A 112,668-nucleotide genomic window follows, 5' to 3' on the forward strand; every position below is an offset into this window, starting at 1 on the left:
AGAATGGCCGGGAACAGCCCTTCCGGATCGGCCCCCGACAGGGTGAAGTAATCCGTGTGACACAGACCCGTCGCCTTCACCTCAACCAACACCTCGCCAGCCTGCGGGCCGTCAAGCTGTACGGTTTCAATGCTGAGGGGTTTGCCGGCTTCCAGAGCCACGGCGGCGCGTACATCCATGATCATTCTCCCAACGTCAGATAGCCAATGTGTCAGATAGCCGATTCGGTCGGCGGGCATGGTTTCAGATGACTTGTCATCTTGCAAGCCAAGGCTCAGTCTGACCGATACAATAGTCGCTATCCATTCACTGAGATATAGGACGGGCATAGAGGGGCTGGCATGACGGCGACGCTCATACGCCTTGGCGCTCAGATTATGGTTCGTGTCGGTTTGTCGCTATTTGTGACAGGATTGTTCCCAGGAACGTCGCCAGCACAAGATCCGCCGGAAAAAGGGCAGCCATTTCCCGAGCTTTATCGGATGTATTACGATGGCGGTCTGTTGGAATATTGCAATCTGATCTCACCGCTCGCGGGCAAGGGCTTCCGGGCCATGCGGGCCGATCTCCTGGCGCGCGACCGGCCTACTGAAGAAGAACATCGCCGGACGCGGATTGCCGCTGCCACTGCGATCGATATCGAATATCTTGATCATGGTCTCGGCGGCCAACGTCTGTGGTGCAAGACCGAAGGCAAGGCAGCTTTCGATCGGTTTGAAGCTTATGGCCGCAAATTGCCGGATTAGCGAGACGCTCTGCGGTGGGGTTGATGAGTATGTCGTTCCTGGAGTTGGTGCTGCTGGCAGTGGCGGCTATTTATCTAGTCATTTTGCTTTCCTTGTTCTTTATGCAGCGCCGCCTGATTTTCCCGGCTTCGCAGGAGCGGGCCGACCTGGCCGAGATTGCCTCGATGACGGACCGTTTCCAGGCGGTTTCAATCGAGGGACTCAATGGAGCGAGGCTGACTTCCTGGTTTGCTCCGGCGACGCGCAATGATGGGCGGACCATCATCTATTTTCATGGCAATGCCGGACATATCGGTGGTCGGGTGGAGCGCGTTTTGCCGTATCTCTCGGTCGGCTACGGCGCGCTGCTGGTCGGCTATCCAGGATATGGCGGCAATCCCGGTAAGCCGAGCGAACAGGCCTTGTATGCGGCAGCGCGCGCCAATCTCGATTTTCTAGAGCGGCAGGATGTCGATGCTTCTCGACTGATCCTGTTTGGTGAATCGCTTGGCACGGCGGTTGCCATACAAATGGCCATTGAACGGCCGGCTGCCGCGATCATTCTCGAGGCGCCGCTCGCATCAATCTATCTGTCAGCCTGGGCGCGTTATCCCTATCTCGCTTACAACCGCCTGATCCGCGACAAGTTCGCCTCGATCGACAAGATCGGCAATGTGCGTATACCCTTGCTGTTGATACATGGCGAGCGCGACATGACGACGGCTGTCAAATTCGGCCGCAGCGTCTTCGAGCGCGCCAACGAACCGAAGTTCGGGTTGTTTCCGACCGATGCCGGCCATAACGATCTGATGCAGCATGGCATGCCGGAGGCCGTCTTGAAATTTCTTGGCGAGTTGCCCGCATGAGGAAGGTGTTGATCAGCGCTTGTCTCATGGGTGAAGCGGTCCGCTATGACGGGCGCGCGGCCGGGGATGGCGGCGCGCTCCTGACCGATTGGCAACGGGAAGGGCGTCTGGTGGTCATTTGCCCCGAACTAAGCGGCGGCTTGCCGGTGCCACGTCCGCCGGCTGAAATTCGCGGCGGTAATGGGAGCGACGTGCTGGCCGGCTCTGCGCGGATCGTGACGCCGGACGGCGATGATGTAACGGAAAATTTTCTACAAGGCGCATCGGCAACGCTCGCGCTTGCTCAAAATCATGGCGTGACGGTCGCCATCCTAAAGCAGCGTAGCCCGTCTTGCGGTAGCCGCGAAATCTACGACGGCAGGTTCGTCGGCAATCGCATTGCCGGCGAGGGCGTCACCGCAGCTCTGCTTCGCCGCCACGGCATCACTGTTTTCGATGAAACCCAATTGGCCGAGGCGGAATCCTGGCTCCGGCATCAGTCGGATTAGGACGCTGTGGCGATCGCTTTCTCGAAAGCTTCGAACGGCAATAACACGCAATCGCGTCGGCTTTTCGCCGAATGAACCGGCGTGAAGATATCGAGACACGACCAATCGGCGGGCGCTGCATCGCCATCGCGCATCATGGCGCGGATGGCTGGCAAGATGGCGCGGGCGCTGCTGAGATCGCGGTTGCGGCAATATTCGGCAATCGTGGCCGCGGCAGCTTCGCAAAGGATGCAGCCGCGGACATGATGGCTGATCCCGCCGATATGGTCACCGGACTTTTCAATGTCGATGGTAACGCGATCGCCGCAAAGCGGATTGTCGAGCGTGATGCTGGTGGTCGGGTTATCCAGCCTGCCCTTGCCATAAGCCGTCTTGGCGCGTTGCACGAGGGCTTGATGATAGAGCGTTGCGCTCATGCAGTGAAATCCTGGTGTAATTTTGCATAGGCTTCGGGTGTGTCGATATCGCGCAAAATCGTCCTGTCATCGACGGCGATCTCCGCGACCAATTCCGCATGTTCGCCGATCAGATGCCGTGCACCGACATCACCGGCCAGTTGCCGCATCTCCGGAAAAAAACGGCGATCCCACAGGACCGGGTTGCCGCGCTTGCCTTCATGTACCGGCAGGACAATGGCCCGGCCTTCAACCGGATTATAGGCTGAGATCATGCGCCGCAGGAGGGGGGCGGCGACCTGCGGCATGTCGCCGAGGAGGATCATCGCCGCATCAGTCTCCTGCTTCAGACTGTCTATGCCAGTCTTGAGGGAGGCACTCATGCCCTCCGCATAATCCGGTGCCAGCACGATACGGACGGGGCGGTTGCCGATTGCGCTGCGTATCTCGCTCGCCTGATGTCCGGCAACGACGACGATATCGGAGAGATCCAAGGCCAGGGCTTGATCGATCACATGGCAAAGCAGGGGCTTGCCATGGAGATCGAGCAGGAGTTTGTTCTGGCCCATGCGTCTGGACTGCCCCGCTGCGAGGATGATCGCTGCGATGTGCCGGCCATTGTCCGGGCGGCTGGATGGAGCATCCCCGAGACGCGGTTGCGGGCGGCTGGGAATCTCACCAAGAAGGCCGCCAACTCCCATGCGGCGGATATCGCGCGCCGTGACCGGCAGGTCGGCGGCCAGACGCTGCAGGACCCAATCGACGCCATTGCGTTTCGGCGACCTGGCGCATCCCGGCAGGCCGATGACAGGTATGTCGCCAAGTCCGGCCAGCAGCAACAGATTGCCGGGATCCACCGGCATGCCGAATTGCTCGATATGGCCGCCCAAGGCGGTCACCGCTGCGGGAATGACGTCGAGGCGGTCGGTGATTGCGCTGGCGCCGAGTATCAACAAGAGATCCGCTTGGTCTTTCAAGCTTTCGTCGATTGCGGATCGCAAAGCGTCCATCTGATGTGCACAGCGTTTTTCGCCGACCAATGTGCTGCCAAGCTCCATGACGCGACGTGCCGTGATATCGCGCGTCTTATCCAAAACGCTCTCTTTCAAGGTTGGCAGCACAGTCTGGATGAGGCCAATGCGACGGGACCTGAAGGGTGCAACCCGAACACTGGCTGTGCCGCGCCGGGCAACAGCGCAGGCCTTCTGCAATAAACTGGCGGGAACGGCAAACGGAATGATCTTCACCGTTGCCACCATCTGCCCGGCCATCACGGGCTGGCGATTGGCGAGTGTCGCCAAGGTCATCGCTTCGTCAATCTCATTGATCGCATCGATCAACTCTTCATCAAGGCAAAGCAATCCGCTCGTCTCGGCAAACAGATTGGCCCGGCCGGTAAAAGGGGGATCGGTGCGAATATGGGCGCCGGCAACGGCACGCGCTAAATCGGCCGCGGCTTGATCTTCCCCAATATCGCCGGGCTCCAGCCGGGCGACAACGATATGGCTGTGGCCATGCGCCGCCAAGGCGGCGAGGTCGGCGGCCGTGAGGTAGCGGCCTTTTCTAAACAGCTGGTCGCCGGCCCTGACCGCATGGGCAAGGATGGCTCCCTGGCATTCTTCCAATGGTAATGTGCCGAAAATCATCTTGTCCTAACGCGTCGGTCGGCGATGCAAGGCGGCCGTCAGTTGTGCCATGACGGAAATGGCGATTTCCGCCGGCGACTTGGCGCCGATATCCAATCCGGCCGGTCCGTGAATGCGCATGCAATCCGCCGCGCTGAACCCTTCCGCCTGGAGCCGCTCCAGGCGAGCCGCATGGGTCTTCTTGCTGCCGAGGGCGCCGATATAGAAAGCCGGTGAGCGCAAGGCGAAGGTGAGGGCCGGGTCGTCCAGCTTGGGATCATGCGTCAGCGTGACGATGGCGCTGCGGCTATCCGGCCGCAAAACCTCCAGCGCTTCATCCGGCCAGTCATGGCGCAGATCGATCCCGGGGAAGCGATCCGCCGAGGCAAAGGACCGGCGAGGATCTATCACAGTGACCTGATAACCCGCCAGCATCGCCATCGGGGCGAGCGACTGCGAGATATGCACTGCTCCCACGATCATCAAGCGGGCAGCCGGATTATGCACATGCACGAAGAGGCGATGGCCGGTCGTCTCGATCTCGCCGCTGCGATCGTCGATCAAGGCTTGCCGGGCGGCGACTAAATCACTTATCGACAAATCCAATCTGGCGCCGGTACGGGTTGCGGTGACGATATCCTGCAGCCCCGTTGCAAGATTGGTCACGAGGGCGACAGGCTCGCCGCGCGCCTTCAATTCAAGGATCTCGTTCAGCAGGTCGCGTCGCATCAAAGCACCTGTTCAGTCCAGCCGTTCGATATAGACCTGCAACTTGCCGCCGCAGGCCAGGCCGACTTCCCAAGCTTGCTCGTTGGTGATGCCGAAATCCAGCAAACGCGGCTTCCCGTCCTGCATGACATCGAGTGCTTCCTTAACGACCGCGCCTTCGATGCAACCGCCGGAAACGGATCCCATCATGCGGCCTTGGCCGTCGACGATCAGCTGGCTGCCGGCCGGGCGCGGCGAAGACCCCCAGGTGCTGGTCACGGTGGCGATGGCGACCTCATGGCCTTGATTTTTCCAGTCGGCGGCGATGGCGAGAATGTCCTGATCGGGTGTCATGCGGCAAGTCCTCCGCGCATTCCGGACGAGCGGCGCAGGTGGTCCCCACTCAGCGCCTCGGCCAGATCTTGCATACTGTTCAGATTATGTATCGGGCGGAAGTCGTCAACGTGCTTGATCAGAATACCTGCACCCCGGCTCAGCGGCTCATAGGCATCATAACGCAATAAAGGATTAAGCCAGATCAAGTGCCGGCACGAGCGGTGCAGCCGCGCGATTTCCCGCTCCAATATCTCGCCGTCATCGCGCTCCAGGCCGTCGCTGATCAGCAAGATGACGGCGCCTTGAGCCAACACCCGGCGGGCCCATCGCAAATTGAATTCGGCCAAGCTGGAGCCGATGCGGGTGCCGCCCGACCAGTCGACAACATGCTCGGCGACAAGATCCAAGGCGATATCGACATCGCGGTGACGCAGATGACGCGTGATGTTGCTGAGCCGCGTGCCGAACAAAAATGTATGAACCCTGTCGCGATCATTGGTAATGGCATGCACGAAATGCAGCGCGAGGCGCGCATAACGGCTCATCGATCCGGAAATATCGCAGAGGATAACCAGCGGTGGGTGCCGCGGGCGAGGCGACTTGAGACGCAACGGTATGGTCCCGTGATGCCGCAAGCTGGCGCGCAAGGTGCCGCGCATATCCACGATTTGACCGTGATCGTCGCGACGGAAGCGGCGTGTCGGCACTTCCATGATCGGCAGACGCAGTTGTGCAATGGCTTTCTTGGCGAGTTGCAGTTCCACCATGCTCATCTTGTCGAAATCCATCCGCTGCAGAATTTCGCGCTGCGAATAGGTCATCGCCGCATCGATCTGCAACTTTTCTTCTGCATTGGACAGGTCATCCAACTGGTCCGCACTGTCCTTCTTTAAAGCTTCCGCCAGCCGCCGGTTTATCTCCTGTTGTTTCGCAGGATCGTGTTGATCGATCGCGAGGCTGGGCAAGAGCAGCGACATCATGCGCTTCAGGAATTCCGGGTTCTTCCAGAAAATATGGAACGCCTGGTCGAATATCTCGCGCTGTTCGCGGCGCTGCACGAAGACTGCGTGCAGAACCCAATAGAAATCGGCACGGCTGCCGATGCCGGCGGCCTGCAGGGCTTCGACCGCATCGATGACCTTGCCGGGGCCGATCGGCAGACCCGCGGCACGCAAGGTGCGCGCGAATTGCATGATATTATCCATCAGCCGGCCGGCCATGATCAGCGCGCCGCCATTTCAGTGCGTATCTCATCCAACAAACGGGCCGCTTCGCTGCCCCGGATACGAGCGATATCGTCCTGGTATTTGAGCAAGGCGCCCAGGCTGTTATCGACAGCCTGGGGATTGAGTGCGACCTGATCGAGTTGAACCAAGGCATCAGTCCAATCGATTGTCTCGGCGACGCCTGGCAGCTTGTAGAGATCCTGGCCCCGCAGCTTCTGAATGAAGGCGACCACCTCGCGCGACAGGCCATCAGCGGCCTGCGGCACCTTGGCGCGCAGAATTTCCAATTCCCGCGCGGCATCCGGATAATCGACCCAGTAATAGAAGCACCGGCGCTTCAGGGCATCGTGAATTTCCCGCGTGCGGTTTGAGGTGATGATGACGATCGGCGGTTCCGGCGCCTTAATGATGCCGATCTCGGGGATCGTCACCTGGAAATCCGACAGCAATTCGAGCAGATAGGCTTCAAACGGCTCGTCGGTGCGGTCGAGTTCATCGATCAGCAAAACCGGCGGACCGGACGGACCGGGTTCCAGCGCCTGAAGCAGGGGACGCCGGATCAGGAAGCGGTCGGAAAAGATGTCGTGCGCGATCTCTTCGCGAGACCCCGTCTGAGCTGCTTCAGCCAAACGAATTTCCAGCATCTGCCGGGCGTAATTCCATTCATAGACAGCCGCGGCGATATCCAGCCCTTCATAGCATTGCAGGCGGATCAGTCGGCGGCCGAGCGTGCCGGCCAGCACCTTGGCGATTTCCGTCTTGCCGACACCGGCTTCACCTTCAAGGAAGAGCGGCCGGCATAGTTTCAGGGCCAGAAACACAGCGGTGGCGAGGCTGCGATCGGCGATATAATTGCCCGCTTGCAGCAAGGTAACGGCATCGTCGATCGATTCCGGGAGAGCGTAGAGAGACTGCGGCTGGACGGCTGCGCTCATCGGGCCTCGCTATTTCTTGATCCACTTGCCACCGCTATCCATGAAATACCAGCCGGGTTGGAGCTTTTCCTGGATGATCTTTTCTGCGGTAATCGCGCCGATCTGCTCGACAGGGACGCCTTTCTGCTTGGCGATCTGTTCGTATTTCGTGCGGCGCTGCTCGTTGACGTCCTGCACCAGCTTTTGTATGTCGGCACCGGCATTGCCGGAGACAATGCCGACATAGCCGTCCGGCCGCTCGCCGATCAGCCCCTTGGCGCGTGCGCCGTCCAATGTTTCCGCCGCTGCCGGAGTAGCGAAGATCAGACTGGAGGCCACCGGCACGGCCAGGATCACGGCCAGGCCCAGGGCCATGCTCGCGGCATAGCGCAGGGTAAGGCGCCGAAAACGGGTAAGAATGCGCATTTTGGCCGCAAACATGACGCTCGACCTCTTTCTTCTAAACTAGAACAGGTTTGGATTGGATTGAACCAAAGTATCGACGTCCCGGTCGACCTTGACCCGGACTTCTTGCTCGATCTTGACGTTCATGTTGATCACGATCGGCTTGTCCGGAGCTTCAACCTTAACGGTGGGGTTGCAAGCCGCCAGGATCACGGCAAGGGAAACAGCGAGGAAAACCGGACCGCAAGCCCGGCGTCCCGTACCGCCAAGTCCTGCGTCACATTTCGCATTCGGCGCCACTTCAAACTCCCTGCCTGAGATTATTTTACCTGAAATACTTTATCTGAAATCATTCAACCGTTGCTCGATCATAGCGGGCACTTGATAACCGGCCAAGCCTTTGCGCAAAACCTCATCCAGCCGGCCGGTTGCGGTGAAATTGAACTCCACCGGATAGCCATCATAGAAGCTGGGGTTGCTGCCGCTGATATGCAAGCCGAGGTTGGCGTCGCCGGTGAGCTCGCGCTGGAGCGTCAGAATCAATTCCTTGTAATGAAAATCTGACAGCGCATCCAAAGCCATATTCACGCTGCTACCGGCACTTTTGACCATCGCGGGGGCCGATGCCTTGTCGTATTTCAGCTTGCCCGGGCCGACCGAGGCCAGTTTGGCATCCTTGATCACGACTCCGGTGGGAAAGAGGCTCACCGGGATATTGCCGGAGATCTGCCCCTCGCCGGACAGGCCGGCAATGCCGATCAACTGGAAGAGTTCGCCGACACCCAGACGATCTACTTGCAGATCGAGCTGCTGGACAGACGCATCAAGGGCGAGTTGGGTCGGGGCGAGCGAGACCTGGCCACCGGCCAGATTGAGGCTTCCGGCATTGACCTTGAGAGACCGTCCATCATCGATATCGAAATTGATGAGTCCATTCGTGAAGGGCAGGCCGATCACTAGCTGCTCCACGGAGAGGGTTTGATTGGCCGCCGTGGAAAGCGGCCAAGGCCGGTCAATCAGCACCACACCATTGAGATTTTGAAAGACTGCGGGGCCAATCTGGCCAGATAGATTCTCGATCGCCAGATTGAGCTTGGAGGTGAGACTACGGTCAGGCGCGAGATCGATCGTTCCCTTGAGGGCGATCTTGCCGTCGATGTCGTGACTGTATTGCCGGACGATCGGGATAAGATCGCCGAATTGCCAGCCGTCTTTGGCAAAGACGAGGGGGGCGAGGTTGACCTGAAAACGGCCCGTGCCGCGGCCGGGATCCATATTGCCGCTTGTGGTAAAAGTCAGTCTTCCGGTCTGATCGGTCAATTTGGCCGTCATGTCGATGCGGCCCGGTTTGCCGGTCAGTTTTGCCGTGGCTTTCAACGGCGCAACCATCTTACCGAGATCAATTGTGGCCAAGGACACAGACACGGTGCCGGTTACGAGATCGGGCTTGCCTTTGGCATCGATCTGCAGGTTGCCGATGGTAGTAGGCCGTCCGAGAAAATCCAGCCGCAGCGTGGGAATGACCAGTTGAGCCTCGCGGCTATCCGCCGTCTCGCCGCCAAACGCAGCCTTGCTGCCGCTAAGGGTGAGGGTGGCGATGTCCTTGCGGCCGGCAGCGGCGACCTGGGTTTTGATATCGCCCAGCGCGAATTTGCCAGCGATAGGCGCCATGGTGGTCGGCGCGACCGCGATCGCAAGCTCCGTGCCCTCGGCCTTGACCGGTACCGTCAACCCGCTGGGAAAGCCGATCGGTCCCTTTGGTAGGTCACGGATCGTGAGCTTTCCCGTCTCGCGCGGTGTCACCGTCACGATCGCGCCGTCGTAGTTCAGGCGCAATTTAAGATCGGCGGCCGGTTCTTTCAGCGTCACATCGCCGAGAACAGCTTGCTGGTCTTTGACGGCGAGGTCGATATCGGATGTCAGTGTCGTTTTGCCTTCGGCGAAGCCCAGTGTACCCTGGCCATTGCCAAGCTTGCCGACGAAATCTACCGAAGGGCCGCCTTTGATATCCGCGGTCAAACCGTTGAAGGAGAAACTGCCGCCCGAGAGCTGCTGTGGCATTTTTTCACCGCCGGCCATCTGCACCACGGCATTGATCGGGCCGTTGATCGGTTCAGGCAGCTCTTTAACGGAGAAATTCTGCAACGCAAGGTTGGCCTGTAGTCTGGGTGCGGCAGGATCACCGCTACCGCCGGTGACCGATATGTTGACACTGATCTGCCCCGCGACCGGTGTTACGCCCGGTAAAAGCTGCCAAAGTTTCGATTGGGCCGTGATTGACCCCTGTATTTGGCCTTCCGGCCGTGCTTGCGTCGAAATAGATCGGATCGTTGCGGTCGTCGTCAGATGCGCTCCATTCTCCGCTTCGATCCAGTTCAGATTAGTGAACAGCGTGTCCTTGTCATAAGTGGCCATTCCGTCAATCTGCTGTTCCCCGATCGGTGTGGCGAGGTGCACTCTGATATGATGCACGACGACCATCGGATGGATGGACGATCCGTCAGTGTCGCTATGCGTGAGTTCTGCCAACGCGGAATCCAGGCTGCCGAGGTGAAAGCCGCCATCGTAACGCGCTTGGATTTCCGCCTCGCCGATCTGTATGGCTTTGATATCCGAAAGACCGAAATTGCTAGGCCTGTAGTCGATACGGACGTCCTTCAGGCGAAGCTCCCCATCATCGCCGAGCGAAAGTTCGGGCAGCCAAACACCGGATAGATCGATATCGCCGATCTTGAAATGAGCGCCGATGCCGAAGTGGCGCTGCACAAACCACTCGGCGGTCTCACCCATTAACGATCCGCGCCAGAAAAACGCGGCCAGGACAACGGCAACAAATACCGCTATCGCGGACAATACCCAGATCCGCTTTCCACCCGCCTGCGCCTGTTCTGACATTCTGGATCCCTTGAAGCGCGGTGAGTGTACCGGGGCCTAACAAATTGTAAAAGCTGCTTGCGGCGCATGGGTGGGGTCCGCAAGATGCCGCTTAGGGTGTAATTAGCCAAGGACGGAAAGCAGGACTAAATGGCAACCGTTTCCCGCGGCGAAATCTGCCGGGACCTGAGATGCCGGGCTGGGGCAAGGCGTAAGCTCGGCCGGTGGATTGCCGGCGCCGGAATGCTTGGAGCTGCCATGCTCCTGTCCGGATCTTCATCTGCTACGGATGCCCCCGTCGCTCAACGCGTTGCCTGTTGGTTCAAACCGCCTGCCACATATGTCGCTACCTGCTACCAAGTGCAGGTGCCGGAACGGCGTTCGGCCGGAACGCAGAACCATTCTTCGGTGCCGCAACGATCAAACGGTCATTCTGGTGCGCTGGACAGCCGTGGCCGTACGGCGACCATCCCGGAATCAACAATACAAATATTGACGCTTCCCGTGGTCGTCATCTCCACGCCTGGTGAGCATCGGCGGGACGATCCGGTAGTTTACATATCCGGTGGTCCTGGCGATGGCGACTGGCTCGACGCGGATCGGATCGGATATTGGTGGAGTTATCTGGCCGAGAATCCGTGGCTCCGGCACCGTGACCTCATTCTGTTCGATCAGCGTGGCGTTGGGTTGACTGAGCCGCGGGTGGATTGTCCCGAACTGGCCGCCCTGAATATACGGAGTCTGCTCTTCGGCAATGATTATCGCCGTCTGGAAGCTGTTGAGCGGGACGCCGCGGCGTCCTGCCTGGCGCGGTTGAAGCAGGAGGGTCATGACGCGGCTGCCTATAACACGCTGGCCAGCGCGGCGGATCTGCACGACATCTTCTCCGCTTTGGCAATCCCGCGCTGGAATGTTTACGGGGTTTCCTATGGGACACGCCTGGCACTGACCTATATGCGTGATTTCCCCGCAGATATCCGGAGTGCCATTTTGGATTCGGTCTATCCGTTCCGGGTCAAATTCCTGGAAGATGATGCCTGGCGCACGGACCGCGCCTTTCGGAAGATCATCGATGGATGTGCTGCGGATGAACGCTGTCGATCCTGGTATCCGGATCTGGGCGGCAGGCTGCTGAAGCTGGTCAGGTCGTTCGATGTGGAGCCGTTGCCGGTGAAGCGGGTCGATCCGACGAGCGGGAAGCCGCTGCACTTTGGCTTCACAGGGGAGATGCTGCTGAACCATCTTTTCTTCAACATGTATAACCGCGCCGATATCGAACGGGTGCCACAGATCATCGATATCTTCGAACGCCGCTTGCCGCGATACCTGGATCATGAGATCGATAATTTCCTGGCCAATTTGAATGACCGTCCCGATTGGGGCGATGCCATGGCCACGACCATAAATTGCGCCGAAGATGTGGTGTTCAACGATCTGCGGCGCGTAAAGTCTAATTACCGCGCCTATCCCTTGCTGCAGGATTTTGCCGAACAAAATCCGGCGCCGCTCTGCCCTTCCTGGGTCCAGAGCATCCCCGATGAGCGTCTCACCCAGCCGGTCGAAAGTGACTTACCGACGCTGATCCTCAGTGGCGATTACGATCCGGTGACGCCGCCATCCTATGCGAAATTGGCGGCAGCGACGCTGAGGAACAGCTTCGTCATCAATTTTTTCGGTATCGGGCATGACGTCCTGGGAAACGATCTTTGCGCAGGCGTGATTGCCGACATGTTTCTCGACAAACCCACGACACGGCCGGTCGATAATTGTCTGAACGAGCAATCACTGCCTGATTACGAGCCACCGGTCAACTGACCGGGTTCTTAGAAATACGAGGTTTCAGAAATACGATAAGGCCAAGATTACCACGATCAGTGCAACGACGATGCTGCCCAGGATGATCAATGGTTTGCTGAGCTCGCTTGAACGGCCTTCGGCTGCAGGCAGATCAGATGGCATCGGCGCGGCTGCCGCTTCCGCTGCCGCTTGGAGATCGTCGGGAGTGAGTCTGTCCAAGGCACGATCCAGCGGGGCATGATCCGAACTGGTCTGTTCAGCGGCGCCGGCGGACCCCGGAATAGTGTCCGTCAGAATCGCGCCTGCGGGAATGGCTGTCGGAGCGGTCATCGTGGCGTGCACCTGCTCGGTGAATGCGGCGAAAAATTCATCCGCCATCTTCTTTGCGCTGCCTTCGACCAGGCGTGACCCAATTTGCGCCAGCTTCCCGCCGATCTGGGCAATGACGGCATATTTCAAAAGCGTGGCGCGCCCTTCTTCCTGCGATTCCAATTGCACCTTGGCGCTGCCTTTGGCGAAGCCTGCGGCGCCCCCCTGGCCCTCGCCGGTAATCGTGTAGCCACGGGGTGGATCGATATCGCTCAGCGTTATCTTGCCACCGAAGCTGGCTTTTACCGGGCCGATCTTCGCTGTGACGCGAGCGGTGAATTCCGTATCGGAAACGCGGGTCAACTCATCGCAACCGGCGATGCTGGCGCGCAGAACCTCCGGATTATTGAGGGCAGCCCAAACAGCTTCTCGTGGCGCGCCGATCCGGTATTCACCTGTCAGATCCATTGGCTTCTTCCCCAATTGCAGATACGCTCGCCCGGTCATCCAAGCAGGTCTTGACTTAATGTCAAGCTGGCCCGAAGGTCGAGAAATGATGAAAGGTCCTGGTCTTAAGCGGTTCCTAGGCTTCCTTAGCCTCATTTTGGTTGTTGGAACCTCTCCCGCAGCTGCCGTCGAATTCACCCGGGACATCCTCGTCATCCAAACACGAAATGCGGCCCACCGGTTCAATGTCGAGATCGCCAGTGATCCGGATGCACGTGCTCAAGGCTTGATGTTTCGCCAGGAAATGGCCGCCAATGCAGGCATGCTGTTTCTCTATCCGCAGGACCAGGCCGTCGCTTTCTGGATGAAGAATACTTATTTGCCGCTGGACATGATTTTCATCGGCGCCGATGGCAGCATTACTCAGATTGTCAAGAATGCGCAGCCCTTCTCCGAAAACCTGATCCCTTCCGACCGTTATGTGCGGGGCGTGCTGGAAGTGAATGCCGGCATCGCCAATCAGCTCGACATCCAGGTCGGCGATCACGTCGTCTACAAGGTCTTCAAGTTTCCGGCGGCGGCCAACAGCAAATGACGGTTTCCCTGCCGCGGGACGGCAGGGCCGCTTCGATTAGAGGCTGGTTTCGGCCGACTGGCTCAGGCGTCTGTATTGTACGCCGGATTCCAGCGCGCTCTGCGCCACCGTCTTGCGGCGGCTGGTGTCATTGACGCAGAAGATATGTGCGTAAGGCGTGCCGTCGATGCCGTTGAAAGTCGACGCCACCTCCCACACCAGTATCGACATATCGGCATTTTGATAACGCGCGCCGACAGTCACTCGCGTTTGTTTCCGGCGGGAAAAGATCCCAAGCATGCGTCGTCCCAATATCTTTGATGGATCCGCCAATGGCAGCGAATCAACTATCTAATTACCACAACAGAATTATTGACGACAAGGTATAGCTGAGTCGCGCCAAATCGACTGATCCGAGCGTCGGTTGAGAGCCGGCCGGCTGGCTGCGCTGAAGGCACTGGATCTCAACGGAAATATTTCGCTACGCGAAATGCCGACTGCAACCATAACGAAAGAATTACGCGTTGCGGAGATACCACGCGTAATCCAGTTCCGTGACACGGCTGAAAAAACGATCCTGTTCCGCGCGTTTCACTGCCGTGAAGACGTGATGAAAGCGTTCGCCGAAATAGTCCCTCATACGCTGGGATTTCTCAAACAGGTCCAGAGCTGCAAACCAGTTCGTCGGCAGGCTTGAGCCCATTTCCTGCGCCTGGGCATAACCGTTGCCGACAATGGCAGGACCCGGATCGATCCGGTGAGCCAGGCCGTAATGGATGCCGGCGAGCAATGCCGCCACGGCCAGATAGGGATTGGCATCGGCACCGCAGATACGGTGCTCGACATGGCGCGTATGGGCCGGCCCAGCCGGCACCCGGAAGCTGACAGTCCGATTGTTGACGCCCCAGGTCGGCGCTACCGGCGCATAGGAGTTGGCACGAAAGCGACGGTATGAATTGGCATTCGGAGCGAAGACGGCCATGGAATCGTCGAGGAGGGCTTTCATGCCGCCGACTGCGAATTTAAGCAGATCGCTTCCCTCGGGCGCGTCACTGGCGAAAACGTTCTGCCCATTCTCGTCCGCCAGGCTGACATGCAGATGCATACCACTGCCGGCAAGATCGTTATGCGGCTTGGCCATGAAGGTTGCTTCGAAACCGTGACGCACCGCGGTGCCCTTCAGCAGCCGCTTATAGATGACGGCATCATCACAAGCCCGCAGCGCGTCGGTGCGGTGCCGCAGCCCCAGTTCCATTTGCCCCCGGGCATATTCCGATATGGAGGATTCCAGCGGCAAGCCGATTGCCTCGCCATAGGCGTAAACGTCGCGGAAGAAAGGATCGAAATCGTCCAGCTCGCGCAAGCCGTAGACCTGGATATCCTTTTGCCGATGACCCGTTACCGCAGAGACCGGCGTTTGCCGGCTGCCATCGGCGGCGATCTCCCGGTCCACCAGGAAGAATTCCAATTCGCAGGCCACGACGGGGGTCAGCTTGAATTCCTTGAAACGCTCGATCACGCCCTTCAGGACCTGTCGCGGATCGAAAAAGCACCGCGCACCGTCCAGCTCGTACATCGACAGCATCAATTGCGCGAAATCGGGTCCAAGCCAGGGGGCCTTGGTCAAGGTGCCTGGCACGGCCCGGCCGAGCCGGTCGGCATCGCCATCGGCCCAGACCAGCCCGGTTTCATCGACATCCTCACCGGTAATATCGAGAGCACCCATGGTGCCGGGCAGAAAGCGGGCATAATCGAAAATGGGCCGCAGGTCATGCCGCAACAAATTTTTACCGCGCGGCACGCCGGTGAGATTGGTCCAGAAGATTTGCACGAAGCGCACGTCCGGGTGCTTTGCCAGGAATTCGTCGCATTCGTGCGTCTCGGCAATTTCCGGGCTGGCTGTTCCTTGACTGGTCTTACCCTGACTCAATTTTCCTCATCCTCGGTTGTAGTTTTGTAACAGCGCCCCGGCAGCAAGGCCGGCGCAATGTCCTTGGCGGTGATCCTCAGTTCTGCAATTCGTCGATGCAGGCGCCGACGCTGGCGATCAGATGATCGACCTGGGCGGCGGTTGTTGCCGGACAGACCAGCGTCATATTGTGGAAGGGCGCGATGATGATACCGCGGTTCAACAAATAAAGATGAATGGCCAGCTCTACCTTGTGATGCATGGCGGCTTGCGCTTCGGTGCCGTTGCGTGGACGTTCCGGCGCGCAGACGAATTCCGCGCGGGCGCCCACATTGGAAACATGCCAGGGCACATTGCGCTTCCGGATTTCCGCTTCGATGCCACGCGCCAGCCGCTCCGACAAAGGCAGCATGTGTTCATAGGCGGCCAGTGTCATGACCTGCTCGAGATTGGCACGCATCGCTTTCAACGCCATTGCATTGGCGCTGAGCGTGGTGCCCATGCCGCTATAGCCGGGGCCGGATGCGGTTTCTGCTTCCTTCATCTTCGCTGCCATCTCGGCGGTGCAGCCATAGACGGAGCAAGGGATCCCACCTGCGATCGGCTTGCCGATGGTCAGGAAATCCGGCTCCAGGCGATGAGTCCGCGTATACCCGCCATAGCCGGTCGAAATCGTATGCGTCTCATCGATCACCAGCAGCGTGCCGTACTTCCGCGTCAGTTGGCGCAGGCCCTCCAGATAGCCGGGCTGCGGCAGAACCATACCGATATTGGTCAAAGCAGGCTCGGTGATGACGCAAGCGACATCACGGTCCTTAAGCGCCGTTTCCAAGGCAGGCAGATCGTTGAATTCCACGACTTTTGTGTGGGTCGTGAGATCATAGACTTGACCGATCAGGCCGGGACGATGAATCGGCTTGCCGTCTTTCAAGCGCACGAAGGTATCGTCGCAGGAGCCGTGATAGCAGCCATGGAAGACAAGAATCTTATTCCGTTTCGTGATGCCGCGGCACCAGCGGATAACGAAGCGATTGGCGTCGGTGGCCGTCGTCGCAACCTGCCAGTACGGCAAGCCGAATTTCGCGGTCAGCAGCTTGCCGACTTCGACGACATCCTCGGTCGGCAGCATATAAGTAAGGCCGTGGCGCGCCTGCTCAGCGATGGCGGCAGCAACCGGCGCCGGTGAATGGCCGAACATCGACCCCGTATCGCCGAGGCAGAAATCGTCATATTTGTGGCCGTCGACATCGGTCAATGTGGAGCCGGATGCATCGGCCACGAAAAGCGGGAAGGGCGTCGACCAGTCCAGCATCCAATGCATCGGCACGCCGTTATGCCAATGAGAGGCTGCTTCTCTTGCGAAGCGCTGGGAGGTGGGGTTGCGCTGCGTGTAATGATCGCTCTCGCGGCGGATCATCGCCGTGACTTTATCCGTGGAGACACCGGCTTCCAAATTGGCCATTTCGACGCTACTCCTAACTTTGCGCTGCTATTGATAGCGGCTGGCCAAGAGGTCAGCAAGTGGCTGCCAGGGCGGTTGAAAAAGCAACATCCAAAGAGGAAGAAAAAACGAAGATGATGTCAGGACAAGTTGCTCTCGTGACCGGCGCGGGCAGCGCCGATGGGATCGGCTTCGCAACCGCAAAATTTTTGGCGGAAGCCGGTGCAAGTGTTGCCATTACCTCGACGACGGACCGCATCGAGGATCGGCTCGCTGAATTGCCGGTAGCGGATGAAAAAAAGCTTAGCCTGGTCGCCGATCTGACACGCGAGCGGCAGGTCGAACGTCTCGTCGAGCGGGTGCTGAAAACCTATGGCCGCATCGACATCCTCGTGAACAATGCCGGTATGATCCAAACGGGGGAGCGAGCTAAGGCATCACGGGTTCACCAAATCTCGACAGCCGAGTGGCAACGCGCTCTCGATATCAATATGAACACCTGTTTCTATGTCACGCGGGCAGTCATGCCGCATATGTTGCGCCGCAAATATGGCCGCATCGTCAATGTCGCCTCGGTGACGGGGCCGGTCGTTACCTTCGATCGCAGCGCTGCTTATAGTGCGGCCAAGGCGGCAATGGTCGGCTTCACGCGGGCAGCGGCTCTTGAAGTGGGTAGAAAAGGCATCACGGTCAATGCTGTTGCGCCCGGCTGGATTCAAACGGCGTCATCCTCCAAGATGGAAATTGAAGCCGGCAAGAATACACCGCTTGGGCGACCGGGCCGGGCTGTGGAAGTGGCCGCCGTCGCGGCTTTTCTCGCATCTGAATCGGCCGGTTATGTCACGGGCCAGATGATTGTAGTCGATGGCGGCAATGTCATCCAGGAACATAAGGGTGGATAATAGGCAGAAGACGAGCCATGGCCAAGCGGACGAGGGGAGAAAAAGCATGCTTGATCGCCGCGTCATCGAGCAACTGATCGACGATATAGGGCAGGATGTCTTCGGGCGGCTGTCGCGGCAATTCCTCGACGAAACGACCGAGCGCATCGCAGCGATCAAGGCATGCCGACAGGGTGCCGAATGGAAGGAGTTGGCCCGCCATGCCCATTCGCTGAAGAGCACGTCGCAGAGCTTCGGACTTCAGCAAACAGGGCAATTGGCCGCCGCTTTGCAACATGCCGGCGATCGGGAGCAGGTCGCCTTGATCGAGCAGCTATCACCCGATTTATTTGCGGCTGCGACGGTGGAATGCCGGGAATTCGCGGAATTATGCGATCAGCTTGCATTCAGCTCGCAATAGAAGACCGGTCCCAGCTCTGACGCTTGCGATAGAGCGTCGAGGGACTTACCCCCAGCGCGGCGGCCGCGCGCGGGATATTGCCGTCGCAGCGGGCGATCGCATGTTCGATCGCGTCGCGCTCGATCTCCGCCAAGGGCTTGATGTCCGGCAAGGCCACATCATCGCCCAGTGGTGACAAGACCACAGGCTGAAACGATGTTGTCGCGACGGTGCCGGCCGGCTGAACCGTGTTGGAGGTGAATAGCTGCGGCGGCAGCATGTCCAGCGTCACGATGGGCCCGGCATTCATCACGACGATGTTGCGGATCAAGTTCTGCAATTGCCTGATATTGCCCGGCCAGGCGTAATTGCCGAAACAGCGTTCGACCTCGGCGGCAAATCCGTTGAAAGTCTTGTTTTCCTCGCGGGCATATTGATCAAGGAAATGATGCGCGAGTTGCAGGATATCTTCGCCTCGTTCCCGTAATGGCGGCAGCATGATGTTCAAAACATGCAGCCGGTAGAACAGGTCTTCACGGAAGCGGCCGGCGGCGACTTCGGTCATCGGGTCGCGGTTGGTCGCACAAAGGATACGCACATCGACGCGTTCCACGCGGTCGCTGCCGACGCGCTGGAAGCTTCCGGTCTGCAGGAAGCGCAGCAGCTTCGGTTGCAGATCGATGGACATCTCACAGATTTCATCCAGGAATAAGGTGCCGCCATCGGCGCTCGCCGCCGCACCTTCCCGGTCACCCTGGGCGCCGGTGAAAGCACCCTTCACATGACCGAAAATCGCACTTTCCAACAGGTCCTTCGGCACGGCGGCGCAGTTGAGCGGCACGAAAGGAGCATTCGCGCGGGGTGAAATGCTGTGGATCGCCTGGGCGGCGACCTCCTTGCCGGTGCCCGATTGACCGGTAATGAAGACGGTCGCCTTGCTGGAGGCCGCAGCGGCGATCATGCGATAAGCGGTCTGCATCACCTGCGACTTGCCGATGAAGCCATAGAATTCGGACTGGCTGAAATTGCCGCTGAGTGTCGCAACGACGTTGGAGAGGCGGCGGCGCTCCAGCACGTTGTTGAGCGTGATCAGCAGCCGGTCCGCATTGAAAGGCTTGACCAGAAAGTCGTAGGCACCTTCGCGCATGGCTTCCACGGCAGTGCTGATGGATCCGTCCGCCGTGATGACGACCGTCGCCGTGGCCAGTTGATTGTTTCTGATGTGACGCAAGACTTCCAAGCCGTCGATATCCGGCAACCGCAGATCGAGCAGAACGACATCGGGGGGCTGGCGGATGATTTCCTTGATAGCCGCACGGCCAGTATCGCAATGGCGAACGGAATATGATCCGCGGCGCAAATATTCCTGGAATATCCGGGCCATGGAAAAGGTGTCTTCCACCAGAAGAACGTCGGATCTGAGCTGACCGTCCATTCGTTTCGCCATGATCATCAGGTCGGCAATATTTAGCAATCAGGCGCAGATGGCGAAAGAAGTGTCAATTGAGACGGCTGTCTTAACGCGACGGCGACAGAATTTTCTACTATAAAGAAAGAATCTTTTCGGATCAGCATCGCGATTCCGGTATCTGCCGCTCTAGCAGGCCGTTCGATCTGTGTCTAAGGGACCAGGTTCAAACCAAATGCGGTTTGGTTTCGATCAGATGGTTGATCACCAGCAGACCCGGAAAGGCGACGGCGATGTGGGACGGCGTAATGCGGACGACCGATCCGATGATCGGCCCGAGGCCGGGAAGATCGACGGAGATCTTGTCGCCCACCAATGCGGCCCGGTTGGTCTTCAAAAGCGCGCCGCTGGCAGAGATATCGATCAGCCGGCAGGCGACGTCGATGCCCTGGATATTCAGATGCGTCGGCAGATTGACGGCATAACGCGGGGAAGCCCGCCGTTCACTGCTCGATTTCCGTTTAAGCATCCGATTTCCTTCTCGTCATCCGCTGCCACTATCGCTGTCGGCGGTTGAAAAAGCCTTAATCGCCACCGCCGACGGCTGTCCTACTGGCAGCGGTTGGGGGCCAAGGCCTCGGCCGTAATTCCTCGCGCACCCAGATCGTTGGGAATATTGCCCTGATTGATCAAGCTAGCAGTGATGCGTCCCAAGGTTGCCGACATCATGATGCCAAATCCGCCTTGTCCGGCCAACCAGAAGAAATTTTCCAGCGAGGAATCGAAGCCGGCAACCGGCATTTCGTCGGCGACAAAGCTACGCAACCCGGCCCAGCTATGATCGATCCGACGAATGGTGAGTTGGGTATGACGTTCAAGCCAGTCGGCCAGGACCGCGATATCCATCTCATCGGGCTGGATGTCCTGTGGCTCGACCGGCGTCTGATCGCCGGGAGAGGCCATGAGCTTGCCGGAACTCGGCTTGATATAGGTTTCGCCGCCAGCGAAATCGACAGCCGGCATCTGGCTGACATTCATGCCCGCCGGCGGGTCGATCAGGATTGCGGTTCGCCGTTTCGGCACCAGGCCGATCGATTTGGCGCCGGCCAGCATGCCGATTTGATTGGCCCAGGCGCCCGCAGCGTTGATGACGAACTTCGCTTGGTAAGTCTCGCCGCTTGCCTTGACCTGCCAGCCTGAGCCAGTCCGCGTCAATTCGGTCACGCGGGCGCCGGTGATGACTTTGCCGCCGCTTTCTTTCAGGCCTTTCAGAAAACCGCGATGGATGGCATCAACATCCATGTCAAGAACGCCCGGCTCGATGACGGCGCGGGCGATTTGATCGCGACGTAGCAAGGGCGCTTGCTTCAAGGCATCCTCGACGGAAAGTTCGAGAATTGGATTTTCTTCCGTGCCAAGAGCGAGCACCTTATCCAGCCGGGCTTCATCGCCATGCAAGGCTACGCTCATGCCACCGCGCGGCGTCAGAAGCGGGTGATCGGCAAAACCGGGCGGCGGGTTGACCAAGAAGTCAAAGCTGGCCGTGCTGATCGCCCGCACCAGGGATGGGCCATAATTGCGGGTGAAGAGCGCTGCCGAGCGCCCGGTCGAGTGATAGCCGGGCGCGTCCTCGGCTTCGAGCATCAAGACCTTGCCGGATTTGACCAATTCATAGCCGGCCGCGGCGCCTGAGACGCCAGCGCCGATGATCAGAAAATCACAGTTGTTCGACATCACTCCCCGCTACCTTATCCTTAGCCCTGGGCCCGAATTCTCTTTTGCGTCAACGCATGAAACCGCCAGATCAGCAGCGTCATCGCAATACCCAGCGATGTCGCCAGCGCCGTCATGAGCGCCATCGGTCCCATACCATGCCGATAGCCCCAGATATAGCCGATAGGTACGCCAACGGCCCAAAAACTCAGACCATAGATGATCGTCGGCAAGGCGGTATCGGAAGCGCCGCGGAGGCTTCCCATCAGCACGCCCTGCAAACCGTCGATGACAATCATCATGGCGGTCACAGTGAAAACCGGTACGAGCAACACAATGACGGCAGCATCGTGGCTATAAGCGTGGGCGAGCGGCTCCACGAGAAGAGAGAGCGTTATGGAAATGAGCGCCATGACGGCAAATTCCATACCGAAGGCAACCCAACCGGCACGCGCAGCATCGCGCCACGATCCACGGCCAATGGCATTGGCGACCCGAATAGCGGCCGCCGTGGCAATGCCGATCGTGAGCATATAGACGAGGCTGGTCAGATTGATCGCTGAATGCATGGCCGCAAGCGAGGATGTGCCAAGCCAGCCGGCCATCACGATCATTGAACCGAAGCAGCTCGATTCCAGCGCGATCGCCAGGGCCAATGGCAGACCCAGCCAGAGCAGCCGTTTCAGCTCACCAGGCTGCCAGCCGCCGAGTAACTTGATGCCGTAAACGGCGCGATCACGCTGGCAGAAAATGACGGTGAGGGCGCACAAGAACATCAGCCATCGTGTGATGGAGGTTGCCAAGGCAGCGCCGCTGGCACCGGAAATCTGCGCGCCGAAAATCGGAGACAGATCAATAGCGCCATTGGTCAATGGCCAAGCCAAAGCGAAATTCACGATATTGGCGACCAGCATGATGACGGTGCCCGGCCAAGGGCGGCTGATCCCTTCCAGCAACAGGTTGCAGGCGGCGAACAGCATCAGCCCGGGCATGCCGATGGCGAACATCTGCAAGGCAAAGCCGCTGCCGGCGGCGATATCCGCAGGCTGGCCAAGCAGCCGCATGAAGGCCTCGCCGCTGGCCAGGATAAGTGCCTGCAACAACCCCAGAATGCCGGCAACGATCAGTGAGAGCCGCCAGATGCCGCCACAGCGGTGCCGTTCGCCAGCACCGTCCGCCTGAGCGCAAAGCACGATCGTCCCGATCAAAAGGCCGATGCCGACGGCCTGTAACAATGTCTGCGGTTGAACGCTGCCGCCGAAAAAGGCCAATTCGACCCCACTGCCGCGGCAGAGGAAGGTATCCACGGCGATCATGATGACAAGGCCCGCCCGCGACAGCATCACCGGTAGCGCCAAACTGACGGTCCGGCGGATATGATGGCTGACCGGCGCCGCGACCGGCACGGGTGACAGGGAGGGAGCACTCGTTACGTTCATGTTAACGATTGGTCATCTATATAATTTCGACTGAGTCCGACCTGACGATGCGGCACATTGCCGGACGCAACGTGCATTACCACCAGCGCGGCTAGATTGTCGACCGTAAGTATTTGATTTGGCGAGCGTGAAGAATGGGGTTGTTTGGCTCAAAAACAGCTGGGTCCCACCAAAAAAAGCCCTTTCGTGAGCGTTTCAAGGCGTGGTGGGAAGGATATGACCTGCCGGAACCGGCGCCCGAGCCGGAGCCGGTGGAGCCGGTTCTCGATCTATCGTTTCCTCAGACCCCGATCCCGCCGCTGGAACATCCAATCGTGAAAGTTCAGATGGCAATCTGGGGTGAGGGCAACAGCCGCCCTGGCAATGCCGAATACGTGCTTTATCTGGTAAAACCCTTCGCGCTGAACGAGACGATGTCGATCCTCGATTTCGGCTGCGGATTGGGCGGCAGCACCCGGGCGATCGCAAAGGAATTCGATGTCTATGCGACCGGCTATGAATCTGACCAGATTCTGGCCGAGGCCGGCAAGGCGCTATCGGTGAAGCATGGAATGGATCGGAGGGCGGCGATCAGCCATTACGATCCAAGAACCACTGTTCTGAAATCAGGGCAATTCGACTGCATTTTCTGCGCTGACCACATGCATGCCGTTGCCGGCAAATCGCAGATGCTGTCGCGACTGGAGGTAGCCCTCAAGACGCGTGGCCAGATCACCATCGTCGATTCCGTGCTGGGGGAAAAGATCAAGCCGGACGACCAGAGGCTGGCCGCGACCTTGGGCGCTGAGGCGATGGAGCAATCGCTGTTCTGGTCCACCGCCGATTACGAAAAGGCATTCCGGGAACTGAAATTCGACCTGCGGATCGGCGAGGATATCACCGAGCGCTACCGCAAGCTGGTCACTGAAGGTTGGGACAGTTTCGTCCAGAAGCCGGAAGGCAAGGAAGCCAGCCGCGCCTTTCCCAAGGAGACGGTTGCGGAAGCCGAATTATGGCAGCGCCGTCTTGCCGCCTATGACGCCGGTTTGCTGCGAGTCTATCGGTTCTATGCAATAAAAATGGGCGGTACCCGCACCTCGTGAAGGTGCATCCAAGGGTATTGTCGTTTTTATCAAGGGCTTATACCGGGTCAAGCATACTTGACAGTTACTGCCGCGGTCACTATGTTCCGCCCGCGTTTGTGAATTCGAGGACCGGACCATGAAAGTCATTAATTCTCTCAAGGCAGCGAAGGGGCGCCACAAGGATTGCCGCATCGTTCGCCGTAAGGGCCGGGTCTATATCATTAACAAAACCAACCCGCGTTATAAGGCCCGCCAGGGCTAAATTTCGGGGCAGGTTGAGTGCCTCGATCGCGGATCGGGTTGCGCTCTCTGAGATAGATCACGTTCCGTTACGAACCGCGCCGGTTTCCGGCGCGGTTTCGTTTTTCCGCTTCCCTTTATGCCCTGGCAGGCAATGTGGCATGGTAGCGGAAGGATGCCGCCCAGTCGTTTACACTGATATATCAGATGGGCTAAGAGTTTGCCATGTTGATGCCTGAACCTGATGCCGCCGTTCTCGCGCGTCGGCCGCAATTGGTCGATGCGCTGAAACGCCTGATCGACCCGGCCGGTGTCATTGCCGATCCCATCGCCTTGCGGGCCTATGAGAATGATGGGCTGACGGCTTACCGACAGCCGCCGATGATTGCCGTGCTGCCGAGAGACACGGCGGAGGTCGCAGCTATCCTGCGCTTCTGCCATCAGGAGAGGATCAAGGTCGTGCCGCGCGGCTCCGGCACGTCACTTTCCGGCGGGGCGCTGCCTCTGGCCGACGGGATCTTGCTTGGCCTCGGCAAGTTCAACCGTATCCTTGAGATCGATTACGACAATCGGTGCGCCGTGGTACAGCCCGGCGTGCCGAATTTAGCGATCAGCCACGCGGTTGCCGAGCGCGGCTTCTATTACGCGCCGGATCCCTCCAGCCAGATCGCCTGCAGCATCGGCGGCAATGTGGCGGAAAATTCCGGCGGTGTTCATTGCCTCAAATATGGCCTCACCACCAACAATCTCCTTGGCCTGGAAATCGTTCTGATGACGGGCGAGGTGCTGCGCATCGGCGGCAAGCATCTGGATGCCAATGGCTATGACCTGATGGGTATCTTGACCGGCTCGGAAGGTTTGCTGGGCGTGGTTACCGAGGTAACGGTGCGGTTGCTGCGCAAACCGGAGACAGCGCGTGCCTTGCTGGCCGGTTTTTCTAGTTCCGAAGCGGCAGGACAATGCGTCGCCGATGTCATCGCCGCCGGCATCATCCCGGCCGGCATGGAGATGATGGATCGGCCGGCCACCCATGCCGTGGAAGATTTCGTGCACGCCGGCTATCCGATGGAGGCCGAGGCTTTGCTGATTGTCGAACTCGATGGCCCCGAGGTCGAGGTGGATCATCTGTTATCGCAAGTCTGCGCAATCGCCGAAACTAACGGCGCGACGTCCCAGCGGGCGAGTGCATCCGAGCAGGAACGCCTGCTGCTTTGGGCCGGCCGCAAGGCAGCCTTTCCGGCAATCGGTCGCATTTCGCCCGATTACTACTGCATGGATGGCACCATTCCCCGCAGCAAGCTGCCGCAGGTATTGGCGCGCATGGATGAATTATCGCGGCGTTACGGCTTGCGGGTTGCCAATGTCTTTCATGCGGGCGACGGCAATCTGCATCCGTTGATCATGTATGACGCCAATAAGCCGGGTGAATTGGAAGCGGCGGAATCCTTTGGCGCCGATATCCTGTGTCTCTGCGTCGAAGTTGGCGGTGTCCTGACCGGCGAACACGGTGTTGGTGTCGAGAAGCGTGATCTCATGCCCCGGATGTTCAGTGATGTCGATCTGGATCAGCAGATGCGTCTGAAATGCGCATTCGACGATAAGCAGCTTCTCAATCCCGGTAAGGTATTCCCGGTCTTGCGCCGCTGCGCGGAACTGGGCGCAATGCATATCCATCGTGGTCAATTGCCACGTCCTGATTTGCCGCATTTCTGATGACGAACGAAATCTCCCCGACCTCCGCAGCCGATTTGGCGGATGCCGTTTGCGGCGCTTTACGTGACAAGGCGCCCCTGCAAATCGTCGGACAAGGCAGCAAGGCCGGCTGGGGCCGACCGGACCAGGCGATGCGGCGTCTGTCGCTCGCGCGCTTCACCGGCATTCGCAGCTATGAAGCGGCGGAACTGGTAATGACGGTCGGTGCCGGCACGCTGATGTCCGACATCGAACCGATCCTAGCGGCCAAGAACCAGCAGCTTGCTTTCGAACCGGCGGATTGGGGTCCGCTTTGGGGCAAGCCGGCGGGGCAGGGAACAATCGGCGGTGTACTTTCGTGCAACCTATCCGGTCCACGGCGTTTCCATTCCGGCGCGGCGCGGGACCATTTCTTGGGCTTCACCGCCGTCAATGGCCGGGGCGAAGTCTATAAAGCTGGCGGACCGGTGGTGAAGAATGTCACAGGCTATGATCTGCCGAAATTGCTGGCCGGCTCATTCGGCACGCTCTCGGTGCTGACAGATATCACCGTGAAGGTCTTGCCGCGTCCCGAGAAGCAGCGCACCGTCTTGCTCTTCGGCCAAGGCCCGGAAACCGCCAATGACGCCATGACCATGGCTCTAGGCAGCACGCATGATGTGAGCGGTGCCTGTTATCTACCGATGGATCTCGCGCGGCGGTCGCGGGTTGATCTGATCCGCAATGCGAATGCGGCGGTCACCGCTTTGCGGATCGAGGGTTCCGGACCTTCGGTCGAACACCGTTGTGCGGCCTTGCGCCAGATCGTCTGTGACGCAGCGACGGAAGAATTGCATTCAATGCGATCATTGGCCTTTTGGCGGGAGATTCGCGACGTTGCGACTTTCATGGCCGATCCGGAGACCGTTCTCTGGCGCCTGTCGGTGCCGCCCGCGAGCGGTGCCCGCCTCGCCGGCAAATTGGCGAATGCGCTAGCCGGTTGTAGCTGGTTTCTCGATTGGGGCGGCGGTTTGCTCTGGATTGCCCTGCCGCCAGTGGAAGATATAGGGGCCGAAAAAATCAGGCAGTCATTAGTCGACGGCGGCGGCCATGCTACCTTGTTGCGCGGGCCGGATGATCTGCGCCGCACGGTTCCGGTCATCGAGCCAGGTGCTTTGAGTGCGCTGCTGCGGCGTGTGAAGCAGGCTTTCGACCCGGCCGGCATTCTCAATCCCGGCCGCTTGAGCGCCGATTGGTAAGGAAGGCTGCTGAGATGCAGACCAATTTCACGCTGGCGCAACTTGCCGATCCCAATACAGCCGAAGCCGAGAAAATTCTTCGGACCTGTGTTCATTGCGGTTTCTGCACCGCCACCTGCCCGACCTATCTGCTACTCGGTGACGAGTTGGACAGCCCGCGTGGACGCATCTACCTGATCAAGGACATGCTGGAAGGCGGCCAACCCGCATCGGACGCGGTCGTCACCCATGTCGATCGCTGCCTTTCCTGCCTCAGTTGCATGACCACCTGTCCTTCGGGCGTGCATTACATGCATCTGGTCGATTACGCTCGGCAATACATTGAGGACAGCTATCGCCGGCCGCTGCTGGATCGCATTCTTCGATCTCTTTTGGCCTATCTGTTGCCCCGGCCCGGTATGTTCCGCTTCGCGCTGATGGCTGGCGGGCTTGCCAAGAAACTTGGGCTGACAAACTTGCTGCGTGGGCGCGTCAAAGCCATGGCCGATCTGCTGCCGAAAAGCCTGCCGCCCGCGGCCCCAACCGATCGGCCCGGTATCTTCCCGGCACAGGGAAAGCAGCGCGGCCGCGTCGCGCTTTTGGCAGGCTGCGCACAACAGGTGCTGCGGCCGCAGATCAATGCCGCCACCATCCGGTTGCTCAATCGCCTGGGTATCGAGGTCGTGGTGCCGTCCGATGCCGGCTGCTGCGGATCGCTCACCCATCACATGGGCCGGCACGAAGCCGCTCATAAATCCGCCATCGACAACATCGCCGCATGGCATCACGAAATGGAGCTGAACGGTTTGGATGCCATCATCGTCACCGCATCCGGTTGCGGCACCACGGTGAAGGATTACGGCTTCATGTTCCGCGACGATCTCACCTGGCGGGACCGAGCCGAACGCGTATCGAAACTTGCCTGCGATATCAGCGAATATCTGGACCGGCTGGGCGATATTTCCGGCGTGGCCAAGCAGTTGCGCGTCGCCTATCACGCTGCCTGTTCATTACAGCATGGGCAGAAGCTGCGGGACTTGCCGGCAAAGCTGCTGCGGCATGCGGGGTTCGAGGTGGTCGATATCCCGGAAGGACATATCTGCTGTGGCTCCGCCGGTACCTATAACATGCTCCAGCCGGAATTGTCGGCCGGCTTGCGGCAGCGCAAGGCAGCGAATATCGAACGTGTGGGGCCTCAGGCGGTCGCGACCGGTAATATCGGTTGTCTTCAGCAATTGACGGGCGCTGTCGACGTGCCGGTCGTTCACACGGTTGAATTGCTGGACTGGGCTATGGGCGGACCAAAACCGGACCTACTTGCCAGCACGCTGCACTCGTAACTGCTGAGCACGCTCCTTTAGGCTGGGTCAATGGCCTTCCAGAAAAACGTAATTTTGCCAGCTCTTCATCCGCAGCAAAATGCGGCGAATCATGGCAAAGTGATGCCAATGTTCAGTATAAAGTGCGACTTCACCTGAACTGCCCGGTGGCAGTTGATAACCTGATATATCGTCCGTTATATCGATCACCGCGCTGACCCGCCCATCCGTCATGCGTGCAGCCGGATCGACCAAAGCACCAGTCGGCTGCAACTCCCCTTGCGATAGTGCATTGACGATCCGATTGACCTTGCCTTTGAAGACACGGCCGGGAACGGCGGTGAAGATGATTTCTGCTTCGTCTCCAACGCGGATGCGTTGAAGTGCATTCTGCGCGAAAGAAGCAGCAAAGGTCGTATTTTTGTCATCGAGGAAAACCATGACGGGCCGCAAGGGCAGGGGAGCCGCCATCATGCCGGGACGCAGAAAAAGCTGTGTCACGAAGCCATCGGTCGGTGCGCGCACCGTCGTCTGGTCGAGATCATATTGTGCGTTTTGCAGATCGGCCTGTAGCCGTGCGACCGTTGTATTCGTGCCTTCGATCTCAGATTCAAACGCCAGCTTCGCCTGGTCGGCCCGTGCCTGGGATGAGGAAACATTGGCATCCGCAGCCAGATAAGTCTGGCGCCGGGTATCGATCTGGGCTTCGGAAAAGGGCTGCGCATTGCCCTTTCGATTGGCGGCTTCATAGCGTTCGAATGACTGCTTGGCGCGGTCCCGTTGCGCGGCGGATTCCTTGACCTCGGCCAGGGCGGCATTATAAGCGGCTTGAAGCTGCCGCACATTTTGCTCCGCCTCCGCAAGGGCCGCCTTCTTGCTTTTGACCGCGAACTCATAGGGGCGAGGATCGATTTTGAAGAGAACATCGCCCTTTCGCACCGGAGAATTGGGTTGGACAGGTACGTCGATCACCTCGCCACGCACATAGGGAATGATAGGCGTCGAATAGAAGTAGAAGCGTGCCTGCTTCGTATAGGGATGATTGTAGTTCATCATCAGCAGGACGAAGCCGATGCCGAGAAAGCCGATCAGCACGGCGGTCGTGAAGGTCCATTTATTGAGCGGCACTTTCAGGAAACGAAAGATGCAGAAGCAGATCGCCGCATAGGTCAGGATCATCAACATTTCCATGATGACTCTCCTAGCTTGCCTGGGTCGGGTGGGAGGTGGTGGCCTCAAGCGCCGCGATGCGCGCCTCCAGCTGCGTAATTCGCTCACCCGTTTTCACTGTAGTCGCATTGGCTTCAGCATTCTGGCCAAAGCCATAGCCGCGCTCCGGACGGTAGATCGTCGCCCAGATCCAGAGGAACGGCCACAGGACATGCAGGGTGAAAAGGCTGACCCAGCCGGCAACGTGAATAGCATCCTGATGCGGATGATTGCGCTTCTTCGCGATCTCATAGGGTATGTCGTGGATATAGATAATGCCGTAGACGAAGACGAGAAAGACAAACACCAGCAAGAACAAGGCGAAATAATTCAGGAACATCGCGTCCTCCCTCCCAAGATGACGTCAGTGCACAAGCCTGAACCCAAGGGTCGGGGACCGCAAGCGATGCTTACGCGTAATTCGTGCGGAAAGCAGAAAATGTTTGGCGGCTATTTGGGGCCGGAGTCCTGGTCGAGCAGGGTTAGCCGTCCTATGACCTGGCCGGGATCGATCAGGGCGCCCGGAGCGATGACGGCATTGGCGCCGATCCGGGCGCGATCTCCGACCAGGGCACCGAACTTGTGGACGCCGGTAGGGATGATCGCCTCACGATAATGCACGCGGATGTCTTTATCGGCGCGCTCATTGCGATGATTGGCGATGATCGCGCCGGCTTCGATATTCACTCCGGCACCGAGGATTGAATCGGCGAGGAAATTGAAATGTGCGAGGGCACTGCCCGAAAACAAGAAGCTCGACTTTACTTCGCTGCCGGGACCGATGACACAATGATCCTGTAACCAGACGCCATCCCGCAAGTAAGCCCCGGCGGCGATGAAACAGTCGGGGCCGATAATGGCAGGGGGCTTTACGGTAATACCGGATTCGATCCGCGCTGAGCGATGAAAAACGATACCGCCATCGCGGCGGTAATCCAGTTTCTCCATCGCAACAATCAGCTCGCCTAAGATGTCGAGAATATTGTGAACGGCTTGCCAAGGCTCTTGATCAAGATAAGGCGCGAGCGGCGAGACGGATGCCCCAGATACGAACGTGTCGATCGGCACCTGGGGCATCTTTATCACCGTTTAGGATTGCGTAAGGCCGCGCATCATGCCTTTCAACGCATATTCGCCGCGTTCCCAGACCATGCGCTTCCAGTCGTCCTTGTCAGGATAGAAGGCGGCCCGGATTTGCTTCTTGATGGCCTTGCCGTGATCGCTATCCGGCTTGCCATGAATATAAAGCCAGTTATCGGCACGGATCGCATCAAGCATAGAGTCCAAGGGCTCGGTGCCATATTCCAGAGTGATGCCGCCGACCTCGGTGTTCGGCAATGCCTGGTCGACACCGATATTCGTGTCGCCAAGGGTAATGGCGGAAGAAGACGAGCCGTCGTCGAAATAGGTCGCTTCGTCGCCCCACCAATCCTTGATCATCTTGTTGCCGGTGGACTCGCCGAAATGGTTGGACATGATTTCGCCGATTCCATAGGGGCCGAGGCCGGTATGCAGATCGATGAAGGCTGCCCGACGCACCGTCGCAGCATAAGGGGAAAGCAGCTGGCGCAGGGTGCGATTGGACCAGGTTGCCTTCTGGCCGCCATAGAAGACCCCTTCAGTGTCCCAATACTGTCCCGAGGTGATGGCGCCCTGCAACTCCATGGCGCCGTGCTGATCGGCATATTTGGTGAAAACGGCCTTGTTGCGTGCCTCGCTGGCTTCGGACCATTCCCTGGGGCAGATTGCATCGCGCAATTCGCGGTAGCCGGCATTTTCCGGATGCGGCTGGCTATGGTCCACGAAATTGCGGTTGAGATCGACATTGTCCTCATTGACCCGTCGAACCCAGGCGAAGCCATGCGGGTTGATCGCATGGATCAGCAGGATCGCGGTATCGGCGGGCAGCGTGTCAAACTGGCCGCTGCGCAGCCAGCCCACCTGAATCCCGGATCCGCAAAAACCTTCGGCCCCATGGGTACCCGACATGCCGATGAAGAGGCGGCTGGCATTGCGCGGCCCAATCCAGATGGTTTCGGTGGCGAGTTCTTCGCCATTCGGTCCGCGACTGGGATTTGGATGGGCTTCTACCGCGAACCCTTTCGCCCGCGCGACGTCATGGAGTTTGGCCCGTGCCGCGCGGTAGTCGCTGGCGAAAAATTCGCTCGGATTCATTTGATGGAATCTCCCTGTCTTTTGATTGCCGCCAGTCTAGCTGCTGGGCATTCGGCGGCAAGCGGCTTGTGACGACAATCCTGTTCCGCCGCCTATGCGCGGATTGCAGGGCCGGCAATCGCAAGGCAGGCCGTACAGCGGCTTATAAAGGTTTAACTTGCACCAGGACGCTGTGAACCGCCGTGCTTTGGGCCATGTCTGCCCGCAGCCCGGGATTGAGGGCATTGATGTTCCGGTGCTCCGGCAAGAGTTTCGGCCAGCGACTTTTATGCGCAAGCACGATTCCGGCTGGGATGCGGTCATCGATCACGGCCCGCATGGTCAGGCTGTCCGTATCGTTTTTCACCTGCACCTCAACACCAGTGGTCAGGCCGAGTGTGCTGGCGTCGGCTGGATGAATGACGAGATCCTCGGGGCCGGCTTTGGCGCGGATCTTGTCATCCTGAAAATAGCTGCTGTTCATCAACCAGGGCGATGCGGGAGAGAGCAGGCGGAACCAGCCCTTGGGCGGCCGGGCCTCGATCGCCGGTTGCGGCACACGCGGCAAGCCGTCCGCTTCTGCGGCGGCACTGGCGATCTCGATGCGGCCGCTCTCCGTTGGGAACTTTCCATCTGCGAATTGCAACACGGTTTCGCGAAACAGCGTGACGGTCGCCTGTTCGGCGAGCTCGGCGAAGCCGCTCAAACCGGCCTGGCGGCAGAGCCGGTCGAGGATCGGCCCATCCGCTTCATGCAATTCCGGCTCGGCATAGTTCATGGCCTTGGCCAGCCGGCGGAAGATTTCCTGATTGGGCAGGGATTGGCCCATCATTGGCAAGGCCGCGCGCTGAGCCGACAGGGTGAGATCGAAGTAAGGCGAGACGATGTCATCGAATTCAAGGAAGGTTGCGGCCGGTAGGACAATATCGGCGAAATCCACCGTGTCGGTGGGGAAGGGATCGATCGCCAGATGGAACAGATCGTCACGGCGCAAAGCTTGATGCAAAGCGCGCTGTTGCGGATTGGAGGCGGCGATATTGATGTTCCAGGTGATAAGCCCATGCGCTTCTGCCGCGTCGCTCAAGGTATCGACCAGATCCATATGGCTGATAACCCGTTTGGTGTTGCGGCGCAGAGCCGTGCCTTCGACGTCATCGCCATCGAGGCCTTTGCGCGCGCCGCCATTCAGATAGCAGAAGCCGGCACCAGCCTTGCCCAGATTGCCGCTGGCGGCCGGCAACAACCCGACAGCGCGAAAGATATTGCCGCCCTGGGCCTGACGCTGCAGGCCTTGCCCGAGCCACAGCAATGACGGACCGCGACCATAAATGCGTGCGGCTTCGACAATATGCGCCGCAGATATGCCCGTGGCGGCTTCCGCCCAGTCCAACGTGATGCGGTCAAGAACAGGTTCCACTTCCTCCCAGCCGGTGGCATGAGCGGCGAGATAAGGCCGGTCGATCAGGTTCTCATCGCGCATGACACGCAACATGGCAAAGGCAAGCGCGGCATCGCTCCCGGGGAAGGGCTGCAAATGCAGATGCGCGCCGGCGGCTGTATCGTGGCGCACCGGATCGACCACGACCACCTTCGCCGGCGTTTCCTTCAGCCAGTATTTATGCATATGCGGTGCAGCCGCCGAGGGATTGGCGCCCCAGACGAGGATGCAGGCAGCGTCCTTCGCGGTGCGCGGATCGAAGCCCAGGGAGGATGTACCATAGAGATAACCCAGCGCCGCATGGCCCGCAGCATTGCAGATGCTGTCGGGGTCGATTTCAGCGGCACCCAGCCGATTGAGGAAGCGTTGCGGAAATCCGCCGGCCAGCAGTGAGCAGGTGCCGGTATAGTGGGCATGCAGGATCGTTTCCGCGCCATATTTGGCGACGATCTCTTGCAATCTCTCGGCGGTTTCCGCCAGGGCCTCGTCCCAGGAAATATCGACGAAGCGGCCTTCACCCTTGGGACCGATCCGGCGGCGCGGGCTTAGGATACGGGCTTCGGGCTGGACGAACGCGCCGTTATAGGCGATGGCACATTTGCCGCAAAGGGCGCCCCTGGAAACCGCATGATCCGGATCGCCCAGGACCCGGGTCAGACCATCCGCGCGTTTCACGACGGCGATGCCGCAGGCATCGTAACAATCGCGAGGGCAGGTCGTCCGGATAACTGTTTTCGTATCTCGATCGATAGCCGCGACCATGGTCTTCTCCCCTATCTACTTTCGGAGAAGCATAATCTTCAATCGTTAAGAGCGACTAGGTCCGGTATCAGCAGAACGGTAGGGCCGGCTCCATCCATTAGCGCGAAAGCCGCCGGAAATCCTCTGATACGCTCTCGGCCAGCTTGATTAAGCGTTGGTCCTGCGTGCAGGACAGGTCGAGCAAGCGCTGGATAAGATAGCTGGCTTTATCTGCCGCTTCCGGCCAAGTCGTTGCTGGCGAGGATAAGAACATTTCCTCCAGGTGGGTCTGACGGTTCCGAAGCAAATCCTGGTCCCGTTGTACATCGACAGCCTGCCGCCGCAGTTCGGTTTCATGCTGGGCGGTCATGCCTCGATGCGCATCCAAATCGACGGTATCGTCTGTCATGCTGGTCACCTCCCAGTTCCATCGGTTAAACGAAAGGCCCGATATCCGAGGATATCGGGCCTATGTCAGGCAATGTACACTGCGATTTATGCTGGCTGGATGTTTGCAGCCGCGTCTTTGCCGCGCTCGCTCACAACATCATAGCTGACCTTCTGACCTTCGCTGAGCGAGGACATTCCGGCCCGCTCGACGGCGGTAATGTGAACAAACACATCCTTGCTGCCGTCATTGGGTTGAATAAAGCCAAAACCTTTTTGCGAATTGAAGAACTTGACGGTTCCGATAGCCATTTGGGCCTCCTTAAGAAACGCATGAGAACGAAAGGTTGCCGTCCGGGACGGCTTATCCGAAGTGAAGCATTGTCTTGAAGGAGCCCAAGCGGGCAAATAGCAAGGCAGGCTAAATATCGAATCCGGTAACATATGGTGGATATGCCCACAAACGACAAGGGTTAATTCTCAATTTTTCATCGAGAAATCGATCTCCACACGGAGGCCAAATGAGTTAACGCCGGGAAGGGCGCCGCCGAAAGAGCCTTAAAAACCAGAAAACCGAGCTTGGGGGCATGGAGCGCCATATATACATGGCCTGGGTTCCCTATTCCGCCGCCATGAGGCGAGGGCAGACCACCGTGGGTTCCACAACGGTTTCTACAACCTCGGTCATGGTTTTTGCATGAACGTCTTCAACGATTTCCTGGGCTACATTTAGACAGGTCCCGCAGCAAACCGGCCCGCCCAAAGCTTGGTAAATCGCTTTCGGACAGGTCAGGTTCTGATCCCGGGCTACCCGCTCGATATCGCTCGACCGGTGGCCGTTGCATAGGCACACATACATGCGTGGCTCCGCATAGACTGATACTGCGAATATGGTGAGAATGCGAATGAGTGTCAATAACAGGAGGCGGCCCCTCCTAGGAGGAATCCGCATAACTGGAACGCAATTGCAACAGCTCTGACACTTGACAGGGTTCCGCCAGCCGCCGAAGGTCGAGCAAAACCGACTTTGGTTCGACGGGAAAATCAATGTACGAAAGCAGCTACTGGCATCTCCTGCGCAAGCCGGGCTTTGCCTGGATGCTGGTGACCCAGTTCCTCGCGGCGCTGAACGACAATCTCTACAAGTTCGTAGTTACCCTGTTCGCCATCGATCTGGTGGCGGCAAACCGGGCAGCGGGTATCCAGGGCTGGGACAGCAACGCCTATCTCTTTCTTGCTTCCGCCCTGTTCGTGTTGCCCTTTCTGCTGTTTTCCGATTATGCCGGCCAGCTGGCTGACCGCCATTCAAAGCGGACCGTGCTGGTCATCACCAAGAGCGCCGAGATCGGCATCATGCTCCTGGCTGCCGTCGCGTTTTACGACGAAAGCATCGGCGGCATGCTCTTCGTGCTCTTTTTACTCGCAACCCAGGCGACGTTCTTCAGCCCGGCGAAATACGGCTGTGTCCCCGAATTGCTGCCGGACCGGGATCTCTCACGCGGCAATGCGCTCATCGAGATGAGTACCTTTCTCGCCATCATCCTGGGCGCCGTTTCCGGCGGGATCATCTACGACCACTGGAAAAGCGAGATGCTGGATATCGCCGCCGTCGCGGTGGCGATATCGATCCTGGGATCGCTTGCCAGTCTCGGCATTGGTCGGACACCAAAGCCCACACAGGCAAAGCCATTTTCTTGGATCCCGTTTCGCGAAGTCTGGATCGCCATCCGGCAACTGAAGGCAAATTACCGGCTTTGGCTGACCGTGCTCGGTATCAGCTATTTCTGGTTCCTGGGCGCCTGGGTACAACTTCTGACCACGCAATACGGCAAGGAGCTGATGCATCTCGGCGATTCCCAGACCAGCCTGCTGCAGGCGGCGATGGCGATCGGGATTGGCGTCGGCAGTATGCTGGCCGGCCGCTTCTCCGGACATAAGGTTGAGTTGGGCCTGGTCCCGCTGGGGTCGATCGGCATGGGCCTCACGGCCATCGCCATGCTTTTTGCGGATTACGCTTTCGGCTGGGCAGCCGCCGGTTTCGGCATTTTGGGCTTCTTCGGCGGCTTCTTCATCGTCCCCTTGAATGCCATGTTGCAGCAGAAAGCTGCTGCCGATATCCGCGGCCGGCTGATCGCCGCCAATAATGTGCTCAACAATGTCGGCATCCTTTGCGGTGCCGGCGCTTTGCTCCTATGTGGTCATGTGCTTGGTTTGCGGCCGGACCAATCGATGCTGGTCAGCGGATTGCTCAGCTTTAGCGTGACGATCTATCTCTGCTTATTGCTGCCTGATTTCCTGATCCGCTTCTGCCTCTGGCTTCTCACGCATAGTATCTATCGCATCCGGATCGAAGGGCCGCAGCACGTGCCGTTGAATGGCCCGGCCTTGCTGGTCTGCAATCATTTGTCTTTCATCGATGGCCTGATCGTGGGCGCCTGCGTTCAACGCTTCATCCGCTTCATGGTCTATGCACCATTCTTCGATCTGCCGCTTTTCGGCTGGCTGTTTCGCCTGATGAAAGCGATCCCCACCAGCGGCGGCCGCAATGCGGTCAGGGCCATCAGTGCTGCGCGGGCGGAATTGCAGGCCGGGCATGTTGTCTGCATTTTTGCCGAAGGCGCCATCAGCCGGACCGGCAATATGTTGCCTTTCAAGCGCGGCGTGGAGAAGATTCTCGATGGGCTGGATGTGCCGGTCATTCCTGTGCATCTCGACCAAGTCTGGGGCAGTGTTTTCAGCTTCAAGGGTGGCCGCTTTTTTTGGAAATGGCCGCTTCATTTCTTTTACCCCGTCACCGTAACTTTCGGTGCACCGGTGCCGGCGAGTAGCCGCGCTTCCAGCTTGCGCCGCCGGCTTCTTGAAATGGGCGGAGACGCCTTTCGCCTACGCCGCACGCGAGACGACCTGGTGCATCTTCGCTTCCTGCGCCGTGCGAAGAAAACCTGGACGCGGTTCTGCATGGCGGATTCAACCGGGCGAGAGCTTAATTATGGCCGGGCTCTCGTCGGTTCTATCTTACTGTCGCGCTGGCTGCGTCACCGTTGCCTGACGGAGCGTATGGTCGGCTTGGTGCTGCCGGCCTCGGTGGGTGGGGCGCTTGCCAATATGGCGGCGCTCTTTGCCGGCAAGGTGCCCGTCAATCTCAACTTCACCGCCGGCCATGAGGCATTGAAGGCTGCGATCGCCAAGGCGGAGATCAAGACCATCCTGACATCGCGCGCCTTTCTGCAGAAGGCCAAGCTGGCCGAGGAGCCAGGCATGGTCTTCATGGAAGACGTCATGAAGCGGCTAGCAGGCCCGGAAGCGAAGCTCATTTATCTGTTGGCCTGGCTCTTGCCGGCCCGTTGGCTCGATTGGCTTTACTGCGACCAGGACAGGGAACCGGCCGACCTCTGCACCGTGATCTTTTCCTCCGGTTCGACCGGCGAGCCGAAAGGGGTGATGCTGTCGCATCACAATATTGTCTCCAACCTTGAATCGATCGCGCAACTTCTGTGGGTGCAGCGCGACGACAAGATGATGGGGATCTTGCCCTTCTTCCATGCCTTCGGCTTCACCGGCACCTTCTGTCTGCCTTTAGTCTGCGGTTTCGGCGTGGTCTATCATCCCAATCCGCTGGACGGGAAAACCATCGGCAAATTGGTGGCGAATTATCGCGCGACCCTACTGATCGCGACGCCGACTTTCTGCCAAACCTATTTGCGGCAATGCAGCCGGGAGGACTTCGCGAGTCTCCGCCATGTCGTGGTGGGCGCCGAAAGGTTGCGGCCGGAACTGGCCAAGGCCTTCGAGGAAAAATTCGGCCACCAATTGCTGGAAGGATACGGTACGACCGAAATGGGACCTGTCGTTTCCGTCAATGTCCCCAACATCGATCTCGGCCCCGATACACAGACCGGCACCAAGCCCGGCACGGTCGGCCATCCAATTCCCGGCGTCGCGGCGCAGGTCGTCGATCCGGAAAGCGGAGCCGATCTTGGTGAAAACCAGGAGGGGCTCTTGCTGCTGAAAAGCCCCGCACGGATGCTGGGCTATCTCGGTGATCCAGAAAAGACCGCCAGTGTTTTGCGGGACGATTGGTATGTCACTGGCGATATTGCCGTGATCGACAATGACGGGTTCATCCGGATCACCGATCGTCTGGCGCGTTTCAGTAAACTCGGCGGCGAGATGGTGCCGCATCTGCGGATCGAGGAAGCACTTATGGAGGTGCCGGGGATTGAAGCCGCCGCCGTCACCGCAGTGCCGGATTCACAGAAAGGGGAAAGGCTAGTCGGCTTTTATGTCAGCCATACCGACCTGGCGCCCGACGAAGTTTGGAAAGCACTGGGTCAGAGTAATCTGCCGAGATTGTGGATCCCAAAAGCGGGGGATCTGTTGCCGCTCGGCAGCCTGCCGGTTCTCGGCATCGGCAAGATCGATCTCAAGCAAATCAAGTCGCTGGCAGCGGCGCATGCCATGGCGCCCGCATCCGTAACCTAACCAGAAGTATGAGCAGTCAGAGCGGTTGCTAGACCTTACTCGCTGAGGCGCTCTACCAGGCGATCCATGAAGGCATCGCATTGTTTGATTTGCGCGATATCGACATATTCATCCGGCTTATGCGCCTGAGCGATATGGCCTGGCCCGCAGATGACAGTAGGAATGCCGATATTTTGAATGAGCCCGGCCTCCGTACCATAGGCGACCTTGATGGTGCCATTTACCTGCGCCAGGGATTTAGCCGTCGTGGTGATCTCCGCATCCAGCGGTGTGTTGAGCCCGGGGAAGGCGGATAGTTCGCGCCAGGAAAAACCGGTTTCCGGTGATATGCGGTTCATTTCCGGCTGCAAGTTTCGCTCGGCGAAGCCCCGAACATCATCGAAAAGTTCTTCAGGATCGACGCCGGGAACATAACGAAATTCGAAATCGAAATGGCAGTCCTTCGGTACGATATTCAAAGCGGTGCCGCCATTGATGACGCCCGTATGTACCGTCGTATAAGGCACATCGTAATCGGGATCGAACGGGCCTTCCTCTGCCATGCGGCGGCTGATCCGTTTCAGATGTGCGATAACTTCCGCCGCATATTCAACCGCATTGACGCCCTGCGGCGCCAATGAGGAATGGCACTCATGGCCGTGCACATGGCAGCGGACGCTCTTCTTTCCCTTATGGGCAGTCGTGACCTGCATGCCGGTCGGTTCTCCGACGATGCAGCCGACGGGCTTCACATCCCAATCCTTCATCAAGGCCAAAGCTTTGCGCACGCCGATGCAGCCGACTTCTTCGTCATGCGAAAACAGGAGGTGTATCGGCGTCTTCAAGCCCGCTGCGGCGAATTTGGGGACGGCTGCCAGGGCAACGGCGAGGAAGCCCTTCATATCGGCAACACCGCGCCCAAAAAGGCGGCCATCTTTCTCGATCATCTCCCAGGGATCGCTATGCCAGTCCTGGCCGTCCACCGGCACGACATCGGTATGGCCCGACAGGCAAATCCCACCTTTATCCTCTGGCCCGATCGTCGCGAACAGATTGGCTTTAGCGCCCGTGTCGTCATGCACCAGCAAGCTCTTGACGCCATAACCGTCCAGATAATCGCGGACAAAGTCGATAAGTTGCAGATTGGAATTACGGCTCGTGGTGTCGAATGCGATCAAGCGCCGCATCATTTCCTGGCTGGTCATTTTCGAGGATGCCATGATCCTATTGTCCGTTAGGCCCGCCGGCTCTTCGCATATTCCACCGTGCCAGAGACGGGGGCCGAGGCAGTGGGAGCCGATTTGGGCAGTGCTTGTTGACGATAACGATAATTGCAACAATAACTCTTTATGGGTTGATAGCAAGCTGAACGGATATGCAATTAAGGAAGCGTGGTTTTTCAACGCAAAAGACCAGGAAGCGAGGCGGCTGAGAATGCCCTTGCCGCCTCAGATCAGCCGCACGCACCATATCGATGGTGTTCTCGCCCGCTACGAACCGGCAATGCCTGATATGCAATTACCGCTGATTTTCGATTCACCCCATAGCGGCCGGGCTTATCCCCAGGACTTCAACCATGTGCCGCCGCGCGACATGTTGCGGCGCGCCGAAGATGCTTTCGTCGATGATCTCTATGAGACAGCACCCTTGCATGGTGCGGTCTTTTTAAAAGCCCTGTTCCCCAGGTCTTATGTCGATCCCAACCGGCATGAGGACGAAATCGACCTGACGATCATGGAGGAGGATTGGCCCAATCCGGTCGTTCGCAGTGAAAAGGCAGAAATGGGTCTTGGCCTGATACGCCGATTGATAAAAGGCAATGTCGAAATCTATGATCGCCGGCTGAGCATTGCTGAGGTTCGGTCCCGGATCGACCGTTTCCATCGGCCGTATCTGCAGGAACTGGAAGCCCTGGCGGAAAAGGCGAGGGCCGAGTTCGGCGCTGCCTGGCATATCAATTGCCATTCGATGCGCTCCATGGGGCGACATCGCGGTCAGCGGATCCCGCGTGCGGATTTCGTCCTTGGCGACCGTGACGGTACGTCCTGCGAACCGGATTTTACCGACATCGTGTCAGGCACGTTGCGCGACATGGGCTACAGGGTGGCGTTGAATGACCCTTTTAAGGGCGCAGAGTTGGTGATGCGGGTCGGCCGCCCAGAAATCCAGCGCCATTCACTGCAGATCGAGGTCAATCGCGGTCTTTACATGGATGAAGACCGGATCGTCAAAACGGCTGGCTTCGATCGGCTTCAGAAGGATATCGATCGGCTCATTGCCACTGTCGCTGCCTATGTCTCGGATCGATTGGCAAAATAATATTGGCTGGACCGATGGCTGTTAAGGTGACCGGGATCACAGATATCCGCGCGTAACTACGACAGATTTAGGACGCTCGCGTCACTGAGCAGCATGCATCGGGGGATGGGCGGGGTGTGGTCCCAGGAGAGCCGCACGCTGTTCCAGCGAAATGCGCTCACGCCTGAAACTGCTCCTGCAGAATGCGTTCCTCTAAATGATGCTCCGGGTCGAAAAGCAAGGTCAGGCGGATGCTGCGATCTTCACTGACCGTCACCTGCGAAATATCGCGGATTTCGTTGAAATCGGCGGTGGCGCTGACTGGCCTTTTATCGCCATCCCGGATCGTAAACCGCACCACGGCACGATGCGGCAGGATGGCGCCGCGCCAGCGCCGCGGGCGAAAGGCGCTGATCGGCGTCAGGGCCAAGACGCCGGAGCCGATCGGCAGGATCGGACCGTGTGCGGAAAGGTTATAGGCCGTGCTGCCGGCCGGCGTAGCTACCATTATTCCGTCACAAACCAATTCCGGAAGGCGTTCGACGCCGTCGATGGCGATGCTAATTCGCGCCGCCTGGGCGGTTTCGCGCGAAAGATAGACTTCATTGATGGCGAGAGCCAGATGTTCCGATCCGTCCTGGCAAATTACCCTCATCTGCAAGGGATGCAGGATCGATTGGCGCGCCTTGGCGATGCGTTCGGGCAAATTTTCGACATCGAAACGATTCATCAGAAAGCCGACAGTCCCGCAATTCATGCCGAAAAGCTGGACGCGGTGATCGATGGTTTGATGGAGCGTCCGCAACATGGTGCCGTCGCCGCCCAGAACGACGATGACATTCGCTTTCGCCGGATCGCCCTGGCCATAGCGCGCGATCAGGGTGGCTTGGGCCGCCTGGGCATCGGCGGTTTCCGCCGCCACGAATGCGATGGCGCCTTGCGACCTACCTTCCATGATCTGTCCAGTCTCCGTCCCGGGAATGCGGTTTGGTCGAGTATAGCGGCCTCCTCAGCCACTTGCCAAATGGGCTGCGACCGACCACAGTCTAGCCGGCGGATCGGCTGCGATTCCGGCGATAGCTTATGCCAGGATTCTGGGGAGAGATGAAATGACAAGGTTTCTTGGAGGGATTGCGGCGGCCATCCTCCTGATCATGCTGGCCGGCCATGTGACGCTGGCACAGGCGCAATCCGCGGGAAGCGGAACCCAGGATGCCAATTCGACCGAAACCATCTCCCTGACACCGCCCGAGCCGTTGCTGCCCGAGCCGTCCGATGAGGCCAGCGATAGCGATGGCCAGGCCGATCGCTACGCCGGATATTATTATCCAAAGCCGAAAACGACCGAGCATTACACCTCGCCGGCGCCGACCCTGCCGGATAGCGACAAGGTGCGTCGCCAGGCTTTCGTCATCGGCCTGACCAAGCAATTGCTGGGCGGCCAATATGCACCTTACTACGCCATCTTCACCAAAGGCAGCCAGTCGGACAAGCTGATCATCGTCGGACTGGTCGATGGACAATTGGACACCGTCTATCGGGCACGCGCTTTGCTGGCGACCCTGACCGCCGTTGCCCGGTCCACCAGCTTTTTCCAACAGACCACCCATCCGGAAGAGGCAAACTTCTTCGACTTGATGAAACTGTTGGGTTATCGGCAGATAACCTTGACCGATGGCAAAGCCTTCGCTCATCAGATCACCATCGATTGAGCGGCTGCGCCGAAGATAGACCTATCTTACCTTGCGGAAGGTCAGGTTGAAACGGTAAGGCCCGGTCAAGGAATCGGTGCCGCCGGCGAGCGTATCAACGCCGTGAAAATGCAGCCGCGATGCACCACCCCAGACGGCAACATCGCCGCTATTCAATGGGAAGCGGCGGGCCTTGTCGTTACGGCGTGCGCCGCCGAACAGGAACGTCGCCGGCAAGCCCAACGAGACCGAGACGATGGGAGCCGCGAAATCCGCCTCGTCCTTGTCCTGATGCAAAGACAGCTTCGCACCCGGTTCGTAGCGATTAACGAGGCAGCAAGTCGGCCAGAAATCCGGAAAACCGGCCATATCCGCAGCGCGCTGGGCTAGAGCGAGGAAGGATGACGGCATGGCCGGCCAAGATTTGCTCGTTGCAGGATCGATAGCTTCATAACGGTAGCCACGTCGATCGGTAATCCAGCCATAATCCCCACAATTGGTGATGGCGACGGACATGCGATAGCCGCCCGGCGTGGTCATATGGCGAAAGGGTGACCGACTTGCGATATCAAGGATATCCGCAAATAGCCCGGTGACCTCATCCAGGGCGAAGCCCCTAAGAATAACGCCGCCTTCCGCCAAAGGCATGATGCCTTGGTCAAATTCAGCGAAGAGATCTCCGGTCCCCATGGACGTCACGATGCATCGTGAAAAATGATGCCGAGTGTATGACGGTGGCCACTGCGCAACCGGCTCACGCCATGCCGCATCTGTACACGATAGCTTCCCTTGGTTCCTTGTGCGGGGCGATGACGAACGGCGAAAACGACTGCATCTCCCTGGCGCAAGGAAACGACTTCCGCACGCGATTGCATGCGTGGCCGTTGTTCCGTCAGAACAAATTCTCCGCCGGTAAAGTCTTCCCCAGGTGTCGAAAGCAGCACAGCGATTTGCAGCGGAAACACCAGATCCCCATAGATATCCTGATGCAGGCAATTGTAGTCGTCGGCTTCGTATTGTAGCAGCAAAGGCGTCGGGCGCGTCTGCCCCGCGGCATGACATCGCTCGATGAAAGCCGCATGTTCGGGAGGAAAGCGCGGCTCCAGCTTCATCGCCGCCTGCCAGCGATTGGCGATCGGTGCCAGATAGGGATAGGCCTCGTCTCTAAGTGTCGCGACGATAGGGGGGAGGGGGTATTCGAAATATTTATATTCACCCTTGCCGAAGCCATGGCGACCCATTTGTATCCGGCTGCGAAAGAGCGTGTCGTCGGGATAGAGCTGCCGCAATGTGCGGCAAGTGACTGATGGAAGCAGCGATTCGATGATCGCGCAGCCATAACGATCCAATTCATCTTCCAACCGCTTCCAGTCGCAAGAAGCCAGGCGTTCCGACAGATGCGCCACCGCGCGGTCGAGAGGAGAAGCGGGAGGATCTACTGCCCGTTTCGGCGTAGTTTCAGGCCGCATCGCAAGGCTCCGATGTTGGTGATCGATACCAACGCAATATGGAGACCGGCGGCCCTGATACACTCCGAATCTTGCTGGCGGCTCTATCTGTCTAGCCGATCTCATGATCGACGACGCGCCGCTCGGCGGTCATGGCACCAATCTCAGGTTTCATCGCCGCATGGAGTGGATGGCGCTGATAGGCTTCCAGAGCATCGGCATCGGGGAATTCGGAAAGCAAGACGACATCGGCCGACGTGTCGCTCCGACTGAAATCGATGCCCACCTCAATTTTGAGCAGGCCAGGGACACGGTCGCGCAAGCCTTCCAGTAACTGCTTGATGCGGACGGCATTGCCGGCCTTGTTCGGTGTATCCTTCAATCTCCACATGACGATGTGGCGAATCATCGCGATATCCTAACGCGCTGGGATGACGTGCGGCGGGCTATTACCCGCCGGTCACGCTCATATGACGAGAAACCGCGGGACCTTGATGCCGGCGATCAATGATGAAGTCGTGGCCTTTCGGCTTCCGGGTAATGGCCTCGCGGATCGCCTCAATCAGCGTCGCATCGCTCTCGCTCTGGCGCAACGGTGTGCGAAGATCGGCGGCATCGTCTTGGCCGAGGCACATGTAAAGCGTGCCCATACAGGTCAGCCGCACACGATTGCAGCTTTCACAGAAGTTATGCGTCAGCGGCGTGATAAAGCCGACCCGTTGTCCGGTTTCTTCCACGCGGACATAGCGGGCAGGGCCGCCGGTGCGTTCCGCGGTGTCCGTCAAGGTCCAGCGCTGCTGTAGCTTGGCGCGCAGCATCGAGATGGGGAAAAACTGATCCAGCCTGTTTTCGCCGCCGATATCGCCCATCGGCATCACCTCAATAAAGGTGATGTCATGGCCCTCGCGGCCGGCCCAATCGACGAGATCGAATATCTCCTCGTCATTGACGCCTTTCAGGGCGACGGTATTGATCTTCACCTTTAAGCCCGCCTGCTTGGCGGCACGCAATCCGTCCAGCACGACGGGCAATTTGCCCCAGCGTGTGATGGCGGTGAACTTTTCCGGATCCAGCGTATCGATAGAGACATTGACGCGCTTTACCCCGCAACGGGCAAGATCATCGGCATATTTAGCCAATTGGCTGCCGTTGGTGGTGAGGGTCAATTCATCCAATGCGCCGCTTTTCAGATGCCCCGATAAGCTGCGGATCAATTCCATAATATTCTTGCGGACTAAAGGCTCCCCGCCCGTCAGGCGGAGCTTACGCACACCCAGGCCGACAAAGGCACTGCATAGGCGGTCCAGCTCTTCCAATGTCAGGACTTCCGCCTTGGGCAGGAACGTCATGTCTTCCGCCATGCAATAAATGCAGCGAAAGTCGCAGCGGTCCGTGACGGAGACGCGCAAATAGGAGATGGTTCGGCCGAATGGATCTATCATGTTTCTCAATATAGATAGTCCCGGGGCAGATTTCTTCCCCAAAACGACATCCATCTGCGCCAAGATGGCGCTGTAAGCGCCTTGGGAAGAATCATGCAGATCAACGAGTTGCGGCCTTGTATCGGTATTTTGCTGGCAGGCGGACTGGCCCGGCGGCTCGGCGGGGGCGATAAGGGACTGTTGGAAATTGGCGGCCGTTCGATCCTAGAACGCACCATCGCTTGTTTGATGCCGCAGCTCGACAGCCTTGTTCTGAATGCCAATGGCGATCCGGCGCGGTTTGCCGCCTTTGGTATTCCCGTGGCGAGCGACCGGATCGCCGGCTTTCCGGGACCGCTGGCAGGCCTGCTGACAGGGATGGAATGGGCGGCCGAGCGCTATCCCCTTTGCCGCTGGGTCCTGACGGCGCCGACCGATTGCCCCTTTTTGCCGGCCGATCTCGTCGCCAGACTAGCTGAGGCGTCTGATGAGCGAACTGAAGTTGCCATGGCCCGTAGTTCAGGCCGGCAGCATCCGGTTGTGGGCCTCTGGCGCATCGATTTACGGGAGAAATTGCGAGCGGCTCTGGTCGAGGAAGGACTAAGAAAGGTCGGCGATTGGACCGATCGTTGCAAATCGATCGTCGTCGACTTCGAGACGACGCCGTGCGATCCGTTCTTCAACGTGAACACGCCAGAGGACCTAGCCCTGGCGGAGCGGCTGATAAGCGCCGGCAGTTGACCAGACAGGCGCCATCCAATGCCAGATGGCGCCTGTTTGAAGAACGTCTATTAGCCGGACAGTTTGACCATCGGCCGGCCGATCAGCGGGCTGCGGTCACAACGATTTCGACCTTCCACTTCGGATCGGCCAATTTCGCTTCCACCGTGGCGCGGGCCGGCGCTTGGCCCTTCGGGACCCATTCTCCCCAGGCTTTGTTCATCTCGGCGAAGGTCGAGATGTCGGAAAGGAAGATCTGCGTGCGCAAAAGCTTGGTTTTGTCGGAACCGGCCTCGGCCAGAACCGCATCGATCTGTTTCAGGATGTTCTTGGTCTGCTCATAGACCGAAGGCGAAACCGGTTCTTCGGCGACAGTGCCGGCAAGATAAACTGTGTCGCCGTGGATGACGGCATCAGCAATAAGAGACGGGTCACCGAGACGCTTGATCGACATGCAAACCTCATTCACTTTTTGGTTACGAAGGACGGGATTATGTCTTCTCCGATACGCGCCGGAAAGGGTTGTTTCGGCGGAATACAAAGGCTTGGCACACTCCCGCGCCCTTAATAGACCTTATCAGCTACGAGAGCAAAACTATTGCCAGTTGCAGGGAGAGTGACCCTATAATCGAGCGTTAGGGGTGTGTTGGGTCACTCATGTGAGAGGGGAGTTCCGATGCATAAAACCTTGATCAACTTGGCGGTCCTTGGCGGCCTCTTGCTGTTGAGCGCCTGTGCCGACAGCCGGATTTTCGACACCAATTGCAGTGGGAACGGTAAGATTTCCAATCCGGAATATTGCACCAAATTCCTGCACCCGGTTGCAGGCCCCTGGGCCGTTAAGTAAAAGCCCGGTAAGAAAGCGCCAAACATCATTGTTTGCCGGAATTGTGAAGGCGGCGGCCACGATGGGGGCTGCCGCCATTCGCATCTCCCTGTCGCGCTGAACCGGTGCGCGCCGAGCTCCGGCGAAATCCGCATTGATCGGCGTATTTTGAAAGCTGGCACGCACTTTGCTCTATCTGTCTTAGAAATGAGCAACGAAGGTGCCCGAAATGCGGCTTTGGCCGGAAGATAAGGGATTAAGCGCGACGAGGACGGCAGTTTTTGCCGGTCAGGAGACGTCCTGGCCGTATGAACTTTGCCGGCTTCTGGTGCTTTTTCCATTGCAGCTTCCGGGCGGCCGGCAGCGGGGTTACCGGGGGGAAGGGTCATGAACACCGCATGGCTACAGACCTTAATGGCGGGCCCGACCCCGCTAACGGGCGCCTCCATTGCCAATAACAGCCCCCATGCTTCCCATAGCCTGCACCGCTCCAGCCGCAATATGGCTGCGAGCAACACCCATGGCATCCAGCCGGATGTGGTCGCCTCGATCAAACAGGCCAGCGTGTCGACCGGGGTGGATTTCTCCTTCCTGATGGCCCAGGCGGCCCGGGAAAGCAGTTTTGATCCCAATGCCAAGGCGAAGACCAGCACGGCGCACGGGCTCTACCAGTTTGTCGAACAGACCTGGCTGTCGGTTTTGAAGGATCACGGAGCCGAATACGGCTATGGCAATCTGGCGTCTCAGATCAAGACCGACAGCAGCGGCCGCATGGTCGTCAAGGATCCGGCGGTTCGGAAGGAAATCCTGAATCTGCGGCGGGATCCGCAGCTTTCGTCGCAGATGGCCGCGGAACATGCCGCCGACAACCAGGCGAAGATGGAGAAGAAGCTTGGGCGCGAAGTGACCGGTACGGATCTGTATCTGGCGCATTTCCTCGGTGTTCAAGGCGCGTTGAAATTCCTGAGAAACATGAAGAGCGATCCATCGGTGGCCGCGGCCGATCTCTTTCCCTCGGCCGCCGATGCCAATAACAAAGTTTTCTACAAAGCCGATGGCACGCCGAAATCCCTCAGCGAGATCTATAATAATTTCGGCAAGAAGATAAATGCGGACATGGCTGCTTACCGCGATCTCAATGTGCCGACGGACGCCACCGATCTCGCGCAGCTGCAAACGAAGAATCCGGCGGCGCAACTTGCGCAGCTGTTCAATAGCGACGGTGATGATCGGCATGGCGCGCTCGCCGGCAATCGCGCGGTTTTCGGACAGACCAATCCGGGCGGCGTGCTGTCGCCTATGATGCTGATGACTTTGGCCGGTTTGCCGACGGCGGACGAGACGGATTCGACTTCCCGTCCATCCGACAATCATGAGAAACAGCGCTGGCTTCAGGGCGGGATCGCGTCACTGGTCGGTTAGCTTTCTAATTACCGCTCATTAAATTACCGCTCGGTTACCTGCCCGTACCGGTTTCTTCCAATTCACCGGCCTATTTCACGTGCCGGATTCGTCTCTCTTCAAGTCTCGCCTCACTTCGACTTTCATCTCACCGCCGTTCCGACACGACATGCGAGTCGCACCGGCACGCACCTGACGGCGTCATTTCGCCAGAACCATTCGGGAAGCAATCTGAGATGGAGACAATGTATGTTGAACGAGTCGATCAAGGGCAGGAGCCTCATTACATTGGAGGATCTTTCCACCGGCCAAATTCAAGAATTGATCAACGACGCGATCTTGCGCAAGCAGATGAAGCGCAACCGTGTCTTCCCACGCAAGCTGCAGAACTACAATATAGGTTTGGTCTTTTTGCGGCCGTCTTGCCGCACGCGGGCGTCCTTCATGGTGGCCGCGACCGATGAAGGCGCGCATCCTCATGTTTTTGCTGCCGAAGAATTGCGCTTTGGCAGCGGCGAAAGCGTCAAGGATATCGCTCGGGTCTTGGGGCGCTTGTTCGATGGCATCGCCATTCGCAGTCATGAAACAACACTCATCGAGGAAGTCGCAGCATACGCCGGTGTTCCGGTGTGGAATGCAATGAGCAATCAGCACCACCCGACGCAAGTCCTCGCTGATCTAATGACAATCAAGGAGAATGGAATCGATTTGAGCGGCGCTACCGTCGCTTATGTCGGGCATGGCCGTGGAAATGTCGTCGTCTCATTGATGGCGGCTGCTGCGAAGATGGGAATCGACTTGCGGCTTGTCACGCCACCCGGTACCGAACCGGAACCTGAACTTGTCTCCCGACTGTTCGGCCCCGCCAAACATCCTATGTCTCGGCTGATTGTGACGGACGAACCGGAAGAGGGATTGGATAACGCCCAGGTCGTCTATGGCGATATGTGGGTTTACATGGATACCGGTGAGGATATTGCTGCTTTGACCGACGGCTTCCGCAATTATCGCATCACGCGGCATATGATGCGGATGACAGGTCGCAACGACACCATCCTGCTGCATTGCTTGCCCTCGCAGCATAACCTGGAGACCGCCTTCGCCCGCGCCCATCCTTACGCGATGGATACGGAAGATGCTGTCTTTGAAGGGCCGCGGAATCGGGCCTTTGATCAGGCGGAAAACCGAATGCACACGATCAAAGCTTTGATGCTCGCCACCATATAGGAACACAAACCGGTCAGTATCCGCCCTGGCGGTTGGGGCGGATCGCTGGCTGGCCTAGGACCGGAGACCGAAGAAGGGGAAACAAGGGGGCCCAAGCTAACGATCGGGCGCAATGTTGGGCAGCATCACGTCGATGATCATATTCACATTCATGCCATCTGCCGATAGAGGCAGGAGCAAGCCCTCGACCTGATAATGGCGGCTGTCCCAGACTTCATCGTCGAGATAAAAATGCGGGTGCTTCGTGTCGATGATCTGTTCATAGGCTTGCTGCGTGACCTCGCGGTAATCCTGCAGAGGAATTTCGTCCACGAATCGGCCGGTCAGTTCGATGCCGCTGACGCCAACGCAATTCGATCCATCCACGCGGAAGCGAAAGCGGGGATGCGGCGCGTGCACGACTTCCGCCAAGCAAAGATAGCCGAGGCAAAAAGAGAGATCGACAGGGTCAATATCGCTTCGCGCGGGCAGCAATTTCCCTTCTCGTTTAAGATCCCAATAATTGTACATACGCCGGAGGCGCTGGTCGTGAAGCTGATCGACCGAGCGCAAAGGCAAAGCCATGTAATTCTGCTCCCAAGTATCGATCCGTCCAAAGCTGGCGGACCCGTCGCAGTCTAATCGAAACCATTGTCTTTTAAAGGTAGCGAACGCTGCAGCTGCACCGCATGTTATTGTATTCCCGGAAGGCTGCCAAGTTTCCGTAATACGCGCAAGTCAGCCAGCAGTTGCCGGCTTTAGGCCCACAACCGCCCTATCAACTTGTTTTGAGGGGAGCAATTCTTGCGGGTATGGGGAACAATCCGAGGCGTAAGCCGTTAATCTTCGAACAAAGGTTGTTGTGAGCACCGATGTGGAGAAGAGAGATGTGGAACATACCTCGCATTCTGCGGATTACCCTGCCGATTGCCGTTATCACTTTGGCGTCCGCCTGTTCCGTCACCTCTGGAGACGAGCGTACCGGGGAATATATTGATGACGCGACCATCACCACCCAGGTAAAGGCCAAGCTGGCATCCGAAGGCGGCGTTACACTGGCAAATCGCGTCTCCGTCGAAACCATGCAGGATGTCGTTCAGTTGAGTGGTTTTGTTCCCACCGCTGCGGAGAAGCAGCAAGCCGAAAGTATTGCGATGGGCGTCAAAGGCGTGCGGAGCGTAAAGAACAATATTATCGTACAATAGTCGAGGCCGGTAAAATGCTGTGCGGCGTCAATCACGAGGCTTCCTGAAAGCGCCGCACTACCGGCAGCTTCGGGTGGCGAGCTGTTGGGGCATGACCTGTGTCCGCTAAGTCAATAACGACGACCTTGTTGGTCGTTCTCGGAATTCTTATCGTATTGGGAATCGGCACGGCCGTAGCGCTTGTGAAGGTGGATCCACGGCCGCTCGCCGAACGCTACATCAGCAAGATCTTGGATCGACAATTGCGCATCGGTACCCTGGCGATCCGGTGGGGTAACCCTGTGCATGTCGAGATCGGAGATCTACGTCTTGCCAATGCGCAATGGGGCAGTGCGCCCGACATGCTTCGTGTCGAGCACGTGAGCGCAGAAATCGATGCTAAAGCGCTTTTGTCCGGCGTTCTGCGCTATCAACATCTTACGATCACGAAACCCACGCTGATCCTTGAGCGGAACGCCGAGGGTATCGGAAACTGGCGCTTCGAATCGGGATCTCGAAGTTCGCAGCCGGATCAAGAAAGCGGCTTGTCGGTCGTACCGAAAAATCGGCGGCAATTTCCGACCTTGCTGGATTTTGTCTTGCGGGATGGTCTCGTCACCTACAAGACATATAGCGACCATGTTTTGAAGATCAGATTGGATGATGTCACCATTGGAGCGACTGGTGATGATGCTCTGGTGGAAGTCCAAGCTGACGGTGCCTATAACGATGCGGACATCCGGCTGAAAGGACAGACCCAGTCCTTCACCACGATGCGCGATGCGACCGTTCCTTTCGGCACAACTTTTTCGCTTCGGCGCCATTCCGCGAAGCTGGATTTCACCGGCACAATGCGAGAACCACTCGACTTCGAAGGGGTTCAGGGACCAATCCGAATTACGACCGACAAGTTGAGCGATATACTCAGCATCTTCCACATGAAATTGTCGACCGACCCGGCGGCCACGCTCACGGCGGATCTGTCGCGACAGGGCAACCTTTGGAACTTGATGGATAGCAAGGGCAGCATCGCGACGAGCAGCTTCAAAGGCAAGTTTACGGTCTTGGAGGGAAACCGCGGCGCGACGGATGACGTTTCGGTCGACCTGGCTTTCGATGAGCTGAACCTGGATAAATTGCTCGCCAAGGATGAAGGCGACGATGCCGAGCAAAAGTCCTCTGAAAAAGGATGGACCAAGCTTTCATTGCAAACGCCAGATGAGAATGCACCACGCATCGCCGCCAGAATTGCGGCCAAGCAGATGGTCTATGGCAATATTCGGCTTGGCGATCTGTATTTGGATGGCAAGGTCGGCCCCGGCGATGTGACCCTGAGCGAGACGCGATTTAACCTGGCGAGTTCCCGATTTTACGTAGCTGGAGTGCTAAAGCCGGAAGGGGATGGCAGCCGTCTCACGGCATCCTTGGCGCTGGAAGACGGCAAGATCGAGCGCTTCATCAATCTCCTGTTCGGTGAATCCGCCGATGTTCAGGGCCGTGTCGATGGAAAAGCGGTCATCAATTTGCGCGGTGCCACCCTTGGCGAAGGTCTGAAGACCAGCGATGGCGCACTGGTCTTATCCGTGACGGACGGACGGATTGCACGCGCGCTGCTAGAAAAGATTGCGACCGATCTTCGCGCCTTGTTCCGGCGCGGCACGGGAACCGCCAAAATTTCCTGTATGCTCGGCGTGATGCAACTGAAGAACGGCATGGGAACAATCGAATCCTTCAAGCTGCGCACGCCGGAAGCCAATCTCAACGGTGAAGGGCGCATCGATCTGTTGAATCAGAACGTCGATCTTTTTTTGCAGAGCGAAGCGGATTCGACGGGATTCTTCGCATTGGATGTCCCCTTGCAAATCGCGGGCAATTGGCGAAACCCAAAAATCCGGCCGGCAAGCAAATCGGTTTCGAAGCAAGCAGGCGCGGAGCAGGCAGGAAAGCTTCCAGCGTCGCTTCGTCAACTCGCGGATGGGAACCGCTGTAGCCAGCAATAGGTCGCTCTTGGCGCGCCACTCCCCAGCCTTTCAGTCAAGTTCCTTGGTCATGAGAATGACCCGGACACTTCCTTGCATGACATTTCGCAAGGCAGTGAAGCCGCGCCGGCGATAGAAATGCTCGGCCGTGACCGAGGCCGCAACGGCGAGAGAAAAATATCCATTGGCCGCTGCCAAGCCTTCGATTTCCTCCAGAAGCGCCGTGCCGACACCCTGGCGGTGATAGACCGGGTCGACGAAGAAGCAGCGTAGGACGTTCTTTTCCAGGCTGACCGTACCGACAACGTCGTCGCGCAAGGTGGCGACCAGGAAATGGCGGCCCGCGAGTTCCCGGGCGATGTGGTGAGGGCCAAAACTGGCGGCGATCCGTTCGATAACCGGCGGTGCATAATCACGCGCATTGGTTTCGTGCAAGGCATTCAAGATCGTGCGGCTGATCGCTGCTGCGTCTTCGGTGGTAGCAATTCGGATATCGATATCGGTCCGCAGCATGGCCTGGCCTCGTCTGCCGCCGCCATCATATAGCGAAATGGCGTCTGGCGCCATGAAGCGGCAGGCGACGGCCACTGCCTCTCATGGTTTTGGTTGCCCTCTTGACGTTCGCCATAGCCGGGCGTATTTGTCACCCTCGCATCAAGAGTTGGGCTGACGCCCAACGCCAACCTGCGTACCCGCGCAAGGTGGTGCCCCGAGACCGGGGGATGTGGCCGGACCGGCAACCAAACGGGACCAAGCCGCTGCGTCAGCCCTCCTGTGTTTTAGGAGGGATTTTAATGCCTGATAGTATCGATATCGTGCCCGACCTGTCTCTGGTGATCAGCCCGGAAGACGACGCGATTTTTATATGCACTTGTCTGTACCGCAATCGCCGGGGCATTGCCGAGCGAAGCCTGATTTATGCGGTAGTGCATCGCCGCTTCGGCTTGTGGACTCATGTCTACCGGGTCGTGCCGGATAAAATTATGCCAAGTAAAGCCCTGCAATCGCCAAGGGCCGAAGGGCTGACGGTTTACCTGGAGAAAGCCATCGAAGGTGAGGCGGTCGACCAGGCGCGGGATTGGGTGCGCGATAAATTCAGGGACTGAAATCAAGACTGAGGTTCAATGGGCCGGAATGGCGGCGGCACGTCGATGGCCGGCGAGGCTGGCAAAGTAGGCGAGGGCGCTGAGGGCGGTGATCCAAAAGCTTGCAGGCCAATCGGTATAGTAAGCGAGGACAAGGCCGAGCCAAGCTTCAACCAAAGCCAATCCGGCAGACAGAGCTACGCCGAGGCCGAGCCGGCTGGTCAGCCGCTGTGCGGTCGCCGCCGGTCCGACCATAAGGGCAAAGACCAGCAGCACGCCCACAACCTGCGCGCAGGCGGAAACGGCCAAAGCGACGATGGCCAGAAACAAGATAGAGACCAGGCGCAGCGACACACCCTTCGCCTCGGCCAGCTCGGGCTGAAGGCTGGCAAATAGCAGCGGCCGGGCGATCACCCCCAAGGCGATGAGCGCAGCGGCGCCGATCCCGAACAGGACCAACAACGTGCTATCGCTGACGCCGAAGACATTGCCGAAGAGCAGCGCGGTCGCCTGGGTCGCATAAGCCGTGAAAAAATGCAGGAACAGCAAGCCAAGCCCAAGCGACAGGGACAAAATCACACCGATCGCGACATCACGGCCGCTTAGCTTGTCACCTAAAGCTCCCATACCGATCCCGGCCAGAAGCGTGAAAGCGATCAGGCCGGAAAGTGGCGATCCACCGATGAGGATTGCACCCGTCGCACCGGCAAAGCCGACATGCGACAAGGCATGGCCGGCAAAGGTCTGGCCGCGCAATACGAGGAAAAAGCCGACAACGCCCGCAACGATGGCGACGATGCCGGCGGCGGCGAAAGCATGCTGCATGAAATCATAGTTAAGCATGACGGCGCCCATTATGGGGATCATGGCTATGCGCATGGTCATGGCCGTGATTGTGGCCGTTCTCATGCATATGGGCGTCACGCTCCATGTCATGCTCGCCGGACATCACGAAGATGCGCTCGTTGATGCGAATGACCTCGATGTTGGAGCCATATAGCCGCGACAGGACTTGCCCGTTGATAACCTGATCGACGGTACCAAGAGCGGCATGGCCGTTGCCGAGATAAAGGACCCGGTCCATTGCCGCCAGGAGCGGATTTAGCTCATGCGCGCTGAACAGAACCGCGATTCCAAGCCGTCGCTGGACGTCGCGCACAAGTTCCACCACCACCCTCTGATGATGCGGATCTAGGCTGATCAGCGGTTCATCCAGCAGGAGCAGCTTGGGCCGACCCAGCAAGGCCTGAGCGAGCATCAATCGTTGCCGCTCGCCGCCCGACAGATCACTCAGCGGGCGTTGGGCAAGATTCGTCGCACCGACCAACTCGATCGCTTCCGAAACGACCTGGCGTCGCGCGGGATTGAGGAGGGGCAGGCCCCAGCGATGGCCATCTACACCACTGGCGACGAAATCCCAGCCGCGCAAAGCGAGATGCGGCGCTAGGCTGCGCAATTGCGGCATATAGCCGATTGCCGGATTTCCGCGGACGGCCTGCTCGCCGAGAACCGTGACCTGTCCCGAGGATGGTCTGACGAGGCCGAGAAGGGCGCGCATCAGTGTCGTTTTACCTGCGCCATTGGGGCCCAGAACACCGATGAATTCGCCATCGCCAATGGATAGGCTCACATCGCTGAGAATGAAGCGGCCGCCCAGAGCGATCGTCACCTGCTCAAGCTCGATTGCCGGAATGGAAGTCGACGCCATGCAATTCATCTTACTGCGTTGTTGTGGTGACGCCGGCCGGTACTGGTGACAGCGCTTTTTCGAGTGCCGTCAGCTGGTCCAACATCCATTCCTGGTAGGTCTTGTCGGCTGGCTCCGTTTCACTGACACCTACGATTGGGATGCCGGAAGCTTTGGCAAGATCAAGGAGGCGGCTTGTCAGGTCATCGGTGGTCTGGCTGTTATAAATGAGCGCCTTGACGCGGCGGCTTTTAAGGTCGTCCTGGAACGCGGCGATATCCTTCGCACTTGGCTCGGTATCGTTCATGATCGACCGCTGGAAGCGCTGGTTCCGATCTTCCAGGCCGATGGCCTGCGCCATATAGGCAAAAACCGGTTCGGTCGCCGTTACCGGAACGCCGGCATAGCGGTCATGCAGATGCTGGATCCTATCCCTGAGCGGCTGGAGTGAGGCGAGAAAATCCTGCAGGCGTTTTTTGTAATCAGCTTCGTGCGCAGGATCGGCAGTGATCAAGGCGCTGCTTAACGCCTTCGCCAGCGCCGATATAGTGTTCGGATCGTACCATAGGTGCGGGTTGTCGCCGCTTTGTGTTCTCGTCAAATCGGCGGCGACAATAATGCGAGCCGAAGGCGTCTCGGCCGCTTCCAGCAATTTCTGCACCCACGGGTCATAATCAGCACCGTTATAGATGACCAGCGCTGCATCGGCCAAAGCCCGCGCGGCGGCAGGGCTGGCTTCGAACATGTGGGGATCCTGATCGGGATTGCTAAGGATGCTGGTAACCCTGACGTCGGGGCCGCCCAATTGCTCTGCGACATCGCCGTAGAAATTCTCGGCCGCGACGATGCTCAACCGCTTACCGTCCGCCGCAAAAGTCGTCGGCATGCTGGCCGTCAGCGACAAGGCCAGGGTCAAGGCGGCGAGCAAAACGGGTCGGACGGGCTGCATAACATTCTGGTCCGTGAATGTCATTGACATGTTGTTATATTATATCGTTTCAAATCCTGTCTATGACGAAACCGGTCTTGCCTCAAAATGCCGTGACGCGGATTGAAAATCTTCCCCAGTCTTTGTTAATACCCCGGCGGGGAAGCAAGACGCCCAATAAAGCACACACAGCAGCGACTTCAGCGAGGTAAGAGCATGCAGCGACGGATCGAAACACTGGCGACGGCAACGGTGGTGGCGGGGCTTTTAACCTTAGTTTGGGGTCTTCCAACGCAGGCGCAAAATATCCAGGGCGACCGGCAGGCTGCGACTCAGTTGGCCGCGTGTGAGGCGGGCGATCGGATCGACAGCACGACTGCCGCTGATGCTAGGAAAAAAATCGAGGCGGCGGGCTATCGGCAGGTCCGCAATCTGGTCAAGGGATGCGATAATTTCTGGCACGCATCGGCGGTGAGCAAGGATGGCGGCCAGGGCAGTGTCGTCGTGACACCAAAAGGCGAGGTCTGGCCGGAAGGCAACTGAGCCGTGTCGATTAAGCCATTGGCAAGCCTAGAGTAGCTGCTCCCAAGGCTGGGCGAATAATTCTTTTATCTTCTGCGTGACCGGCCGGTCTTTCCAACTGGCTGCATCGATTTGCTTCGCGCCGACGATATCCTGGGAAAACATGGCGCTTAAGGACTGAGCTGTCTCACGGCCTAGAACGATCGCATCGATCTCATCATTGAAGAGGACGCTCCGTTGGTCGAAATTGGATGAGCCGATAGCCGACCAGACGCCATCGACAATGACAGTCTTCGAATGCAGGACGACGCCCTGTGTCTCGTAGATCTTCACGCCAGCGTCCAGCAATTCGGTATAATGCGAGTGAGCAATTGCAACGGCGGAGGGCGCATCGCTCGTATCCGGTAACAGCAGTCGAACATCGACGCCGCGTTTAGCGGCCGCCGTGATGTCTTCCATGGCTTCTTCCGTCGGAACGAAATAGGCTGCGGTTAACCAGATCGATTTCTCCGCATTGCGAATCGCCGAGAGAAGAGTGACGTAGTAATGCGATAACTGCTGACTAGGTGAACTGCCGATGATACGGACCACCTCTGATCCCTGCGCTCGCAGCGTGGGATAAAAGCTGGTTTGGTCAAGCGGAGGGCCTTTCTGTTCAGCCCAATGGCGCACGAAAAGATCCTGGATCTGGGCCACGGCAGGGCCCTCGATCTGGATATTGGTGTCGCGCCAATGTTCGGGCGAGCCACCGCGAGCCTTTCTGCCGAAGGTGACACTCTCATAGGTGCGGCTGAGATTGACGCCGCCGATTATCGCGAGCTTGCCATCGACAATCAGAATTTTTCGATGGTCACGATCATTCGGAGAATAGTCGTCCTTGGCATCCAGCGGATTGACCGGATTGAATTCGACGGTTTGGATGCCGCCTTTGCGGAGCCGATCCAGAAAGTCCTTGGACAATGAGAGCGAGCCAAAGCTGTCATAGATGACATTGACGGCCACTCCTTCGCGGCGCTTCTGCAACAGCAGATCGCTCAAGTGAGTGCCATCGCTTTCGACATCTTCCAATATATAATATTCCAGATTGATATGCGTTCGCGCTGCCCTGATAGCGGCAAAGATTGCACGAAAGGATTGGGGGCCGTCACGCAGAAGATGAGTCCGGTTACCGGTTGTCAGGGGGTTATCTGATATCGCTTCTTCAATCGCGAGATGCCGTTGCAACATGCCGGTGTCGCCAGCTTCCCTCGTAATGCCGGCTAATATTTGTCTACTGCGCTGGGGCGATACTGGGCCGTTTCCACCATCAATCTTCGGTGTTGTAACTGTCCCAGCAGAGCCATCGATAACTGTATCAACATCCTGCACCGAAGCGCAGCCGACAAGAAGAATGGCGAGGAGAGAGGCTGCGCTATGGCGCAATGGAGAGCACGTAATGCTTGCGGATTGCCACATGGTGCAAGCATGACGAAACTAACGAGATTGAGCAAGACGCAGGTCAGTGAGCTCAGTCACAGCCTCTTGAACGGGTTGTGGGTGTAATGTCCCGCTGACAACGGCCCGTTCAAAACCACCACAAAGCGCGATCACTTTTTCACGGCCCTGTGATCTGGTCATAATGTTGCCTAGATTAGGGAAATAATAATGTTTCAGGGGAAAACTTTCCGTTACCACTCATGACCCAAGCGGACAATTCCTAGGAGAAGCATTCGCTTTTGCCCGGCAATTGGCTTCGAAGCGGGAGTGCTATGATGTTGATGAATCGATTGGGGGATAAACCCCGGTTTGACGTCCGAGTAATTGGCGTTGCTGCGTTCATTATCGTAAGCGCAGCCAGCAGTGCCGCGCTTGCGGATGCCACCCCGGATAATGCCGATCCCATCAAGCTTTTCGTGGATGTGATGGGCGATAAGTTGGACACGACGTTGCAACAGCATGAAGCGACGCCAAGCGATCCCAACAAGCAAATCGATCTCGGCGGTGTTCCGTTGGTCTTGGGAGCGAAGGACGCAGACACGGCTAGTCGGGGCATATCGGCCGGGGCAAATGGACGATATAGCGTGCCGCTCTCGGGTAATTTTTCGCTCATCAACCGCGGCTCGTTCAGCAAGACCAGTTATCTCGAGACGTCCCTGATCGGGTCAATGGCCATGAGCGGAGGATCCGAGCTGCATTACCACAGTGGCGATTTGACGATCGGTTTGCGTCCCGATCTGGGATTTGCCTTTAACGGCATGACGCTGGACCAGCTGAATTACAGTATTAACAGCAATGTCTCGACAAATCTCCCCGGTGGGCTCGTAGCAACAATAACGACCGCTTACGGCCGACAGACGATAGATGGCAGCGACAGCCTCACGACCTCAGGCAATACGACGCTTTCTTATGTTTTTCCGGGTTCGGTCAAGGTGGATATCAATTATGTCTTCCAGCACTCAACTGCAGCGGACAATGGTGGCGATCTGCAGGGCCCGACGCTGAGTGCGACAGTACCCTTCGGCTCGGATATCGATTTCGCCGCCCGCTACTGTTTCACGCAAGTTGCGGGAAACGGCCTCGCGGATCTGCAAATGAATCAGGACGGAACGCAAACGGTCGGCCTGGCGGCGGACTGGAATATCGGCGCGCAAATCGATGCCGATATCAAACTGAAGGCGAGTTATGATTATATCCGTGACGGTGCGACGACGGCCGGACAAACGCAGATACAGCATGCCGGAACCGTCGGGATGGCAATGAAGTTCTGAGCTCCCTTCTATTGCAGCGGCCAGACCAGCATCAGGGATGGCACGCCGATCAAGACGACCAGGACCGATAGCGGCAAGCCAAGCCGCCAGTAATCACCGAAGCGGTAACCCCCGGGGCCCATTACCAGCGTATTGCATTGATGCCCGATCGGCGTCAGAAAATCACAACCCGCACCGATTGCCACCGCCATCAGAAAAGCGTCGGGCTTGTAATGCAATGCGGTTGCGAAGCTTGCAGCGATGGGCGCCATGACCAGCACCGTGGCGGCATTATTGAGAAACGGCGTCACCGCCATCGCGACAACGAGAATGAGACCAAGTGCGCCGTAAGGTGGCAATTGCACCGCCAATTGCGATAACCAACTGGCGATTAGATCGGTTGTGCCGGTCAGCCGCAGCGCATCACTGACCGGAATGAGAGCGCCCAACATGATCAGAATTGGCCATTCGATGTTGTGGTAGGCCTCGCGGAGCGGCAATGCCCTGGTCAAAACCATCAGAACAGCCGCGCCGAAGAAGGCGACTGCCACAGGGACGATACTGAATGCTGTCAGCACCATGGCAGCGGCGAGAATAGCGAGGGGCAGCACCGCGCGACGCATCTTGCCGAGGCGGATGGTGCGGGCCGCTAAAGGCAGGCAACCTAACTCCTGCAAGCGGTCCGGCAGGTTATGGAGATTTCCCTGAAGCACGACGACGTCGCCGAGTCGCAAGCTGATGCTGCCCAATCGGTCGATAATGCGTTGTCCGGTACGGCTGACGGCCAGCAGATTGACGCCGAAACGCTCAAACAAGGCCATGCGTTGGGCCGATAGTCCAATCAGGGGCGAGCTTTCACCGATAACCGCTTCGATCGCTTCGATCTCAGCATGCGGTTCGGTGGCGGCGGGCTGGCGATGATCGGTGGTCAGTTTCAGCTTTCCACGTGTCACCATATTGTCCAAGGCTTGCGGCTCACCTTCCAGCAGCAGGATATCGCTCGCCTGCAATACGGCATCCGGCAGCGGTTTCGATGGCTTCTGAGAGTCGCGCAGGATCGCCGTCACCATGGCGGCGCCGTCAGCGAGACGCTGCAGATCGGCAACGGTCTTGCCGATGACGGCGGAACTCGCCGTTACCTCGGCTTCGGTCGTATAGTTCTTGATATCGAGAGCGGCCTGCATTCCCGCCGTCTCGCGGCGTCGCTCTGGCAGCAGTCTATATCCGAAGATCAAGAAAATGATGCCGACAACGGAAAGGATCGCACCGACCGGGGTGAAATCGAACATGGAGAAGGCGTGGCCGGTCATGTCATGGCGGAGGCGCGAAACGATGATGTTCGGCGATGTGCCGATTTGCGTCATCAGGCCGCCCAACAGCGAACCGAAAGAAAGGGGCATCAAGAATTTCGATGGCGCCGTGCCTGAACTGCGCGCCATCTGAAAAGCGACCGGAATCATGATGGCCAAGGCGCCGATATTTTTTACGAAGGCCGAAAGCAGGGTAACGGTCGCGATCAGTAGGCCAAGCTGTAACGGAACGGATCTGATATGTGGAGACAGGCGTTGCAGCAAGGCTTCCATAATTCCGGTTCTGGCAACCGCGCCGCTCACCACCAGGGCGCTGCCGACGATGATCACAATTTCGTCGCTGAATCCCGAAAAGGCTTTGTCATAGGGAACCACCCCTAAAGCGAGGGCGGCTAGCAAGGCCAGCATGGTGACGACGTCGTAACGCAATCGGCCCCATATAAAAAGTATCATCATGCCGATGATGATGGCCGTCGACAGCAGCTGAGACTGATTCATTCGTTTTTGGTTCCCGGAGCGGTTCGTGTCAGTAAGCTAGGCGATTGCCACTGGTTCCACGACAAATTTTTACTCAAATGATGACCTCGGCCAATCCGGGTGCGCGGAGATGCAAAGGGCAGTTCCTGCCGGGAGACGATTCTGCGCTAAGATGCCGCGCCGGTGGATGGCCAGCGGCGGTCACTCTTGCTGTCTGCCGGGGAATCCTGCTAGGCATGCGTCTGGCTCCTGGTCGGAGCCATCCCCGGAAGGGGAGGGGAGCTGGTGGATGGCGTTTCAAGTTTTCCAGATGAGCCGACGTGACCGGCGCTGGGTCAGCCTAGCGGCCGGCTTGCTGGCGGTATGGTTGCAGATCCTCGCACCCTTTTCATTGATGGCGGGGATGCAGATCGGCATGGCAGGCAGCGCCTCTGCCACCGCAGATGCCATTGCCTATCTTTGCCAGCCGATGGCGCCGGATCACAAACAGGAAGATCCGACCAGCAAGAAGCCGGTACGGGCCGATTGCCAGATTTGCCAGACGCTGCATCTGCTGGCCAATGGTTTAGCGCCGGCATCGCTGGTCCCGCATCTTCCGGCCCTGCCGCAATACTCCTACCAACTGGATGGCGATCATTCGCCATACACTGTTGTCGCGACGCTCGGCTTTTCCTCCAGGGCACCGCCAATCCTCTGAAGCAACCGAATGACTGATTTCCGCTGTCGCTGAAGCGACGACGGTGGATTCGTTGAACTTGCTCAGATGGAGTAATCTATGCTTCGCGCTTATTCAGTGGCGCTGGCTGCCATGTTCTGCCTGGCCGCGCCCAACCTTGCTTTTGCTCACATAACTTTTGAAACGGCGACGGCTCCGGCCGGCAGTACCTATAAAGCCGTCTTACGTGTCCCGCACGGCTGCGCCGGTTCGCCGACGACATCGATCCGCGTGCAAATTCCCGAAGGCGTCAGGCAGGCAAAGCCGATGCCAAAAGCCGGTTGGACCCTGACGGTGAAGAAACACAAGCTTGCTCAGCCTTACGATTGGTACGGAACCAAGGTTGAGGAAGATGTCAGCGAGATCGATTGGTCCGGTGGCAATCTGTCGGACGCGTTCTATGACGAGTTCGTCTTCCGGGCAAAATTGCCGGAGGACGAAGGTAAGATTATCCGTTTCCCGGTCATTCAGACTTGTGCACAGGGACAAGAGAAGTGGATCGAGATTCCGGCAAACGGCCAGGATGACGACAGCGTCGAAAGCCCTGCGCCGGGTGTCAAACTCGGCAAGAAAAGCAGTCAGGACGACTAGTGATCAGGAGGTCGAGCCGAAGCCAGCGGGGGTCGCCCGATCCTTTATGTCATGTATGCGGTGGACTGGCCGGCCGAACCGGCGCGGCGCATTGCGGACAGCTTTGACTTGAGGTTTTTTTGGAAGGCGGAAATGATGGAGAACAAAATGAAACGATGGCTCGCCGTGCTGGGGCTCATGTTTTTGGCCATGCAGGCAAAGGCAGCGGATGTGCAGATCGGCAATCTTACCGTGACGCAAGCCTGGTCGCGGGCGACGACCGCGAGTGGGCAAACGGGTGCAATCTATCTCGATATCGAAAACCATGGGACGGAAGCGGATCGTTTGACTGGTGCCGAAACCCCGGTCGCCTCGATGGCGCATCTCCATGCCACGGTCATGGACGGCGATATGGCCAGCATGAAAATGGTGGACGGGGTCGATCTGCCGGCGGGGCAGACAGTAAGCCTCAAGCCGCAATCGATGCATCTGATGCTGATGGGATTGAAACAGCCGCTGAAGAAAGGCGAAAGCTTTCCGGTCACCTTGCAATTCGAGAAGGCGGGCATGGTCGAAGTGAAAGTCGTGGTGGAGGCGGCGGGCGCTCTCGGGCCGAGCCGTCAATAGCTGCACAGGAATGAGCGTTCGGATGGCGCGGCAGATATTTGGGGCGGTCGGCCTTTTGATGCTGGTTCTGCTTGGCGCGGCACCGGCATCGGCACATGCGGTCCTGGAATCCGCCACGCCTTCCGATCGCGCTGTATTGCAGGAACCGCCCCGCCAGTTCAGCCTGCGTTTCGATGAGCCGGTCGTTGTCACCGATCTGCGCCTGGTTGACCAATCCGGGCGGTTGCTCTCGCTCACCATGACGACGGCTGACCGCGTCATCAACGGCACCATCGCGGAGAACATGGCGCCGGGCACCTATACGCTCAGCTATCGCGTCATCTCCGGCGACGGCCATCCCGTTGCGGGCGCCGTTCAGTTCCAAATCGGGGCCGGGGCCGAACATTGGCTTGCTGCGGAACATGGCTTCGCTGCTTGGCAATGGGGGGCCTTGCTGACCCGGTGGATGCTGTATTTGGGGGCTTTCCTGACCTGGGGCTCTGTCTGGTCGGGTTTGCGTGGTAAACCGTTTCATCGCCAATTTGCGATCCTCTGCACAGTCGCCGGCGGCATTGCTGCCATCCTGGAAATCGGCTTCCAGGGAATCGGCATGGTCAGGGGATCGATTACCGCGCTGGCAGGCACAGAGGTCTGGCGGGTTGGGGCGGCCACTTCTGAAGGGCGTGTCGCGGCTTTGATCCTCCTTGGTCTCGTGCTCAGTTGGTTGAGTACCCAGCCTTCTGCCGCCTCGACACGTTATGGCTTGTTGGTTGCGGGCAGTCTGGCAATCGTTCTTGCCTTGGCGACAACCGGGCATGTTGCGGCGATCAGCTGGCTGGCTTGCCTTGTCCTGGCGGTGCATGTGTCGGTCGCGATTCTGTGGGTCGGCTCGATTGCCTCTCTGCTGCGCAAGCCGGCGATCTCGCCGGAAAATCGAATGCCTTATTCCGCTTTGCTGCAGAAAGCCGTTATTTGGATCACGATTGCCGCCGGACTTGGTCTCGCCTGCTGGCAGATCGCGGCGCCATCGATGGTGCTGGCGACGATTTATAGCAAAGTCCTGGCAGCCAAGGCCCTAACCGTCCTGACAATCCTGCTTTTGATGGTAGCGAATCGCCATTTCCAGGGGGCGGCACGCAAGGCCTTAGCTGGGGGCCAGGTCGTTTTGCTGGTTGCCGTACTGGGCCTCACGGCCGCACTCGGCCAGTTGACGCCACCACGTCATTTGCTGGCGGCGCAGGCTGACTCGGCTTCCCGCCAATCCGCAAGTGATCAGATCCCCTTGTTGCAGGAAATGGTCCATGACCGCGATGCCATGGCGGAGATCGAGATCAAGCGAGGTGAGGAGGGCAATTACGATCTCGTCGTGCAATTCGCCGACCTCACCGGAAAACCGCTGGATCCCGCGCCTGTGACAGCCAGCTTCCGGAATGATGAAGCCGGCATCGGGCCATTGACGCGCGATCTGTCGCCGGCAGCAGAAAATGGCGCATACCGATTGCAGAATATCCGCCTCCCTGCCGGCGGCCGATGGCAGGTGGAGATCAAGGCGGATCTATCCGATTTCGACCGGCGTATTTTCAAGGCAGAACTGACCACCACGCCCTGATCTCGGTCGCCCGGTTGTTTTCAGGAAAAGGGAATGCTGGCCAGGGATGCTCATATCTTTATAATGCCGCAAAATTCGGATTCGGAGGCTCATATGAAGCTGTTGCAATTCGCGGCCATCGCCGTTGCCTTTAGCACCCTGGTCGGAATTCATACGGCTTCCGCCATCAGTTCGGAGAATGATGCGGGGGATACGAGCAGCACTGCCCCACTGGCCGATCCAGATCAGGCGACGGAAAATTTCGGCAGCTCAGGTGAGGGGAGCGGGTCGTTCTCGATCATGGTGCCGGACCAGTCGGGCGACCAGTTGCAGTTCGGTACGACCGATCTGCCCCTGCTGCCCAGCTTCCCCAGCGATACGTCGCAATAAGGACCCGCGCCGGCAGGCAAGCTGCCGCCGGGTCTCCGCGATAACTAGTCTCAGTGACGCGACGAAAGCAGCAGGCTGCGACCTGCCTGCGTCAGCTTGCAGACCAGCCAGTCCGGCTTCAGCGGATTGCTGAACCAGGGCTCGGCCCAGCCATGGTCGATGCAGCTGCGGATCGTCCGCTCGCTCACCTTCTGACCCCATTCATCGAAGAGCGGGAGCTTGCCCCCGGGCTGGTTAAGCCCGCGCTTCAGCCAGGAGATTTGGGCATCGGTCGGATGTGACGCATCCGGATGGGGCGTTGCTTGTGCCGACGGATTGACGATGGATAAATTCGGCGACATTGCCACCCCCATTGATCTTCTCAAGGATCACTTTAACCTAAACCGAACCTGTCGCCAAGTATTCTGTATGTTCAGTCTTCTAGATGGTTTTGTTGAAGTATAGAATGATGGAGGACTTTCTTAAGGTTACGTCTTAGGTCGGCCGAGGATCGACGAATTCTTGCTGTCTCAATCCCGGCGTAACCGCGGCAATTCAATGGCGGGACACCGGTTCATCACCACCTGTAATCCGGCGTCGCGGGCCAGTTTCGCGGCCTCATCATTGACCACACCAAGCTGCATCCAGACGGTGTCGGCGCCAATCGCGATGGCATCCTTGGTGGCTGACAGGGCGGCTTCGGAGTTGCGGAACACATCCACCATATCGATATGCCCGGTCACCTCCTGCGGGATGTCGGCCAAGCTGGCATACACGGTTTCACCATGGATCTGCTTGCCGGCAAGGCCGGGATTGACCGGAATGACCCGGTATCCCTCTCTTTGCAGGAAGGCCATGATTTTGTTGGAATCGCGCGCCGGCTTTTCACTGGCGCCGACCATGGCGATGACCTTGGTCTCCTGCAGGATCTTTTTGATGAGACCGTCCGGATAAGAATCTGATGTCAAAGCTTTTTCTCCTCGAATCTCATGTGATCAAAGCTTGATCGGTTTGCCGAGACGGCCAGCGAGATCCTGAATGAATTGCCAGGCCACACGGCCGGATCTCGCGCCCCGGGTCATTGACCATTCGACCGCCTGGGCCCGCAGGTCATCCTGGGCGATCAGCAGGTCGAGCGCTTTGGCATAACCTTCGATGATCGCGAAGTACGTATCCTGATCGCAATTATGGAAGCCGATCCACAACCCGAAGCGATCCGACAAAGAGACCTTTTCCTCGACGGCTTCCGACGGATTGATCGCCGTTGACCGTTCATTTTCGATCATGTCACGCGGCAACAGATGGCGCCGGTTTGAAGTTGCATAAAAGATGACGTTATTCGGCCGGCCTTCGATCCCGCCTTCCAACACAGCTTTCAGAGATTTGTAACTGGTATCGGCGGCGTCGAAGGAGAGGTCGTCGCAGAACAGAATGCAGCGACGCGGCTGTGAACGGAGCAGGCCAAGCAGCCGGGGGAGGGTCGGCAGGTCTTCCCGATGGAGTTCGATCAGCGCGAGGCGCTGCATCGCATCGGCTGAACCGATCTCCTCATTGATCGCCGCATGAGCAGCCTTGACCAGCGAGCTCTTGCCGGTACCCCGGGCGCCCCAGAGCAGGGCATTATTGGCCGACAGCCCCTTGGCAAAGCGACGGGTATTGTCGAGCAGTGTCTCCTTGGAGGCATCGATACCTTGCAGCAGATTGATATGGACCCGGGAGACGCTCGGTACCGGTTCCAGCCAGCCATGTTCCGAACCGGTTTCGCCGATTTGCCAGACGAAGGCATCGGCAGCCGTCAGGTCGATGCTTTTCGGCACCGGCGGGGCGAGGCGTTCGAGGCTAGCGGCGATCGACCGCAGGAGGGCAAGCGTATCGTGATCCGGCATCGGGTAATCCATTCATGGAATTCTGACCTGGATGTTCAGTATGCCGGGGAGCGCCTGGGCAGGCCAGGATCAAACCGACGGTCGTCCACATGGTTGATATGCATGCAGCGATAAGCGGACAGGCATATTAGATGCCGAGGTAATAAGCAGAGACGCCGCAAGCAGCGCCCACGGCCAAGGCCCAAAGAGGATTGCGCCGCGTGAAATAGACCATGGCGGCCGTGCCGGCGGTCAAGGCGATATGCAAGAGCGAAGAATCAGTTGCCCGGGCCATCACCAGACCGCTGGCCGCCATCAGGCCGATGGCGATGGGCACGAGCGCTGCCTGCAGCACCTTCAGCCAGGTCGCGCCCCCCAGTCTCGCCCGGATGCGGGAGAAGGTGAAGGTCAGCAGGCATGAAGGCAGGCACATGGCCAAGGTGGCGACGGCAAGGCCGCTCCAGCCGGCGAGATGCCAGCCGATCAGACTGACGACCAGGACATTGGGCCCCGGCGCTGTCTGGGCAATGGCGAACAGATGGGCGAACGTGCCATCCGTCATCCAGCCTTGTATCGTCACCACCTGGCGATGCAGCTCAGGGACAACCGCATTTGCACCACCGATCGCGACCAGCGAGAGGGCCGCAAAGGTGATGGCCAATTGTCCCAGCAGGGAAGAATTCACCGGCGGCTCTCCCAGACGGTGAGGATGACGCTCGCTGGCGCCAGGCCGATCACCACCCAGACCAGCGGCCATTGCAGGAGGCCGGCGCCCAGGAAGGCGAGGCAGCCGATAAGAATTGCAACGCGCGTCGGCCGCAGCCGCCGTCCCATCTTCAAAGCCGTGCCGATGACCAGTCCGGCTGCCGCCGCGGCAACGCCATCGATGGCGGCTTGTACCAAAGGCAGACCGCCGTAGCGATCATAAAGCGTCGCCATGCCGAGCAGGATGGCGAGCGGCGCCGCCATCAATCCGCTAAGCGCGGCGACTGAGCCGATCGCTCCCTGGAAGCGATCCCCCACCATGACCGAAACATTGACGATATTGGGGCCCGGCAGAACGGAACCGAGGCTGAGGAGGTCGGCAAATTCTCTGTCGTTCAGCCATCGGCGCTCTTCGACAACAATCCGATGTGCCCAAGCAGCAACGCCGCCGAAGCCGCACAATCCCATTTTCAGGAAGCCCATGAACAGGTCACCCAGGCTCACATATTCGGCTCGTATTGCCTTGTCGGTATCAGTGCTGCTGTTCATTGGAAATCCGCTTACATGCGCTTAAGATGTCGTATCTCTCCTTTGAGAACAACGGGATTCTCATGCGGAGATCTGTGATTTATAGTCACAAAATGTCTCGGCGATTACCCTCTCTTACGGCCTTGCGCGCCTTCGAAGCCGCGGCGCGTCACGAAAACCTCAGCCGCGCGGCGGAGGAGCTTTTTGTCACCCATGGCGCCATCAGCCGGCAAATCCGCGAGATCGAAGCCGAGCTCGGCACCGCCCTGTTCGAAAGGCGCGGGCGGCGCTTGGTTCTGACGGAAGCCGGGCGCTCATATCAACGCTCCGTCACTTCCGCCTTCGATGATCTGGCAGCCGCGACCGAACGTCTCCGCCATGCCGCCACGGCACGTCGCCTGACCTTGAATGTATTATCGACTTTCGCGATGCGTTGGCTGATACCGCGGCTCGGGCGCTTCCAGCAATTGCACCCGCAGATCGAGTTGCGGCTCGTGACCTCCGACCGGCCGATCGCGCGTTTGGGTGAACCCTTCGATCTCGCCGTGCGGCGCGGGCCGGAGGATTGGGCTGGCTATCGATCGGATGCCTTTATGACCGAACAGGAGTTTCCCGTCTGCAGCGCCGCGCTTTTAGCCCGCAATCCGATTACGACGCCGGCGGATTTGCACCGGCATGTCCTGCTGGAAGCGGAGACGCGGCCGGAAAGTTGGCGTCGCTGGTTGCGTGCCGCCGGCGTGCCGCAACTGCAGCCGGCGGGTCGACAGCATTTCGATCATTTCTACCTTTGTCTTGGGGCGGCCGAGGACGGATTGGGTGTGGCGCTTGGGCCGATGCCGTTACTCGCCGACGATCTTGCGGCTGGTCGCCTGGTCGCGCCATTGCCCGATCTGTTCGCGCCGGCCCGCTCATATTACTGGGTCGTGCCGGAGCGCCTCGCCGGCGATCCGACCGTCCGCGCCCTCAGCCAGTGGCTGGAAGAGGAAGGGCGACGGACGGTCGTTTAGGGATCTCAGCGATTATGCAGCGGCTTCGATCGCCGACAGGCTGACGCGCTGGCTTTTTGGATCAAGCGTTAGGCGCCGGTCATGGAAGCGCGCGAGGCCGCCGCGATGCGCGATGCTGATAATCGACGCTTTCGGCAAGCGCTCAACCAGCAGACGATAGATATGTTCTTCATTGGCTTCATCCAAAGCAGAGGTCCCTTCATCCAGGAACAGCCAGTCCGGCTTGACCAGGATCGCACGGGCGATTGCCAGACGCTGCTGTTCGCCGCCCGACAAGACCATTGACCAGTTATCCGTCTCGTCCAACCGATCGACAAGATGGCCGAGATTGACGCTGGCCAAAGCGTCTATCAGTGCTTCCCGGCTGAAGGCACCCGGACCCAGCGGGAAGGTCAGGGCGTCGCGCAGACTCGCGATCGGAAGATAAGGCCTTTGCGGGAGGAAAAGCATATTGGCCTGTTTCGGCAGATGTACCTTGCCGCGTCCGAATGGCCAAAGCCCGGCCAAAGCCCTGAACAATGTGGTCTTGCCACTGCCCGACGGGCCGCTCACCATCACGCGCTGCTCCGGCAACAGCGTCAGATCGACATCATCGAGTAGAAGTCGGCCGTCGGGCAAGGCGACGTCGAGATTGTCGACGACCAAGGCATTGTCGGCGCGATCATGGGCGCTGAGGCGCGCCATCTGTGCCGCGTCGGCTTGCGCGTAATCAATGGCATCGACAAAGGCGACCAGACGATTCACGCTGGCTTTCCAATCGGCCAGGGTGGTGAAGCTGTCGACAAACCAGGATAAAGCTCCCTGGACCTGACTGAAGGCCGAGTTGATCTGCATCAATCCGCCGAGTTGGATTGCACCTGAAAAATAACGTGGCGCACCTACGAGGAAGGGGAAGATCACGGCAGCCTGGCCATAGAAAGAGGTGAACCAGGTGATGCGCTTGGTCTGCCTCATGTAGAGATACCAGTTGTTCCAGATATCCCGGAAGCTTCCCTCCAGGCGTCGCGTCTCATCCGCTTCACCGCCATAGAAGGCAACACTCTCGGCATTCTCGCGCAGGCGGCTCATGCCGAAGCGGAAATTCGCGTTGAAGCGTTCCTGCATGAAATTGGTATGCACCAGCGGTCGGCCGATCCAATAGGTCAGCACGCTTCCGATCAGGGCATAGATCAGGGCGACCCACAGCATATAGCCGGGAATGGTGATGTTCATGCCGCCGAGCACAAAACTAAGCGGCCCGGACAAGGTCCACAAGATGAACATGAAGGAGAACAGCGTGACGATGGAATTCAGCAATCCCATGGCAATGGCGACGGTTTGCTGAGTGTACAGGTTGATATCCTGCTCAATGCGCTGCTCCGGGTTGTCCGTCCCGTAATCCTTGAGCTGCAAGAGATAATAGACCCGATTGCCCAGCCATCTTTGCAGGAGATTCTCCGTCAGCCATCGCCGCCAACGGATCATCAGCATCTGCCGCAAATAGAGATAGTAGACGGCGATGACGATATAGACGAAGGCGAGAACGGCGAATTTGCCGAGCTGGTATTTAAAGGCGGCAAAATCCTTGTTCTGCAGTGAATTGTAGAAATCGTTGTACCAATAGTTGAACAGCACATTCATGCCGACCAAAGCGAGATTGAGGGCAATGACGATCACGCTGAGCAGCCAGGCCAGCTTCCAATCGGCAGACCGCCAATAGGGCACAGTCATCGCCCAGAGTTTTGACATGAAGCTGCGTTGCGGCCGAGCGAGGTCAGGCGCTCCGGACGGCGCAGGACTCGGGAGCATTGGCGGTGTGGCGCTGTCTGTCGGCGGCATGGGGCGGCATTCCCGTATTTTGAAAGATGCCGAGCAGTCTAACCATGCGATCAGGGAATGCCAGTATCAGAACGTAACAAACTGTGACGGTTGTCGCAAAGACAAGGCCGGAGCGGGGCTCCGGCCTTTCCTTTCGATAGATTGTCACCACGGTTAAATTGTATAGGAATCCGCGGGCCTGCGGCTTTCATAGCCATTCAGGGCGCAAAGCCGATCGACCAGATCAAGCAATTGTTGCAGTGCCTGCTCTTCGGTGAGCGCGGTCGTATCGATGGTGAGATCCGGCTCTTCCGGCGCCTCATAAGGCTGGTCAATCCCGGTAAAGTTCTTGATCTCGCCCTGCAGCGCCTTCTTGTAGAGACCTTTGGGATCGCGCGACTTGCAAGTCTCGATATCGGCCTGGACATAAATCTCGGCGAAATTCTCGCCGACGATGCGGCGCGCTTTCTCGCGGTCCGCCTGCCAGGGAGAAATCAGCGAGACAAAGACGATCAGGCCGGTCTCGGCCAGCAGCTTCGCGACCTCCGCCGTGCGACGGATATTCTCGGCTCGTGCTTCGGGGCTGAAACCTAGATCGCTGTTGAGGCCCTGGCGAAGCGTATCGCCATCCAGAACCACGACCTGACGGCCGCGCTGGAACAGGCGGTGCTCGGCGCTGACCGCCAGCGTGGACTTGCCCGAACCGGACAAGCCGGTCAGCCACAAGACGGCGCCGCGATGGCCATTAGCCGACGCACGATCGGCGCTGCCGATCGATTGCGTCGGGCTGTAGAGATTGCGGCTTTGATCGACGGCACCGGCATGCAGGACGATGGCGCCGCCGACGATATCCCCGTCCCGCAGCAGCACGCCGCGACCGGTTTTGGCGAATTCATCGAATTTATCGAGCGCCATCAAGGCCGGGCTGCGCAAGGTCACTTCCGCAACCGCATTCTGGTCGATCCGGTCGGATTGAGTGGCGGCCAGATTGCCGACATCGATCACGGCGTGGATGCGCTCGACGAAAACCGGATATTCCGAGGTCGCGACCTTGAGCTTGAGGCGGTCACCGGCGAGCAAAGGCGCGGTATCCAGCCAGAACAAGCGCACCGTCGCCTGGTGGGCGAGGTGGGGCTGATGTTCAATATGGGCGGCGATATCACCCCGCTGGATGAAGAGCTCGTCATCCAAGGTCAGCGCGATCGACTGGCCAGCGCCGGCCGCGATCTGCGGTGCGGCATTCCAGCTCTCCAGGCTGGCGATCCTTGCCTGCTTGCCGGAGGGCGAGAAGATGAGCCGGTCGCCGACGCGCAAGCGGCCGCTTTCGATACGGCCCGCAACGATCCGGCGATGATCGAACTTGAACACATCCTGGACCGGCAGGCGCAGATGCTGATCGACCGGCGCCGGCGCCGGAACGAAATTGTCGAGGACATCGACGACGGTCGGCCCGTCATACCAGGGCGTCTTCTCCGAGCGGCTGGCGATATTGTCGCCATTGCGCGCCGAGATCGGCACCAAGGCCAGGGGCGTCACGCCGAGCTGGCCGAGATAGTGACGGATCTCTGCGGCGACGGCGGCATAACGATCCGCATCGTGATCGATGAGATCGATCTTGTTGATGAGGACGGCAACCTGGCGCAGGCCGAGGATATGCAGGATCAGAGCGTGGCGGCGCGATTGCTCGCGCACACCTTCGGCCGCATCGATCACCAGGAACGCGGCCTGGGCCTGGGCGACGCCGGAAATGGCGTTCTTCAGAAATTCCTTATGCCCCGGCGCGTCGATGATGACATAGCGGCGCTTCGCGGTGGTGAAGAAGATCTGCGTCGTATCGATGGTGATGCCCTGATCGCGTTCCGCCTGGAAGGCGTCGAGAAGAAAAGACCATTCCAATACGCCGCCGCGCTTGTCGCTGGCCGCCTTGAGTTCGGCCAGCTTGCCTTCGGGGAGACTGCCGGTGTCATGCAGTAGCCGGCCGATCAACGTCGATTTGCCATGATCGACATGGCCGACGATGGCGAAGGGAAAGCGTGCCTTGTCGTCATTGGTATTGGCAGCCAGATTTGACGCCAGCTCTTCCTCGGCGATCGCCGCCGCGGTTGAAGTCGTTTGAGTCATTGTATCCCCCGCTTACATATAGCCGCTGGCACGCAGGCGCTCGAACGCATCCTCGCGTTCATGGTCCATTGCGCGGCCGGCGCGTTCGGATGTCTTGGTGGTTTCCAGTTCCTGAATGATTTCCGCAATCGTGCTGGCGTTGGATTCTACCGGCGAGGTGATGTCCTGATCGCCCAGCGAGCGGTACCGCTTGCCATTCTTCGAATAGTAGAGCGACACGACCGGAATGTTCTCCCGCTCGATATAGCGCCAGATATCAAGCTCGGTCCAGGCGAGCAGGGGGTGCACGCGGAGATGAGCGCCCTCCGGCAGGTCGCTCTTGAAGTGATCCCAGAATTCCGGGGGCTGGTCGCGGAAGTTCCAGGCGCCGTTATCGGCACGCGGGCTGAAGACGCGTTCCTTGGCGCGGGTGGCCTGTTCGTCGCGGCGAATGCCAGCGATAATGCCTTTGAAACCGAATTCGTTCATGACGCGCTTCAAGCCTTCCGTCTTGCGCGCGGCGGAACGGGCGGCGGGCGGCAGGCTGGGATCGACGCTATCGACCGGCGGGCAATCCCGCACGATCAGGTTCAGATTCCACTCCTTGGAGAAGCGTTCACGGAACTCGTACATTTCCGGAAACTTCTTGCCGGTATCGACATGAATGGCGGCAAAAGGCACGTGGCCGAGGAAGGCCTTGCGCGCCAGCCACAACATGACGTTGGAATCCTTGCCCAGGGACCAGAGCATGCCAAGCGGCTTCAACCGGTTATAGGCTTCGCGCAGAATATAGATGCTTTGGCTTTCCAAAGCGTCGAGATGACTCACGATCGGATACTCCCGGGATAATCGTTCAGATATGAATGCCGCATTCTGTCTTGTCGGTGCCCGACCAGCGGCCGGCACGGCTGTCATCCTCCGTCGCAACGCGCGCGGTACAGGGCGCGCAGCCGATGGAACGGTAGCCTTCGTCGAAGAGCGGATGTTGTGGCAGTTTGAAGTGTCGGAAGGCTACGCGAATCTCGTCTTCGCTCCAGGAGGCCAGCGGATTGATCTTCACGCGCCCGTCGATGGCTTCGGCAAAGGGCATTTGTTTGCGCGCCGATGTCTGGTAGCGCTTGCGGCCGGTGATCCAGGCATCGACATCCTTCAAGGCGCGCTGCAGCGGATCGACCTTGCGGATCTGGCAGCAGAGGTTGGGATCGCGCGACCACAAATCGCCTTTGGGGTCCAGTCGCTTTATCTCTTCGAGATTTGGCTCCAGTGCCCGCGCATCGGTGAAGCCGAAACGTCCGACGAGAATGTCGCGATACATCAGCGTTTCGGTGAAATGCTTGCCGGTGTCGATGAAAAGAATCGGCAGGGTCCGATCGGTCTCGGCGACGAGATGCAACAGGATCGCTGCGTCGGCGCCAAAGGAGGAGACGACGGCAAGCCGGCCCGGTGTCACTGTTTCCACCGCATCCCGAAGAATTTCCTCGGCGCTAGACTGGTGCCAGCGGGCATTCAGCCTGGCCGCCAGCTCAACGGGACCTTCCGTTGCCGCGCTGATGGGGGCATCTTCCGGTAATGCCAGGCCTGAGGCGATTGAAGCCGAAATATCTGTCATGATGTTCACGCATGCGATAAGGAGCGATGGCTCCTATGGCTGGTCCCACAAGAATTCCTTGTGGATAGATGTCATGCTGTTAATCTTTCCACAAGATAGAACATTTCACTGATGTGTTAGAAAATAAAACAACACAAAATCAGTGTCTAATATATGGACGGAAGGCGCGCTCGCGAAAAGGCGGCAAAAGCTCGGAGTGGGAAGAAGTAGGTTAGCGCGGGCGCTCCCGTTAGCGCCGTGCCGTTGCTTGCCAAACCAGCACGGCGAATAGCAAGGCGCTCAGCGCGAGCAGCAGCGAACCAATCACAGCCAGCGGTACGCCGAGCGGCAAAGGCATGATGGCGAGCGCAATGCCCGGCACGAAGATGACGAGACCGAGATGTGCGATGACGCCCTGTATAACGGCAAGGCGCGACTGTCCTTGGACGGGGAAACGCGCCAGGAAGAGTCCGTAGATCGAAATCGAGACCCAGCCCACAACCGCAAGATGAGCATGGGCGGGGAACAGGCTGTGATCGCCGATGATCCCCATCCAGATCCCCCAGATCATGGCGATGACGGCATAAATGGCGGCCCCGCGGAAATGCCAGGCTGCAATGCAAGGCAGACCGGTTTCGGTCGTCATGGTTTGAAATCCCCCAATGATGTTCCCCAAACGCGCCGAAGATAGGCCATAAGGTTGCCATGATCCAGCGGGTTGCCGAACGGGACGGGCGCAATTCGCAGTACTCTGTCGAATTTCCTCAAATCACTCGTCAATCCCACGCATATGCTGGCTGCATATGTCGTTATCCTGCAAGTGAGGGAGTGAAGATGAGCGACCAGGTGCGCGTCATCCGCCGGGGCCACGTTTTGGAGATCACCTTGGATCGGCCAAAGGTCAATGCGGTCGATGTGACAGCCAGCCGGGAGCTGGGCGAAGCTTTCGTAATGCTGCGCGACGATCCGGAACTGCGTGTCGGTTTGCTTACCGCGGCCGGTGAAAAGATCTTCTGCGCCGGCTGGGACATCAAAGCTGCTAATGCCAATGGCGAAGTCGGCAAATGGTGGGAAATCGATTACGGCCCGGGCAAATTCGGCGGCATCACCGAGCTTTGGGACCTGAACAAGCCGGTGATCTGTGCCGTCAATGGCCATGCCTTGGGCGGGGGCTTGGAAATTGCGATCGCCTGCGACCTTATCATCGCTGCGGACCATGCCGAATTCGCCATGCCGGAATTGCCAATCGGCATCCTTCCGGATTCGGGCGGCATTCAGCGTATTCCGCGACGGCTGCCTTACAACATTGCCATGGAGATGCTGCTGCTCGGCCGCCGGATGAGTGCTCAGGAAGCGGCTCATTACGGCATGATCAATAAGGTCGTGCCGAAGGAGAGGCTGATGGAGACGGCGCGCGAATGGGCCGATGCCATTGCCGGCGGCGCGCCGCTGACGATTCAGGCGCTGAAAGAATCGCTGCGCGAGATCGAAATGCTGAAGCTGAAGGACAGTTTCGACCTGATCCGCAGCGGCACCTTGCCAGCCTATGAAAAGGCGCTGAATTCGGAGGATTCCAAGGAAGGCGTGCTGGCCTTTGCCGAGAAGCGTCCGGCACATTTCAAGGGCCGTTGACCGGTTCTGAAGAAAAGAGAAAGGCGCCGACCATCGAGCCGGCGCCTTTTCGATTCAAGCGGCTGATCGTTACTGTTCGAAGGGCCGCAACAGTGCGCGCGAGATGATGTGGCGCTGGATTTCTGAGGTGCCATCCCAGATGCGCTCGACCCGGGCATCCCGCCACAGGCGTTCGACGCCGACTTCTTCCATCAGGCCCATGCCGCCGAAGATCTGCACCGTGTGATCGGTCACGCGGGCCAGCATTTCCGTGGCATAGAGCTTCGCCATCGCATAATCGCTGTCGGTGACGGTGCCTTCATCGCTCTTCCAGGCGGCACTCAACGTCAGGAAATTTGCCGCTTCGATCTCGGTCACCATATCGGCGAGCTTGAAAGAAGTGCCCTGGAACTTGCCAATGGCTTGGCCGAATTGCTTGCGCTGCGCTGCCCATTGCAGCGCCATATCGAGGGCGCGATAGGCGCGGCCAACGCATTGCGCTGCCACGGTGAGGCGGGTCGCGCCCAGCCAGGTATTGGCTACGTCAAAACCGTGATGCACTTCGCCCAGAACCTGGCGCTTGTTCACCCGGCAATTATCGAAGAACAGCTCGCAGTGATGGAAGCCGCGATGCGAAACAGATTTGTGGCCCTTGCGGACGGTCAGGCCCGGCGTCTCCTTGTCCACCAGGAAGGTGGTGATCAGTTTCTTCGGGCCGCGCTTGGTTTCTTCAACGCCACTCGCCGCGAAGAGCACGATGAAATCGGCGACATCGGCGTAAGAGATGAAATGCTTGTTGCCATTGATGATGAAATCATCGCCATCCTGTTCGGCGCGGGTCTGCATCGAGCGCAGGTCCGATCCGGCATTTGGCTCGGTCAGCGCGAGGCATTCCACCCGTTCGCCCCGAATGGCGGGGAGGAGATAGCGCTCCTTCTGTTCGTCATTGCAGGCGCGCAGGATATTGCTGGGCCGAGCCACGGCATATTGCAAAGCGAAGGAGGTGCGGCCGAGCTCACGCTCCAGCAAAGCAAGTCCGACATGATCGAGACCGCCACCGCCGAGATCTTCCGGCATGTTGGCGGCATAGAAGCCGGCATTGATGGCGCGTTCGTGGATCTGCTTGATCAGTTCCGGGCGCACGTCATCGGTCTGCTCGACCTCGTTTTCATAGGGCATCAACTCCTTCTCGACGAAGGCCTTGACGCTATCGACGAGCATCTGCTGCTCGGTGGTCAATCCGAAATTCATCCTTGTCTCCCCAAGCTGACGACCGGGCGTATTCTCACGCCTTCGGCTTCAGCTCGATTGTGCGGCTGCTATAGGTGGAGGGCGGCAAAGCATCCTGCGCCGCCTGGATTTCCTGCAGCTTGGCTGCGATTTCCGGGCGGAACGGAGCCGATTTGGCGCCCTCGGTGGTATCGACATGCAGCAGCATGAACTCCGCCGCCGCGACCGGATCGGCGTGATCCGGGCGGAACATCTCATGATAAAGCTGCATACGCTTGGCATCGTGGCGAATGAGGCGCGTGCGGATTTCGACTTCCACGCCTTCCTTCACTTCGAGCAGGTAATTGATATGGCCTTCCAACGTATATAGCGACGTCCTGGTTGCGCGCCGCGCCGCATCATCGAGGCCGATATAGTCCATAAAGGCATCGGTCGCCTGGCTGAAGATCACCATATAATAGGCATCGTTCAGATGGCCGTTGTAATCGACCCATTCGGGTTTCACGACGGCACGGTGCAGGGAAAGCGGCGCGGCGGCAACCATCTGTCTTAGTCCTCGAACTTGAAGCCGTGACGTTCCTTGACGCCCTTGATCGCATCGATGACGGCGATGATGCAGTCATTGCGATAGCGCTCCAGTTCCTTGATCGAGCGGCCCATCTTCTGCGGCTCGGTACCTTCGACCACCTTGTCGATCAGCTCATCGGTCAGCTTCGGCGCAATGAGCTTGGTCCAGGGCAGTTCCAGCGCCGGGCCGAACTGCGACATGAAGTGGCGCATGCCGGCATCGCCGCCCGCCAGAGTATAGACCAGGAAGGTGCCCATGAAGGACCAGCGAATGCCGGCGCCGAAACGGATCGCATCGTCGATCTCGCCGGTGGTGGCGACACCTTCATTGACGAGGTGCAAAGCCTCACGCCACAGGGCTTCCAGCAGCCGGTCGGCGATGAAACCGGGCACTTCCTTGCGGACATGCAGCGGGCGCATGCCGAGCTCGGCATAGATCTTCTTCGCCGCTTCGATCGCTTCCGACGAGGTCTTCTCACCGCCGACCACTTCGACCAGCGGCAGCAGATAAACCGGGTTGAAGGGATGGCCGACCAGGCAGCGCTCAGGGTTGGTTGCCTCGGCATAGAATTCCGTCGGCAGCAAGCCCGAGGTCGAGGAGCCGATGATGGCATTCGGCTTCGCCGCCTTGGACGCCTGGGCATGCATCTTGATCTTCAGATCCTGACGCTCCGGGGCGCTTTCCTGGATGAAGTCGGCGTCCTTGACGCATTCCTCGATGGTCTTGACGAATTTGAGGCGCGATTGCGACGCACCCGGCTTCAGGCCGATCTTTTCCAAAGCCGGCCAAGCATTGGCGACATTGGCGCGCAGGATCTCCTCGGCATTCTGGCCGGGATCCCAGGCGACCACATCGAGGCCATGGGCAAGGGCGCGAGCGACCCAGCCGGAGCCGATCACGCCGGTGCCGAGGGCTGCAAAGGTTTTGATATCAGTGATGACGGACATTGGGGTTATCCTGATTGGTATCGTTCGGAGTTCGACTTGCCCCTCACCCTAACCCTCTCCCCGGCGAGGAGAGGGAAGATAGGCACTATGGCCGAGCACTCCCTCGCCCCACTTGTGGGGAGAGGGTCGAGGTGAGAGGCTTATCTCGTTCTTAGCCGCGGGCCTTGAGGCCGAGCTTCTTGCGGCCTTCGGCCGGAGTCAGCGGCCGGGCTCCCATGCGGGTGATGATCTCGATCGCGCGCTCGGTCAGCGAGCCGTTCGAAGCATGCACGCCCTTGTCGAGCCAGATATTGTCTTCGAGACCGATACGGATATTGCCACCCAGCAGCACCGCCTGCGCCACCATCGGCATCTGCATGCGGCCGATGCCGAAGCCGGCCCAGATCGCGCCCTGCGGCATGTTATCGACCATCGCCTTCATCGTGGTGGTATCGGCCGGGGCACCCCAGGGAATGCCGAGGCAGATCTGGAACAGCGGATTGGCATCCAACAGGCCTTCCTTCTGCAACTGCTTGGCAAACCACAGATGGCCGGTATCGAAGATTTCCAGTTCCGGCTTCACGCCCAGTTCCTGGATGCGCTTGGCACCGGCGCGCAGCTGGTTCGGGGTCGAAACATAGATGTAATCGCCATCGCCGAAATTCAGCGTGCCGCAATCGAGCGTGCAGATTTCGGGCAGCAATTCCTCGACATGGGCGAGGCGGGTAATGCCGCCGACCAGATCGGTGGCTTTGCCAAACTTCATCGGATCTTCGCCCGGGCCGATCTCGAGATCGCCACCCATGCCGGCGGTCAGGTTGATGATGATGTCGGTGCCCGAGGAACGGATGCGGTCGACCACTTCGCGGTACAGATTGACGTCGCGGCTGCCCTTGCCGGTCTGCGGATCGCGTACATGGCAATGGGCAACGGTGGCGCCGGCTTTCGCGGCTTCGATAGCTGCATCAGCGATTTGCTTCGGTGTCACCGGGATCGCCGGATGCTTGCCGACCGTGTCGCCCGCGCCGGTCACGGCACAGGTGACGATAACTTCGTAATTCATGACTGCCTCCCTGATATCGGATGTAGCGAAAACGTCCTCCCTGACCCCGTTTGGCCGGTACTCGATCGGGTTTTCGCTTCGATTTGCATGGTCCTCCGCCGGACATTTTCCCGTTTGATTATTTTCGACATCGCCGTGCGGAATTCCGACGATCGCCTCAACCCCGATTCAACGCAGAGACGGCATGACGCCGGCAACGTCCCGATAGCGTTCCGCGCTGGGCGGCTTGCCGGCCCAGGCGTGATAGGAGCGGGAAAAATGCGCGGCCGATCCAAAGCCGCAGGCGACGGTGATTTCCACCATCGACATGTCGGTATATTGCAAAAGCGCCCGCGCACGCTGCAAGCGGAGGTCCAGATAATAGCGCCGGGGGGTGCTGCCGAAATAGCGGTGGAAGAGGCGCTCGAGCTGCCGCAGCGACATCCCGGCGGCGGCGCTTAATTCGTCCGAATTCAGCGGTTCTTCCAGATTGGCTTCCATCAAGCCGATCACGCGCGCCAGGCCGGCATGATTGATGCCCTGGCGGATCCGCGGTTCCATGCGCTGATGGTCGTGCGGGTCGCGAATCTGGGCGTGGATGAATTGCTCGGAAACGGCGGCGGCAAGCCGGTGCCCATGCCGCACGGAAATCAGGTGCAGCATCATGTCCAAGGCGGCGGTGCCACCCGCGCAGGTCAGCCGGTTGCGGTCGATGACGAACAGGCTGTTCTCGACGTCGATCTCCGGAAACTGCTCGCGCAAACTGTCGAGACTCTCCCAATGAGTGGTAGCCCTATAGCCATCCAGCAGACCAGCCCAACCCAAGAGAAAGCTGCCAGTATCCATCGCGCCAAGATCGATGCCGCTGCGCCCCAGGCCGATCAGCCAGCGCTTCATCTTGTTATCGAAGCCGCGTTCGGGCTCGAAGCCCGCGCAAACCACGATCAAAGATGGGTTCTTGGCCTCGGCATAAGCACAATCCGCCACCAGCGACATTCCGTTGGAAGCGGCGATCGAGCCGCCGTCGCGGGAAAGAACCTGCCAACGGTAAAGCTCCTTCTGCGCCAGGCGATTGGCCACGCGCAACGGCTCTACGGCGGAGACGAAAGCCATCATGGAAAATTGCGGCACCAGGAAAAAGCCGATGCTTTGTGGCGCTTCGGCCGTCGTGGCATTCACAATGGTAGGCAAGGGTGTTGGCATGGGCGATATCTAGCCCAGCGAAGGGTAAATGTCGATGCTTGTCATGATTTGTCGTCTTTATGCAAGGCGGGCCGTATCAAAGGCATATTATCCTTAACATCGGGTGGGCCTTTGCTTGTGTGGCAGAGGGTAAAAGGGGACAAAGTTCAGTTTTAAGTCATTTCGGTTTTCCACCCTATCATTCTGACCGGGTTGCCATGGCATGATGCGGTTGCGGCGGATGGATGCCGGCCTATTTTTGCCCGATTTGCTGGAGAAAAATATGACTCAATGGGAGGCCTTGCAAAGGGCAGCACATGAACACCGGATCGGCCGCCGGGAATTCCTGCGCGGCGCGGCGGCGCTCGGCATTACCTCGGCGATGGCAACGGCGACGTTGTCGAAAGCGGGTTATGCGGATGAGCCAAAGAAAGGTGGAACGCTCCGCCTGGGTATCAGCGGCGGCAGCACGACCGACAGCCTGGATCCGATTACCTATAACAACAGCACCGCTGTCAATGTGGGCTATCAGATTTTCAACGGCCTGATCGAGATCGACGAAAAGCAGAATGCCGTTCCTGAACTTCTGGAAAGCTGGGAAGTGAAGCCCGGCGCCAAGGAATGGATTTTCAATATCCGGCAAGGTGTGACGTTTCACAACGGCAAGAGCCTCACGGCTGAAGACATCCTCTATTCGATCAATCGGAACCGCGGCAAGGATTCCAAGTCGCCGATCGCCGGGTCGCTGGCGGATGTGGCGGATCTGACAAAGGTCGATGATCATCAGATTCGGTTTACGTTGAACAACGGCAATGCCGATTTCCTCTATGTTCTTGCCGATTTCCATCTATTGGTCGTGCCGGACGGTTTCACCGACTGGAGCAAGCCGATCGGGACCGGCGCCTTCAAGCTATCGGAATGGCAGCCTGGGGTACGCGCTACCAGCAAGCGGAATGAGAATTACTGGAAAACCGGCCGCGGCTATGTCGACAATGTCGAGCTGACGGTCATTGCCGAACCGGCTGCCCGGATGAACGCGCTGATTTCCGGCCAAGTGGATGTCATTGACCGGGTGGATAAGAAGGCGGTCGATCTGCTGAAGACCGCTTCCACCGTCAGCCTGCTGCAATCGCCAGCCGGTTGGCATGGCATCATGGCAATGATGCTGGACCGCGCGCCCTACAATAATAAGGAGCTGCGGCTTGCCCTGCGTTACGGGCTGGATCGCGAGCAGATCCTGCAAACGCTCTTCAACGGCTTCGGCTCTGTCGCCAATGATCATCCGGTGCCGAAATTCGATCCGTTCTTCAACAGTGAATTGCCGCAATGGGCATATGATGCGGATAAGGCCGCTTTCCATTTCAAGAAGGCCGGCTTGTCAGGCGCGAAAATCGAGTTGTCAGCTTCGGATGCCGCTTTTGTCGGTGCCGTCGATATGGCCCAGCTGTTGCAGGCATCGGCGAGAAAGGCCGGCATCGATGTACAGGTGAAAAGGGAGCCAGCCGACGGCTATTGGGATAATGTCTGGTTGAAGGCGCCGTTCTCGATTTCCTATTGGAACGGCCGGCCTGCCGCAACCGAATTGCTGGGCATTCCGTATAAGTCGGACGCCGCCTGGAACGAGACGCATTGGCACAACGAGGCCTTCGACAAGCTCTTGGCAAATGCCAAGGCGGAAACCGATACCGCCAAACGGAAGGATTACATCTGGGAAATGCAGCGCATGCTCCATGACGATGGCGGCGCGCTCATTCCAGTTTTCTCGGATTTTCTGGACGGGTACAGCGTCAAAGTGAAGGGCCAGTCGCCCCACACAATGTTCGATCTGTGCAACAGCCGCGTTTGCGAGAAAGTGTGGCTGGAAAGCTGATGCGATCAGCTCAGCAGGACGGTTTCTCCTAGACGTGCGAGCATGTCGGCTTTGGTCACATGCTGTCGATTTTATGCAACGCAGCCTTTCGGCTGGCAGTATCATCCGCATTAATGTTTGACGGAAGCCGGCAGGAAGACCGGTTAAAGGGGATGGACGGCAATGTTGCCAGCGACATCGGAGCATCGTCTCGACTTGGACCCGGAGATCCGCGCTTTTGCGGCATCGTCCGATCGGCGGTTTAACGCCGAATTTGATGCCCTGCCGCCGGCGGAGCAGCGTCGCCTCTATAACGCTTGGTGTCTGGAATGGTCGAGCCCCCGGCCCAATGAATTGTCGGTGGCCGACTTCCTGGTTCCGACAGATGAGGCGAAAGTACCGGTCCGGCTTTATCGGCGACGCGACTGCATCGGCAACCTGCCGGTCGTTCTCTATATGCATGGCGGCGGCTGGGTTCTGGGCAGCCCGGAAACGCATGACCAAGTCACCAGCAACATGGCGCTGGCGACCGGTGCCGTCGTGCTCAGCGTCGATTACCGTCTCGCGCCGGAACATAAATTTCCGGCAGCCTTCAATGACTGCTACGGGGTTTTATCCTGGCTGGTCGAAGCTGGACCCGGGCTCGGCATCGATCCAAGCCGCTTGGCCGTTGCCGGCGACAGCGCCGGAGCGAATCTCGCCGCCGCCTTGTCGCTTGCGGCGCGTGATCGGCAAGGACCGGCAATTGCCTTTCAGGCCCTGATCTATCCCGGCCTGCGGTTCCAAAGGCCGGCGGGGATCGACGCGGACAGTCCCGGATTGGCGGCGGAATCGATCAGCGTCTATGCCAAAGCCTATCTGGCAAAAGCCGCGGATGCGACCCATCCTTATGCGGCGCCACTGCACGCAAGGGATTTCAGCAAGTTGCCGCCGGCCTACATCGCCGCAGCCTGGTTCGATGTTCTGCGCGAAGACAGCAGTCTTTATGCCGAGAAGCTGCGAGAGGCCGGTGTCGAAGCGACATATCAATGCGCCCCCGGACTGGTTCACACCTATCTCCGGACGATCCATTGCTGCGCCGCCGCCCAAAAGGAGTTCCTGGCTGTTTGCCATGCGATCAAAAAAGCTTTGACCTGAAATGTCGACTTGTCGGTCCTTGCCCGCAAATCGTCGCGATCTGGTGGGACGCATCCTGCTTGTCATGAGAAGCGTGAAAATAACCTCGGATCAACATTGCGATCAGGCTCGCTTCGTGCATATTATGCATGATCGCTATGCGTGAAACGCAATGAGCGGGGGTTTTGAAGCACGTCCGGGGCGAAACCAAAAACAATGCTTGCCGGGTCTGGGACAATTGTGTCGCCGATATCCCGGCGTAAAGGGAGGGCATAAAATGAGTGACTGGGACGATCTAAAAGCTGCGGCTTTCGCGGGCCTGCTGGACCGCCGTTCCTTCTTGCTGCGTTCGGCGGCGCTCGGTGCGTCGGCGGCGATGGTGGGCGGCGTTCTGCCGAAGGCGGCCTTCGCCGCGGCCAATCCGACGACAGGCGGTACGCTGCGTATCGGTGCCGGCGGCGGCAGCACCACCGATAGTGTCGATCCACAAACCTATACGGATTCGGTCAACCGCCTGCTCGGTTATCAGCTCTTCAACGGCCTGATCGAAATCGACGACAAGCAGAAAGCCACGCCGGAACTGCTGGAAAGCTGGGAAGTGAAGCCCGGCGCCAAGGAATGGGTTGTCAATGTCCGCCAGGGCGTTACCTTCCACAACGGCAAGACGCTGACCGCCGAAGACATCATCTATTCAATCAATCTGCATCGCGGCAAATCGAAGTCAGCGATGAACGGTCCGCTGCAGATCATTGCGGATGTGAAGAAGCTCGCCGACAATCAGATTCAAATCGTTCTCAATAGTGGCGACGCCGATTTCGTCTATACGCTCGGCGATTACCACCTGCTCGTCGTGCCGGATGGCTTCACCGATTGGGCCAAGCCGATCGGTACCGGCGGCTTCGTGTTTGAAAGCTATGAGCCGGGCGTACGGGCTGTCACCAATCGCAACAAGAACTATTGGAAGCAGGGCCGCGCCCATGTGGACCGGGTCGAATTGACGGTCGTCAACGATTCGGCGTCTCGCATGAATGCGCTGATCTCCGGCCAGGTGGATGTCATCAATCGCGTCGACAAGAAAGCTGTCGATCTGCTGAAATCGGCCCCTGGAATCGAGCTGGTCCAGGCGCCGGGCGGCTGGCATCCGATTTTGGCGGCGCAGGTCGATCAAGCGCCGTTGGACAATCTCGATGTCCGGCTCGCGTTGAAATACGCCATTGATCGCGAGCAGGTCCTGAAGACCCTCTTCAATGGTTATGGTTCGCTGGGCAATGACCATCCGGTGCCGAAGGGCGATCCCTTCGTCAATACCGATCTGCCACAGCGTCCCTATGATCCGGATAAGGCAGCCTTCCACTTCAAGAAGGCGGCCGCCAATGGGCGGATTGTCATCTCGGCTTCCGACGCTGCCTTCAACGGCGCGGTCGATATGGCCTTGCTCTATCAGGCGACGGCGGCAAAGGCCGGCGTGCCGATCCAGGTCAAGAAAGAGCCGGCCGACGGCTTCTGGGACAATGTCTGGCTGAAAGCGCCTTTCGCCACCAGCTACTGGAGCGGTCGCCCGGCGGCCACCCAGATGATCAGCATCGCCTATAAGTCCGATGCCGCCTGGAACGAAACCCATTGGCGCGGGGAGAGCTTCGACAAGTTGCTGATTTCGGCCCAGTCGGAAACGGACGAAGCGAAGCGTAAGGGCTATATCTTCGAATTGCAGAAGGTGCTGTATGACGAAGGTGGGGCCATCATCCCGGTCTTCTCCGATTTCCTCGATGCCCATTCGGCATCGGTGAAAGGTCACACGCCACACAGCAATTTCGACATGTGCAACGAACGGGTTGCAGAAAAGGTCTGGCTGGAAAGCTAAGCCGAACGTTATTGTGGTGGAGCCGGGTCGGTTCAATACCGATCCGGCTTTGCCGCAAGAAGTATTCGTTATGTCGACCCGGCGCAGATCGGGTAAATGAAACAAGTCGGATAACAAACAGACAGGGATACCGCTCCATATCGAGCGATCGGTGGACGGGATCATCGAAATTTCAACAGGGGCGCGATGGATTATCTCCGAGTGGATTATCTCCAGATAAATCTTCTCCAGGCGGATTGCCTTTTGCGACCCCGGTTAGCGATGCGGTTGAGGCCCAGTGAGCGGATTGGGCTTGAGGCCGGCTGCATCTCCACGGGGGTACTGCACTGATGTTCAAGTTGATCTCGCAGCGGGTCGCGCTCGGATTACTGACGCTGTTATTGGCATCGGCACTGATCTTTCTCGGCGTCGAAGCATTGCCCGGCGACCTGGCATCGAAACTACTGGCGAACAACGCGACACCGGAAAATCTCGCGGCCCTACGTCTCGAACTCGGCTTGGACCGGCCCATGCTGGTGCGCTACTGGGAATGGCTCTCGCACATGTTGCAGGGTGACTTTGGAGCATCCCTCTCCAACAAACGCGCGATCATCGGCGATCTGGGGCCACGTGCCCTTAATACCTTCTTTCTTGCGACCTATGCCGCAGTCATCGCCGTTCCGCTGGCTGTAGCGCTGGGTATCATTGCCGCGATCAGACAAGGCGGCATTTTCGATCGCCTCGTAAACGTCGTCACCTTGTTCAGCATCTCGGTGCCGGAATTCTTTATCGGCTATGTCCTGGTGATGTTGCTGGCCGTCAAGATCCGGCTCTTTCCAGTGTTGTCGAACGTGACGCCCGATACTGATTTCGCGCAACGCCTTTATCTGACATTCCTGCCGATGGCGACGATGGTCATGGTGGTTGTCGCCCATATGATGCGCATGACGCGCGCATCGGTTCTGGCGGTCATGGCGAGCCCTTATATCGAGATGGCGATTTTGAAGGGCTTGCCGAAATGGCGCATCGTCGTGCAACACGCCTTGCCGAATGCGCTGGCGCCGATCCTCAATGTCGTCGCCCTGAACCTTGCTTACCTGATTGTCGGCGTGGTGGTGGTCGAAGTCGTCTTCGTCTATCCCGGCATGGGACAATGGATTGTCGATTCGGTGTCGAAAAAGGACCTGCCGGTGGTCCAGGCCTGCGGCATGATCTTCGCTGCCGTCTTCATCTCGCTCAATATCCTGGCGGACGTGCTGGCTATCATCAGCAATCCGCGTTTGCGGCATCCGCGCTGATCAGGGGGCAGATTGATGCGGCTTTTCGGTCACAAACTCACCCTCAGCGCTCAAATCGGCCTGGTCATCATCGCCGTCAATGTTGTGGCGGCGATCCTGGCGCCGTTCATCGCACCTTATCCGGAAGCGGATATTGTCGGCACCGCCTGGGGACCGCCCAGTGCGGAACATTGGTTCGGACTCGATAACCTCGGCCGCGATGTCTTTTCACGCATTCTCTATGGCGCACGGATGACGATCGGCCTCGGCCTGCTCATCACGCTGTTGGCGTTCCTGCTTGGCACCATCGCCGGATTTGCGGCAGCCATCCTGGGGCGTTGGGTCGACACGGTCCTGTCGCGTCTTGCGGATCTGATGCTGTCGATGCCGACCCTGATTTTCGCTCTGGTTGTCTTATCCGTGATGGGTACCGATATCCCTGTGCTGATCATCACCGTTGGTCTGCTCTATTCGGTGCCGGTCTTCCGCTTAGCCCGCGCTGTTGCGATGAATATCGCAGTGCTGGAATATGTCGAGGCGGCCAAGCTGCGCGGTGAAGGATTATGGTGGATCATCCGCCGGGAGATCCTGCCGAATGCCTTGCCGCCGCTGGTCGCGGAATTCGGTCTGCGTTTCTGTTTCACCTTCCTCTTCATTGCTGCCTTGAGCTTCCTCGGCCTAGGCATCCAGCCGCCGCAGGCGGATTGGGGCAGTATGGTGAAAGAGACGGGGCAGATGATTGCCCTTCGTCCGATCGCGCTTTACCCCGCCGGCGCCATTGCCTTGCTGACGATCGGTGTCAACCTCGTGGTCGATTGGCTCTTGGCAATCCATTCGCGCGGCCATGGCGAGGAAGTTTGACGATGCAGTGCAGGGAGGGAAAAATCGATGAATGACAATCGGCCGCACCGCACTGACGGGCAAGTCCTCCGCGTCGACAACTTGCGCATTGAGGTCAAGACAGATGCCGGCCCGGGACCGGTCCTCGTCGACGATGTTAGCTTCACCCTTCGCAAGGGTGAGGTGCTGGGCCTCATCGGCGAATCCGGGGCCGGAAAATCGACGATCGGCCTTGCCAGCATGGTCTATACCCGTTCGGGTTGCTATATCACCGGCGGCAAGATCGTATTTCTCGATCAGGATCTGCGGGAGTTGAACGGCGATCAACGCCGCCGCACGCGCGGGGTGAAGATCTCGTATATCGCTCAAAGCGCCGCCGCCTCTTTCAATCCGGCCCTGACGATCTATGAACAGGTCTGCGAGGTGGCGGTGCGGCATGGGCTGATGAGTTTTGCGGAAGCAAAACGCGAAGCCGTCAAATTATTCCGCGAACTGGAATTGCCCAATCCGGATGTGTTCGGCGACCGCTATCCGCATCAGGTCTCGGGCGGCCAGTTGCAGCGCGCGATGGCCGCAATGGCCATGGTCGCCAAGCCCGATCTGCTGATCTTCGACGAACCGACCACGGCGCTTGACGTGACGACCCAGGTCGAGGTTCTCGCCTCCTTCCGCAAGCTGATCCGTGAACATGGCACGGCGGCCCTATATATCACGCATGACTTGGCGGTGGTGGCGCAGATCGCCGACCGCATCATGGTGCTGCGCCACGGCAAGATGGTTGAGCAGGGCGATGCGACGCAGATTTTGCAGCATCCGACCCAGGAATACACACAAAAGCTGGTGGCGGAGCGCGTGGCTGCATCGACGCATGAATTCGTCGAGAGCGATGACACTGGCGAGGCCTTGCTGAAAATCGACCAAGTCAGCGCCAGTTATCGCACCCTGGTCAAGGTCATCAATGGCGTGACGCTGGATATCCGGCGCGGCGATACCGTTGCCGTCGTTGGAGAATCGGGCTCCGGTAAGAGCACCCTGGCCAGGATCGTCGTCGGTTTGCTGCCGCGCGAGGAGGGTGATATCCGCTTCGGCGGTGAAAGCCTGCCGCCGCGCTTGAGGGATCGCAGCAAGGATCAGCTTCGCCGCATCCAGATGATCTATCAGATGCCGGATGTGGCGCTCAATCCGCAACAGACCTTGCTGGAAATCATCGGCCGCCCGGTTTCCTTCTACTTCAACAAATCGGGCGATCAGGTTCGGCAGCGTGTAAAGGAATTATTGCGGCAGATCGATTTGCCGGAAAGCTTCATCACCCGGCGGCCGGGCGAATTGTCGGGCGGCCAGAAGCAGCGCGTCAGCATTGCCCGTGCATTGGCGGCCGAGCCCGAACTCATCATCTGCGATGAAGTGACCTCGGCGCTTGATCCCCTGGTGGCTGAAGAGATCCTGCGTCTCTTGAAGCGGCTACAGGACGAATTGGGTGTCGCATATATGTTCATCACCCACGATCTCGGCACGGTGAAACGGATCGCCAACAAGGTCGCGGTCATGCTGAAGGGGCAGTTGGTGGCGTTCGGGTCGACCCCCAAGGTTTTCGCACCGCCTTTCCACCCCTATACGGAATTGCTTCTATCCTCGGTCCCCGAAATGCGGTCTGACTGGCTGGACGAAGTTCTCGCGAAGCGCCGCCAACTGGTCTAGCGCTCGTCTGATTAAGAACATGACGGAACCCACCCGGCACTTTGAGCCAGATGGGTCTTTTTTGTATTGCGACTGGCGATCTCGGTGATCCACTGTCAAATAACTATAAGTGATCGTTGAGATAATGCTGGGTTGGGTCAACGGCGGCGCTGTTGACAAGGCGATTTTCCTGCCAATAAATCCGCGGACGAGCAGCTGAAACGGCATGTCCGGTGTCGTGGGGCGGGCTGCGCGCCATCCTGTCGCCCAAAGCATCCAGCGGGCAAGCGAAAGAAGAGAGACATGAGCAACGTCATCACCGACATGCCGCATAAGGTCAAGGTCATCGAGCATTTCTGGATCCCCCTGAAGGATGGCACGCGGCTGGCCGCCCGTATGTGGCTGCCGGAAGATGCCGAGAAGAAGCCGGTTCCGGCGGTCCTCGAATACATTCCCTACCGCAAGCGCGATGGCACCCGCGGCCGCGACGAGCCGATGCATGGTTATTTCGCGGGTCACGGCTATGCGGCGATCCGCGTCGATCAGCGTGGTTCCGGCGATTCCGATGGGCTGATGCATGACGAATATGCGCAGCAGGAACAGGACGATGCCCTCGAGGTCATCGACTGGATTTCGCGCCAGTCCTGGTGCAGCGGCAATGTCGGTATGATGGGAAAGTCCTGGGGCGGCTTCAATTGCCTGCAGGTCGCTGCTTTGCGTCCGCCCGCCCTCAAGGCCATTCTATCGGTCTGTTCGACCGATGACCGCTATGCCGATGACGTCCATTACATGGGCGGCTGCCTGCTGGGCGATAATCACTGGTGGGGCGATATCATGCTCGCCTATCAAGCGCGGCCGGCCGATCCCGAGACCTTCGGACCGGCCTGGCGGGAGAACTGGCTCACCCGGCTGAAGGAAATGCCGTTCTGGCCGGCGGAATGGATGAAGAACCAGCGCCGCAACGCCTATTGGAAGCACGGCTCCATTTGTGAAGACTGGTCGGCGATCCAGTGCCCTGTTTTCCTGATTGGCGGCTGGGTGGATTCCTACACGAATGCTGTGCCGCGCATGCTCGAGCATCTCAAGGTGCCGCGCAAAGCGGTCCTCGGACCTTGGGCCCATCTCTATCCGCAGGACGGCTCGCCGGCCCCGGCGATCGGCTTCCTGCAGGAGGCCGTGAAATGGTGGGATCATTGGTTGAAAGGCAAGAAGACCGACACGCTCGACGGTCCGATGCTGCGCGCCTGGCTGCAGGATTACACCGAGCCGACAACGACCCGCGTGGCTCATCCCGGCCGCTGGGTCGCGGAAGACAACTGGCCTAGCGCCAATATCAGCGAGCACCGGTTGCACCTCACCGATCGGGGCCTGGGGGCGAAAGCCGGCGGCGAAACCGCCTTGACGATTTGCTCGCCGCAAAATACCGGGACCGCTTGCGGTGAATGGATGGGCGTCGGTTGCGCGGGTGAATTGCCGGGCGATCAGCGTTTCGATGATGGCAATTCGCTGGTCTTCGATACCACTGTGCTCGATCAGCAGGTCGATGTACTTGGCGCGCCAGTCCTCGAGCTTGATTTCGCGTCCGACAAGCCCGTGGCGCAGCTCTGCGCCCGGCTGAGCGATGTGGCGCCCGATGGGAAAGCCCTGCGGGTCAGCTATCAGGTCTTCAATCTGACCCATCGCGATAGCCATGAGCATCCCACCGCCCTGGAGCCGGGCAAGCGCTATAAGCTACGTCTTAAGCTCAACGACTGCGGCCATCGTTTCGCGCCCGGCCACAAGATCCGGATCGCGCTATCCACTGCCTATTGGCCGCTCATCTGGCCGAGCCCGGAACGGGCGACGCTGACTGTCTTCACCGATGCGAGCGTCCTTGTCCTGCCGCAGCGCCAGCCGCGGAAGAATGACGGCAATGATCCGTTCCTGAAGTCCGAAATGGCACCGCTTGCACCGAGTTCAAAAGTGACCGAGGGCAAGGCGGAGCGCTACGCGACCTTCGATATGATGACTGGTCTCAGTACCTATGTGACGCGGGGCGAGGGGAGTGTGTTTGGCGGTGGCGCAACGCGGTATGATGAAATCGGCACTGTACAAAACCATAGCCTGACCCGTTATCTGACGATCAAGGCCGATGATCCGCTTTCGGCTCGCTACAAGATTGATCAAAGCTATGAACTCGGCAGGCCTGGCTGGCAGGTCCGGATCGAAACGGTAACGGAGCTCACTTCGACCAAGGAGCATTTCATCTTCACCGGTCGCCTCGATGCTTATGAGGGGAGCACGCGTGTGGCTAGCCGCAATTGGCACGAAACCATCAAGCGCGACCTCCTCTAACCTCATAACCTCGATCTTTCCCACGGGTGCCGCGACAGGCGCTCGTGGGGCGGATCGCTTTCAACTCAACGAGTTGCACCTGCCTTTGTACGCGAAACACAAGGTAAGCAATCCTTAAACCTTTCATCCCAAAATCGACAAAATAAGCGAAAAGCGCATGAAAAATTGCGCATAGAAAATATTGGGATGGAGACGATTGCGAGCATGAAGCGTGTCAAATTTTCCGGTCCGAAATTATCCGCTCTGAAATTCTCCAATCAAAAGATTGGCCTGCGGATGGCATTCAGCGTCGGCTTTGTCATGGCGTTGCTGATCATCGTCTCCTTGGTCGGTTGGATTGGCCTGAAATCGACCGGTGGCCACTTCGCGCGGTTTGGCAAACTTTCCGGAAATACTGTTCTGATGACCAACCTGGACGCCGATATGATGGCCATGGCTTGGCATGCCGGCGAGTATGTCCTCAACTTCAATGACAAGACGCTGGCGAAGGCAATGGAAGCCATCGACCGCGCAGACAAGACGCGCAAGGATGCAACCGATACGCTGGCCGGGTCCGATCAAGCCAAGACCATGGCAGAAATCAACAAGGCCATGGTCACTTATCAGGAAGGCTTCGATAAGATCTCGGATATCGTCCAAAAGATTATCAAGCTGGCACATGGGACGATGGATCCGGCGGGCGATGCAGCCGATAAGGCTCTTGCCCAGATCTTCAGCGAATCCGTTGCCGCGAACGATTTCCAGGCGGCTCTTTGGGCGGCTAATGCGCGTGCCGATTTCAGCCGCGCGCAGAAATTCGCCAGTGACTATATCAATCAGAGCACTATCGGTGCCGTCGCCGAGGTCAGCAAAAGTCTGCAGAACCTGGACAGCGATATCGAAAAACTTCAGGCTGTGCTGACCAAGCCCGAACATATCGCGCTGGTAAACCAGGCGGAGGCGAAGGCCAGCGAATTCGGCCGTGCCTTTACAACCGCCTCGACCGTGCGCGGCATCAGCAATCGATTGATTCATACCCAGTTGTCGCCAGCGCTCGAGCGGATTGGCGAATTGTCGAAAGACGTGAAGACGGCGCTGCAACAGCGGCAAGCCGAGTTGCAGGCAGAGGTGGCCGCGACCAATAGCAAGGTCCAGCAGACGGTGGCGATCACCTCCGCCGTTGCTTTTGTTATCGGCGGATTGCTGGCGCTGCTTGTTGGCCGTTCGATCACCCGCCCAATCGTCAGCATGACCCGGGCCATGGAAACCTTGGCGCAAGGCGACAAGACCGTCACCATCCCGGCGATGCAGCGCGGCGATGAGGTTGGCGCCATGGCGCGGACGCTGCAGATATTCAAAGAGAATATGCTGCGCGCGGACCAGCTTGCAGTCGAGCAAGATGAGATTCGCGAACGCGCCGCCACAGAACAGCGGATGGCAATGGACAAGATGGCCAATGAATTCGAGACCTCGGTAAAGGGGGTGGTCGAAACCGTCTCTTCGGCTTCCATAGAGTTGCAATCCTCGGCCCAGGCGATGTCCGCCACCGCCGAGCAGACCAGCATGCAGTCGAATACCGTTGCCGCGGCATCCGAACGCGCGACCTCGAATGTCCAAACTGTCGCTGCCGCAGCGGAACAACTATCGGCATCGATTTCCGAAATCGGCCGCCAGGTCTCCCAGGCCACCGCCATTGCCGGCAAGGCGGTGCAAGAGGCGGCACATACCAATGAATCGGTGCGCGGCCTTGCCGATGCGGCGCAGGCAATCGGCGACGTCGTGAAGCTGATCAGCGATATTGCCGGCCAGACAAATCTGCTGGCGCTCAATGCCACGATCGAAGCCGCGCGGGCGGGTGATGCCGGCAGAGGTTTCGCAGTGGTGGCGTCGGAGGTTAAAAATCTCGCCAGCCAGACCGCGACGGCGACTGAGGAGATCGCAGCGAAGATCAATGAGATCCAGACGGCGACCAGTCAATCCGTCACCGCCATCCAGGGAATCGGCAGCGTCATTGGCGAGATCAGCCATATTTCGACTACCATCGCTGCGGCGATCGATCAGCAGACCGCGGCGACCCAGGAAATCGCGCGCAACGTCCAGGAAGCCTCGGAAGGCACCAGCGAAGTTCTCTCTAATATCGCTGGCGTGACCCAGGCTGCCGGTGAAACCGGGCGGGCCGCAGAACAGGTGTTGGCCGCTGCCGGCGGTCTTGGCCGCCAGTCCGACATTCTGCGCAGCCAGGTAGAGCAGTTCATTTCGACGATCCGCGCCGCGTGAACCGCAACCTTTAAAAACAATCGGTTGGGATCGTCTCAGGGCTTGATATCGCCGGCGGGTCGTGGCATGTTCCGCGCCGCTTCAAACGGCAGGCCGCCGTAGCTCAGGGGTAGAGCACGTCCTTGGTAAGGACGGGGTCGGAAGTTCGATTCTTCTCGGCGGCACCATTTTCCGGATTTCTTCCTGGGAAATTTCCCTGGAAATAGGCTTTTATCACTCATTCTGGCAGATGCCGGGCCCTGGCTGCGGTGTCACGATTTTGTCCCGCTTTCGTCAAACGGTTGCCGCAGCTCTGGTTTATCCCCTCGCAATAGCTGTTAGGGAACCGAGGGTGACGCGTCATGTTGAATCGGATTCGTGGGTGGTGGAATCGAGCCTCGCTACGGCGGCAATTCATGTATGACGTGAAGCAGTTCAACCGTATCTGGGACGAACGCGCGGCGCGGGCGCAGCTCAGCGAAGGTTAGTCTGTGCGGTCAAGCCAACAGTAATATCCTTTTGATTCAATAAATTGATATTTTAATATCAGCTTGGTAGCACATAGGCCGTGATGGCACATGGGACCGAGCATGGAATCCGATGATCAGAAGCCTGGGGCGGAACAGCCCCGTGGGGAGCAACCGGCCAAGCCGCGACCCTCTGACAAGGCGGCCGCCGATGCTGTGGCCCGTCAGGTTCGCCTGGCGGAAGAGCTTCGCCGCAACCTCCTGCGGCGTAAATCGCAGAAACGCGGTCGGCAAGATCGGACTTCGGGGGAATAAAGGCCGCCGCGCGGCGCTTGAGCCGGGGGCATCCATACAGTAAAAACGGGCATCTCCGGCCGTTTCGTGACTGTTTGGAGTCGCCCGTTCAACCGCGCGCAAGGATGCCCGCTTTATGTCGATTATGTCTGATATCTGGATTCGCGAAATGTCGTTGAAGCACGGCATGATCGAGCCTTTCGTCGAATCCCAGAAACGGGAAGGGGTGATCTCCTACGGTGTCTCATCCTATGGCTATGACGCGCGGGTGGCGCCGGAATTCAAGATTTTCACCAATGTGAACAGCGCCGTTGTCGATCCGAAGGACTTCTCCTCGGAAAGCTTCGTCGACCGCGAAACGGAGGTCTGCATCATCCCGCCGAACTCCTTCGCCTTGGCCCGCACCGTGGAGTATTTCCGGATCCCGCGCGATGTGCTGGTGATCTGCCTTGGCAAATCGACCTATGCCCGCTGCGGCATCATCGTCAATGTGACGCCGCTGGAGCCGGAATGGGAAGGTCACGTTACCTTGGAGTTCTCCAATACGACGCCGCTGCCGGCCAAGATCTATGCGAATGAAGGGGCGTGTCAGTTCCTCTTCCTCAAGGGCGATCAGCCTTGCGAAACCAGCTATCGGGACCGCGCCGGCAAATATATGAAGCAACGCGGTGTGACGCTGCCAAAACTTTAAATAATTTCGGGGATCAGACGGGGGTCTGGGTAAAGGTACAATTGATGGATCGAATTCGAATTCGCGGTGGTCGTCCTTTAAAGGGAGAGATCAAAATCAGCGGTGCCAAGAATGCGGCGCTGCCATTGATGACCACCTGTCTGCTGACGGATGAGCAGGTCCGGCTGGATAACGTGCCGGATCTCGCCGATATCAACACCATGACCCATTTGCTGGTTCAGCACGGCGTTGAAGTCATGACGCGGTTGGCGGGGAGGGACCGCTCCATTCTGCTGAACGGTCAGAACATTACCGACACGACGGCGCCCTACGACCTGGTCCGCAAGATGCGGGCATCGGTGCTGGTTCTCGGGCCGCTGGTGGCGCGCCACGGTGAGGCCAAGGTGTCGCTGCCGGGTGGTTGTGCAATCGGCACCCGACCGGTGGATTTGCACATCAAAGGCCTGCAGCAGATGGGCGCGGAGATTGAGCTGGCGGAAGGTTATATTCGCGCTTATGCGCCCAAAGGCTTGCATGGCGCGGAAATCAATTTCGCCAAGATATCGGTCGGCGCCACGGAAAACCTGCTGATGGCAGCGACTCTGGCAAAGGGTGAAACCCAGCTGATCAATGCCGCACGCGAGCCGGAAATCAACGATCTTGCCCACTGCCTGATTTCCATGGGCGCGAAGATCGAGGGGGTCGGGACCAATCACCTGAAGATCCAGGGTGTCGAGCGTCTGCATGGCACGACGCATCGGGTGGTGGCCGATCGGATCGAGGCTGGCACCTATGCCATGGCGGCGGCCATCACCGGTGGTGAGCTGGAGTTGCTTGGTATTGGGCACGACCTCATCGGCTCGGCTTTGGCCAGCCTGTCCCAGGCCGGCGTGACTTGTACGGAAACTGAGCGTGGTCTGAAAATCGCGCGGGCGAATGGCGCGCTGACCGGCGTCGATGTGATGACCGAGCCTTATCCCGGTTTCCCGACCGATCTGCAGGCCCAGATGATGGCCCTGATGGCGACTGCCGAGGGTGCTTCGATGATCACCGAAACGATCTTCGAGAATCGTTTCATGCATGTGCCGGAATTGACCCGGATGGGTGCCAACATCAATGTTCACGGCGCTTCGGCGATGGTTCGCGGCGTGAAACGGCTGACGGGCGCACCGGTCATGGCGACCGATCTGCGGGCCAGTGTTTCCCTGGTTTTGGCCGGCTTGGTAGCGGAGGGCGATACGATCCTCAATCGGGTCTATCACTTGGACCGCGGATATGAAAAGCTGACACAGAAGCTGGCCGCTTGCGGCGCAGAGATCGAACGCCTGACCGAGGCGGCGGCTGAATAATCAGGCGGAGACGAACAGGATGGCGACACAGGGCCTGAAACTGATTGCGCGGGATGCCGAGGATCTGTCGGTCGTCGCCTCCTGCCTGCAGGATGCGCTGGTGCCGCTCAACGAGATGAAATATCTGCCGGCTGAGCGTCGCTTCATCCTGCTCGTCAACCGGTTTCGGTGGGAAAAACCGCGCGCGGATATGATTCCGGCCGGCCAGAAGCAGACGGATGCCTCTTTCGAAGATGACGGCGATTATCCCAATGCCCATCAGCGGATACATACCGGCCTGTGCATCGACCGGGTCCTGTCGGTGCGCAGCCGCGGTATCGATCGGAGCAAGCCGGATCAATTCCTCAACCTGCTGACGATCCGCTTCGATGCCGACAAGTTGGACTTCGTATTTGCCGGCGGCGGCATCATCCAGTTGGAAGTCGAGGCGCTCAGCCTCTTCATGCAGGATCTCGGCGAATCCTGGCCCACCCAATGGCGTCCGCAGCATGAGGACGGCCTGTCGGCGGCAAAGGATGCGGCGATCAAAAAGCGGGACAGCGAGCCGATACGATGACGGCCTATTCAAGAGCCGGAGCCGATACTTTCGTTCTCGCTTTACCGAAGGGCCGCATTCTCCAAGAAGCGATGCCCTTGCTGAAGGAAGCCGGCATTGTGCCGGAGGCGGAATTCGACAATGAGGCATCGCGTCAATTGCGGTTCCGCACCAGTGATCCGCGCCTGGAAATCATCCGCGTGCGCAGTTTCGACGTCGCGACTTTCGTTGCTTTCGGCGCGGCGCATCTCGGCATTGCCGGCAATGATGTCCTGTTGGAATTCGACTATCCGGAGATTTATGCACCGGTCGACTTGAAGATCGGGAAATGTCGTCTGGCCGTTGCGGAACCCGTCTCCATGTCGGCCAGCGATGATCCGGAACGCTGGTCGCATATTCGCGTCGCAACGAAATATCCGCATGTGACCCAAACGCATTTCGCGGCGCGTGGGGTTCAGGCCGAATGCATCAAATTGTCGGGCGCCATGGAATTAGCGCCGACCTTGGGGCTTGCGGGACGCATTGTCGATCTGGTGTCGAGCGGTGCGACCTTGAAGGCCAATAACCTTGTAGAAGTTGAACACATCGCCGACGTCACCTCGCGTCTGGTCGTGAACCGGACGGCACTTAAGACTTATCCCGAGGAGATCGGCGGCTGGATCGAGCAGTTGCGTCGAGCGGTGGATGCCGATTGACGGCCGTCTGCCAATCGTAGGTCGGTAAGGCGCTTGGGAGCGATGTAATGCTCTACTTGGTCGGGGGAAGAGGACGACACGATGGCAGCTGGCTCGGATGCCGACAATATTGCGACGAGCAAGGCGACACAATGCATCGTCAAGATTCAACTGGATGAAGACAGCACGGCTCGGCGCAGTCCCGAAGTCGAGAATGAGCGTGCCGTCGCGATTTTCGATCTGATCGAGGAGAACCAGTTTGTGCCTGCGATCGAGCATCAGGGGCCTTACCACCTGATTCTATCGATTGAAGAGAACCGACTGGTCTTCGACATCCGCGATACCGGAGATCAGGAGCTTTATCGCTTCATCCTCTCGCTGGCGCCTCTACGGCGCATCGTCAAGGAATACCTCGATATCTGCAGCAGCTATTACGCCGCCATCCGGCGCGCCAGCCCGTCCCAGATCGAAGCGATCGATATGGGCCGCCGTGGCTTGCATAACGAAGGTTCCGAGGTGTTGCGTGACCGTTTGGCGGGCAAAGTCGAGATGGACACCAACACAGCGCGCCGGCTCTTCACGTTGATCTGCACCTTGTATTTCAGGACCTGAACGATATGTCGGGCCTGCCGGGCAGCGTCCTCTTCTGTTGCACCTATAATTCGATCCGGTCGCCGATGGCAGAAGGATTGCTGAAGCAGTTGCATGGGACGCGGATCTTTGTCGATTCCGTCGGTGTCCGGGCCGGGGAAATCGACGGCTTTGCCATGGCCGTAATGGACGAACTGGGAATCGATCTCAGCCGCCATCGGGCCAAGACCTTCGATGATCTGGAGGATACGTCCTTCGACCTGATCATCTCACTGTCGCCGGAGGCTCAGCACAAGGCCGTTGACATGGTGCGGACGATGTCCTGCGAGGTCGAATTCTGGCATACTTTTGACCCTAGTATTTATGAGGGAAATCGCGAAGAGAGATTGGAAGCCTATCGTCAGGTCCGGGACGGCCTATTGAATCGGATCCGCACCCGTTTTCCGGTTATTGGCGCGCCTAAAATATAGGAAAAACAATGAAATTGCGGCATCTTAGCGATGTCGATTGAGGATTTCCGCGGATTGAGTATGATCCGCGCCCAAATCGCGGGGTTCTGCAGGCTGAGATTGACTCGCCCAGTTCCGCGGAAGGAGAGCGAATGGCGAAGGAAGATTTGATTGAGTTCTCGGGCACGGTCACGGAATTGCTGCCCAATGCCATGTTTCGGGTGAAACTGGATAATGACCATGAAGTTCTAGCCCATACCTCGGGCAAGATGCGCAAGAACCGAATTCGCGTGCTGGCAGGCGACCGCGTCAATGTCGAAATGACGCCCTATGATCTGACCAAGGGCCGGATCACGTTCCGCTTTAAGTAATCCGGCGCACCCCATGCGATTCAAGTCATGACGGGTGCAGTTCTGTCATCGTCTCATCAGGATCAGAAACAAGCCGAGGCGCCGCGCATACGTGCGGGAGGCAAGCCGATTCGTCTCGTACTGGCATCTGCCTCGCCGCGACGATTGGATCTGTTACGCCAGATAGGTTTGGAGCCGGATCTGGTTGATCCGCCTCACACCGATGAAGCCGTTCGTCGCGGCGAATTGCCCCGTGATTACGCCAAGCGTGTTGCGTTGGAGAAACTGCAGGCCGCGTTGGCGCGGCATGCCGGCGCTGTGGTGGTGGCGGCTGACACAGTGGTTGCCTGCGGCCGGCGCATTCTGCCAAAGGCGGAAGACGAAGCAACGGCCTTGCAATGCTTGCGGCTTTTGAGCGGCCGGCGGCATCGCGTCTTGGGCGGTATCGCGGTGGCATTGCCAGATGGCCGCAATCTCTTACGGGTGGCTTCCACCACGGTGATCTTTAAGCAATTATCGGCAGCCGAAATCGCGCACTATCTGGCGAGCCAGGAATGGCTCGGCAAAGCCGGCGGCTATGCCATCCAGGGGCGCGGGGCGGTCTTTGTGCGCGGCATCATTGGTTCCTATAGCAATGTTGTCGGCCTCTCCTTGCCGGATCTGGCGGCGATGCTGCAGGGAAATGGCATCGACTGGTGAGTTGATGACGAAAGTATTCGGAAGTTCGGGCGCAAGCCGCATATATCTCGCTGGACCGGAAAACGGCAGCGAGCTGTTCCGCTGGGTCGATGACCAATTGGTCCAGGCCTGGCGCGTTGCACCAGGCGCAGCGTCGTTGCTTGGTGCGATCTATCTCGGCCGCATCGTTAAACTGGAACCCAGCCTGAACGCGGCTTTTGTCGAGATCGGCCTGGATCGTCCTGGGCTGCTGCCTTTGAAGAAACATGGCAGTGTGACCGAGGGCGAGACCGTGGTGGTGCAGATCAAACGCGATGCCCGCGAAGAAAAGGGCGTCCGGCTGTCCATGAGCCTGGCCACCACGGTGGATGTCACGCCCTTGCGCCAAGGCAGGACAGCGCCCTGCTGCCTGGTGCCGCCGCCGGAAGCTTGGCAGAGCCTGCTGCAAGGTCTGGCGCTGCAATCGATCGAAGAGATCGTTTGTGCCCGCCGGGTGGATGCCGATCGCATCGCTGACTGGTGTCGGGTCCAGATACCTGAGCTGGCCGGATGTGTCCGTTACGAGGCCTTGCGCGATTGGGCGACCAGTCGTGCCGAGGCCTTGGATGCGATCGCCGAGGCACTGGAAGATGAGGTGTTGCTGCCCGGCGGTGGAACATTGCTGGTGGAGCCGGTGCGAACCTTGACGGCGATCGATGTCAATTCGGCGGCGGCAACGGCGCGCTCCGGGATTGAGCAGACCGCCTTGTCCGTCAACCTTGCCGCAGCGCGCGAAGTGCCGCGCCAACTTGCTTTGCGTAATATCGGCGGTATCGTGGTTGTTGATTTCATCGATTTGCAGAACCGCAATAAACGCGACCAGGTCATCCATACGTTGCGCGATGCCGTCGGCATTGATCCGGCGATCGAATGGGTTGGCAATATGTCCCGGCTCGGTCTGGTCGAAGTCTTGCGCAAGCGCACGGGGGTCGGCCTGGCGGAGATGTGGCGGGATGTGATCAAGCCGCGAGGGATGGATGACCGCCATGCCATCTGACGAAACCGCAAACGCTGCGCCAAAAGGCGGCAAATGCCCGATCTGCGGCAAGCCGCCGGTGCAAAAATTCCGGCCTTTCTGTTCGCAACGCTGCCAGCACATCGATCTCGGCCGCTGGTTGGGGGAACGCTATCGAATTTCACCGGACGAAAGCCCTACGGAGCCCCCGGGCGAGCCCGGGGAGGACGAATCCTGAAGTAGAAATATTGTATGCTTTCAAGCGTTTGAACGATTAATGTGATTGTCAATTCGGTGCTAGACAAGGTCTCCGAATTTTATTAAAAGACCGCATCTTGCAGACGCAACAGCGTCCGTCGCACGGATGCCCAGGTAGCTCAGTTGGTAGAGCAGGGGATTGAAAATCCCCGTGTCGGTGGTTCGATTCCGCCCCTGGGCACCACTTGCGGTTCATGCTCCAACCTCATCAAATTAGAAGCTTCCCTTCGAAGTAAGTTGCTGCTCACCGGAGATGGCTTTGCTGAATGATCGGGAGCCCGGTGCTCCCGGTTGTTGCACGCCTGTATCCGGCTGAGGGGATTGGCGCTCATCATGTCGATAAAGCCCCCCAATGGGCCAATTTTCCGATACGCTAACTTGTCTTCGACCTATCGATTGTCTATGTCTGGCCTCTAACGGGGGCTGGGCATTGTTGCGTGGATCATCGGTTTATGGCGTCTCATCCGAAACTTGGCGAACATCTCAAGGTACTGCGGCGCCGGCATGGCTGGACGTTGCAGGATGTCAGTCGTCAAACCGGAGTGGCCGTATCGACCCTGTCAAAGGTCGAAAACGATCAGATGTCGTTGACCTATGACAAGATCCAGCAGATCAGCGAAGGCCTCGGGCTTAACATTGCCGAGTTTCTCGCTTTGGGTGAGCCGCATGGCACGGGATTAGCGCGCCGCTCGGTTAATCGCCGGGATGACGGCCTACGCCAAACAACGCACAATTACGATTATCTCTACCTCAGCACGGATATCACCCGGAAACGCATGGTGCCGGTGCTGACACGCGTTCGCGCTCGCACCCTTGAAGAATTTGGTCCATTGCTCCGACACTCCGGCGAAGAATTCATTTTCGTTCTCGAAGGGGCTATCGAAGTCCATACCGAACATTACCAACCGGTACGCCTGGAGACCGGCGAGAGCACCTATCTCGACAGCACGATGGGCCATGCCTATCTGGCGATCGGTAAGGCGGACGCATTGGTGCTCGGTGTTTGTTCAAGCGCCCAGCCGGATCTGCAAAAGACATTGATCAGCTTATTCCGGCCAACCGAATAAAACTCTTATCGCGCGCATCAATTCGGATATCTGCATCATGGGGAGCGCGCACTCCTGTACCATCGCCTGACGAGACGAACGCTTGCAGCGTAGGGCACCCTTGCAGCGTCGAGACGAGTGCTATGAGCAAGTTTCCGAACGGGAAATTTATTGACCAATACGAAAATAATATGCAATCGTCCGACCTAAGGCAGGAGATCAGCAAAATAATAAGGGGCGCCTGAGGTGGAATACGACGTTGCCGTTATCGGCGGCGGGATAGCCGGTGCATCGGCAGCGGCGCAGCTCGCGCAGAAATATTCTGTCATTCTTTGTGAGCGTGAATCGCATCCCGGCTATCACGCAACGGGTCGGTCAGCGGCCTTGTTCTCGGAAATCTACGGCAATGAAGTGGTGCGGGCGCTTACTGTTGCCAGCCGTGCCTTTCTTGAATCTTCCCCGGCGGGGTTCACGACGACACCAATTTTGACACCACGCGGTGCAATGCATATCGGCGGGGAGGCCGATACGGCGCTTTTGGATCAGGCTTTTGAGTCGGCGCGTAGCCTCGTCTCATCAGTGCGGCGAATAGATGCCGATGAGGTGTTGCAGATCGTTCCCGTGATCCGGCGTGATTATGTTGCCGGCGGCGTGTATGAACCCGATGCGCGGGATATCGATACCAATGGCATGTTGCAAGGCTTTCTGCGTCAGCTTCGCGAGGCCGGTGGCCGGATATTGTTGGATGCGGAAGTCACCGGCCTAGAGAAGGAGCGGCATGGTTGGCGGATTCAACTCCCCAATCGCGAATTGAAGGCGGGGATCATCGTCAATGCCGCCGGTGCCTGGGCGGATCAGGTGGCGGCCATGGGCGGAGCAACGGCTATCGGCCTGATGCCCAAAAGACGGACGGCTTTTCTATTTCGACCGCATCAATCTTTGCGCATCGAAGGCTGGCCTTTGGTAATTGGTGCGCGTGAAAGTTTTTATTTCAAACCCGATGCGGGACTGATCCTGGTTTCACCGGCAGACGAAACACCCAGCCTTCCGGTTGATGCGCAGCCGGATGAGCTGGATGTCGCGATCGCTGCGGACCGGGTCATGGCGGCGACGATGCTGGACATCCGCCGTATCGAGCACAAATGGGCGGGGCTGCGCACCTTCACGAAAGACAAGAGTCCGGTTGCCGGCTTCGATCCGTCCATCGGTGGATTCTTCTGGCTGGCCGGACAGGGCGGCTACGGATTCCAGACCGCCGTTGCCTTGTCGCGTGTGGCGGCCAATTTGGTCGGTGGACTGGCTTTGCCGAGCGAGTTGCAGGATCTTGGCATAACAGGGGAGATGCTGAGTCCGGCTCGATTTTCCGCATGAATGACTAGAACGGTCCCACGAAGGATCGCTGCAAATAATCAAACAAAGGGAGGTAGAGGGCCATGCCCAAGATTCGGAATTTGATGCTTAGCGCCGTGGCGTTGAGCGCGATTATCGCCGGTTCTTCGATCGATGCATCTGCGGCCGATGTCAAGCGCGGCGGAACCTTGACAATCGCCCGTCCGGATGAGCCGTTGACGCTCGATCCTTTTACACCATCGGACAACGGATCGATCTATAACATCACCCAGATCTGCGAGCCGCTGATTTTGGCAGATGCAACCGGCAAGGGGTTGGAGCCTGGTCTTGCTGAGTCTTGGGCTGTAGCCTCCGATAGGCTATCGGTTGATCTCAAGCTTCGACCCGATGTCAAGTTCAGCAATGGAGCACCGGTAACGGTGGAGGATGTGATCTTCTCTCTCCAGAAAGTGTCCGATCCAAAGGCTTCTTTCGGATTCGCTTTCGAAGCCGTGAAATCCTTCGACAAGATGGACGATAGAACGCTCCGCATTACGTTGAAGAAACCGTATGCGGCGCTTGAATCCGCGCTGTCCCTCTTCTCAGCCTCGATCGTCTCCAAGGCCGATTACGAGAAAGATCCGACCGCCTTCGGGCAGAAGCCTGTCTGTACCGGTCCTTTCCAGGTGGAAAGTTATGAACGCGGCAGCCAGGTCGTCATGGTGCCCAATCCGCATTATTGGCGCAAAGGTGCCGATGGGAAGCCGCTGCCTTATGTCGATAAAGTCGTTTTGAAATACGTGCCTGAAAGCAATTCCCGCGTTCTTGGCCTGCAAAACGGTGATTTCGACGTCATTCTGGCCGTGCCCTTCAATCAGGCCCAAGCTGTTAAGGCTGTCGACGGAGCGACGCTGGAAGTATCGCCGTCTTACCGGTTGGATTATGTCTATCTGAACCATGCGAAGAAGCCCCTGGATGATAAGCGGATTCGCCTCGCCTTGAATTATGCCGCCAATCGCGATGCGATCATGAAGGCCGTCTATTTCGGCTATGGTGAAATTCCGAATTCCTATATGCCGAAGGTGAACTATTGGTCGGATAAGGTCGAAAAGATCCCGTATGACCTTGCGAAGGCCAAGCAATTGGTGCAGGAAGCGGGATATGACGGAACGCCGATCCAGATCATGGTCGATACCGGCAACGCACCCTTCCGCACGATCGCGACCATTTTGCAACAAGGTTGGTCACAAGCCGGCCTGAAGGTGGAAATCGTCGAATATGACGTGGGGACCGCTTTCAGCATGACGCAGAAGGGCGATTATCAAGCCTATGTCAGCTATATCACCTCCGATATCAACGATGACGATGAGCTTGCCAGCATTCAAGCAGACGGCACGGGGGCGACCGCGGCTTTCTTCTCGAATTACAAGAATGACGAGGTGACGAAGCTTCTCGCCGAGGCCCGGCAGACATCCGACAAGGCGAAACGGGCCGAGCTCTACGGTAAGGTGCAAAATATCGTCTATCAGGATGGATATAGTGTGCCGATCAATTTCCTGCCCTATGTCAACGGCTACAAGAATTCGGTCAAAAACTGGAAGAACTTGACCGTCGGCTGGTGGTGGTTGCGGGACGTCTGGCTGGATCAGTAAGAGGATGATGACGGCAACGCTCGCTGTCGGGCGTTGCCATCAGGCATGACATGCAGATTCTTCGCTACATTATCGAGCGCTTTTTTCACGCCATTCCGGTGTTGATTGGCGTGACGATCGTCGTCTTCATGACGATTCATTTGGTTCCAGGCGATCCCATTCGCATCATGATGCATGGCCGTATCGACGATAGCGAGGTGGCCAAGATCTATCAGGATCTCGGCATGAACCGACCGCTGGTGGTGCAGTATTTCGATTTCGTTCGCCATGCTTTGGCGGGTGATCTGGGCATGAGCCTCATTCAAAAGGCGCCGGTGACCAGTCTTGTACTGGAAAAGCTCTGGCCGACATTGATGCTGCTTGGATTTTCCACTGTGCTGTCGATCCTTATCGCAGTGCCGCTATCGCTTGTTGCTGCTTTCTATCGCAATAGCTGGGGCGATGCGGTCATTCGCCTGGGAAGCATCGTCGGCTTTGCGATGCCGTCCTACTGGATTGGACTTCTGCTAATGCTGTGTTTCGGACTTTGGCTCGGCTGGTTTCCGATTTCCGGCATCGGTACGACGCCGCTGGAAAAACTGCATCACCTCTTCATGCCTTCTTTGACCATTGCGATGTTTTTGGGCCCAATCCTCGTCCAGTCGCTGCGATCGTCGATGCTCGACGTCATGACGTCGGAGCATATCGAGGTAGCGCGGGCTAAAGGCCTTTCCGAATGGCGGATCCTCACAAAACATGTGCTGCGCAACGCGCTGATCCCGGTCATCACCGTGCTGGCGGTCAATATCAGTTGGCTTCTGAGCGGCGCCGTCATCGTCGAATACGTTTTCGGCTTGCCGGGTTTGGGGTCCTTGTTGGTGCGCTCGGTTGGTTATCGGGACTATCCGCTCATTCAGGGGCTGGCCTTTGTGTTCGGTGTGCTCATCGTCATCGTCAATCTGTTGGCCGATCTCAGCTATATGCTGATCGATCGCCGCGTCTTGAAAGGCTGAGCGATGACTGTTCTCGAAGCCGGGTTGGACACCAGAAGACGTCGTAGCGGATTGTTGCGCGAAATCGCCTCCTGGAGCCCGTCATTGAAAGTGGGTGTCACGATCATGACCGTGATCGTGCTCTCGGCCATATTTGCTCCCTGGATCGCACCATTCGATCCGAACGAACAGGATTTCAATGCCATCCTGATGCCGCCGAATTTGACTCATCTTTTTGGGACTGATGTGCTGGGGCGCGACATCTTTTCGCGCGTACTCTTTGGCGCCCGCATCGACCTCGTCATCGGCTTCATCACAACATATGTGCCGATGACCTATGGTGTGATCCTGGGCGCCTATGCCGGTTATGTGGGCGGTGTGTTCGATAGCGCGCTCATGCGCATCATTGACGTCGCAATGGCATTTCCATTCCTGGTGCTGATTATTGTTATTCTCGCTATCCTCGGACCGGGTGTGCAGAATATCTATATTTCCGTCTTCATTCTGGCCTGGACCATGTATGCGCGGCTGGCACGGGCGGAGATGATGGTCGAACGCACGAAGGACTATATTACGGCGGCGCAGATTTTAGGCTTCCCCCGGCGACGCATCATCTTTCGCCACGGCTTGCCCAATGTGATCAACTCGTCGATCGTCTTTTCCGCCTCGGATTTCGTGCTGAACATTCTGCTGGTTTCCGGTCTCAGCTTCCTGGGTCTAGGTATCCAGCCGCCAAACCCGGAATGGGGGGCGATGATCGCCGAGGGCCGGGACTTCATTCGTCAGGCCTGGTGGATGGCAACATTGCCGGGTCTTGCCATCGTGGTGACCGGTGTCGCGCTGGCGCTTATCGGCGATGGCCTGGCGCAGCGGCTTGGCGAACGTCACCATACGACGGTGTAGAACAATGACATCGCCTCTTTTATCCATTCGGGATTTGACGGTTCGCTTCGAAACCCCGCGCGGCACGGTCACCGCCAATGACCGCTTGTCTTTCTCCGTGAAGTCGGGGGAGACGCTGGGCATCGTCGGCGAATCCGGCAGCGGCAAATCCGTGTTGTGCCGGGCGATCCTACGCCTGTTGCCGTCACCGCCCGCGCAGGTCACGGCAACGGAAATACGCTTCGGGGACCAGGATCTGCAGAAGTTGACGCCGGCCGGCATGCGGCGTGTTCGCGGCCAGGATATCGCCATGGTGTTTCAAAATCCGATGACCAGCCTCAACCCGGTTTGGCCCATTGGCGACCAGGTATCGGAAGGTCTGCGTATTCACAAGGGTTTGGGCCGGTCGTCAGCGCGAAAAGAAGCCATCGCCATTCTAAACCGCGTTGGCATACCCAATGCGGCGATGCGTATCGATGATTATCCCTATCAATGGTCTGGGGGCATGATGCAGCGCGCAGTCATTGCCATGGCGATGGCGGGAAAGCCGAAATTGCTGCTGGCCGATGAGCCGACGACGGCACTAGATGTCACCATTCAGGATCAGATTCTCGCTTTGTTGGTCGAGCTGCAACGCGAGACCGGCATGTCCATCGTCTTGGTGTCTCACGATATGAGCGTCATTTCGGAGACATGCGACCGGGTGGCGGTGATGTATGCGGGACATATCGTTGAAATGGGCACGGCAGCGACGATCTTCAAATCGCCGAAGCATCCTTATACTTATGGCTTGCTTCGCTCGATGCCGCATATCGAAGGTCGCGTCGGCAAGCTGGCCGGCATCGGCGGTCAGCCACCGGACCTGTCGCGACGTCTGCCGGGCTGTCCTTTCGCACCACGTTGTGCAGTTGCCAGTGCAGTGTGTCGGGAACGGCCAATTTGCCTGGCGTCATTGGATGACGATCATGCAACCGCCTGCCATTTTCCCGAACGGCTGGCGGAACTGGAAAGAAAGCTCGCCTCATGACCGCGACCGCTCCCAGTCTTGTCGTTGAAAATGTGGTGGTGGAATTCACCAAGCAGCGCTCGCTTGCCGATCTCTTTATCGGCAGACAGCCGCGCGCTGTGCGAGCGGTGGATGCCGTTTCCTTCTATGTCAAGCCGGGTGAAACACTAGGGCTGGTTGGGGAAAGCGGTAGTGGAAAATCGACCATCGGCAGGGCGATCCTGGGTCTGAACAAACCGCGGGAGGGACGCATCCTGTTCGAGGGCAAGACATTCGCCGAACAGGATGTCGCGGGCAAGGCGGTGTTTCGGCGCCGCATGCAGATGGTGTTTCAGGACCCCTATTCCTCGCTCAATCCCCGCCTGAAAATCGGCAATGCGATTGCCGAGGTTTTGCGGTTCCACCAAATTGTTCCGCAAGAAGCGATTGAGCGCGAGGTGAAGCGACTTCTCGCCCTGGTCGGCTTGCCCGATGCCATGGCCGAGCGGCGGCCGCGCGAACTGAGTGGCGGCCAGCGACAGCGCGCCGGTCTGGCGAGAGCTCTTGCCGTTCGTCCGAGTTTTCTCGTGCTCGATGAACCCGTCGCGGCGCTCGATGTCTCGATCCAAGCGCAGATCCTCAATCTTCTGACCGATCTGCGCCAGGAGCTGGGCCTCACCATGCTGTTCGTGGCCCATGAACTCGGTGTCGTACACCACATGTCGGACCGGATCGCGGTCATGTATCTAGGCCAGATCATGGAGACGGGGCCCTCGGACGATGTGTTCCGGTCGCCACGTCACCCTTACACCCGTGCTCTGTTGAACGCCGTTCCGAAGATGGATGTCGTCAAGCGCAAACGGGCGGCCGTCACGCAAGGAGATATCCCCGGACCAATGAATATACCGAGCGGCTGCCGGTTCAGGACGCGCTGCCCGATGGCACAAGAAGTATGCAAAACGACGCCGCCGGAAATTCCAATCACGCCGGACCATATGTCGCGATGCCATTTTGCGGCGACATTATGATCAGGCCACAAGAAAGAATGCTTTATAGGAGGAGACCATGAGCGAGCTACAGAAGAAAATCCAGCAGATCCTCGATGAGCATATTAAGCGCAACGTGGTCGGTGCCTCTTTAGCGATCAGTTTGCCTGGTTCGGAAATGACTTATGTCACCAGCGGGCTGAGCGAGAAATTCAAGAAGGAGCCGATGCGGCGCGATCACCTCTTCAGGATTGCAAGCTGCACCAAGACCTTCATCGCAACCGGCGTACATTTGCTGGTGCAGGACGGCAAGGTCGATTTGGATGAACCGATCTCCAAGTGGTTTCCGAATATCCCAAAAGCGGGAGAGATGCCGGTGCGGATTCTCCTCAACCACCGCAGCGGCCTGCCCGACTTTGAGACCTCGATGCCGATGATTTCGGACAAGGTTTGGAGTGGCAAGGAGATCGTCGATTTCGCCTTTGCCCATGGTGTCCGCAAAGAGCCCTGGCATGGCATGGAGTATTCCAACACAGGTTATGTGCTTGCCGGCATGCTGATCGAGCATGAAACTGGCCGGCCTTATGCCGAGCATTTGCGCCGCCGGATCTTCGAACCGCTGGGCATGAGCGATACCTGGGTCGGCACCTATGAAAAGTTTCCTTTAGAGCGCGAGGCACGCGGCTATATGCATGCCGATGATGACGCCAAGCCGCAGTGGGATGTCACGGGGGCTGGTGATCCTGTCGATGGCGTGTGGGATTCGACCGAATGGTTCCCGCTGTCTGGCGCCAATGCCGCTGGCGATATGGTGTCGACACCCCATGATGTCGTCATCTTCTTGAACGCCTTGTTCGATGGGCGCATTCTCAATAGCAAGGTCCTGGCGGAAATGAAGGACAAGCTCGATTCCGCCCATTTCCCTGGATCGAATGTAGTGGCCAATGGCCACGGATTGCTGGTAATGCGGTATGGCGACATCGATGTGAAAGGCCATCTCGGCCAAATTCCCGGTCATACCAGTCTGATGGGACGGGATGAAAAAACCGGTATCACTGCCATGTTGATCCAGAATTCAGGCGCCGGTGATTTCGAATCCTTTTACTTGAAGGGTGTCAACGAGCCCTTCGGCAAAATCTTCCATGCCGCCCGGGACTCATTGCGTTGATGCAGTGAGATTGAGGTGAGGGGGCATGCATCGCATCGGCTAGCTGTCGGTCGCTCAGCGGCTGATAGAGCCGATAACGTTCCTAATAAAGCTCCGTATGGCGAGATTCGGGTGATAGCCTTCGCTCGATCTGACGCCGAATTTCTCGGCGCCAACTTTGAGATGGGCAACGAGGCCGCCAGCGGGATTGATGGCGATCAAGGTTAAGCTCACTTCGGCGATATTGTCCTATGAACGGCGGGTCTATCCCGCCGTTCTTTATGTCTGCTTGCGCCGCTAACTAGCCGGACTTTCAAATTAAGGCGCCACGCGGATGCGGCGGTTATTCCGCGCGAAATTTTCATGCGCGGTTTACCTGAAGCCATAATACCTTCAAGCGGCATGGTCCTCGCATCTGTCCTTAATGATCAAGCGCCGTCAGCTGGCCCAGTCGCTATTTCCCTAATGCGTGGTACCTGGAGAGAGCGTGCATCGCATCGGTTATCTCTGATGTGGAGCTTAAAGATCGATAAAGCTGATAGCGTTCCTCATATACACCAGTGGTGGCGGTGTTCGGGCGATAGGCTTTGCTCGATCCGCTGCCGAAGCGTCGGGCACCAGCATTGAAATCGGCAACGACGCCGCCGGCAACGGCCCCGTGTATGGCGGCACCAGTTGCCGTTGCATGTGCAATATTGGGGACCGAAACCTCCTGGCCGAGGATATCAGACATCATCTGCATCAGCAGAGGGTTCCGTTCAGCAATACCACTTGTCAGAATGACGTGATCGACCGCAGAACCGCCAGCGATGAAATTTTCGATAATTTGCCGCGCACCGAAGCACAGCGACTCCAATAGCGAGTTGTAAATATCGACTGCGCTGGTTCTTAGGGTCATACCGACCAGCAGGCCACTGAGTGTCGGATCGCTGATGGGCGTTCGACAGCCATTCCACCAATCCAAGGCAATTGGCCGTGCGGCATCAAGCGGCAGGATTGCTGCGGCCTGATTGTAATAGGCGAAACTCGCCGCTTCATCGCTGCCTTGCGGGAAATTCCGCACAAACCATGCGAGCATATCGCCGAACGCCGCTTGTCCCGCCTCATAACACCATAAGCCCGGCACCGCGCCATCAAAGACGGCGCCATCGATACCGGAGATGTAATTGAGCTTGTCATCGAGCAGGAGATGACAGGCGGATGTTCCAAGCGCGCCGACCACCGTGCCGGCCGTCGTTGCGCCGACTGCCGGCAGAACCGCATGGGCATCGATGACAGCGACGGCGATAATTGCTTTGCCATCAATACCTGTTCGCTCACGCCATCTCTTGCTCAGCCCACCGGCCGGCCGGCCGATCGGTTCGGGCGGCGATAGCTTATCGGCCAAGCCGGGGACAATATTATCAGGATAGCCATCGAAGCTGTCGCCGGCCGATACCTCCTGATAATGCGCCTTATATCCCGCCTGGCACTTGCTGCGGATCT

General features: G+C 58.5%; 113 protein-coding genes, 2 tRNA genes, 2 pseudogenes and 1 riboswitch (1 of these 118 only partly in view). Of the genes and pseudogenes, 60 read left to right on the plus strand and 57 right to left on the minus strand.

What is annotated here, in order from left to right:
- A pseudogene (locus SMD27_RS06545) lies at positions 1-179 on the minus strand (alcohol dehydrogenase catalytic domain-containing protein); the annotation flags it as partial.
- A gap of 303 nt (positions 180-482) precedes the next feature.
- On the opposite strand from SMD27_RS06545, the gene SMD27_RS06550 reads away from it, so the two are divergent.
- From SMD27_RS06550 to SMD27_RS06560, 3 genes are read left to right on the plus strand one after another with little or no spacing between them, the layout of a single operon-like run.
- Complete coding sequence (locus tag SMD27_RS06550; RefSeq protein WP_320507569.1) at positions 483-746, plus strand: hypothetical protein; 264 nt, start codon at positions 483-485, stop codon at positions 744-746.
- A gap of 23 nt (positions 747-769) precedes the next feature.
- Positions 770-1,591, plus strand: a complete 822-nt coding sequence (locus tag SMD27_RS06555) for an alpha/beta hydrolase (protein ID WP_320507570.1) — start codon at positions 770-772, stop codon at positions 1,589-1,591.
- A complete protein-coding gene (locus tag SMD27_RS06560) occupies positions 1,588-2,079 on the plus strand; it encodes a DUF523 domain-containing protein (protein ID WP_320507571.1) in 492 nt (163 codons plus the stop codon). Before SMD27_RS06555 ends, SMD27_RS06560 begins: the two co-directional genes overlap by 4 nt.
- Here SMD27_RS06560 and SMD27_RS06565 read toward each other — a convergent pair.
- From SMD27_RS06565 to SMD27_RS06605, 9 genes are read right to left on the minus strand one after another with little or no spacing between them, the layout of a single operon-like run.
- Positions 2,076-2,495 carry an iron-sulfur cluster assembly scaffold protein gene (locus SMD27_RS06565; protein WP_320507572.1) on the minus strand — a complete coding sequence of 140 codons (420 nt, stop codon included), beginning with the start codon at positions 2,493-2,495 and terminating at the stop codon, positions 2,076-2,078. The genes SMD27_RS06560 and SMD27_RS06565 overlap by 4 nt on opposite strands.
- Positions 2,492-4,120 carry a molybdopterin-binding/glycosyltransferase family 2 protein gene (locus tag SMD27_RS06570; RefSeq protein ID WP_320507573.1) on the minus strand — a complete coding sequence of 543 codons (1,629 nt, stop codon included), beginning with the start codon at positions 4,118-4,120 and terminating at the stop codon, positions 2,492-2,494. Before SMD27_RS06570 ends, SMD27_RS06565 begins: the two co-directional genes overlap by 4 nt.
- Positions 4,121-4,126: 6 nt before the next feature.
- On the minus strand, positions 4,127-4,828 hold the full coding sequence (locus tag SMD27_RS06575; protein WP_320507574.1) for an XdhC family protein: 702 nt from the start codon (positions 4,826-4,828) through the stop codon (positions 4,127-4,129).
- Positions 4,829-4,840: 12 nt separating this feature from the next.
- The gene (locus SMD27_RS06580) at positions 4,841-5,161 is read right to left on the minus strand and encodes an XdhC family protein (RefSeq protein WP_320507575.1); all 321 of its coding nucleotides are present in this window, start codon (positions 5,159-5,161) and stop codon (positions 4,841-4,843) included.
- Positions 5,158-6,336, minus strand: coding sequence for a vWA domain-containing protein (locus SMD27_RS06585; protein WP_320507576.1), 1,179 nt, complete (start codon positions 6,334-6,336; stop codon positions 5,158-5,160). Before SMD27_RS06585 ends, SMD27_RS06580 begins: the two co-directional genes overlap by 4 nt.
- A gap of 29 nt (positions 6,337-6,365) precedes the next feature.
- Positions 6,366-7,304: an AAA family ATPase gene (locus SMD27_RS06590; protein WP_320507577.1), complete on the minus strand. Its 939-nt coding sequence runs from the start codon at positions 7,302-7,304 to the stop codon at positions 6,366-6,368.
- 9 nt (positions 7,305-7,313) lie between these two features.
- Positions 7,314-7,724, minus strand: a complete 411-nt coding sequence (locus tag SMD27_RS06595; RefSeq protein WP_320507578.1) for a YdbL family protein — start codon at positions 7,722-7,724, stop codon at positions 7,314-7,316.
- 24 nt (positions 7,725-7,748) lie between these two features.
- Entirely contained in the window at positions 7,749-7,988 is a 240-nt protein-coding gene (locus SMD27_RS06600) for a YnbE family lipoprotein (protein WP_320507579.1), read from the minus strand.
- 39 nt (positions 7,989-8,027) lie between these two features.
- The gene (locus SMD27_RS06605) at positions 8,028-10,583 is read right to left on the minus strand and encodes an intermembrane phospholipid transport protein YdbH family protein (protein WP_320507580.1); all 2,556 of its coding nucleotides are present in this window, start codon (positions 10,581-10,583) and stop codon (positions 8,028-8,030) included.
- 471 nt (positions 10,584-11,054) lie between these two features.
- Here SMD27_RS06605 and SMD27_RS06610 point away from each other — a divergent pair, with 471 nt between their 5' ends.
- Entirely contained in the window at positions 11,055-12,377 is a 1,323-nt protein-coding gene (locus SMD27_RS06610; protein ID WP_320507581.1) for an alpha/beta fold hydrolase, read from the plus strand.
- A gap of 24 nt (positions 12,378-12,401) precedes the next feature.
- Here SMD27_RS06610 and SMD27_RS06615 read toward each other — a convergent pair whose 3' ends face one another.
- Complete coding sequence (locus tag SMD27_RS06615) at positions 12,402-13,136, minus strand: SRPBCC family protein (protein WP_320507582.1); 735 nt, start codon at positions 13,134-13,136, stop codon at positions 12,402-12,404.
- Between the two features lie 85 nt (positions 13,137-13,221).
- Between SMD27_RS06615 and SMD27_RS06620 the strand changes: the two genes are divergently transcribed.
- A complete protein-coding gene (locus tag SMD27_RS06620) occupies positions 13,222-13,710 on the plus strand; it encodes a DUF192 domain-containing protein (protein WP_320507583.1) in 489 nt (162 codons plus the stop codon).
- Positions 13,711-13,746: 36 nt separating this feature from the next.
- Here the strand turns inward: SMD27_RS06620 and SMD27_RS06625 are convergent, their stop codons facing one another.
- The 3 genes from SMD27_RS06625 to SMD27_RS06635 form a co-directional block, all read right to left on the minus strand.
- A complete protein-coding gene (locus SMD27_RS06625) occupies positions 13,747-13,953 on the minus strand; it encodes a hypothetical protein (RefSeq protein ID WP_320507584.1) in 207 nt (68 codons plus the stop codon).
- Between the two features lie 253 nt (positions 13,954-14,206).
- Positions 14,207-15,619, minus strand: coding sequence for a glutamine synthetase family protein (locus tag SMD27_RS06630; RefSeq protein WP_320507585.1), 1,413 nt, complete (start codon positions 15,617-15,619; stop codon positions 14,207-14,209).
- A 76-nt stretch (positions 15,620-15,695) separates the two neighbouring features.
- Positions 15,696-17,060, minus strand: coding sequence for an aspartate aminotransferase family protein (locus tag SMD27_RS06635; protein WP_320507586.1), 1,365 nt, complete (start codon positions 17,058-17,060; stop codon positions 15,696-15,698).
- A 113-nt stretch (positions 17,061-17,173) separates the two neighbouring features.
- Here SMD27_RS06635 and SMD27_RS06640 point away from each other — a divergent pair, with 113 nt between their 5' ends.
- Positions 17,174-17,941, plus strand: coding sequence for an SDR family NAD(P)-dependent oxidoreductase (locus SMD27_RS06640; RefSeq protein WP_320507587.1), 768 nt, complete (start codon positions 17,174-17,176; stop codon positions 17,939-17,941).
- Positions 17,942-17,987: 46 nt separating this feature from the next.
- Positions 17,988-18,341, plus strand: coding sequence for an Hpt domain-containing protein (locus tag SMD27_RS06645; protein WP_320507588.1), 354 nt, complete (start codon positions 17,988-17,990; stop codon positions 18,339-18,341).
- Here the strand turns inward: SMD27_RS06645 and SMD27_RS06650 are convergent.
- From SMD27_RS06650 to SMD27_RS06665, 4 genes are all read right to left on the minus strand, one after another.
- Positions 18,328-19,767, minus strand: coding sequence for a sigma-54-dependent transcriptional regulator (locus tag SMD27_RS06650; RefSeq protein ID WP_320507589.1), 1,440 nt, complete (start codon positions 19,765-19,767; stop codon positions 18,328-18,330). The genes SMD27_RS06645 and SMD27_RS06650 overlap by 14 nt on opposite strands.
- Before the next feature lie 187 nt (positions 19,768-19,954).
- Positions 19,955-20,257: a PilZ domain-containing protein gene (locus tag SMD27_RS06655; RefSeq protein WP_320507590.1), complete on the minus strand. Its 303-nt coding sequence runs from the start codon at positions 20,255-20,257 to the stop codon at positions 19,955-19,957.
- An 80-nt stretch (positions 20,258-20,337) separates the two neighbouring features.
- Positions 20,338-21,462, minus strand: a complete 1,125-nt coding sequence (locus tag SMD27_RS06660; RefSeq protein WP_320507591.1) for an NAD(P)/FAD-dependent oxidoreductase — start codon at positions 21,460-21,462, stop codon at positions 20,338-20,340.
- A 20-nt stretch (positions 21,463-21,482) separates the two neighbouring features.
- Positions 21,483-22,880 (minus strand): MATE family efflux transporter, encoded by a 1,398-nt coding sequence (locus SMD27_RS06665; RefSeq protein WP_320507592.1) that lies wholly within the window; start codon positions 22,878-22,880, stop codon positions 21,483-21,485.
- A gap of 326 nt (positions 22,881-23,206) precedes the next feature.
- Between SMD27_RS06665 and SMD27_RS06670 the strand changes: the two genes are divergently transcribed.
- The 5 genes from SMD27_RS06670 (at position 23,207) to glcF (ending at position 28,433) form a co-directional block, all read left to right on the plus strand.
- Positions 23,207-23,962: a methyltransferase domain-containing protein gene (locus SMD27_RS06670; protein ID WP_320507593.1), complete on the plus strand. Its 756-nt coding sequence runs from the start codon at positions 23,207-23,209 to the stop codon at positions 23,960-23,962.
- Between the two features lie 118 nt (positions 23,963-24,080).
- Positions 24,081-24,206, plus strand: a complete 126-nt coding sequence (gene ykgO / locus SMD27_RS06675; protein WP_320507594.1) for a type B 50S ribosomal protein L36 — start codon at positions 24,081-24,083, stop codon at positions 24,204-24,206.
- Between the two features lie 203 nt (positions 24,207-24,409).
- Positions 24,410-25,897, plus strand: coding sequence for an FAD-linked oxidase C-terminal domain-containing protein (locus SMD27_RS06680; protein ID WP_320507595.1), 1,488 nt, complete (start codon positions 24,410-24,412; stop codon positions 25,895-25,897).
- Positions 25,897-27,114: an FAD-binding protein gene (locus SMD27_RS06685; RefSeq protein WP_320507596.1), complete on the plus strand. Its 1,218-nt coding sequence runs from the start codon at positions 25,897-25,899 to the stop codon at positions 27,112-27,114. The genes SMD27_RS06680 and SMD27_RS06685 overlap by 1 nt, the downstream gene beginning before the upstream one ends.
- Positions 27,115-27,128: 14 nt before the next feature.
- On the plus strand, positions 27,129-28,433 hold the full coding sequence (gene glcF, locus SMD27_RS06690; RefSeq protein WP_320507597.1) for a glycolate oxidase subunit GlcF: 1,305 nt from the start codon (positions 27,129-27,131) through the stop codon (positions 28,431-28,433).
- A 27-nt stretch (positions 28,434-28,460) separates the two neighbouring features.
- Here glcF and SMD27_RS06695 read toward each other — a convergent pair whose 3' ends face one another.
- The 8 genes from SMD27_RS06695 to SMD27_RS24115 all read right to left on the minus strand — a co-directional run bounded on the left by SMD27_RS06695 (position 28,461) and on the right by SMD27_RS24115 (position 35,293).
- Entirely contained in the window at positions 28,461-29,603 is a 1,143-nt protein-coding gene (locus SMD27_RS06695; protein ID WP_320507598.1) for an HlyD family secretion protein, read from the minus strand.
- 10 nt (positions 29,604-29,613) lie between these two features.
- On the minus strand, positions 29,614-29,961 hold the full coding sequence (locus tag SMD27_RS06700) for a DUF3302 domain-containing protein (RefSeq protein WP_320507599.1): 348 nt from the start codon (positions 29,959-29,961) through the stop codon (positions 29,614-29,616).
- A 110-nt stretch (positions 29,962-30,071) separates the two neighbouring features.
- On the minus strand, positions 30,072-30,689 hold the full coding sequence (locus tag SMD27_RS06705; RefSeq protein ID WP_320507600.1) for a DapH/DapD/GlmU-related protein: 618 nt from the start codon (positions 30,687-30,689) through the stop codon (positions 30,072-30,074).
- A 21-nt stretch (positions 30,690-30,710) separates the two neighbouring features.
- Positions 30,711-31,796 carry a M14 family metallopeptidase gene (locus SMD27_RS06710; protein ID WP_320507601.1) on the minus strand — a complete coding sequence of 362 codons (1,086 nt, stop codon included), beginning with the start codon at positions 31,794-31,796 and terminating at the stop codon, positions 30,711-30,713.
- A gap of 142 nt (positions 31,797-31,938) precedes the next feature.
- Positions 31,939-33,975 carry a molybdopterin-containing oxidoreductase family protein gene (locus SMD27_RS06715; protein ID WP_320507602.1) on the minus strand — a complete coding sequence of 679 codons (2,037 nt, stop codon included), beginning with the start codon at positions 33,973-33,975 and terminating at the stop codon, positions 31,939-31,941.
- Between the two features lie 97 nt (positions 33,976-34,072).
- Positions 34,073-34,363: a hypothetical protein gene (locus SMD27_RS06720; RefSeq protein WP_320507603.1), complete on the minus strand. Its 291-nt coding sequence runs from the start codon at positions 34,361-34,363 to the stop codon at positions 34,073-34,075.
- 86 nt (positions 34,364-34,449) lie between these two features.
- Complete coding sequence (locus SMD27_RS06725) at positions 34,450-34,653, minus strand: cold-shock protein (protein WP_320507604.1); 204 nt, start codon at positions 34,651-34,653, stop codon at positions 34,450-34,452.
- Between the two features lie 307 nt (positions 34,654-34,960).
- Positions 34,961-35,293, minus strand: a complete 333-nt coding sequence (locus SMD27_RS24115) for a (2Fe-2S)-binding protein (RefSeq protein WP_379990269.1) — start codon at positions 35,291-35,293, stop codon at positions 34,961-34,963.
- A gap of 95 nt (positions 35,294-35,388) precedes the next feature.
- Here SMD27_RS24115 and SMD27_RS06730 point away from each other — a divergent pair, with 95 nt between their 5' ends.
- On the plus strand, positions 35,389-38,823 hold the full coding sequence (locus SMD27_RS06730; protein WP_320507605.1) for an acyl-[ACP]--phospholipid O-acyltransferase: 3,435 nt from the start codon (positions 35,389-35,391) through the stop codon (positions 38,821-38,823).
- A 35-nt stretch (positions 38,824-38,858) separates the two neighbouring features.
- On the opposite strand, the gene argE is transcribed toward SMD27_RS06730, so the two are convergent.
- Positions 38,859-40,022 carry an acetylornithine deacetylase gene (gene argE / locus SMD27_RS06735; RefSeq protein ID WP_320507606.1) on the minus strand — a complete coding sequence of 388 codons (1,164 nt, stop codon included), beginning with the start codon at positions 40,020-40,022 and terminating at the stop codon, positions 38,859-38,861.
- A 214-nt stretch (positions 40,023-40,236) separates the two neighbouring features.
- On the opposite strand from argE, the gene SMD27_RS06740 reads away from it, so the two are divergent.
- Entirely contained in the window at positions 40,237-41,121 is an 885-nt protein-coding gene (locus SMD27_RS06740) for an N-formylglutamate amidohydrolase (protein ID WP_320507607.1), read from the plus strand.
- A gap of 157 nt (positions 41,122-41,278) precedes the next feature.
- Here the strand turns inward: SMD27_RS06740 and SMD27_RS06745 are convergent, their stop codons facing one another.
- Positions 41,279-42,055: an NAD kinase gene (locus SMD27_RS06745; RefSeq protein WP_320507608.1), complete on the minus strand. Its 777-nt coding sequence runs from the start codon at positions 42,053-42,055 to the stop codon at positions 41,279-41,281.
- 154 nt (positions 42,056-42,209) lie between these two features.
- On the opposite strand from SMD27_RS06745, the gene SMD27_RS06750 reads away from it, so the two are divergent.
- Positions 42,210-42,812 carry a hypothetical protein gene (locus SMD27_RS06750; protein ID WP_320507609.1) on the plus strand — a complete coding sequence of 201 codons (603 nt, stop codon included), beginning with the start codon at positions 42,210-42,212 and terminating at the stop codon, positions 42,810-42,812.
- Positions 42,813-42,833: 21 nt separating this feature from the next.
- Here the strand turns inward: SMD27_RS06750 and alkB are convergent, their stop codons facing one another.
- The 4 genes from alkB to moaA form a co-directional block, all read right to left on the minus strand.
- Positions 42,834-43,481, minus strand: a complete 648-nt coding sequence (alkB, locus tag SMD27_RS06755) for a DNA oxidative demethylase AlkB (RefSeq protein ID WP_320508637.1) — start codon at positions 43,479-43,481, stop codon at positions 42,834-42,836.
- A 5-nt stretch (positions 43,482-43,486) separates the two neighbouring features.
- Complete coding sequence (locus SMD27_RS06760) at positions 43,487-44,260, minus strand: 2OG-Fe(II) oxygenase (protein ID WP_320507610.1); 774 nt, start codon at positions 44,258-44,260, stop codon at positions 43,487-43,489.
- A 91-nt stretch (positions 44,261-44,351) separates the two neighbouring features.
- Positions 44,352-44,648, minus strand: a complete 297-nt coding sequence (locus SMD27_RS06765; protein ID WP_320507611.1) for a Dabb family protein — start codon at positions 44,646-44,648, stop codon at positions 44,352-44,354.
- A gap of 40 nt (positions 44,649-44,688) precedes the next feature.
- Positions 44,689-45,681, minus strand: coding sequence for a GTP 3',8-cyclase MoaA (moaA, locus tag SMD27_RS06770; protein ID WP_320507612.1), 993 nt, complete (start codon positions 45,679-45,681; stop codon positions 44,689-44,691).
- A gap of 93 nt (positions 45,682-45,774) precedes the next feature.
- Between moaA and mobA the strand changes: the two genes are divergently transcribed.
- Positions 45,775-46,401: a molybdenum cofactor guanylyltransferase MobA gene (mobA, locus tag SMD27_RS06775; protein WP_320507613.1), complete on the plus strand. Its 627-nt coding sequence runs from the start codon at positions 45,775-45,777 to the stop codon at positions 46,399-46,401.
- Between the two features lie 82 nt (positions 46,402-46,483).
- Here mobA and SMD27_RS06780 read toward each other — a convergent pair whose 3' ends face one another.
- Together SMD27_RS06780 and SMD27_RS06785 are read right to left on the minus strand one after the other, a co-directional pair.
- Positions 46,484-46,834, minus strand: coding sequence for a RidA family protein (locus tag SMD27_RS06780; protein ID WP_320507614.1), 351 nt, complete (start codon positions 46,832-46,834; stop codon positions 46,484-46,486).
- Between the two features lie 201 nt (positions 46,835-47,035).
- Positions 47,036-47,305, minus strand: coding sequence for a hypothetical protein (locus SMD27_RS06785; protein ID WP_320507615.1), 270 nt, complete (start codon positions 47,303-47,305; stop codon positions 47,036-47,038).
- Between the two features lie 288 nt (positions 47,306-47,593).
- On the opposite strand from SMD27_RS06785, the gene SMD27_RS06790 reads away from it, so the two are divergent.
- Positions 47,594-48,628 (plus strand): transglycosylase SLT domain-containing protein, encoded by a 1,035-nt coding sequence (locus SMD27_RS06790; RefSeq protein WP_320507616.1) that lies wholly within the window; start codon positions 47,594-47,596, stop codon positions 48,626-48,628.
- Positions 48,629-48,856: 228 nt separating this feature from the next.
- Positions 48,857-49,834, plus strand: coding sequence for an ornithine carbamoyltransferase (gene argF / locus SMD27_RS06795; protein WP_320507617.1), 978 nt, complete (start codon positions 48,857-48,859; stop codon positions 49,832-49,834).
- 96 nt (positions 49,835-49,930) lie between these two features.
- On the opposite strand, the gene SMD27_RS06800 is transcribed toward argF, so the two are convergent.
- Positions 49,931-50,398, minus strand: coding sequence for a PAS domain-containing protein (locus SMD27_RS06800; protein ID WP_320507618.1), 468 nt, complete (start codon positions 50,396-50,398; stop codon positions 49,931-49,933).
- 302 nt (positions 50,399-50,700) lie between these two features.
- Between SMD27_RS06800 and SMD27_RS06805 the strand changes: the two genes are divergently transcribed.
- From SMD27_RS06805 to SMD27_RS06815, 3 genes and pseudogenes are all read left to right on the plus strand, one after another.
- Complete coding sequence (locus SMD27_RS06805; protein WP_320507619.1) at positions 50,701-51,018, plus strand: BON domain-containing protein; 318 nt, start codon at positions 50,701-50,703, stop codon at positions 51,016-51,018.
- Between the two features lie 98 nt (positions 51,019-51,116).
- Positions 51,117-51,461: pseudogene (locus SMD27_RS24120) on the plus strand (AsmA family protein); the annotation flags it as partial.
- A 672-nt stretch (positions 51,462-52,133) separates the two neighbouring features.
- Complete coding sequence (locus SMD27_RS06815; protein WP_320507621.1) at positions 52,134-52,997, plus strand: AsmA-like C-terminal region-containing protein; 864 nt, start codon at positions 52,134-52,136, stop codon at positions 52,995-52,997.
- 30 nt (positions 52,998-53,027) lie between these two features.
- On the opposite strand, the gene SMD27_RS06820 is transcribed toward SMD27_RS06815, so the two are convergent.
- Entirely contained in the window at positions 53,028-53,489 is a 462-nt protein-coding gene (locus SMD27_RS06820; protein ID WP_320507622.1) for a GNAT family N-acetyltransferase, read from the minus strand.
- Between the two features lie 133 nt (positions 53,490-53,622).
- Positions 53,623-53,730: riboswitch (SAM-I-IV-variant riboswitch) on the plus strand.
- Between SMD27_RS06820 and SMD27_RS06825 the strand changes: the two genes are divergently transcribed.
- On the plus strand, positions 53,699-54,082 hold the full coding sequence (locus SMD27_RS06825; protein WP_320507623.1) for a hypothetical protein: 384 nt from the start codon (positions 53,699-53,701) through the stop codon (positions 54,080-54,082). Its footprint overlaps the riboswitch before it by 32 nt.
- Positions 54,083-54,097: 15 nt before the next feature.
- Here the strand turns inward: SMD27_RS06825 and SMD27_RS06830 are convergent, their stop codons facing one another.
- Genes SMD27_RS06830 through SMD27_RS06840 form a run of 3 tightly spaced genes read right to left on the minus strand, consistent with a single transcriptional unit; the run spans position 54,098 to position 56,697 of the window.
- Positions 54,098-54,904, minus strand: a complete 807-nt coding sequence (locus tag SMD27_RS06830; RefSeq protein ID WP_320507624.1) for a metal ABC transporter permease — start codon at positions 54,902-54,904, stop codon at positions 54,098-54,100.
- A complete protein-coding gene (locus tag SMD27_RS06835) occupies positions 54,897-55,769 on the minus strand; it encodes a metal ABC transporter ATP-binding protein (protein ID WP_320507625.1) in 873 nt (290 codons plus the stop codon). The genes SMD27_RS06830 and SMD27_RS06835 overlap by 8 nt, the downstream gene beginning before the upstream one ends.
- Positions 55,770-55,779: 10 nt before the next feature.
- A complete protein-coding gene (locus SMD27_RS06840; RefSeq protein WP_320507626.1) occupies positions 55,780-56,697 on the minus strand; it encodes a metal ABC transporter solute-binding protein, Zn/Mn family in 918 nt (305 codons plus the stop codon).
- Between the two features lie 195 nt (positions 56,698-56,892).
- Between SMD27_RS06840 and SMD27_RS06845 the strand changes: the two genes are divergently transcribed.
- On the plus strand, positions 56,893-57,219 hold the full coding sequence (locus tag SMD27_RS06845) for a hypothetical protein (protein ID WP_320507627.1): 327 nt from the start codon (positions 56,893-56,895) through the stop codon (positions 57,217-57,219).
- A gap of 27 nt (positions 57,220-57,246) precedes the next feature.
- Here the strand turns inward: SMD27_RS06845 and SMD27_RS06850 are convergent, their stop codons facing one another.
- Positions 57,247-58,425, minus strand: coding sequence for a phospholipase D-like domain-containing protein (locus SMD27_RS06850; protein ID WP_320507628.1), 1,179 nt, complete (start codon positions 58,423-58,425; stop codon positions 57,247-57,249).
- Between the two features lie 521 nt (positions 58,426-58,946).
- On the opposite strand from SMD27_RS06850, the gene SMD27_RS06855 reads away from it, so the two are divergent.
- Entirely contained in the window at positions 58,947-59,945 is a 999-nt protein-coding gene (locus tag SMD27_RS06855; RefSeq protein ID WP_320507629.1) for a hypothetical protein, read from the plus strand.
- Positions 59,946-59,953: 8 nt separating this feature from the next.
- Here the strand turns inward: SMD27_RS06855 and SMD27_RS06860 are convergent, their stop codons facing one another.
- Complete coding sequence (locus SMD27_RS06860) at positions 59,954-61,732, minus strand: SLC13 family permease (protein ID WP_320507630.1); 1,779 nt, start codon at positions 61,730-61,732, stop codon at positions 59,954-59,956.
- Positions 61,733-62,000: 268 nt separating this feature from the next.
- Here SMD27_RS06860 and SMD27_RS06865 point away from each other — a divergent pair, with 268 nt between their 5' ends.
- From SMD27_RS06865 to SMD27_RS06885, 5 genes are all read left to right on the plus strand, one after another.
- Positions 62,001-62,408 carry a DUF2946 family protein gene (locus tag SMD27_RS06865; protein ID WP_320507631.1) on the plus strand — a complete coding sequence of 136 codons (408 nt, stop codon included), beginning with the start codon at positions 62,001-62,003 and terminating at the stop codon, positions 62,406-62,408.
- A 78-nt stretch (positions 62,409-62,486) separates the two neighbouring features.
- The gene (locus tag SMD27_RS06870; protein WP_320507632.1) at positions 62,487-63,017 is read left to right on the plus strand and encodes a YcnI family copper-binding membrane protein; all 531 of its coding nucleotides are present in this window, start codon (positions 62,487-62,489) and stop codon (positions 63,015-63,017) included.
- A 147-nt stretch (positions 63,018-63,164) separates the two neighbouring features.
- Entirely contained in the window at positions 63,165-63,623 is a 459-nt protein-coding gene (locus SMD27_RS06875) for a copper chaperone PCu(A)C (RefSeq protein ID WP_320507633.1), read from the plus strand.
- Between the two features lie 22 nt (positions 63,624-63,645).
- Complete coding sequence (locus tag SMD27_RS06880) at positions 63,646-65,211, plus strand: copper resistance CopC/CopD family protein (RefSeq protein WP_320507634.1); 1,566 nt, start codon at positions 63,646-63,648, stop codon at positions 65,209-65,211.
- Positions 65,212-65,304: 93 nt separating this feature from the next.
- Positions 65,305-65,580, plus strand: a complete 276-nt coding sequence (locus tag SMD27_RS06885; protein WP_320507635.1) for a hypothetical protein — start codon at positions 65,305-65,307, stop codon at positions 65,578-65,580.
- A 50-nt stretch (positions 65,581-65,630) separates the two neighbouring features.
- Here SMD27_RS06885 and SMD27_RS06890 read toward each other — a convergent pair whose 3' ends face one another.
- The 5 genes from SMD27_RS06890 to SMD27_RS06910 form a co-directional block, all read right to left on the minus strand.
- On the minus strand, positions 65,631-65,921 hold the full coding sequence (locus SMD27_RS06890) for a hypothetical protein (protein ID WP_320507636.1): 291 nt from the start codon (positions 65,919-65,921) through the stop codon (positions 65,631-65,633).
- Between the two features lie 168 nt (positions 65,922-66,089).
- The gene (locus SMD27_RS06895) at positions 66,090-66,527 is read right to left on the minus strand and encodes a CoA-binding protein (RefSeq protein WP_320507637.1); all 438 of its coding nucleotides are present in this window, start codon (positions 66,525-66,527) and stop codon (positions 66,090-66,092) included.
- Positions 66,528-66,554: 27 nt separating this feature from the next.
- On the minus strand, positions 66,555-67,445 hold the full coding sequence (locus SMD27_RS06900; RefSeq protein ID WP_320507638.1) for an ATP-binding protein: 891 nt from the start codon (positions 67,443-67,445) through the stop codon (positions 66,555-66,557).
- A gap of 127 nt (positions 67,446-67,572) precedes the next feature.
- Positions 67,573-68,109, minus strand: coding sequence for a chromate transporter (locus SMD27_RS06905; protein WP_320507639.1), 537 nt, complete (start codon positions 68,107-68,109; stop codon positions 67,573-67,575).
- A complete protein-coding gene (locus SMD27_RS06910; RefSeq protein ID WP_320507640.1) occupies positions 68,106-68,678 on the minus strand; it encodes a chromate transporter in 573 nt (190 codons plus the stop codon). Before SMD27_RS06910 ends, SMD27_RS06905 begins: the two co-directional genes overlap by 4 nt.
- Before the next feature lie 92 nt (positions 68,679-68,770).
- Here SMD27_RS06910 and gcvA point away from each other — a divergent pair, with 92 nt between their 5' ends.
- Positions 68,771-69,664 (plus strand): transcriptional regulator GcvA, encoded by an 894-nt coding sequence (gcvA, locus tag SMD27_RS06915; RefSeq protein WP_320507641.1) that lies wholly within the window; start codon positions 68,771-68,773, stop codon positions 69,662-69,664.
- Positions 69,665-69,676: 12 nt separating this feature from the next.
- Here gcvA and SMD27_RS06920 read toward each other — a convergent pair whose 3' ends face one another.
- From SMD27_RS06920 to SMD27_RS06940, 5 genes are all read right to left on the minus strand, one after another.
- Entirely contained in the window at positions 69,677-71,392 is a 1,716-nt protein-coding gene (locus tag SMD27_RS06920) for an ABC transporter ATP-binding protein/permease (protein ID WP_320507642.1), read from the minus strand.
- Between the two features lie 243 nt (positions 71,393-71,635).
- The gene (gene cysC, locus SMD27_RS06925) at positions 71,636-73,582 is read right to left on the minus strand and encodes an adenylyl-sulfate kinase (protein WP_320507643.1); all 1,947 of its coding nucleotides are present in this window, start codon (positions 73,580-73,582) and stop codon (positions 71,636-71,638) included.
- 12 nt (positions 73,583-73,594) lie between these two features.
- Positions 73,595-74,389: a sulfate adenylyltransferase subunit CysD gene (cysD, locus tag SMD27_RS06930; RefSeq protein WP_320507644.1), complete on the minus strand. Its 795-nt coding sequence runs from the start codon at positions 74,387-74,389 to the stop codon at positions 73,595-73,597.
- A gap of 25 nt (positions 74,390-74,414) precedes the next feature.
- Positions 74,415-75,170 (minus strand): phosphoadenylyl-sulfate reductase, encoded by a 756-nt coding sequence (locus tag SMD27_RS06935; RefSeq protein WP_320507645.1) that lies wholly within the window; start codon positions 75,168-75,170, stop codon positions 74,415-74,417.
- A gap of 229 nt (positions 75,171-75,399) precedes the next feature.
- On the minus strand, positions 75,400-75,795 hold the full coding sequence (locus SMD27_RS06940) for a hypothetical protein (RefSeq protein ID WP_320507646.1): 396 nt from the start codon (positions 75,793-75,795) through the stop codon (positions 75,400-75,402).
- 188 nt (positions 75,796-75,983) lie between these two features.
- On the opposite strand from SMD27_RS06940, the gene SMD27_RS06945 reads away from it, so the two are divergent.
- A complete protein-coding gene (locus tag SMD27_RS06945) occupies positions 75,984-76,781 on the plus strand; it encodes an enoyl-CoA hydratase-related protein (RefSeq protein ID WP_320507647.1) in 798 nt (265 codons plus the stop codon).
- 69 nt (positions 76,782-76,850) lie between these two features.
- Here SMD27_RS06945 and SMD27_RS06950 read toward each other — a convergent pair whose 3' ends face one another.
- The 5 genes from SMD27_RS06950 to SMD27_RS06970 form a co-directional block, all read right to left on the minus strand.
- Positions 76,851-78,011, minus strand: a complete 1,161-nt coding sequence (locus SMD27_RS06950; protein ID WP_320507648.1) for an acyl-CoA dehydrogenase family protein — start codon at positions 78,009-78,011, stop codon at positions 76,851-76,853.
- A gap of 34 nt (positions 78,012-78,045) precedes the next feature.
- A complete protein-coding gene (locus SMD27_RS06955) occupies positions 78,046-78,534 on the minus strand; it encodes a thioesterase family protein (RefSeq protein ID WP_320507649.1) in 489 nt (162 codons plus the stop codon).
- Between the two features lie 5 nt (positions 78,535-78,539).
- Positions 78,540-79,505, minus strand: a complete 966-nt coding sequence (locus tag SMD27_RS06960) for an L-carnitine dehydrogenase (RefSeq protein WP_320507650.1) — start codon at positions 79,503-79,505, stop codon at positions 78,540-78,542.
- A 151-nt stretch (positions 79,506-79,656) separates the two neighbouring features.
- Complete coding sequence (locus SMD27_RS06965; protein ID WP_320507651.1) at positions 79,657-80,547, minus strand: BKACE family enzyme; 891 nt, start codon at positions 80,545-80,547, stop codon at positions 79,657-79,659.
- Between the two features lie 168 nt (positions 80,548-80,715).
- Positions 80,716-81,729: a GlxA family transcriptional regulator gene (locus SMD27_RS06970; protein WP_320507652.1), complete on the minus strand. Its 1,014-nt coding sequence runs from the start codon at positions 81,727-81,729 to the stop codon at positions 80,716-80,718.
- A gap of 262 nt (positions 81,730-81,991) precedes the next feature.
- On the opposite strand from SMD27_RS06970, the gene SMD27_RS06975 reads away from it, so the two are divergent.
- The 29 genes from SMD27_RS06975 to SMD27_RS07115 all read left to right on the plus strand — a co-directional run bounded on the left by SMD27_RS06975 (position 81,992) and on the right by SMD27_RS07115 (position 111,204).
- Positions 81,992-83,578, plus strand: a complete 1,587-nt coding sequence (locus SMD27_RS06975) for an ABC transporter substrate-binding protein (protein WP_320507653.1) — start codon at positions 81,992-81,994, stop codon at positions 83,576-83,578.
- 162 nt (positions 83,579-83,740) lie between these two features.
- Positions 83,741-84,694, plus strand: a complete 954-nt coding sequence (locus tag SMD27_RS06980; protein WP_320507654.1) for an alpha/beta hydrolase — start codon at positions 83,741-83,743, stop codon at positions 84,692-84,694.
- Between the two features lie 256 nt (positions 84,695-84,950).
- A complete protein-coding gene (locus SMD27_RS06985; protein WP_320507655.1) occupies positions 84,951-86,534 on the plus strand; it encodes an ABC transporter substrate-binding protein in 1,584 nt (527 codons plus the stop codon).
- A gap of 329 nt (positions 86,535-86,863) precedes the next feature.
- The gene (locus tag SMD27_RS06990; protein WP_320507656.1) at positions 86,864-87,811 is read left to right on the plus strand and encodes an ABC transporter permease; all 948 of its coding nucleotides are present in this window, start codon (positions 86,864-86,866) and stop codon (positions 87,809-87,811) included.
- Positions 87,812-87,826: 15 nt separating this feature from the next.
- Positions 87,827-88,651 (plus strand): ABC transporter permease, encoded by an 825-nt coding sequence (locus tag SMD27_RS06995; protein ID WP_320507657.1) that lies wholly within the window; start codon positions 87,827-87,829, stop codon positions 88,649-88,651.
- A 27-nt stretch (positions 88,652-88,678) separates the two neighbouring features.
- Positions 88,679-90,328, plus strand: coding sequence for an ABC transporter ATP-binding protein (locus tag SMD27_RS07000; RefSeq protein WP_320507658.1), 1,650 nt, complete (start codon positions 88,679-88,681; stop codon positions 90,326-90,328).
- Between the two features lie 282 nt (positions 90,329-90,610).
- Positions 90,611-92,641 carry a CocE/NonD family hydrolase gene (locus tag SMD27_RS07005; RefSeq protein ID WP_320507659.1) on the plus strand — a complete coding sequence of 677 codons (2,031 nt, stop codon included), beginning with the start codon at positions 90,611-90,613 and terminating at the stop codon, positions 92,639-92,641.
- Positions 92,642-92,845: 204 nt separating this feature from the next.
- Positions 92,846-94,897: a HAMP domain-containing methyl-accepting chemotaxis protein gene (locus SMD27_RS07010; protein WP_320507660.1), complete on the plus strand. Its 2,052-nt coding sequence runs from the start codon at positions 92,846-92,848 to the stop codon at positions 94,895-94,897.
- A 92-nt stretch (positions 94,898-94,989) separates the two neighbouring features.
- Positions 94,990-95,064 (plus strand) — tRNA-Thr (locus SMD27_RS07015).
- 174 nt (positions 95,065-95,238) lie between these two features.
- Entirely contained in the window at positions 95,239-95,364 is a 126-nt protein-coding gene (locus SMD27_RS07020; protein WP_320507661.1) for a hypothetical protein, read from the plus strand.
- A gap of 409 nt (positions 95,365-95,773) precedes the next feature.
- Positions 95,774-96,328, plus strand: a complete 555-nt coding sequence (dcd, locus tag SMD27_RS07025) for a dCTP deaminase (protein WP_320507662.1) — start codon at positions 95,774-95,776, stop codon at positions 96,326-96,328.
- A gap of 44 nt (positions 96,329-96,372) precedes the next feature.
- Positions 96,373-97,656 carry a UDP-N-acetylglucosamine 1-carboxyvinyltransferase gene (murA, locus tag SMD27_RS07030; RefSeq protein WP_320507663.1) on the plus strand — a complete coding sequence of 428 codons (1,284 nt, stop codon included), beginning with the start codon at positions 96,373-96,375 and terminating at the stop codon, positions 97,654-97,656.
- Positions 97,657-97,675: 19 nt separating this feature from the next.
- Positions 97,676-98,212 carry a DUF2948 family protein gene (locus SMD27_RS07035; RefSeq protein ID WP_320507664.1) on the plus strand — a complete coding sequence of 179 codons (537 nt, stop codon included), beginning with the start codon at positions 97,676-97,678 and terminating at the stop codon, positions 98,210-98,212.
- The gene (gene hisG, locus SMD27_RS07040) at positions 98,209-98,886 is read left to right on the plus strand and encodes an ATP phosphoribosyltransferase (protein WP_320507665.1); all 678 of its coding nucleotides are present in this window, start codon (positions 98,209-98,211) and stop codon (positions 98,884-98,886) included. The genes SMD27_RS07035 and hisG overlap by 4 nt, the downstream gene beginning before the upstream one ends.
- 81 nt (positions 98,887-98,967) lie before the next feature.
- Positions 98,968-99,477: a UPF0262 family protein gene (locus SMD27_RS07045; protein WP_320507666.1), complete on the plus strand. Its 510-nt coding sequence runs from the start codon at positions 98,968-98,970 to the stop codon at positions 99,475-99,477.
- Between the two features lie 5 nt (positions 99,478-99,482).
- Positions 99,483-99,926, plus strand: a complete 444-nt coding sequence (locus SMD27_RS07050; RefSeq protein WP_320507667.1) for an arsenate reductase ArsC — start codon at positions 99,483-99,485, stop codon at positions 99,924-99,926.
- 131 nt (positions 99,927-100,057) lie between these two features.
- Positions 100,058-100,276, plus strand: a complete 219-nt coding sequence (gene infA, locus SMD27_RS07055; RefSeq protein WP_026870679.1) for a translation initiation factor IF-1 — start codon at positions 100,058-100,060, stop codon at positions 100,274-100,276.
- Positions 100,277-100,303: 27 nt separating this feature from the next.
- On the plus strand, positions 100,304-100,954 hold the full coding sequence (locus tag SMD27_RS07060) for a Maf family protein (protein ID WP_320507668.1): 651 nt from the start codon (positions 100,304-100,306) through the stop codon (positions 100,952-100,954).
- A gap of 4 nt (positions 100,955-100,958) precedes the next feature.
- The gene (locus SMD27_RS07065) at positions 100,959-101,969 is read left to right on the plus strand and encodes a ribonuclease E/G (RefSeq protein WP_320507669.1); all 1,011 of its coding nucleotides are present in this window, start codon (positions 100,959-100,961) and stop codon (positions 101,967-101,969) included.
- Complete coding sequence (locus SMD27_RS07070) at positions 101,959-102,165, plus strand: DNA gyrase inhibitor YacG (RefSeq protein WP_320507670.1); 207 nt, start codon at positions 101,959-101,961, stop codon at positions 102,163-102,165. The genes SMD27_RS07065 and SMD27_RS07070 overlap by 11 nt, the downstream gene beginning before the upstream one ends.
- 128 nt (positions 102,166-102,293) lie before the next feature.
- A tRNA-Phe gene (locus SMD27_RS07075) sits at positions 102,294-102,369 on the plus strand.
- Positions 102,370-102,637: 268 nt separating this feature from the next.
- Positions 102,638-103,252 (plus strand): helix-turn-helix domain-containing protein, encoded by a 615-nt coding sequence (locus SMD27_RS07080; protein WP_320507671.1) that lies wholly within the window; start codon positions 102,638-102,640, stop codon positions 103,250-103,252.
- Between the two features lie 225 nt (positions 103,253-103,477).
- On the plus strand, positions 103,478-104,602 hold the full coding sequence (locus SMD27_RS07085; RefSeq protein WP_320507672.1) for an NAD(P)/FAD-dependent oxidoreductase: 1,125 nt from the start codon (positions 103,478-103,480) through the stop codon (positions 104,600-104,602).
- A gap of 62 nt (positions 104,603-104,664) precedes the next feature.
- Positions 104,665-106,212, plus strand: a complete 1,548-nt coding sequence (locus SMD27_RS07090; RefSeq protein WP_320507673.1) for an ABC transporter substrate-binding protein — start codon at positions 104,665-104,667, stop codon at positions 106,210-106,212.
- Positions 106,213-106,262: 50 nt separating this feature from the next.
- On the plus strand, positions 106,263-107,204 hold the full coding sequence (locus SMD27_RS07095) for an ABC transporter permease (protein WP_320507674.1): 942 nt from the start codon (positions 106,263-106,265) through the stop codon (positions 107,202-107,204).
- 3 nt (positions 107,205-107,207) lie between these two features.
- Entirely contained in the window at positions 107,208-108,086 is an 879-nt protein-coding gene (locus SMD27_RS07100; RefSeq protein WP_320507675.1) for an ABC transporter permease, read from the plus strand.
- 4 nt (positions 108,087-108,090) lie between these two features.
- Positions 108,091-109,092: an ABC transporter ATP-binding protein gene (locus SMD27_RS07105; protein WP_320507676.1), complete on the plus strand. Its 1,002-nt coding sequence runs from the start codon at positions 108,091-108,093 to the stop codon at positions 109,090-109,092.
- Positions 109,089-110,078, plus strand: a complete 990-nt coding sequence (locus SMD27_RS07110; RefSeq protein ID WP_320507677.1) for an ABC transporter ATP-binding protein — start codon at positions 109,089-109,091, stop codon at positions 110,076-110,078. The genes SMD27_RS07105 and SMD27_RS07110 overlap by 4 nt, the downstream gene beginning before the upstream one ends.
- Positions 110,079-110,115: 37 nt before the next feature.
- Positions 110,116-111,204: a serine hydrolase domain-containing protein gene (locus SMD27_RS07115; RefSeq protein WP_320507678.1), complete on the plus strand. Its 1,089-nt coding sequence runs from the start codon at positions 110,116-110,118 to the stop codon at positions 111,202-111,204.
- Positions 111,205-111,637: 433 nt separating this feature from the next.
- On the opposite strand, the gene SMD27_RS07120 is transcribed toward SMD27_RS07115, so the two are convergent.
- Positions 111,638-112,668, minus strand: the 3' portion of a protein-coding gene (locus tag SMD27_RS07120; protein ID WP_320507679.1) for a ribulokinase. The gene runs 553 nt beyond the window's last position; only the last 1,031 of its 1,584 coding nucleotides appear in the window; its start codon lies off the right edge, out of view — the gene reads right to left on this strand; the stop codon is at positions 111,638-111,640.

Origin of the sequence: Dongia soli, assembly GCF_034044715.1 — a bacterium.
GTDB classification, from domain to species: Bacteria; Pseudomonadota; Alphaproteobacteria; order Dongiales; family Dongiaceae; genus Dongia_B; species Dongia_B soli.

What these genes read in the sequence shown, in the direction of transcription:
- SMD27_RS06685 (WP_320507596.1), top strand. Translation starts at nt 25,897, where the DNA reads ATGACGAACGAAATCTCCCCGACCTCCGCAGCCGATTTGGCGGATGCC.
- SMD27_RS07095 (WP_320507674.1), top strand. Translation starts at nt 106,263, where the DNA reads ATGCAGATTCTTCGCTACATTATCGAGCGCTTTTTTCACGCCATTCCG.
- SMD27_RS06910 (WP_320507640.1), bottom strand. Translation starts at nt 68,678, where the DNA reads ATGAACAGCAGCACTGATACCGACAAGGCAATACGAGCCGAATATGTG.
- SMD27_RS06950 (WP_320507648.1), bottom strand. Translation starts at nt 78,011, where the DNA reads ATGAATTTCGGATTGACCACCGAGCAGCAGATGCTCGTCGATAGCGTC.
- SMD27_RS06590 (WP_320507577.1), bottom strand. Translation starts at nt 7,304, where the DNA reads ATGAGCGCAGCCGTCCAGCCGCAGTCTCTCTACGCTCTCCCGGAATCG.
- SMD27_RS06760 (WP_320507610.1), bottom strand. Translation starts at nt 44,260, where the DNA reads ATGCGGCCTGAAACTACGCCGAAACGGGCAGTAGATCCTCCCGCTTCT.
- SMD27_RS24115 (WP_379990269.1), bottom strand. Translation starts at nt 35,293, where the DNA reads ATGCGGATTCCTCCTAGGAGGGGCCGCCTCCTGTTATTGACACTCATT.
- SMD27_RS06935 (WP_320507645.1), bottom strand. Translation starts at nt 75,170, where the DNA reads ATGACAGATATTTCGGCTTCAATCGCCTCAGGCCTGGCATTACCGGAA.
- SMD27_RS07005 (WP_320507659.1), top strand. Translation starts at nt 90,611, where the DNA reads ATGAGCAACGTCATCACCGACATGCCGCATAAGGTCAAGGTCATCGAG.
- SMD27_RS07060 (WP_320507668.1), top strand. Translation starts at nt 100,304, where the DNA reads ATGACGGGTGCAGTTCTGTCATCGTCTCATCAGGATCAGAAACAAGCC.
- infA (WP_026870679.1), top strand. Translation starts at nt 100,058, where the DNA reads ATGGCGAAGGAAGATTTGATTGAGTTCTCGGGCACGGTCACGGAATTG.
- SMD27_RS06595 (WP_320507578.1), bottom strand. Translation starts at nt 7,724, where the DNA reads ATGTTTGCGGCCAAAATGCGCATTCTTACCCGTTTTCGGCGCCTTACC.
- SMD27_RS06845 (WP_320507627.1), top strand. Translation starts at nt 56,893, where the DNA reads ATGCAGCGACGGATCGAAACACTGGCGACGGCAACGGTGGTGGCGGGG.
- SMD27_RS06790 (WP_320507616.1), top strand. Translation starts at nt 47,594, where the DNA reads ATGAACACCGCATGGCTACAGACCTTAATGGCGGGCCCGACCCCGCTA.
- SMD27_RS06670 (WP_320507593.1), top strand. Translation starts at nt 23,207, where the DNA reads ATGGCAATCTGGGGTGAGGGCAACAGCCGCCCTGGCAATGCCGAATAC.
- SMD27_RS06635 (WP_320507586.1), bottom strand. Translation starts at nt 17,060, where the DNA reads ATGGCCAATTTGGAAGCCGGTGTCTCCACGGATAAAGTCACGGCGATG.
- SMD27_RS06890 (WP_320507636.1), bottom strand. Translation starts at nt 65,921, where the DNA reads ATGTCGCCGAATTTATCCATCGTCAATCCGTCGGCACAAGCAACGCCC.
- SMD27_RS06825 (WP_320507623.1), top strand. Translation starts at nt 53,699, where the DNA reads ATGTGGCCGGACCGGCAACCAAACGGGACCAAGCCGCTGCGTCAGCCC.
- SMD27_RS07020 (WP_320507661.1), top strand. Translation starts at nt 95,239, where the DNA reads ATGTTGAATCGGATTCGTGGGTGGTGGAATCGAGCCTCGCTACGGCGG.
- SMD27_RS06745 (WP_320507608.1), bottom strand. Translation starts at nt 42,055, where the DNA reads ATGGAAGGTAGGTCGCAAGGCGCCATCGCATTCGTGGCGGCGGAAACC.
- SMD27_RS07000 (WP_320507658.1), top strand. Translation starts at nt 88,679, where the DNA reads ATGAATGACAATCGGCCGCACCGCACTGACGGGCAAGTCCTCCGCGTC.
- SMD27_RS06965 (WP_320507651.1), bottom strand. Translation starts at nt 80,547, where the DNA reads ATGAATTACGAAGTTATCGTCACCTGTGCCGTGACCGGCGCGGGCGAC.
- SMD27_RS06765 (WP_320507611.1), bottom strand. Translation starts at nt 44,648, where the DNA reads ATGATTCGCCACATCGTCATGTGGAGATTGAAGGATACACCGAACAAG.
- argF (WP_320507617.1), top strand. Translation starts at nt 48,857, where the DNA reads ATGTTGAACGAGTCGATCAAGGGCAGGAGCCTCATTACATTGGAGGAT.
- SMD27_RS06565 (WP_320507572.1), bottom strand. Translation starts at nt 2,495, where the DNA reads ATGAGCGCAACGCTCTATCATCAAGCCCTCGTGCAACGCGCCAAGACG.
- SMD27_RS06680 (WP_320507595.1), top strand. Translation starts at nt 24,410, where the DNA reads ATGTTGATGCCTGAACCTGATGCCGCCGTTCTCGCGCGTCGGCCGCAA.
- argE (WP_320507606.1), bottom strand. Translation starts at nt 40,022, where the DNA reads ATGGCATCCTCGAAAATGACCAGCCAGGAAATGATGCGGCGCTTGATC.
- SMD27_RS06580 (WP_320507575.1), bottom strand. Translation starts at nt 5,161, where the DNA reads ATGACACCCGATCAGGACATTCTCGCCATCGCCGCCGACTGGAAAAAT.
- SMD27_RS06970 (WP_320507652.1), bottom strand. Translation starts at nt 81,729, where the DNA reads ATGCCAACACCCTTGCCTACCATTGTGAATGCCACGACGGCCGAAGCG.
- SMD27_RS06780 (WP_320507614.1), bottom strand. Translation starts at nt 46,834, where the DNA reads ATGTCGATCAAGCGTCTCGGTGACCCGTCTCTTATTGCTGATGCCGTC.
- SMD27_RS06840 (WP_320507626.1), bottom strand. Translation starts at nt 56,697, where the DNA reads ATGCAGCCCGTCCGACCCGTTTTGCTCGCCGCCTTGACCCTGGCCTTG.
- SMD27_RS07105 (WP_320507676.1), top strand. Translation starts at nt 108,091, where the DNA reads ATGACATCGCCTCTTTTATCCATTCGGGATTTGACGGTTCGCTTCGAA.
- SMD27_RS06945 (WP_320507647.1), top strand. Translation starts at nt 75,984, where the DNA reads ATGAGCGACCAGGTGCGCGTCATCCGCCGGGGCCACGTTTTGGAGATC.
- SMD27_RS06865 (WP_320507631.1), top strand. Translation starts at nt 62,001, where the DNA reads ATGGCGTTTCAAGTTTTCCAGATGAGCCGACGTGACCGGCGCTGGGTC.
- SMD27_RS06850 (WP_320507628.1), bottom strand. Translation starts at nt 58,425, where the DNA reads ATGTTGCAACGGCATCTCGCGATTGAAGAAGCGATATCAGATAACCCC.
- SMD27_RS06605 (WP_320507580.1), bottom strand. Translation starts at nt 10,583, where the DNA reads ATGTCAGAACAGGCGCAGGCGGGTGGAAAGCGGATCTGGGTATTGTCC.
- SMD27_RS06730 (WP_320507605.1), top strand. Translation starts at nt 35,389, where the DNA reads ATGTACGAAAGCAGCTACTGGCATCTCCTGCGCAAGCCGGGCTTTGCC.
- SMD27_RS06985 (WP_320507655.1), top strand. Translation starts at nt 84,951, where the DNA reads ATGAGTGACTGGGACGATCTAAAAGCTGCGGCTTTCGCGGGCCTGCTG.
- SMD27_RS06620 (WP_320507583.1), top strand. Translation starts at nt 13,222, where the DNA reads ATGATGAAAGGTCCTGGTCTTAAGCGGTTCCTAGGCTTCCTTAGCCTC.
- SMD27_RS06695 (WP_320507598.1), bottom strand. Translation starts at nt 29,603, where the DNA reads ATGGAAATGTTGATGATCCTGACCTATGCGGCGATCTGCTTCTGCATC.
- gcvA (WP_320507641.1), top strand. Translation starts at nt 68,771, where the DNA reads ATGTCTCGGCGATTACCCTCTCTTACGGCCTTGCGCGCCTTCGAAGCC.
- SMD27_RS06660 (WP_320507591.1), bottom strand. Translation starts at nt 21,462, where the DNA reads ATGTCGAACAACTGTGATTTTCTGATCATCGGCGCTGGCGTCTCAGGC.
- SMD27_RS06715 (WP_320507602.1), bottom strand. Translation starts at nt 33,975, where the DNA reads ATGGTCGCGGCTATCGATCGAGATACGAAAACAGTTATCCGGACGACC.
- SMD27_RS06725 (WP_320507604.1), bottom strand. Translation starts at nt 34,653, where the DNA reads ATGGCTATCGGAACCGTCAAGTTCTTCAATTCGCAAAAAGGTTTTGGC.
- SMD27_RS06940 (WP_320507646.1), bottom strand. Translation starts at nt 75,795, where the DNA reads ATGACGACCGAAACCGGTCTGCCTTGCATTGCAGCCTGGCATTTCCGC.
- SMD27_RS06555 (WP_320507570.1), top strand. Translation starts at nt 770, where the DNA reads ATGAGTATGTCGTTCCTGGAGTTGGTGCTGCTGGCAGTGGCGGCTATT.
- SMD27_RS07110 (WP_320507677.1), top strand. Translation starts at nt 109,089, where the DNA reads ATGACCGCGACCGCTCCCAGTCTTGTCGTTGAAAATGTGGTGGTGGAA.
- SMD27_RS07115 (WP_320507678.1), top strand. Translation starts at nt 110,116, where the DNA reads ATGAGCGAGCTACAGAAGAAAATCCAGCAGATCCTCGATGAGCATATT.
- SMD27_RS07080 (WP_320507671.1), top strand. Translation starts at nt 102,638, where the DNA reads ATGGCGTCTCATCCGAAACTTGGCGAACATCTCAAGGTACTGCGGCGC.
- SMD27_RS06855 (WP_320507629.1), top strand. Translation starts at nt 58,947, where the DNA reads ATGATGTTGATGAATCGATTGGGGGATAAACCCCGGTTTGACGTCCGA.
- SMD27_RS06615 (WP_320507582.1), bottom strand. Translation starts at nt 13,136, where the DNA reads ATGGATCTGACAGGTGAATACCGGATCGGCGCGCCACGAGAAGCTGTT.
- SMD27_RS06880 (WP_320507634.1), top strand. Translation starts at nt 63,646, where the DNA reads ATGGCGCGGCAGATATTTGGGGCGGTCGGCCTTTTGATGCTGGTTCTG.
- SMD27_RS06805 (WP_320507619.1), top strand. Translation starts at nt 50,701, where the DNA reads ATGTGGAACATACCTCGCATTCTGCGGATTACCCTGCCGATTGCCGTT.
- alkB (WP_320508637.1), bottom strand. Translation starts at nt 43,481, where the DNA reads ATGGGGACCGGAGATCTCTTCGCTGAATTTGACCAAGGCATCATGCCT.
- hisG (WP_320507665.1), top strand. Translation starts at nt 98,209, where the DNA reads ATGACGGCCTATTCAAGAGCCGGAGCCGATACTTTCGTTCTCGCTTTA.
- SMD27_RS06995 (WP_320507657.1), top strand. Translation starts at nt 87,827, where the DNA reads ATGCGGCTTTTCGGTCACAAACTCACCCTCAGCGCTCAAATCGGCCTG.
- SMD27_RS07065 (WP_320507669.1), top strand. Translation starts at nt 100,959, where the DNA reads ATGACGAAAGTATTCGGAAGTTCGGGCGCAAGCCGCATATATCTCGCT.
- SMD27_RS06570 (WP_320507573.1), bottom strand. Translation starts at nt 4,120, where the DNA reads ATGATTTTCGGCACATTACCATTGGAAGAATGCCAGGGAGCCATCCTT.
- ykgO (WP_320507594.1), top strand. Translation starts at nt 24,081, where the DNA reads ATGAAAGTCATTAATTCTCTCAAGGCAGCGAAGGGGCGCCACAAGGAT.
- SMD27_RS07045 (WP_320507666.1), top strand. Translation starts at nt 98,968, where the DNA reads ATGGCAGCTGGCTCGGATGCCGACAATATTGCGACGAGCAAGGCGACA.
- SMD27_RS06700 (WP_320507599.1), bottom strand. Translation starts at nt 29,961, where the DNA reads ATGTTCCTGAATTATTTCGCCTTGTTCTTGCTGGTGTTTGTCTTTCTC.
- SMD27_RS06645 (WP_320507588.1), top strand. Translation starts at nt 17,988, where the DNA reads ATGCTTGATCGCCGCGTCATCGAGCAACTGATCGACGATATAGGGCAG.
- SMD27_RS06870 (WP_320507632.1), top strand. Translation starts at nt 62,487, where the DNA reads ATGCTTCGCGCTTATTCAGTGGCGCTGGCTGCCATGTTCTGCCTGGCC.
- SMD27_RS07100 (WP_320507675.1), top strand. Translation starts at nt 107,208, where the DNA reads ATGACTGTTCTCGAAGCCGGGTTGGACACCAGAAGACGTCGTAGCGGA.
- SMD27_RS06800 (WP_320507618.1), bottom strand. Translation starts at nt 50,398, where the DNA reads ATGGCTTTGCCTTTGCGCTCGGTCGATCAGCTTCACGACCAGCGCCTC.
- dcd (WP_320507662.1), top strand. Translation starts at nt 95,774, where the DNA reads ATGTCGATTATGTCTGATATCTGGATTCGCGAAATGTCGTTGAAGCAC.
- SMD27_RS07035 (WP_320507664.1), top strand. Translation starts at nt 97,676, where the DNA reads ATGGCGACACAGGGCCTGAAACTGATTGCGCGGGATGCCGAGGATCTG.
- SMD27_RS06960 (WP_320507650.1), bottom strand. Translation starts at nt 79,505, where the DNA reads ATGTCCGTCATCACTGATATCAAAACCTTTGCAGCCCTCGGCACCGGC.
- SMD27_RS07050 (WP_320507667.1), top strand. Translation starts at nt 99,483, where the DNA reads ATGTCGGGCCTGCCGGGCAGCGTCCTCTTCTGTTGCACCTATAATTCG.
- cysC (WP_320507643.1), bottom strand. Translation starts at nt 73,582, where the DNA reads ATGACTCAAACGACTTCAACCGCGGCGGCGATCGCCGAGGAAGAGCTG.
- moaA (WP_320507612.1), bottom strand. Translation starts at nt 45,681, where the DNA reads ATGATAGATCCATTCGGCCGAACCATCTCCTATTTGCGCGTCTCCGTC.
- SMD27_RS06575 (WP_320507574.1), bottom strand. Translation starts at nt 4,828, where the DNA reads ATGCGACGCGACCTGCTGAACGAGATCCTTGAATTGAAGGCGCGCGGC.
- SMD27_RS06560 (WP_320507571.1), top strand. Translation starts at nt 1,588, where the DNA reads ATGAGGAAGGTGTTGATCAGCGCTTGTCTCATGGGTGAAGCGGTCCGC.
- SMD27_RS06885 (WP_320507635.1), top strand. Translation starts at nt 65,305, where the DNA reads ATGAAGCTGTTGCAATTCGCGGCCATCGCCGTTGCCTTTAGCACCCTG.
- SMD27_RS06720 (WP_320507603.1), bottom strand. Translation starts at nt 34,363, where the DNA reads ATGACAGACGATACCGTCGATTTGGATGCGCATCGAGGCATGACCGCC.
- SMD27_RS07010 (WP_320507660.1), top strand. Translation starts at nt 92,846, where the DNA reads ATGAAGCGTGTCAAATTTTCCGGTCCGAAATTATCCGCTCTGAAATTC.
- murA (WP_320507663.1), top strand. Translation starts at nt 96,373, where the DNA reads ATGGATCGAATTCGAATTCGCGGTGGTCGTCCTTTAAAGGGAGAGATC.
- mobA (WP_320507613.1), top strand. Translation starts at nt 45,775, where the DNA reads ATGCAGATCAACGAGTTGCGGCCTTGTATCGGTATTTTGCTGGCAGGC.
- SMD27_RS06875 (WP_320507633.1), top strand. Translation starts at nt 63,165, where the DNA reads ATGAAACGATGGCTCGCCGTGCTGGGGCTCATGTTTTTGGCCATGCAG.
- SMD27_RS06650 (WP_320507589.1), bottom strand. Translation starts at nt 19,767, where the DNA reads ATGGCGAAACGAATGGACGGTCAGCTCAGATCCGACGTTCTTCTGGTG.
- SMD27_RS06920 (WP_320507642.1), bottom strand. Translation starts at nt 71,392, where the DNA reads ATGTCAAAACTCTGGGCGATGACTGTGCCCTATTGGCGGTCTGCCGAT.
- SMD27_RS06750 (WP_320507609.1), top strand. Translation starts at nt 42,210, where the DNA reads ATGACAAGGTTTCTTGGAGGGATTGCGGCGGCCATCCTCCTGATCATG.
- SMD27_RS06835 (WP_320507625.1), bottom strand. Translation starts at nt 55,769, where the DNA reads ATGGCGTCGACTTCCATTCCGGCAATCGAGCTTGAGCAGGTGACGATC.
- SMD27_RS07070 (WP_320507670.1), top strand. Translation starts at nt 101,959, where the DNA reads ATGCCATCTGACGAAACCGCAAACGCTGCGCCAAAAGGCGGCAAATGC.
- SMD27_RS06990 (WP_320507656.1), top strand. Translation starts at nt 86,864, where the DNA reads ATGTTCAAGTTGATCTCGCAGCGGGTCGCGCTCGGATTACTGACGCTG.
- SMD27_RS06860 (WP_320507630.1), bottom strand. Translation starts at nt 61,732, where the DNA reads ATGAATCAGTCTCAGCTGCTGTCGACGGCCATCATCATCGGCATGATG.
- SMD27_RS06640 (WP_320507587.1), top strand. Translation starts at nt 17,174, where the DNA reads ATGATGTCAGGACAAGTTGCTCTCGTGACCGGCGCGGGCAGCGCCGAT.
- SMD27_RS06955 (WP_320507649.1), bottom strand. Translation starts at nt 78,534, where the DNA reads ATGGTTGCCGCCGCGCCGCTTTCCCTGCACCGTGCCGTCGTGAAACCC.
- SMD27_RS06740 (WP_320507607.1), top strand. Translation starts at nt 40,237, where the DNA reads ATGCCCTTGCCGCCTCAGATCAGCCGCACGCACCATATCGATGGTGTT.
- SMD27_RS06585 (WP_320507576.1), bottom strand. Translation starts at nt 6,336, where the DNA reads ATGCAATTCGCGCGCACCTTGCGTGCCGCGGGTCTGCCGATCGGCCCC.
- SMD27_RS06665 (WP_320507592.1), bottom strand. Translation starts at nt 22,880, where the DNA reads ATGAACGTAACGAGTGCTCCCTCCCTGTCACCCGTGCCGGTCGCGGCG.
- SMD27_RS06900 (WP_320507638.1), bottom strand. Translation starts at nt 67,445, where the DNA reads ATGCCGGATCACGATACGCTTGCCCTCCTGCGGTCGATCGCCGCTAGC.
- SMD27_RS06785 (WP_320507615.1), bottom strand. Translation starts at nt 47,305, where the DNA reads ATGGCGGCAGCCCCCATCGTGGCCGCCGCCTTCACAATTCCGGCAAAC.
- SMD27_RS06710 (WP_320507601.1), bottom strand. Translation starts at nt 31,796, where the DNA reads ATGAATCCGAGCGAATTTTTCGCCAGCGACTACCGCGCGGCACGGGCC.
- SMD27_RS07090 (WP_320507673.1), top strand. Translation starts at nt 104,665, where the DNA reads ATGCCCAAGATTCGGAATTTGATGCTTAGCGCCGTGGCGTTGAGCGCG.
- SMD27_RS06820 (WP_320507622.1), bottom strand. Translation starts at nt 53,489, where the DNA reads ATGCTGCGGACCGATATCGATATCCGAATTGCTACCACCGAAGACGCA.
- glcF (WP_320507597.1), top strand. Translation starts at nt 27,129, where the DNA reads ATGCAGACCAATTTCACGCTGGCGCAACTTGCCGATCCCAATACAGCC.
- SMD27_RS06830 (WP_320507624.1), bottom strand. Translation starts at nt 54,904, where the DNA reads ATGCTTAACTATGATTTCATGCAGCATGCTTTCGCCGCCGCCGGCATC.
- SMD27_RS06655 (WP_320507590.1), bottom strand. Translation starts at nt 20,257, where the DNA reads ATGCTTAAACGGAAATCGAGCAGTGAACGGCGGGCTTCCCCGCGTTAT.
- SMD27_RS06550 (WP_320507569.1), top strand. Translation starts at nt 483, where the DNA reads ATGTATTACGATGGCGGTCTGTTGGAATATTGCAATCTGATCTCACCG.
- SMD27_RS06980 (WP_320507654.1), top strand. Translation starts at nt 83,741, where the DNA reads ATGTTGCCAGCGACATCGGAGCATCGTCTCGACTTGGACCCGGAGATC.
- SMD27_RS06975 (WP_320507653.1), top strand. Translation starts at nt 81,992, where the DNA reads ATGACTCAATGGGAGGCCTTGCAAAGGGCAGCACATGAACACCGGATC.